Annotated in this window: 114 protein-coding genes, 1 tRNA gene and 3 pseudogenes (2 of these 118 cut by a window edge); 80 read left to right on the top strand and 38 right to left on the bottom strand. The window is 59.7% G+C overall.

All coding sequences use genetic code 11. The annotated features are described in order from the left end of the window. The 3 genes in view from HEQ17_RS10805 to HEQ17_RS10795 are tightly spaced (at most 45 nt apart) and all read left to right on the top strand, a layout consistent with a single transcriptional unit that may run on beyond the window. Nucleotides 1–59, top strand: partial view of an FtsX-like permease family protein gene (locus HEQ17_RS10805; protein WP_296292752.1) — the end only. Its footprint begins 2518 nt before the window's first position; the window shows 59 of its 2577 coding nt (coding positions 2519–2577); its start codon lies off the left edge, out of view; it ends in the stop codon at nt 57–59. Between the two features lie 45 nt (nt 60–104). Beyond that, nucleotides 105–509 (top strand): group II truncated hemoglobin, encoded by a 405-nt coding sequence (locus HEQ17_RS10800; RefSeq protein WP_296292751.1) that lies wholly within the window; start codon nt 105–107, stop codon nt 507–509. Nucleotides 510–537: 28 nt separating this feature from the next. Next, nucleotides 538–1176 (top strand): Smr/MutS family protein, encoded by a 639-nt coding sequence (locus tag HEQ17_RS10795; RefSeq protein WP_296292750.1) that lies wholly within the window; start codon nt 538–540, stop codon nt 1174–1176. Between the two features lie 17 nt (nt 1177–1193). On the opposite strand, the gene HEQ17_RS10790 is transcribed toward HEQ17_RS10795, so the two are convergent. From HEQ17_RS10790 to HEQ17_RS10775, 4 genes are all read right to left on the bottom strand, one after another. Next, on the bottom strand, nt 1194–2954 hold the full coding sequence (locus HEQ17_RS10790; protein WP_296292749.1) for a peptidase M61: 1761 nt from the start codon (nt 2952–2954) through the stop codon (nt 1194–1196). Nucleotides 2955–3022: 68 nt separating this feature from the next. Beyond that, nucleotides 3023–3478: a DUF3429 domain-containing protein gene (locus HEQ17_RS10785; RefSeq protein WP_296292748.1), complete on the bottom strand. Its 456-nt coding sequence runs from the start codon at nt 3476–3478 to the stop codon at nt 3023–3025. Beyond that, nucleotides 3475–4191 (bottom strand): DsbC family protein, encoded by a 717-nt coding sequence (locus HEQ17_RS10780; RefSeq protein ID WP_296292747.1) that lies wholly within the window; start codon nt 4189–4191, stop codon nt 3475–3477. The genes HEQ17_RS10785 and HEQ17_RS10780 overlap by 4 nt, the downstream gene beginning before the upstream one ends. A gap of 45 nt (nt 4192–4236) precedes the next feature. Continuing rightward, entirely contained in the window at nt 4237–5406 is a 1170-nt protein-coding gene (locus tag HEQ17_RS10775; protein WP_296292746.1) for an FAD-dependent monooxygenase, read from the bottom strand. A 154-nt stretch (nt 5407–5560) separates the two neighbouring features. On the opposite strand from HEQ17_RS10775, the gene ychF reads away from it, so the two are divergent. The 5 genes from ychF to HEQ17_RS10750 all read left to right on the top strand — a co-directional run bounded on the left by ychF (nt 5561) and on the right by HEQ17_RS10750 (nt 9730). Then, a complete protein-coding gene (ychF, locus tag HEQ17_RS10770) occupies nt 5561–6652 on the top strand; it encodes a redox-regulated ATPase YchF (protein ID WP_296292745.1) in 1092 nt (363 codons plus the stop codon). Between the two features lie 370 nt (nt 6653–7022). Then, complete coding sequence (locus HEQ17_RS10765) at nt 7023–7811, top strand: class II aldolase/adducin family protein (RefSeq protein ID WP_296292744.1); 789 nt, start codon at nt 7023–7025, stop codon at nt 7809–7811. Between the two features lie 51 nt (nt 7812–7862). Beyond that, nucleotides 7863–8879: a D-2-hydroxyacid dehydrogenase gene (locus HEQ17_RS10760; RefSeq protein WP_296292743.1), complete on the top strand. Its 1017-nt coding sequence runs from the start codon at nt 7863–7865 to the stop codon at nt 8877–8879. A 250-nt stretch (nt 8880–9129) separates the two neighbouring features. Then, a complete protein-coding gene (locus HEQ17_RS10755; RefSeq protein WP_296292742.1) occupies nt 9130–9498 on the top strand; it encodes a tripartite tricarboxylate transporter substrate-binding protein in 369 nt (122 codons plus the stop codon). Then, nucleotides 9449–9730 (top strand): tripartite tricarboxylate transporter substrate-binding protein, encoded by a 282-nt coding sequence (locus tag HEQ17_RS10750; RefSeq protein WP_296292741.1) that lies wholly within the window; start codon nt 9449–9451, stop codon nt 9728–9730. Before HEQ17_RS10755 ends, HEQ17_RS10750 begins: the two co-directional genes overlap by 50 nt. Before the next feature lie 32 nt (nt 9731–9762). Here the strand turns inward: HEQ17_RS10750 and HEQ17_RS10745 are convergent, their stop codons facing one another. After that, entirely contained in the window at nt 9763–10239 is a 477-nt protein-coding gene (locus tag HEQ17_RS10745; protein WP_296292740.1) for a YqaA family protein, read from the bottom strand. Between the two features lie 82 nt (nt 10240–10321). Further along, nucleotides 10322–10477 (bottom strand): annotated as a pseudogene (locus HEQ17_RS10740) (IS256 family transposase); the annotation flags it as partial. A 62-nt stretch (nt 10478–10539) separates the two neighbouring features. On the opposite strand from HEQ17_RS10740, the gene HEQ17_RS10735 reads away from it, so the two are divergent. The 8 genes from HEQ17_RS10735 (at nt 10540) to HEQ17_RS10705 (ending at nt 17772) form a co-directional block, all read left to right on the top strand. Further along, nucleotides 10540–11340 (top strand): ATP-binding protein, encoded by an 801-nt coding sequence (locus tag HEQ17_RS10735; RefSeq protein ID WP_296292739.1) that lies wholly within the window; start codon nt 10540–10542, stop codon nt 11338–11340. A gap of 151 nt (nt 11341–11491) precedes the next feature. Next, nucleotides 11492–12526 (top strand): tRNA dihydrouridine synthase DusB, encoded by a 1035-nt coding sequence (dusB, locus tag HEQ17_RS10730; protein WP_296292738.1) that lies wholly within the window; start codon nt 11492–11494, stop codon nt 12524–12526. Next, complete coding sequence (locus HEQ17_RS10725; RefSeq protein ID WP_296292737.1) at nt 12523–12762, top strand: helix-turn-helix domain-containing protein; 240 nt, start codon at nt 12523–12525, stop codon at nt 12760–12762. Before dusB ends, HEQ17_RS10725 begins: the two co-directional genes overlap by 4 nt. A gap of 140 nt (nt 12763–12902) precedes the next feature. Beyond that, nucleotides 12903–14489, top strand: coding sequence for a bifunctional phosphoribosylaminoimidazolecarboxamide formyltransferase/IMP cyclohydrolase (gene purH, locus HEQ17_RS10720; protein WP_296292736.1), 1587 nt, complete (start codon nt 12903–12905; stop codon nt 14487–14489). Nucleotides 14490–14664: 175 nt separating this feature from the next. Continuing rightward, nucleotides 14665–15624, top strand: a complete 960-nt coding sequence (locus HEQ17_RS10715; RefSeq protein WP_296292735.1) for a DNA cytosine methyltransferase — start codon at nt 14665–14667, stop codon at nt 15622–15624. A gap of 4 nt (nt 15625–15628) precedes the next feature. Next, nucleotides 15629–15892: a hypothetical protein gene (locus HEQ17_RS10710; RefSeq protein ID WP_296292734.1), complete on the top strand. Its 264-nt coding sequence runs from the start codon at nt 15629–15631 to the stop codon at nt 15890–15892. A gap of 46 nt (nt 15893–15938) precedes the next feature. Beyond that, entirely contained in the window at nt 15939–16217 is a 279-nt protein-coding gene (locus HEQ17_RS16055; RefSeq protein ID WP_366938040.1) for an HNH endonuclease signature motif containing protein, read from the top strand. A 373-nt stretch (nt 16218–16590) separates the two neighbouring features. Further along, nucleotides 16591–17772: a DEAD/DEAH box helicase gene (locus HEQ17_RS10705; protein ID WP_296293732.1), complete on the top strand. Its 1182-nt coding sequence runs from the start codon at nt 16591–16593 to the stop codon at nt 17770–17772. Nucleotides 17773–17884: 112 nt separating this feature from the next. Here the strand turns inward: HEQ17_RS10705 and HEQ17_RS10700 are convergent, their stop codons facing one another. Continuing rightward, nucleotides 17885–18211, bottom strand: coding sequence for a DUF6172 family protein (locus HEQ17_RS10700; RefSeq protein ID WP_296292733.1), 327 nt, complete (start codon nt 18209–18211; stop codon nt 17885–17887). Nucleotides 18212–18359: 148 nt separating this feature from the next. Between HEQ17_RS10700 and HEQ17_RS10695 the strand changes: the two genes are divergently transcribed. Together HEQ17_RS10695 and HEQ17_RS10690 are read left to right on the top strand one after the other, a co-directional pair. Then, nucleotides 18360–18644, top strand: a complete 285-nt coding sequence (locus HEQ17_RS10695; RefSeq protein WP_296292732.1) for a hypothetical protein — start codon at nt 18360–18362, stop codon at nt 18642–18644. Then, nucleotides 18610–19146: a TA system VapC family ribonuclease toxin gene (locus tag HEQ17_RS10690; protein ID WP_296292731.1), complete on the top strand. Its 537-nt coding sequence runs from the start codon at nt 18610–18612 to the stop codon at nt 19144–19146. Before HEQ17_RS10695 ends, HEQ17_RS10690 begins: the two co-directional genes overlap by 35 nt. An 11-nt stretch (nt 19147–19157) precedes the next feature. On the opposite strand, the pseudogene HEQ17_RS10685 reads toward HEQ17_RS10690, so the two are convergent. From HEQ17_RS10685 to HEQ17_RS10675, 3 genes and pseudogenes are all read right to left on the bottom strand, one after another. Continuing rightward, nucleotides 19158–20072: pseudogene (locus HEQ17_RS10685) on the bottom strand (tripartite tricarboxylate transporter substrate binding protein). A 196-nt stretch (nt 20073–20268) separates the two neighbouring features. Continuing rightward, nucleotides 20269–21564 (bottom strand): glutamate-1-semialdehyde 2,1-aminomutase, encoded by a 1296-nt coding sequence (gene hemL, locus HEQ17_RS10680; RefSeq protein WP_296292730.1) that lies wholly within the window; start codon nt 21562–21564, stop codon nt 20269–20271. 8 nt (nt 21565–21572) lie between these two features. Next, a complete protein-coding gene (locus HEQ17_RS10675; RefSeq protein ID WP_296292729.1) occupies nt 21573–22514 on the bottom strand; it encodes a bifunctional hydroxymethylpyrimidine kinase/phosphomethylpyrimidine kinase in 942 nt (313 codons plus the stop codon). A 104-nt stretch (nt 22515–22618) separates the two neighbouring features. Between HEQ17_RS10675 and HEQ17_RS10670 the strand changes: the two genes are divergently transcribed. Beyond that, the gene (locus HEQ17_RS10670; protein WP_296292728.1) at nt 22619–22789 is read left to right on the top strand and encodes a rubredoxin; all 171 of its coding nucleotides are present in this window, start codon (nt 22619–22621) and stop codon (nt 22787–22789) included. On the opposite strand, the gene HEQ17_RS10665 is transcribed toward HEQ17_RS10670, so the two are convergent. Next, nucleotides 22790–24265, bottom strand: coding sequence for a deoxyribodipyrimidine photo-lyase (locus tag HEQ17_RS10665; protein ID WP_296292727.1), 1476 nt, complete (start codon nt 24263–24265; stop codon nt 22790–22792). Between the two features lie 74 nt (nt 24266–24339). Between HEQ17_RS10665 and HEQ17_RS10660 the strand changes: the two genes are divergently transcribed. Genes HEQ17_RS10660 through HEQ17_RS10635 form a run of 6 tightly spaced genes read left to right on the top strand, consistent with a single transcriptional unit; the run spans nt 24340 to nt 28950 of the window. After that, nucleotides 24340–24942 (top strand): YqgE/AlgH family protein, encoded by a 603-nt coding sequence (locus HEQ17_RS10660; protein ID WP_296292726.1) that lies wholly within the window; start codon nt 24340–24342, stop codon nt 24940–24942. Beyond that, nucleotides 24939–25355: a Holliday junction resolvase RuvX gene (gene ruvX, locus HEQ17_RS10655; RefSeq protein WP_296292725.1), complete on the top strand. Its 417-nt coding sequence runs from the start codon at nt 24939–24941 to the stop codon at nt 25353–25355. The genes HEQ17_RS10660 and ruvX overlap by 4 nt, the downstream gene beginning before the upstream one ends. Beyond that, nucleotides 25352–25852 (top strand): bifunctional pyr operon transcriptional regulator/uracil phosphoribosyltransferase PyrR, encoded by a 501-nt coding sequence (gene pyrR, locus HEQ17_RS10650; protein WP_296292723.1) that lies wholly within the window; start codon nt 25352–25354, stop codon nt 25850–25852. Before ruvX ends, pyrR begins: the two co-directional genes overlap by 4 nt. A 16-nt stretch (nt 25853–25868) precedes the next feature. Further along, nucleotides 25869–26834, top strand: a complete 966-nt coding sequence (locus HEQ17_RS10645; protein WP_296292722.1) for an aspartate carbamoyltransferase catalytic subunit — start codon at nt 25869–25871, stop codon at nt 26832–26834. Between the two features lie 10 nt (nt 26835–26844). Beyond that, complete coding sequence (locus HEQ17_RS10640) at nt 26845–28140, top strand: dihydroorotase (RefSeq protein ID WP_296292721.1); 1296 nt, start codon at nt 26845–26847, stop codon at nt 28138–28140. A 27-nt stretch (nt 28141–28167) separates the two neighbouring features. Beyond that, nucleotides 28168–28950: a 1-acyl-sn-glycerol-3-phosphate acyltransferase gene (locus tag HEQ17_RS10635; RefSeq protein WP_296292720.1), complete on the top strand. Its 783-nt coding sequence runs from the start codon at nt 28168–28170 to the stop codon at nt 28948–28950. Here the strand turns inward: HEQ17_RS10635 and HEQ17_RS10630 are convergent. Continuing rightward, nucleotides 28937–30097, bottom strand: coding sequence for an ABC transporter ATP-binding protein (locus tag HEQ17_RS10630; protein WP_296292719.1), 1161 nt, complete (start codon nt 30095–30097; stop codon nt 28937–28939). The genes HEQ17_RS10635 and HEQ17_RS10630 overlap by 14 nt on opposite strands. 101 nt (nt 30098–30198) lie before the next feature. Here HEQ17_RS10630 and HEQ17_RS10625 point away from each other — a divergent pair, with 101 nt between their 5' ends. After that, on the top strand, nt 30199–31833 hold the full coding sequence (locus HEQ17_RS10625; protein WP_296292718.1) for an iron ABC transporter permease: 1635 nt from the start codon (nt 30199–30201) through the stop codon (nt 31831–31833). Here HEQ17_RS10625 and HEQ17_RS10620 read toward each other — a convergent pair. Next, nucleotides 31818–32279 carry an HIT family protein gene (locus HEQ17_RS10620; protein WP_296292717.1) on the bottom strand — a complete coding sequence of 154 codons (462 nt, stop codon included), beginning with the start codon at nt 32277–32279 and terminating at the stop codon, nt 31818–31820. The two genes, HEQ17_RS10625 and HEQ17_RS10620, sit on opposite strands and share 16 nt — an antisense overlap. Nucleotides 32280–32593: 314 nt before the next feature. On the opposite strand from HEQ17_RS10620, the gene HEQ17_RS10615 reads away from it, so the two are divergent. The 4 genes from HEQ17_RS10615 to HEQ17_RS10600 all read left to right on the top strand — a co-directional run bounded on the left by HEQ17_RS10615 (nt 32594) and on the right by HEQ17_RS10600 (nt 35801). After that, on the top strand, nt 32594–33472 hold the full coding sequence (locus HEQ17_RS10615) for an MBL fold metallo-hydrolase (protein ID WP_296293731.1): 879 nt from the start codon (nt 32594–32596) through the stop codon (nt 33470–33472). A gap of 155 nt (nt 33473–33627) precedes the next feature. Then, the gene (locus tag HEQ17_RS10610; protein WP_296292716.1) at nt 33628–33957 is read left to right on the top strand and encodes a metalloregulator ArsR/SmtB family transcription factor; all 330 of its coding nucleotides are present in this window, start codon (nt 33628–33630) and stop codon (nt 33955–33957) included. A 249-nt stretch (nt 33958–34206) separates the two neighbouring features. Continuing rightward, nucleotides 34207–34515, top strand: a complete 309-nt coding sequence (locus HEQ17_RS10605) for a c-type cytochrome (RefSeq protein ID WP_296292715.1) — start codon at nt 34207–34209, stop codon at nt 34513–34515. Nucleotides 34516–34526: 11 nt separating this feature from the next. Continuing rightward, nucleotides 34527–35801, top strand: a complete 1275-nt coding sequence (locus HEQ17_RS10600; RefSeq protein ID WP_296292714.1) for an FAD/NAD(P)-binding oxidoreductase — start codon at nt 34527–34529, stop codon at nt 35799–35801. A 59-nt stretch (nt 35802–35860) separates the two neighbouring features. Here HEQ17_RS10600 and HEQ17_RS10595 read toward each other — a convergent pair whose 3' ends face one another. Beyond that, complete coding sequence (locus HEQ17_RS10595; RefSeq protein WP_296292713.1) at nt 35861–36949, bottom strand: YeeE/YedE family protein; 1089 nt, start codon at nt 36947–36949, stop codon at nt 35861–35863. Between the two features lie 112 nt (nt 36950–37061). On the opposite strand from HEQ17_RS10595, the gene HEQ17_RS10590 reads away from it, so the two are divergent. From HEQ17_RS10590 to HEQ17_RS10575, 4 genes are all read left to right on the top strand, one after another. Continuing rightward, on the top strand, nt 37062–37523 hold the full coding sequence (locus HEQ17_RS10590) for a thioredoxin fold domain-containing protein (protein ID WP_296292712.1): 462 nt from the start codon (nt 37062–37064) through the stop codon (nt 37521–37523). A gap of 168 nt (nt 37524–37691) precedes the next feature. Then, the gene (locus HEQ17_RS10585; RefSeq protein ID WP_296292711.1) at nt 37692–37964 is read left to right on the top strand and encodes a hypothetical protein; all 273 of its coding nucleotides are present in this window, start codon (nt 37692–37694) and stop codon (nt 37962–37964) included. A 95-nt stretch (nt 37965–38059) separates the two neighbouring features. Then, a complete protein-coding gene (locus HEQ17_RS10580; protein ID WP_296292710.1) occupies nt 38060–38386 on the top strand; it encodes a hypothetical protein in 327 nt (108 codons plus the stop codon). Further along, nucleotides 38359–38769, top strand: coding sequence for a hypothetical protein (locus tag HEQ17_RS10575; RefSeq protein WP_296292709.1), 411 nt, complete (start codon nt 38359–38361; stop codon nt 38767–38769). Before HEQ17_RS10580 ends, HEQ17_RS10575 begins: the two co-directional genes overlap by 28 nt. Before the next feature lie 312 nt (nt 38770–39081). Here HEQ17_RS10575 and HEQ17_RS10570 read toward each other — a convergent pair whose 3' ends face one another. Continuing rightward, complete coding sequence (locus HEQ17_RS10570; protein ID WP_296292708.1) at nt 39082–39417, bottom strand: metalloregulator ArsR/SmtB family transcription factor; 336 nt, start codon at nt 39415–39417, stop codon at nt 39082–39084. A gap of 148 nt (nt 39418–39565) precedes the next feature. On the opposite strand from HEQ17_RS10570, the gene HEQ17_RS10565 reads away from it, so the two are divergent. The 16 genes from HEQ17_RS10565 to HEQ17_RS10490 all read left to right on the top strand — a co-directional run bounded on the left by HEQ17_RS10565 (nt 39566) and on the right by HEQ17_RS10490 (nt 54765). Beyond that, nucleotides 39566–40627 (top strand): efflux RND transporter periplasmic adaptor subunit, encoded by a 1062-nt coding sequence (locus HEQ17_RS10565; protein WP_296292707.1) that lies wholly within the window; start codon nt 39566–39568, stop codon nt 40625–40627. Between the two features lie 10 nt (nt 40628–40637). Then, complete coding sequence (locus HEQ17_RS10560; RefSeq protein WP_296292706.1) at nt 40638–43853, top strand: efflux RND transporter permease subunit; 3216 nt, start codon at nt 40638–40640, stop codon at nt 43851–43853. A gap of 32 nt (nt 43854–43885) precedes the next feature. Beyond that, complete coding sequence (locus HEQ17_RS10555; protein ID WP_296292705.1) at nt 43886–44095, top strand: DUF2892 domain-containing protein; 210 nt, start codon at nt 43886–43888, stop codon at nt 44093–44095. A 67-nt stretch (nt 44096–44162) separates the two neighbouring features. Beyond that, nucleotides 44163–44861, top strand: coding sequence for a TolC family protein (locus tag HEQ17_RS10550; protein ID WP_296292704.1), 699 nt, complete (start codon nt 44163–44165; stop codon nt 44859–44861). Between the two features lie 31 nt (nt 44862–44892). Next, nucleotides 44893–45504 (top strand): TolC family protein, encoded by a 612-nt coding sequence (locus HEQ17_RS10545; RefSeq protein ID WP_296293730.1) that lies wholly within the window; start codon nt 44893–44895, stop codon nt 45502–45504. Between the two features lie 29 nt (nt 45505–45533). Beyond that, nucleotides 45534–45914, top strand: coding sequence for a rhodanese-like domain-containing protein (locus HEQ17_RS10540; protein WP_296292703.1), 381 nt, complete (start codon nt 45534–45536; stop codon nt 45912–45914). 160 nt (nt 45915–46074) lie between these two features. After that, nucleotides 46075–46383 (top strand): c-type cytochrome, encoded by a 309-nt coding sequence (locus HEQ17_RS10535; protein ID WP_296292702.1) that lies wholly within the window; start codon nt 46075–46077, stop codon nt 46381–46383. A gap of 116 nt (nt 46384–46499) precedes the next feature. After that, nucleotides 46500–46823, top strand: a complete 324-nt coding sequence (locus tag HEQ17_RS10530; protein ID WP_296292701.1) for a hypothetical protein — start codon at nt 46500–46502, stop codon at nt 46821–46823. Nucleotides 46824–47034: 211 nt separating this feature from the next. Beyond that, complete coding sequence (soxC, locus tag HEQ17_RS10525) at nt 47035–48399, top strand: sulfite dehydrogenase (protein WP_296292700.1); 1365 nt, start codon at nt 47035–47037, stop codon at nt 48397–48399. After that, nucleotides 48383–49465, top strand: coding sequence for a c-type cytochrome (locus tag HEQ17_RS10520; RefSeq protein WP_296292699.1), 1083 nt, complete (start codon nt 48383–48385; stop codon nt 49463–49465). Before soxC ends, HEQ17_RS10520 begins: the two co-directional genes overlap by 17 nt. Nucleotides 49466–49535: 70 nt before the next feature. Further along, nucleotides 49536–49991: a thiosulfate oxidation carrier protein SoxY gene (gene soxY, locus HEQ17_RS10515; RefSeq protein ID WP_296292698.1), complete on the top strand. Its 456-nt coding sequence runs from the start codon at nt 49536–49538 to the stop codon at nt 49989–49991. Between the two features lie 58 nt (nt 49992–50049). After that, nucleotides 50050–50361, top strand: coding sequence for a thiosulfate oxidation carrier complex protein SoxZ (soxZ, locus tag HEQ17_RS10510; RefSeq protein ID WP_296292697.1), 312 nt, complete (start codon nt 50050–50052; stop codon nt 50359–50361). A gap of 76 nt (nt 50362–50437) precedes the next feature. After that, nucleotides 50438–51241, top strand: coding sequence for a sulfur oxidation c-type cytochrome SoxA (gene soxA / locus HEQ17_RS10505; protein ID WP_296292696.1), 804 nt, complete (start codon nt 50438–50440; stop codon nt 51239–51241). Nucleotides 51242–51259: 18 nt separating this feature from the next. Continuing rightward, nucleotides 51260–51916, top strand: a complete 657-nt coding sequence (gene soxX, locus HEQ17_RS10500; protein WP_296292695.1) for a sulfur oxidation c-type cytochrome SoxX — start codon at nt 51260–51262, stop codon at nt 51914–51916. Nucleotides 51917–51976: 60 nt separating this feature from the next. Continuing rightward, a complete protein-coding gene (soxB, locus tag HEQ17_RS10495; protein WP_296292694.1) occupies nt 51977–53710 on the top strand; it encodes a thiosulfohydrolase SoxB in 1734 nt (577 codons plus the stop codon). 56 nt (nt 53711–53766) lie between these two features. Next, the gene (locus HEQ17_RS10490) at nt 53767–54765 is read left to right on the top strand and encodes an MBL fold metallo-hydrolase (RefSeq protein WP_296292693.1); all 999 of its coding nucleotides are present in this window, start codon (nt 53767–53769) and stop codon (nt 54763–54765) included. 56 nt (nt 54766–54821) lie between these two features. Here HEQ17_RS10490 and HEQ17_RS10485 read toward each other — a convergent pair. The 7 genes from HEQ17_RS10485 to HEQ17_RS10455 all read right to left on the bottom strand — a co-directional run bounded on the left by HEQ17_RS10485 (nt 54822) and on the right by HEQ17_RS10455 (nt 64365). Next, a tRNA-Arg gene (locus tag HEQ17_RS10485) sits at nt 54822–54896 on the bottom strand. 46 nt (nt 54897–54942) lie between these two features. Next, on the bottom strand, nt 54943–55875 hold the full coding sequence (locus tag HEQ17_RS10480) for a hypothetical protein (protein ID WP_296292692.1): 933 nt from the start codon (nt 55873–55875) through the stop codon (nt 54943–54945). 109 nt (nt 55876–55984) lie between these two features. Next, nucleotides 55985–59860: a translocation/assembly module TamB domain-containing protein gene (locus HEQ17_RS10475; protein ID WP_296292691.1), complete on the bottom strand. Its 3876-nt coding sequence runs from the start codon at nt 59858–59860 to the stop codon at nt 55985–55987. Nucleotides 59861–59868: 8 nt separating this feature from the next. Then, entirely contained in the window at nt 59869–61590 is a 1722-nt protein-coding gene (locus HEQ17_RS10470) for a BamA/TamA family outer membrane protein (RefSeq protein ID WP_296292690.1), read from the bottom strand. A 116-nt stretch (nt 61591–61706) separates the two neighbouring features. Further along, a complete protein-coding gene (locus HEQ17_RS10465) occupies nt 61707–62891 on the bottom strand; it encodes a VWA domain-containing protein (RefSeq protein ID WP_296292689.1) in 1185 nt (394 codons plus the stop codon). 15 nt (nt 62892–62906) lie between these two features. Next, the gene (locus tag HEQ17_RS10460; protein ID WP_296292688.1) at nt 62907–63518 is read right to left on the bottom strand and encodes a GNAT family protein; all 612 of its coding nucleotides are present in this window, start codon (nt 63516–63518) and stop codon (nt 62907–62909) included. A gap of 4 nt (nt 63519–63522) precedes the next feature. Beyond that, nucleotides 63523–64365: a MoxR family ATPase gene (locus HEQ17_RS10455; RefSeq protein ID WP_296292687.1), complete on the bottom strand. Its 843-nt coding sequence runs from the start codon at nt 64363–64365 to the stop codon at nt 63523–63525. A 106-nt stretch (nt 64366–64471) separates the two neighbouring features. Between HEQ17_RS10455 and HEQ17_RS10450 the strand changes: the two genes are divergently transcribed. After that, nucleotides 64472–65131 carry a c-type cytochrome gene (locus HEQ17_RS10450; RefSeq protein WP_296292685.1) on the top strand — a complete coding sequence of 220 codons (660 nt, stop codon included), beginning with the start codon at nt 64472–64474 and terminating at the stop codon, nt 65129–65131. A 69-nt stretch (nt 65132–65200) separates the two neighbouring features. Here HEQ17_RS10450 and HEQ17_RS10445 read toward each other — a convergent pair whose 3' ends face one another. Then, on the bottom strand, nt 65201–65635 hold the full coding sequence (locus HEQ17_RS10445) for a DUF1841 family protein (RefSeq protein ID WP_296293729.1): 435 nt from the start codon (nt 65633–65635) through the stop codon (nt 65201–65203). A gap of 420 nt (nt 65636–66055) precedes the next feature. Here HEQ17_RS10445 and pcaF point away from each other — a divergent pair, with 420 nt between their 5' ends. Then, a complete protein-coding gene (gene pcaF, locus HEQ17_RS10440) occupies nt 66056–67258 on the top strand; it encodes a 3-oxoadipyl-CoA thiolase (RefSeq protein WP_296292684.1) in 1203 nt (400 codons plus the stop codon). A gap of 222 nt (nt 67259–67480) precedes the next feature. Beyond that, nucleotides 67481–68443: a TerC family protein gene (locus HEQ17_RS10435; protein ID WP_296292683.1), complete on the top strand. Its 963-nt coding sequence runs from the start codon at nt 67481–67483 to the stop codon at nt 68441–68443. Nucleotides 68444–68501: 58 nt separating this feature from the next. On the opposite strand, the gene HEQ17_RS10430 is transcribed toward HEQ17_RS10435, so the two are convergent. The 5 genes from HEQ17_RS10430 to HEQ17_RS10410 form a co-directional block, all read right to left on the bottom strand. Further along, complete coding sequence (locus HEQ17_RS10430; protein ID WP_296292682.1) at nt 68502–69398, bottom strand: LysR family transcriptional regulator; 897 nt, start codon at nt 69396–69398, stop codon at nt 68502–68504. A gap of 344 nt (nt 69399–69742) precedes the next feature. Next, nucleotides 69743–70996 (bottom strand): M20/M25/M40 family metallo-hydrolase, encoded by a 1254-nt coding sequence (locus tag HEQ17_RS10425; RefSeq protein WP_296292681.1) that lies wholly within the window; start codon nt 70994–70996, stop codon nt 69743–69745. Continuing rightward, nucleotides 70993–72852 (bottom strand): 2-oxo-4-hydroxy-4-carboxy-5-ureidoimidazoline decarboxylase, encoded by a 1860-nt coding sequence (gene uraD, locus HEQ17_RS10420; protein ID WP_296292680.1) that lies wholly within the window; start codon nt 72850–72852, stop codon nt 70993–70995. Before uraD ends, HEQ17_RS10425 begins: the two co-directional genes overlap by 4 nt. 2 nt (nt 72853–72854) lie before the next feature. Continuing rightward, nucleotides 72855–73805 (bottom strand): allantoinase PuuE, encoded by a 951-nt coding sequence (gene puuE / locus HEQ17_RS10415; RefSeq protein ID WP_296292679.1) that lies wholly within the window; start codon nt 73803–73805, stop codon nt 72855–72857. A gap of 27 nt (nt 73806–73832) precedes the next feature. Then, entirely contained in the window at nt 73833–74498 is a 666-nt protein-coding gene (locus HEQ17_RS10410; protein ID WP_296292678.1) for a GntR family transcriptional regulator, read from the bottom strand. A 169-nt stretch (nt 74499–74667) separates the two neighbouring features. Between HEQ17_RS10410 and uraH the strand changes: the two genes are divergently transcribed. Beyond that, nucleotides 74668–75021: a hydroxyisourate hydrolase gene (gene uraH, locus HEQ17_RS10405; RefSeq protein WP_296292677.1), complete on the top strand. Its 354-nt coding sequence runs from the start codon at nt 74668–74670 to the stop codon at nt 75019–75021. A gap of 61 nt (nt 75022–75082) precedes the next feature. Here the strand turns inward: uraH and HEQ17_RS10400 are convergent, their stop codons facing one another. Beyond that, a complete protein-coding gene (locus tag HEQ17_RS10400) occupies nt 75083–75898 on the bottom strand; it encodes a PPK2 family polyphosphate kinase (RefSeq protein WP_296292676.1) in 816 nt (271 codons plus the stop codon). Between the two features lie 143 nt (nt 75899–76041). Here HEQ17_RS10400 and HEQ17_RS10395 point away from each other — a divergent pair, with 143 nt between their 5' ends. The 6 genes from HEQ17_RS10395 (at nt 76042) to HEQ17_RS10370 (ending at nt 83579) form a co-directional block, all read left to right on the top strand. Then, entirely contained in the window at nt 76042–76623 is a 582-nt protein-coding gene (locus HEQ17_RS10395) for a thermonuclease family protein (RefSeq protein ID WP_296292675.1), read from the top strand. Nucleotides 76624–76783: 160 nt separating this feature from the next. After that, entirely contained in the window at nt 76784–78247 is a 1464-nt protein-coding gene (xdhA, locus tag HEQ17_RS10390) for a xanthine dehydrogenase small subunit (protein ID WP_296292674.1), read from the top strand. A 64-nt stretch (nt 78248–78311) separates the two neighbouring features. Further along, nucleotides 78312–80672, top strand: coding sequence for a xanthine dehydrogenase molybdopterin binding subunit (xdhB, locus tag HEQ17_RS10385; RefSeq protein ID WP_296292673.1), 2361 nt, complete (start codon nt 78312–78314; stop codon nt 80670–80672). Nucleotides 80673–80697: 25 nt separating this feature from the next. Continuing rightward, a complete protein-coding gene (locus tag HEQ17_RS10380) occupies nt 80698–80880 on the top strand; it encodes a hypothetical protein (RefSeq protein WP_296292672.1) in 183 nt (60 codons plus the stop codon). A 117-nt stretch (nt 80881–80997) separates the two neighbouring features. Beyond that, nucleotides 80998–82233: an MFS transporter gene (locus HEQ17_RS10375; protein WP_296292671.1), complete on the top strand. Its 1236-nt coding sequence runs from the start codon at nt 80998–81000 to the stop codon at nt 82231–82233. 119 nt (nt 82234–82352) lie between these two features. Next, entirely contained in the window at nt 82353–83579 is a 1227-nt protein-coding gene (locus HEQ17_RS10370) for an MFS transporter (RefSeq protein ID WP_296292670.1), read from the top strand. A gap of 52 nt (nt 83580–83631) precedes the next feature. Here the strand turns inward: HEQ17_RS10370 and HEQ17_RS10365 are convergent, their stop codons facing one another. Next, nucleotides 83632–84165: a hypothetical protein gene (locus tag HEQ17_RS10365; protein WP_296292669.1), complete on the bottom strand. Its 534-nt coding sequence runs from the start codon at nt 84163–84165 to the stop codon at nt 83632–83634. Between the two features lie 77 nt (nt 84166–84242). Between HEQ17_RS10365 and xdhC the strand changes: the two genes are divergently transcribed. Both xdhC and HEQ17_RS10355 read left to right on the top strand, forming a co-directional pair. After that, nucleotides 84243–85070: a xanthine dehydrogenase accessory protein XdhC gene (gene xdhC / locus HEQ17_RS10360; protein WP_296292668.1), complete on the top strand. Its 828-nt coding sequence runs from the start codon at nt 84243–84245 to the stop codon at nt 85068–85070. Nucleotides 85071–85279: 209 nt separating this feature from the next. Further along, nucleotides 85280–86491 (top strand): urate hydroxylase PuuD, encoded by a 1212-nt coding sequence (locus HEQ17_RS10355; RefSeq protein ID WP_296292667.1) that lies wholly within the window; start codon nt 85280–85282, stop codon nt 86489–86491. Nucleotides 86492–86569: 78 nt separating this feature from the next. Here the strand turns inward: HEQ17_RS10355 and HEQ17_RS10350 are convergent, their stop codons facing one another. From HEQ17_RS10350 to HEQ17_RS10325, 6 genes are all read right to left on the bottom strand, one after another. Next, nucleotides 86570–87175, bottom strand: coding sequence for a lysophospholipid acyltransferase family protein (locus HEQ17_RS10350; RefSeq protein ID WP_296292666.1), 606 nt, complete (start codon nt 87173–87175; stop codon nt 86570–86572). Between the two features lie 104 nt (nt 87176–87279). Continuing rightward, nucleotides 87280–88020: an LrgB family protein gene (locus HEQ17_RS10345; RefSeq protein WP_296292665.1), complete on the bottom strand. Its 741-nt coding sequence runs from the start codon at nt 88018–88020 to the stop codon at nt 87280–87282. A gap of 4 nt (nt 88021–88024) precedes the next feature. Beyond that, a complete protein-coding gene (locus tag HEQ17_RS10340) occupies nt 88025–88363 on the bottom strand; it encodes a CidA/LrgA family protein (RefSeq protein WP_296292664.1) in 339 nt (112 codons plus the stop codon). Nucleotides 88364–88479: 116 nt separating this feature from the next. Next, entirely contained in the window at nt 88480–88794 is a 315-nt protein-coding gene (locus tag HEQ17_RS10335) for a CcdB family protein (RefSeq protein WP_296292663.1), read from the bottom strand. Between the two features lie 6 nt (nt 88795–88800). Continuing rightward, a complete protein-coding gene (locus HEQ17_RS10330; RefSeq protein ID WP_108322307.1) occupies nt 88801–89070 on the bottom strand; it encodes a type II toxin-antitoxin system Phd/YefM family antitoxin in 270 nt (89 codons plus the stop codon). A gap of 54 nt (nt 89071–89124) precedes the next feature. Next, entirely contained in the window at nt 89125–90555 is a 1431-nt protein-coding gene (locus tag HEQ17_RS10325) for an 8-oxoguanine deaminase (protein ID WP_296292662.1), read from the bottom strand. A 37-nt stretch (nt 90556–90592) separates the two neighbouring features. Between HEQ17_RS10325 and HEQ17_RS10320 the strand changes: the two genes are divergently transcribed. The 3 genes from HEQ17_RS10320 (at nt 90593) to HEQ17_RS10310 (ending at nt 92980) form a co-directional block, all read left to right on the top strand. Further along, nucleotides 90593–91933: a glycerate kinase gene (locus tag HEQ17_RS10320; protein WP_296293728.1), complete on the top strand. Its 1341-nt coding sequence runs from the start codon at nt 90593–90595 to the stop codon at nt 91931–91933. Between the two features lie 62 nt (nt 91934–91995). Further along, complete coding sequence (locus HEQ17_RS10315; protein WP_296292661.1) at nt 91996–92622, top strand: Crp/Fnr family transcriptional regulator; 627 nt, start codon at nt 91996–91998, stop codon at nt 92620–92622. Between the two features lie 34 nt (nt 92623–92656). After that, the gene (locus tag HEQ17_RS10310; RefSeq protein ID WP_296292660.1) at nt 92657–92980 is read left to right on the top strand and encodes a thioredoxin family protein; all 324 of its coding nucleotides are present in this window, start codon (nt 92657–92659) and stop codon (nt 92978–92980) included. 15 nt (nt 92981–92995) lie between these two features. Here HEQ17_RS10310 and HEQ17_RS10305 read toward each other — a convergent pair whose 3' ends face one another. Continuing rightward, nucleotides 92996–93193, bottom strand: a complete 198-nt coding sequence (locus tag HEQ17_RS10305; protein WP_296293727.1) for an oxidoreductase-like domain-containing protein — start codon at nt 93191–93193, stop codon at nt 92996–92998. A 63-nt stretch (nt 93194–93256) separates the two neighbouring features. Next, nucleotides 93257–94591 (bottom strand): guanine deaminase, encoded by a 1335-nt coding sequence (gene guaD / locus HEQ17_RS10300; protein WP_296292659.1) that lies wholly within the window; start codon nt 94589–94591, stop codon nt 93257–93259. Between the two features lie 156 nt (nt 94592–94747). On the opposite strand from guaD, the gene HEQ17_RS10295 reads away from it, so the two are divergent. From HEQ17_RS10295 to HEQ17_RS10225, 15 genes and pseudogenes are all read left to right on the top strand, one after another. Then, nucleotides 94748–96298, top strand: a complete 1551-nt coding sequence (locus tag HEQ17_RS10295; protein WP_296292658.1) for an ABC transporter ATP-binding protein — start codon at nt 94748–94750, stop codon at nt 96296–96298. Beyond that, a complete protein-coding gene (locus tag HEQ17_RS10290; protein WP_296292657.1) occupies nt 96285–97373 on the top strand; it encodes an ABC transporter permease in 1089 nt (362 codons plus the stop codon). Before HEQ17_RS10295 ends, HEQ17_RS10290 begins: the two co-directional genes overlap by 14 nt. After that, the gene (locus HEQ17_RS10285) at nt 97373–98293 is read left to right on the top strand and encodes an ABC transporter permease (RefSeq protein ID WP_296292656.1); all 921 of its coding nucleotides are present in this window, start codon (nt 97373–97375) and stop codon (nt 98291–98293) included. The genes HEQ17_RS10290 and HEQ17_RS10285 overlap by 1 nt, the downstream gene beginning before the upstream one ends. A gap of 45 nt (nt 98294–98338) precedes the next feature. Further along, a complete protein-coding gene (locus HEQ17_RS10280; RefSeq protein WP_296292655.1) occupies nt 98339–99475 on the top strand; it encodes a BMP family ABC transporter substrate-binding protein in 1137 nt (378 codons plus the stop codon). Between the two features lie 105 nt (nt 99476–99580). Further along, nucleotides 99581–100807, top strand: a complete 1227-nt coding sequence (locus tag HEQ17_RS10275; RefSeq protein WP_296292654.1) for a benzoate/H(+) symporter BenE family transporter — start codon at nt 99581–99583, stop codon at nt 100805–100807. 25 nt (nt 100808–100832) lie between these two features. Next, the gene (locus tag HEQ17_RS10270) at nt 100833–101057 is read left to right on the top strand and encodes a hypothetical protein (RefSeq protein ID WP_296292653.1); all 225 of its coding nucleotides are present in this window, start codon (nt 100833–100835) and stop codon (nt 101055–101057) included. A 2-nt stretch (nt 101058–101059) separates the two neighbouring features. Continuing rightward, complete coding sequence (locus HEQ17_RS10265; RefSeq protein WP_296292652.1) at nt 101060–102109, top strand: adenosine deaminase; 1050 nt, start codon at nt 101060–101062, stop codon at nt 102107–102109. Nucleotides 102110–102134: 25 nt separating this feature from the next. Beyond that, nucleotides 102135–103565 carry a Fic family protein gene (locus HEQ17_RS10260; RefSeq protein WP_296292651.1) on the top strand — a complete coding sequence of 477 codons (1431 nt, stop codon included), beginning with the start codon at nt 102135–102137 and terminating at the stop codon, nt 103563–103565. A gap of 21 nt (nt 103566–103586) precedes the next feature. Continuing rightward, nucleotides 103587–104387, top strand: coding sequence for a metallophosphoesterase family protein (locus HEQ17_RS10255; RefSeq protein WP_296292650.1), 801 nt, complete (start codon nt 103587–103589; stop codon nt 104385–104387). 17 nt (nt 104388–104404) lie between these two features. Next, complete coding sequence (locus tag HEQ17_RS10250) at nt 104405–104698, top strand: YciI family protein (protein WP_296292649.1); 294 nt, start codon at nt 104405–104407, stop codon at nt 104696–104698. A 266-nt stretch (nt 104699–104964) separates the two neighbouring features. Next, nucleotides 104965–106341 (top strand): homoserine dehydrogenase, encoded by a 1377-nt coding sequence (locus HEQ17_RS10245; RefSeq protein ID WP_296292647.1) that lies wholly within the window; start codon nt 104965–104967, stop codon nt 106339–106341. A 145-nt stretch (nt 106342–106486) separates the two neighbouring features. Further along, a complete protein-coding gene (locus HEQ17_RS10240; RefSeq protein ID WP_296292646.1) occupies nt 106487–107572 on the top strand; it encodes a BMP family ABC transporter substrate-binding protein in 1086 nt (361 codons plus the stop codon). Nucleotides 107573–107667: 95 nt separating this feature from the next. Next, nucleotides 107668–108238, top strand: a pseudogene (gene dcd, locus HEQ17_RS10235) (dCTP deaminase). 51 nt (nt 108239–108289) lie between these two features. After that, the gene (locus tag HEQ17_RS10230; RefSeq protein WP_296292645.1) at nt 108290–109729 is read left to right on the top strand and encodes a DEAD/DEAH box helicase; all 1440 of its coding nucleotides are present in this window, start codon (nt 108290–108292) and stop codon (nt 109727–109729) included. Nucleotides 109730–109865: 136 nt separating this feature from the next. Beyond that, on the top strand, nt 109866–111017 hold the 5' portion of the coding sequence (locus HEQ17_RS10225; protein ID WP_296293726.1) for a TonB-dependent receptor. 987 nt of this gene lie beyond the right edge of the window; 1152 of the gene's 2139 nt are visible here — the first part of the coding sequence; its start codon is at nt 109866–109868; its stop codon lies beyond the right edge, outside the window.

The following is a 111017-nucleotide window of genomic DNA, read 5'->3' as shown; positions in this document are numbered from 1 at the left end:
GCTTGGCCGGTGTTTTGCGTCAACCAGTGGTGCAGACTCTGCGCCAGGCCGGGCAGTGAGCCCATTCAGAATCGGCCCTGAGGAACACGGCACAATGAGCTGCCATGAACAGTGAAGACAAGCCCTCTTTCGATACACCATTTGCCTGGATCGGAGGTGAAGCGACTGTGCGCGCTTTGTCCGATCGCTTTTATGACTTGATGGACATGGAGCCTGGCTACAAAGCCTTGAGAGACGCTCACGGAAGCACTTTGCAGGATGCGCGAGACAAATTGTTTTGGTTTCTGTGTGGTTGGCTTGGGGGGCCTGAGCACTACACCGAACGCTTTGGTCATCCGCGTTTGCGGATGCGTCACATGCCTTTTTCCATCGGCGTGTTGGAGCGTGACCAATGGCTGGCATGCATGGACCAAGCGATGACAGAGCTGCAGCTTGACCCTGTTTTGCGTGAGCGGCTCAATGCCAGTTTTTTCAAAACCGCTGACTGGATGCGCAACCGGGGCGCTTGACGCCTGATGGCCCGACCCGGAGTTCACCGTGAAAATCAACGCGCTGCAAGATCTGAAAAAGGTTCGCCAAAAATTGGCCGAAGCCCAGTCACAAGCTCAGGCGGTTGCGGCTGCCCAAGCCTTTGCTGCGCGGCAACGCGAGCTTGAAAGCAATTTGTTCGTCCGTGCGGTGGGCCAGGTTCAACGTTTGCCTGTCAAGGATCAGGTCAACTTGGTGCGGCCCGCGCCTGCGCCGATTGCTCACCAGCGCCAAAAAGACAATCAGGCGGTGCTGCGCGATTGCTTGAGCGATGAATTTGATGCCAGCACCTTGCTCGATACCGACGATGCTTTGAGTTTTCGCCGACCCGGCATTGGTCGCGATGTGATTCACAAGCTGCGCAAGGGTGACTGGTCGATTCAGCGCGAAATTGATCTGCATGGTCTGCGCAGCGACGAAGCCCGTGTTGCCCTGGCCGAGTTCATTCGCCTGGCGCATCGTCAGGGTTTGCGATGTTTGCGCGTTGTGCATGGCAAGGGCTTGGGTTCACCGGGCAAGACGCCGGTGCTCAAGTCCAGGGTGCACGACTGGCTGGTACAAAAAAACCAGGTCTTGGCCTTTGTGCAGGCCAAACCTTCTGAAGGTGGTGCCGGTGCTTTGGTGGTGCTGCTCAAATCAGGCGCTTGAGCAACGCGCCTTAGCGCTCAAACGGCAGGCCAGCCCGAGTTAGCGCGATCCGAAGGCACACTCAGTTGCCACAAGCTCGCTTGTTCTGGCACCGTGAGGGGCAGGCGCAGCAGACTTTTGTCGCGAGAGATCAGCGCGATCAATTGGCGTTCGCGTCCCAGCAGGGCAGGCAAATCATCCAGTTTGTTCAATCTCCAGCTGCCGCCCAGGCCCTTGGCACCGACTTCCAGGCCCAGCCATTCATCCCCCGCAGCCAGTCCAGCGGTTTCGGCCGCGCTGCCGCGCAGCACAGTCTTGACTTGGACAAAGCCTCCAGTTTCGCTCACACGCAAACCCAAGCGTTGGGCCATCGTGGTTGTATCGGCCTCAATCCGTATATATTGCGCAGTCAACCATTCACGCAGGGGCAGGTCTTGCGTGCTGTGCACCCAGGCCTGAATTTCGGCTTGCCAACTGCGTCCCGTGAGGGCTTGCAGTTCGTCCAACAAGTCTTGTTCGTACATCGGTCTACCTTGGCATCGCCTCCAAAGGCCTCGCATCACCTGGTCCAGCGTCTGGCTTTCCTGGCGCAATGACAAGTCCAGGCACAGCGCCACCAGTGAACCCTTGGTGTAGTAACTCACGGTGGCGTTGGCTGTGTTTTCGTCTTGGCGGTAGTACTTGACCCAGGCGTCAAAGCTGGCCTGCGCCACGGTCTGCAGATGGCGGCCTGGTGTTTGCTGCACTTGGGCGATGGCTTTGCCCAGCAGCTTGATGTAAGTGTTGTCATCAATCAGCCCTGCGCGGCGCAACAGGATGTCATCGTAATAACTGGTGAAGCCCTCAAAAAACCACAGCAACTGCGTGTAGTTTTCCTGCGTGTAGTCGTAACGTGCAAAAGCGTCGGGTCGCAGTTGCTTGACGTTCCAGGTGTGAAAGTACTCGTGGCTGATCAGGCCCAACAGCGTGGTGTAACCCTCGTTGCGATGGGGGCTGGTTTGGCGTGGCAAGTCGGAGCGGTTGCAGATCAGGGCGGTGCTGTTGCGGTGCTCCAGTCCGCCATAACCCTCGTGCACGGCGTTGAGCATGAACAGGTAGTTTTTGTGCGGCGCTCTCGCGCCAGCTTGTTTGCCCTTGCCATGCCAGAAGCGGATGGCCGTTTCGCAGATTTTTTGCGTGTCGGCCAACAGGCGATCACCGTCGAACGAGGGCAGTGCACCGACCACCACAAAGCGATGTGGTATGCCGCAGGCCATGAAACGGCCTGACCAGAAGGCCCCCAATTCCACAGGGCAGTCCACCAGCTCGTCGTAGCTCTCGGCCCCATACAGACCAAAGCCGCGTTTGTCAGTTTTGATCGGGCTCAGGCCTGTGGCCGCTTGCCAGTTCGGCTGGCCTTTGACCGCAGGCAGTTGAAGCTGGTGTTTCAGGTTTTCTTGTCCGTGCACACGCAGGTAAAGACTGGTGCCGTTGAAGAAGCCCCGCTGGCTGTCGAGCCAGGCCGTGCGGACCGAGTTGTCAAAAGCATAGACCTGGTAGCGCAACACCAGCGGATGGCCTTCATGGCAAGCGATGCGCCAAGTGCATTTGTCCTGCTGCACCAGCACCACTTTTTTGCGGCCTTGTTGGGCTGACAGGTTTTGCAGGTTCTTTGAGAACTCGCGCACCAGGTAACTGCCCGGAATCCACACCGGCAGCGACACCGTTTGCTCCGCTGCCGGTGCGGGGATGGTCAGCGTGACCTGAAACAAATGCGCATGCAGGTTGGCAGCTTCAACGGTGTAGTGGATGGCGGTCATGTTGGAGTGGTTGAGGCAAATAGACCTTGCAGGGCATCAGAGCCCAAGGCATGGGTTGTTGGCGGGCTTCAAGTCGCGCCCGCAGCCAAAAAGCAACTGAGCGAGGCCACGAGAGTCAGCTGCAAACGCATCGGCAGCCAAGGTGCCAGGCCTGCGGCAGGAAAGGTGCGCCGGTCCATCAGGTAGCAGCCAATCAGCACAAAACCGAGCAGCGGAAGACCGGCAAATGCGGGCATCATCACGGCCACCCATGCCAGCAGCGAGGGGGCTACGCCCCAGGTGAAATGAATGCGGGGTGCGTTCGGCATGATCAAGGCGTTGCGAAAGCCCACCCCCCAATGGATGCCGCCTAAAAACGACACGATCACAGCGCCATAACCTTGCATGGACAGGGCCACATAGGGGTGCAGGTCGGGGCCGACCAACCACAAACATGAGGCCAGAAAAACGAAGGGAATCAGTCCGGCATAGCCCATTCTGCGTGCCAAGCGCCAAGTTGGATCTTCCAAGGGCGAGAGGTTCATTTCAGGTCTGCCAGGATTTTTTCGACTTGAGCCATGGGCACCGCACCAGGAACCCGAGTGCCATCGGCAAACAGCAACAAAGGCGTGCCGGTGATGCGGTTCTTTTGGCCAAAGGCCACGATGGTGTCAATGGCCGAGGTGTCGCAGTTGGCGTTCGGAGGCAACGTGCCCCAGATCATCCAGTCGTTCCAGACCTTGGCCTTGTCTTTGGCGCACCAGACGTTTTTGGATTTGGTCCGCGAGTCTTCGCCCAAGATGGGGTAAAGAAAATGATAGATGGTCACGTTGTCCAGTTTTTGCAGGTCTTTTTCGAACCGTTTGCAAAAGCCGCAATTGGGGTCTGCAAAAACCGCCAGCTTGCGCTTGCCATTGCCGCGCACTTGGGTGAAGGCCGATTTGAGGGGCAGTTGGTCAAAACCGATGGCCGTGAGTTTGTCCACGCGCTCTTCGGTCAGGTTGCGCCTTTGCCGCACGTCGATCAAGGCGCCTTGGATCAGGAAGTTGCCATCGGCGTCGCTGTACATCACCTCATTGCCCATGCGGATTTCAAACAGGCCATTCATCGGCGTTTTGCTGACCTCGTCGATCTTGGGCAAATTGGGCAGGCGCTCGTTCAGGTTTTTGCGAATCGTGGCTTCCTGGGCCATCACACTGCCCCATGACAGCGCAGCGGCGACCAACATCAGGGCCAACTTGGGAGGTGAAAACTTCATCGAACGGGCTTTCAAAAAAGGAAGGGGCTGTGTGCCACGGGCACTTCAGCGGTCAGCGCGATCGGCACTTTGGCCCATCGCGCGTTGTGTCATCCAGTGCTTGAGGGGGCCGCTGCGGTCAAAGCCGCGCATGCCCCAGTTGCGCAGGTTTTGCCAGACCGGACCGGGCTGGGCAAACAGGCGCTGCAGACCATCGGTGACCAGGCCCATGGCTTGCACATCGGCCTGACGGGCGCGCTCGTAACGGCGCAGCAATTTGATGTCGTGCAGGGGGCGCCAAAACTCTTTGGCTCGGATCACCTGCACCAACTCGGCCACATCGGCCAAGCCCACATTCAGGCCTTGTCCTGCCAAGGGGTGCAAGCTGTGGGCCGCATCGCCTGCCAACGCAAAAGATTGCTTGCTTGTCCCTGGTATCGGGCCGATCCAGCGTTCGGCGCGTGCCAGTTGCAGTGGCCAAACTGCCCGTTCGGCCGACATCTGCATGCCCCCTAAGCGGAGTTCGCAAGCCGAGGCCAGCGCCACCGCAAAGTCTTCGGCCGACATGGCCATCAGTTCTTGCGCCCGCAGCGGGTGCACCGACCACACCAAGGCGACTTCGCGTCCACCTTCTCCGCCCATGGGCAACAGGGCCAAAATTTCGGCTTGTGGCTGGGCCAGACCGGGTACGCGGCTCCAACCAAACCATTGCCGGGCAATACATTGATGAGCATGCTCACAGACCAATCGAGTCGCCAGGGCATGTTGTTCATAATGGGTGATATCAAAGCCCACACCCAACTCGGTGCGTGTCTGGCTGGCGCGGCCTTCGCACACCACCGTCAGTGGGGCTGCCACAGGCGCATTGACCACTTCAATTTTGGTCTGGAATTGCACAGCCGTATTCAAACGCTCCTCGAGATCGGGGACGTCCACCATCCAGTTGAGTTCGGCTACGCCCATCTCGCTGGCAACAAAGTCCAATTGACCCCCTTGGTCGCCCCAAATTTGCATCTGGTGGACCGGTGTGACGGCCGGGCCGTTTGGCCAGCAGCGAAGATCTTGCAGCAAGGCTTTTGCCGCGCCGTTGAGCGAATAGGCGCGCACATCGGGCATATTGGGCTTGTCAGGTGTAGCGACCAAGGTCACATTCAACTGCTCACGGGCCAGCAACACAGCCAAAGTGCGGCCCACAATGCCGGCGCCACGAATGCAAATGTCAGGGTTTAGAGCCATGTTCGCATTGTAGGTGGCGTCCCAAATCGACCCTTGCGCCGGGACTTTGTAACGTGCACAACGGGTGACAGTTCGAGAAGACTGCTGGAGTAGGTTTGACGGGACCTGACCCGGTAAAATATCCGGCTGTCTCCCGACTCACCGAAAGCCCTCCATGAGCCTCCAATGCGGCATCGTGGGTTTGCCCAACGTTGGCAAATCCACCCTTTTCAACGCCCTGACCAAAGCCGGCATTGCCGCTGAAAACTACCCCTTCTGCACGATCGAGCCCAACACCGGCGTGGTCGAAGTGCCCGACACGCGTTTGGCGCAGCTCGCCGAGATCGTGCAGCCCGAGCGCGTGGTGCCAGCGATCGTGGAATTTGTGGACATCGCCGGCTTGGTCGCTGGCGCGAGCACCGGTGAAGGCTTGGGCAACAAGTTCTTGGCCCACATCCGCGAAACCGACGCCATCGTCAACGTGGTGCGTTGTTTTGAAGACCCCAACGTGATCCACGTCGCCAACAAGGTCGATCCGATTGCCGACATCGAAGTCATCCAGACCGAGCTGTGCCTGGCCGATCTGGCCGCTGTCGAAAAAGCCATCCACCGCGTGAGCAAAATTGCCCGCTCGGGCGACAAAGAAGCTGTCAAGCAAATGGCAATTCTGGAGAAGTGCCAAGCCGCGCTCAATGACGCCAAGCCCGTGCGCACCATCGACTTCGGCAAAGAAGAGCAAGCGCAACTCAAGCAGTTTTTCCTCATCACCGCCAAGCCCGCCATGTTCGTGGCCAACGTGTCCGAAGACGGTTTTGAGCACAACCCCTTTCTGGACCGTCTCATGGCCTTTGCCCAAGCGCAAAACGCGCCCGTGGTGGCCATTTGTGCCAAGATCGAAGCCGAGCTGTCCGAGATGGAAGATGCCGACCGCTTGGAGTTCTTGAAGGAAATCGGTCAGGACGAGCCAGGCCTCAACCGCTTGATCCGCGCGGCCTACAAGCTCTTGGGCTTGCAAACCTATTTCACAGCGGGGGTGAAGGAAGTGCGCGCCTGGACCGTTAAAGTGGGGGCCACCGGCCCCCAAGCTGCGGGCGTGATCCACACCGATTTCGAAAAAGGCTATATCCGCGCCCAGACCATCGCATTTGACGACTTCATCGCCTTCAAAGGCGAGCAGGGTGCCAAAGACGCCGGCAAGATGCGCGCCGAAGGCAAGGACTACGTCGTCAAAGACGGCGATGTGATGAACTTCCTGTTCAGTCCTTGATTCTGCATCTTTTGAGGTCAATCCCGGTCTGGTGTCGGGGCAGGGCCTGTTGCTGGATGCGGCGCAGTGGGTCACTGACACACGCCACCACGACAAGCTCAGTGGCTTCGTTCGCCGTGACACGCTGAACGCCAAGCTCAACGAGCGATCCTGTCTCTGATGGTCGGCGAGATCAAGCTGACACCTTCCGTATTGCCCATGCTGCTTGGCCGCAGCCCTTTGTCAATGGGGACTTGGCTCGTGACGGCGCAAATGTTTCGCGCTCATCAGCGCCCGAGCCATTGGACACCATTTGAATGAAGATGCCAACTCAGGGACACCCTGTTCAAGCGCGCAGGTGTCAAAATTGATTGCTCAAGAAGGAGACATCATGGTCACTAACGGAATTTTGAACATCAAGTCGATGCGCTCCCATTGCACCCAGGCTGAATGGCAAGCGCGGGTGGACCTGGCCGCTTGCTACCGACTGGTGGACATTTATGGCATGTCCGACATGATGGCCAACCACATCTCTTCGCGCGTCCCCGGCGAAGAAGGTGCTTTTCTCATCAACGCCTACGGCATGATGTACGAAGAGATCACGGCGTCGAGCCTCATCAAAATTGACCACAATGGCAACATCCTGTCCAAACCCGACTTTGGCGAATTGAACTACGGCATCAACAAAGCCGGCTACGTGATCCACAGCGCGTTGCACGAAGCGCGCCCCGAGGTGGACTGCGTCATCCACACCCACAGCTGGGCCTCCATGGCGGTGTCTTCGCTCGAATGCGGTCTTTTGCCCATCACCCAAACGGCGATGCGGTTCCAGAAAATCGGCTACCACGACTACCAGGGCGTGGTGCTCGATCTGACCGAACAGGCCTCTTTGGTCAAAGACCTGGGGCAGGGTGAGGCGCTGATCTTGCGCAACCATGGCGCCCTCACCGTGGGGCGCAGTGTGGGCGAGGCGTTCAACTGGATGCACCGCCTGGAGCTGGCGTGCCATGCCCAACTGGCGGCCATGGCCTGCCACACGCCTTTCGTCAAAGTCGCACCCGATGTGCTGGAGGAAACCTGGAACAACTACCAGCCCAGCACGCGCAGGCCCTATGGCTTGATGGAGTGGCCAGCCCTGTTGCGCAAACTCGACCGCATGGACCCGAGTTACAAAACATGAGCCATTTATGAACCGGGATGTCATCGTGCGCGATTCGGGGGCCAAAGCCGAATGAGCGATCCGCATGCCCCCCTGCGCATCTTGATGTCCCAGCAGTCCATCGACCGCTGGGGCGCATCGCTTGCGGCCCGGATGGGGCCGCGCCCTTATGAATTGATGTCTTGGGAAGCGGCGACAGCCGAACAACGCACGGATGCCGACGTGGCTTTCATCTCGCGAGAGGTCACAGGCACCTCCACCAAACATGAAATCCATCCGGCCTTGCAGCGGATTTACGCGCTATTGCGCCAGTCGCCAGATCTGCAGTGGGTGCACATCCATTCAGCGGGCGCTGACCGTCAGATTTATCTGGATTTGTTGGCCAGGGGTGTCCAGATAACCACCTCATCCGGCGCGAATGCGCAAGTGGTCGCCACCGTGGCCTTGGCGGGCATGCTGGCGTTGGCGCGCCGTTTCCCTTTGCTCTGGGCCGAACAACAAAACCGCCAATGGATACCAATGATGGGCGCGCGCATGCCCCGCGACTTGCCGGGGCAAACCGCGACCATCGTCGGTTGGGGACCTATTGGCCAAAAACTGGGCAGTTTGCTGCAGGCCTTGGGCCTGCAGGTTGTGGTTGTGCGCCAACAATTGGCCGCACCGCACCACCCGTTGTGCGAAGGCGTTGAGATGGTCACGTTCGAGTCTTGGACCCAGGTGCTGCCCAAAACCGACTGGTTGATCCTGGCCTGCCCCTTGACTTCCAAAACCCGCCAATTGGTCAATGCCTCTGCCCTGGCCGTGTTGCCCCAAGGTGCTCACTTGATCAATGTGGCACGAGGCGAAGTGGTGGACGAACCCGCTTTGGTGTCGGCGTTGCAAAGCGGCCACTTGAGTGGCGCTTTTCTGGATGTGTTTGCGCACGAACCCTTGCCATCCGATTCTCCCTTGTGGGCCATGCCACAAGTCATGATCACGCCGCACGCAGCAGGCCACTCCGATGGCAATGAAACCCGAGTCGGTCAGATGTTCCTGGATAACTTGCGCTGTTGGAATGAAGGCGTTGCCCTGTGTAATTCGGTGGTTTGACCGCTTGCATGGGCAAGGCGACATGGCAAGGTTTTCCCGAGTAGTGAGATGTTTGATTTTTTACATAATTCTTTCGGGTAATTTCTAAGGCAGTTTTTTGATTCCTTCATCCGGAGCGCTTTGTATGAACCATCGTCATGACCCTCGTCGCCGACAATTAGGCTTGGCAACCCTATCAGGCCTTGCGCTTGGGACCTTTGGCACAGCCAGGGCGCAAACTGCGCCTTGGCCAACAGCCAAACCCATTCGCATGATTGTGAATTTTCCTGTGGGCGGCTCGCCAGACTTGGTGGCCCGTGCCGTCTCCACATCGGTGGCACAAGCCTTGGGGCAGCAAATCGTGGTGGACAATCGGGGCGGTGCCGGCGGGATCATCGGTTCGGATTTGGCTGCCAAAAGTGCACCCGATGGTTACACTTTTTTGTGCAGCTCGGGCAGTGGTGCAGCCATCGTGCCTTACATCACACCCAAGATGCCTTTTGACCACGAAAAGGACCTCATCCCGGTGGCGGCCGGCGCACGCTTGGAATTGTTTTTGGTCGTGCGCAGCGATGCCCCCTACAAGACTTATGCTGAGCTCATCGCCCACGCTCATCGAGTTGGGGCTCAAAGGTTTTGATGCTGGCACAACGCATGGTTTCTGGGCTCCAGCAGGCACGCCATCGGCCATCGTGGACCGTGTGAACCGTGAGATCAACCGGGCCTTGATGCTGCCCAGTGCTGTCGAGATCATTCGAAGCATCGGTGCCGAGCCCACGCCCATGTCACCAGCCGAATTTGGGGCGGTCATCAAGGCCGATGCACGTCGTTTTTCCCAAATCATCAGGGACCGCAAAATCCTTGTGGACTGAGCCGTGTTTGTTACAGGGGTGTTGGGGCGGCATCAAAACTGCCCTGGAAACACCCACAGCAAAGCTGATGTCATGAACAGGTAGCGGCCGAATTTGCCAATGGCCATGTACAGCGTGCAGGGCCAAAATGGCAGTTTCAACCAGCCCGCCACCGCACACAGAGGATCGCCAACACCCGGCAGCCAGCTGAGCAAGCAGGCCTTGGGCCCCAACTTTTCCAACCAAACCAGTGCGCGGGCGTGACTGCTCGAATCGCGCCAACGGCCGATTGCATGCCGTGTGCCCCAGCCCATCCACCAACTGAGCATCCCGCCCAAGGTGTTGCCCGCCGTGGCCACCAAAATGGCAGGCCAAAAAAGCCCCAAGTTAAGTTTGACCAAACCAAACACCGCAGGCTCAGAGCCCATCGGCAGCAAGGTGGCCGACACAAAAGCCACCACAAACACGGTGCTCAGGCCGTGCTCGGGCAAAGCCAGCCATTGCATGATGTTGTTGAGCCAGATTTCCATGCCTTCAGTGTAACGAGACCTCTGGTTCTGGGTGCCTCAAAACCTTGGGCAGAAAGACCGGTGGGGCTGGGAAGCTGGCATTTTTGGTGTGACCCAAGTGCTCGGTCAACTCCGCTTCCAAAGCGCGCTCGACGAGGCGCTTGGTCAGCTGCTTGAGCAGGCCGTTCTCGCCAATGAGGGCTTCAGGTTTTTTATAGCCAGTCAGTAGCTGGTCGATCAATTCGTTACTGAGGGTCATGGTTCATCTTTCTGGATGTTCGGCAGTTTCCTGCCATTTGACCGTTTACACAAAATTCCTAGATGCTGGTGGGCGATCCGCACCGCTTCATTCAGGTGATCAGCAATTTTGTCTCCAACGCGGTCAAATTCACCAATCAGGGCCAAATCTGCGTGCGCCTGAGCTCCAGCACCGACCCCGACGGTCGCGCGCGCGTGCGGTGCACGGTGTGCGACACGGGCATCGGTATCAGCGCAGCGGAAGGCCAGCGCTTGTTCAGCGCGTTTTCTCGGGCCGACGTGTCCATGGCCCGCCGTTACGGCGGCAGTGGTTTGGGTCTGGTCATCTCACGCGAGCTGGCGACGCTGATGGGTGGACAAGTGGGTTTCAGCAGCGAACCTGGCCAGGGTTCTTGCTTTTGGTTTGAGGTGTGTGGTGACCGCTGGACAGAGCTGCCAACGGACAAAACAACCAGCGACAATGTTGCACCTGAAACCCTCAATTGCACGGTGCTGATCGCTGAAGACAACGATGTGAACCGCGAAATCCTGGTCACCATGCTCCAGACCGCAGGCTGCCAAGTTGTGCAGGCTCGCGATGGCGCAGAGGTTGTGCGCCTGAGCGCCACCGAAGCCCATGACATTGTGTTGATGGACGTGCAAATGCCCGAGCTCGACGGCATCGCCGCCACCCGCCTCATCCGTGCCCGCGAGTTGTCCATGGGCTTGCCTCGCAAGCCCATCCTGGCCTTGACAGCGAATGCGCTGACCGATGACAAGGCCAATTGTCTGGCCGCTGGCATGGACGACTACCTCACCAAGCCCTTCATGCGCCGCCAAATCGTGGCCTTGATGGGCAAATGGTTGCGCGGCGCGCGCGCCTGAGCCTAAACTAGGCTGCGAGGTGCCGGACATGTGGGCAGCACGGTGCTGTGATTTTGGACTGTCACCCCTAACTGTCAGCTGATGAAACATGGGACCACTACAATCGTGCCTTCGTTTTCATCAAATCAGCCACCCCATACCGCCAACCGTCATGCAGATCGGCCCCTACCCATTGCCGAACAATGTGTTTGTCGCCCCCATGGCGGGTGTGACAGACCGACCGTTTCGCCAGTTGTGCCGACAGTTCGGGGCGGGGTATGCAGTGAGCGAAATGGTGACATCGCGCCCTGACCTTTGGGCGTCATTGAAGACCTCGCGGCGTGCCAACCACGACGGTGAGCCGGGTCCGATCGCGGTCCAAATCGCTGGTACCGAGGCGCAAATGATGGCCGACGCCACGCGCTACAACATTGACCGGGGCGCACAGATCATCGACATCAACATGGGCTGTCCAGCCAAAAAAGTCTGCAACAAATGGGCTGGGTCGGCCCTGATGCAAGACGAGCCGTTGGCGCTTGAGATCATCAGCGCCGTGGTCGAGGCCGCCTTGCCCCACGGCGTGCCTGTGACCCTCAAAATGCGAACCGGCTGGTGCGACACAGAAAAAAATGCCTTGAGTCTGGCCCGTGCCGCCGAAAGCGCGGGGGTGCAAATGGTCACCGTGCACGGCCGTACCCGTGAGCAAGGTTACAAAGGCTGGGCCGAATACGATACCGTGGCCGCCGTCAAGGCGGCGCTGAACATCCCGGTGGTGGCCAATGGCGACATCAATTCGCCTGAGAAAGCCCGCGATGTGCTGAAGTTCACCGGGGCAGATGCTGTGATGGTCGGTCGCGCCGCACAGGGCAGCCCCTGGATCTTCCGCGAGATCGCTCACTTTTTGGCCACGGGCATGCACCTGGCCCCGCCGCTGGTGGCCGAGGTGCGCCGTGCCCTGCTCGAGCACCTGCAAGACCATTACAGCCTGTACGGCGAGTACACCGGTGTGCGCTCGGCGCGCAAGCACATTGGTTGGTATGTGCGACCGCTGCCCGGTGGCGATGATTTTCGAGAGCACATGAACACCCTGAAGACTGCAACGCAACAACTGGCCGCCGTGGCCGCCTATCTGGACGGCCTGGCCGACCGGATGGAGCGCCTGCCCCAGCGCCGTGAGGCCTGCACCGAATTAGAGACCACGCCATGAGCGAACCCCAAGCCATTGAAAACTGCATCCGAGACAACCTGGAAATCTATTTCCGCGACCTGGACGGGACCGATCCCACTGCCCTGTATGACATGCTGGTCAAGCTGGTCGAAAAACCCTTGCTGGATGTGGTGATGACCCATTCGGGCCAAAACCAGTCGCGTGCTGCCGAGTGGTTGGGCTTGAACCGCAATACCCTGCGCAAAAAATTGCTGGAGCACGATCTCCTGAAATGAAACCCGCACTGCGCCCAGGTCCTGGGGACAGTGTTTGGTTGTTTTGCCCCTTATTGGCCTGCCGAGCCGGAACCCTTGACCCCGTCTTGAACCTGAGCCCAGCTTGGACCCGACCTGAACACTGTTGAAGAAAGTCTCTTATGCGCGCCCTCATTTCCGTCTCTGACAAAACCGGCATCGTCGACCTGGCCAAAGCACTGCACGCCCTGGGCGTCGGCCTGATTTCCACCGGCGGCACCGCCAAATTGCTGGCCGAGCAAGGCCTGCCCGTGACCGAGGTGGCCCAAGTCACCGGTTTCCCGGAAATGCTCGATGGCCGTGTCAAAACCCTGCACCCCAAAGTGCACGGCGGCCTGCTGGCGCGCCGCGACTCGCCCGAGCACATGGCGGCTTTGAAGGCGCATAACATCGACACGATTGATTTGTTGATCGTCAACCTCTACCCGTTTGAAGACACCGTGGCCAAGCCCGGTTGCACGCTGGCCGACGCGATTGAAAACATCGACATCGGCGGTCCCGCCATGGTGCGCAGCGCTGCCAAGAACTGGAAAGATGTGGGCATCGTGACCGACGCCAGCCAATACGCCGACGTGATCGCCGAGCTGAGGGCCAGCGGGAAATTGAGCGACAAACTGCGCTTTGCTTTGTCCGTGGCTGCGTTCAACCGCATCAGCCAATACGACGGCGCGATCAGCAACTACTTGTCGAGCGTGAACTTCGAAGCCGAGAAGCTGAGCGAAACCTACGTGCCCGAACGCGCCCAGTTCTCAGGCCAATTCAACGAGCAATACGTCAAGGTGCAAGACCTGCGCTACGGCGAGAACAGCCACCAGCAAGCCGCTTGGTACCGCGACTTGGCACCTGCGGCCGGATCGCTCGCCACCGGCGTGCAGCTGCAAGGCAAAGAGCTGAGCTACAACAACATCGCCGATGCCGATGCGGCGTGGGAATGTGTGAAGAGTTTCGAGGCCACCGCCTGCGTGATCGTCAAACACGCCAACCCCTGCGGCGTGGCCGTTGGCGCAACCGCACTCGAGGCCTACAGCAAGGCTTTCCAAACTGACCCCACCAGCGCCTTCGGCGGCATCATTGCCTTCAACCGCCCTGTGGACAAAGCCGCTGCCGAAGCGGTGAGCAAGCAATTCGTCGAAGTGCTCATGGCCCCCGAATTCAGCGCCGAAGCGTTGGAAATTTTCAAGAGCAAAGTGAATGTGCGCTTGATGAAAATCGCGCTGCCCGCGAACTATGGCCAAGTGCGCAACGCGTTAGAGACCAAACGCGTGGGCTCGGGCCTGTTGCTGCAAAGCGCCGACAACCACGAGTTGGCTTTGGCCGACTTGAAGATCGTCACCGTCAAACAACCCACCCCTGAAGAACTGCACGACCTGCTGTTCGCTTGGAAAGTGGCCAAGTTCGTCAAATCCAACGCCATCGTGTTCTGCAAAAACGGCATGACCATGGGCGTGGGCGCTGGCCAAATGAGCCGCCTCGACTCGGCCCGCATCGCCAGCATCAAGGCCGAAGCGGCCAAGCTCAGCCTGCAACACACCGTGGTGGCGAGCGACGCCTTCTTCCCCTTCCGCGACGGCCTCGATGTGGTGGTGGACGCGGGCGCCACCTGCGTGGTCCAGCCCGGTGGCTCGATGCGAGACCAGGAAGTCATTGACGCCGCCAACGAACGCGGCGTGGCGATGGTGTTCACCGGCGTGCGGCACTTTCGGCATTAAAACCGGTCTGTCATTGCGAGCGAACCGATGTAATCTATGAATCGTTTCGTTTTTGCGGTGACAACCTGAATGGAAATCCGAAACGTAAACTTTGAGCAACGCGGCCTGCCCTCCTGGTATTTGCTGCTGATAACTGTATACTTGTACAGTTAATGCTGTTCTTTGGGGTATATCTATGACGTTCAATTCCATCGAGATTTGTGCAGGTGCAGGCGGTCAAGCGCTGGGATTAGAGCAGGCTGGGTTTGACCATTCTTGCTTGGTCGAAATTGAGGCGCCGGCATGTCAGACTTTGCGTTTCAATCGCCCTCAATGGCATGTGGTGGAAGGCGATTTGCACCATTTTTCAGCCGATAAGTGGCAAGGGCTTGAGCTTCTGGCCGGAGGTGTACCTTGTCCACCCTTTTCCAAAGCAGGCAAACAGCTAGGCAACGATGATGAGCGTGATTTGTTTCCAGAAGCCCTGCGCTTGGTGTCTGAGTGCAAACCACAAGCCGTGATGCTAGAAAACGTTCGCGGCTTGCTTGATTCAGTATTCGATGAATACAGAGCCAAAATCATCAGTGATCTTAAAAAATTAGGCTACATAGCTGAATGGCGCTTACTTAACGCCAGAGATTTTGGCGTTCCTCAACTCAGGCCTCGCGTGGTTTTTGTTGCTTTGAAATCGGATGCATCCAGATTTTTTAACTGGCCGACACCCGATTTACAGCCAGTACTTTCGGTTGGGGAGGCACTTTATGACCTCATGGCTTCCAAGGGATGGCGAGGGGCGAAAGCTTGGCGTGAATTGGCCTGCGACATTGCTCCAACGCTCGTCGGTGGCAGCAAAAAACATGGCGGGCCGGATTTGGGTCCCACTCGCGCAAAAAAAGCATGGGCAACATTGGGCGTGGACGGCAAAGGCATTGCAGATGATGTCCCTGAGCCTAACTTCGTCGGCATGCCGCGATTGACCGTACGCATGGCCGCACGCATTCAGGGTTTTCCAGACCATTGGCAATTCAGCGGTAAAAAAACCGCTGCTTATCGTCAGATTGGCAATGCATTTCCGCCACCTGTAGCTTGTGCTGTGGGCCAGCAAATTCAAATGGCACTCAATGAGGTTGGCAAGACCAAGCTCAAGCGAGCATAAAACTATGACTGTCGAAAAAAAGATCAGGGGCGGTGCAAAGGCCAAGCTTCGCGCGCACTTTCTAGCCAATATCGGTCGTGTTATGGACTCTGATGAGTTGCGTCTTATTGCAGACAACCAATCCGAATGGGCAAGAAGAGTACGTGAGCTGCAAACCGAAGAGGGATACCAGATATTGACGCACAACGACAGAAGTGAGCTCAAGCCCGGTCAATACCTTTTGGAAACGCCAAAGCCCCAACAAGCGTTTGCCAGGGGCTATTTCTAAAGAAACCCGAGCGTTCGTCCTAGATCGCAATGGATTCACCTGCCAAATGTGCGGATCTGTCGCTGGAGAGCAGCATCCTTATGATTCCACGCGAAAAACTCGTTTGCACCTTGGGCATGTTATTGACAAAAGTATGGGGGGTACCGATGACCCTTCTAACCTCCGCGCGATATGCTCGGTCTGCAATGAGGGCGCATCCAACGCCACACTGACCCGGCCCGATCTACAGAAACTGCTGATTCAGGTTCGCCGTGCCACTTCACAAGACCAACTGGAAGTCTTGGGTTGGCTGATGAAGAAATTTCCGAAGCACTCCGAGTCATAGCGCTGTCTGGCCACCTCTGTTGGCTCTCGCGATTAACCGTGAATCATTAGATAGGTTCGATAGTTGACTGGATATTTGCAGATCTAAATTTCCATTTGCACTGCTTGCTGTCTCTGCGCCAGGAGGTCTGAAGAACGCACCGTCATTGATGACCTCGTTGTCACAAGCTTTGTCCGGATTTATTTGAGTATCGGTAGTCCCTAGCACTGGTGGCCCGTCTTGTCGAGCGTCTAGCGCTAACACACCGTCCAAACCATCTCTTTGCGGTACGATTCCCTCTCTTTATTGAATTCGCTCAACCAACTAGGACGTCTGCCGTTTGAACTTCTCTGAACTGGGCTTGATAGTCCCCCTGCAGCGCGCCGTGACGGACATGGGCTTGTACGCCCCCACACCCATCCAGGCCGAGGCAATTCCAGCGGTTCTGAAATCTGCCGACGTGTGGGCCACTGCGCCCACCGGTTCGGGCAAGACGCTGGCTTTTGCATTGCCGCTGTTGCAGCACTTGTTGGCCGCGCCGCGCCAGACCAATTTCCGTCGCCCCGTGCGCACCCTGGTGCTGGTGCCCACGCGCGAGCTGGCGGTGCAAGTGGGCGATGTGCTGGCCAATCTGGCCTACAAGCTGCCTCAATCGCTCAAGGTGATCACCGTGTTTGGCGGTGTGTCGGTCAACCCGCAAATGATGGCGCTGCGTGGCGGTGCCGACATCGTGGTCGCCACGCCGGGACGCCTGCTCGATTTGATCGACCAAAACGCTGTGCGCCTGGCCGATGTGCAGCACTTGGTGCTGGACGAAGCCGACCGCCTGCTGGATTTGGGTTTTGCCGACGAGTTGCAACGCGTGCTGGCGCTGTTGCCTGCGAAGCGGCAGACCCTGTTGTTCTCGGCGACCTTTGCACCCGAGGTTGAAGCCTTGGCGGCCAAGCTGCTGCGTGAGCCGGTGCGCATCACCGTGGAAGCCTTTGAGGGCCACAAGCCCGACATTAGGCAACGCGCCATCAGCGTGGATGAAAAAAGCCGCACCAGCTTGCTGCGTCACTTGATCAGCGAAAACGGCTGGAAACAGGTGCTGGTGTTTGTGGCCACGCGCTACGCCTGCGAGCATGTGGCGAACAAGCTCTACAAAGCGGGTGTGTTTGCCACGCCGTTTCATGGCGAGATGAGCCAGGGGGCAAGGCAAGAGGTGCTGAGTGAATTCAAGGCCGGCCGTTGGGACGTGATGGTCACCACCGACCTGGCCTCACGCGGCATCGACATCGCCATGCTGCCCGTGGTGGTCAACTACGACCTGCCGCGTTCGGCCACTGACTACACCCACCGCATCGGCCGCACGGGCAGAGCGGGGGAGCACGGCGACGCGGTGAGCTTTGTCACCGCAGCAGCGCTCTCGCATTGGCAGCTGATCCAGAAACGCGAAAGCCTGGAACTCGCTTTGGAGCAAATCCCAGGCTTTGAGCAGACCGAAACCCCCCCACCACCATCACCCGGCAATGGGGGAATCAAGGGCTCCCGGCCCAGCAAGAAAGACAAGTTGCGGGCGGCAGGTCTGCTTTGAAGAGGTGCCGAGTCGCGTTTATATCGAAATTAAACAAATTAAGCCAAGTGCTTATAAATGTTCGACCTCGTACTTGAACCCGCCAACCGTTGAATAAAAAATCACTTTTTATTCAATATTGAGCGTCTTGCTGAGGTTCTTCGTAGTCGTCTTTTGCCTTGAGCACCCGAACGCCGTGCTTGCTCAAAATCTCGACGTAGACCGAGGTGGCACCCGCTTTTGCAGCGGCGTCCACGGCTTCGATCACACCACTCACGCGCACCACTTCGGCGCTGTCGGCGCTCAGGCCCACTTTGCAGTCAAAGTCCCAAAAGTCCACGCCTTTGGGCACATCGCGGTTGCGCTCGCGCTTGAAGTATTTGCGGATCTCGTGCTTGACGGCCTCGAGCACACGGTCGGGGTGCTTGCCTTCGGCTTGCAGGGGGAAGTTCTTTTTCATGGGGGCTCTCGTTGGCGGGGCAATCGCCCGGTCCGGACGTGATGCAGTGCTGGATTATCGTTGGTTTGCTGGGCCAGCTCAGGGCTGGCAAACGGTGGGATGGGTTGGGTTCTTGCATTTTTTGATGCGTTCATGTAAAAATGCAAATATGCGAACCTCACTTGATTTCCCCGATGCGCTGTTCAAGCACCTCAAAACCCGGGCCGCCCAAGAGGGCCGAACCCTTCGCGACCTGGTCATTGAGCTGGTGGAACGGGGCTTGACTGCCCGTGAGGTGGTGGACCCGCAAAAGCGGTTTGAGGCGAGGCCACTGATCATTCCAAACCAGGGTCCATTGCCGCTGCATCTGAGCAAAATGACCAATGCCGATTTGTATGAATTGATCAACGAGGAAGATGATGAGCGAACCATCAAGCTCTTGGGGCGTGGCTGAAGCATCTGCCAACTGGCGTTTGGCCTCGGGCGACTTGCTCGATGTCAATGTGTGGGTGGGTTTGTGCAGCGCTGCGCACCCGTTTCACAATTCGGCCATGCGCTATTGGCGATCGGTATGTGAAGCTGATACACCTTTGTGGTTTTGCCGCAGCACCATGATGGGTTTGGTGCGCGTGCTGTCGCAGCCCCGCGCGATGGGCCCCAATGTGTTGAATCTGGCGCAGGCCATGGCCATGTACCGCCAATGGCTGGAGACGCCTGCCGTGGGTTTGCTGGCCGACCCACCCGGTTTGGATGACACCATTGCGCAGTTACTGGGGCGTCGCGGTGAGCCCCAGCCCATTCGCTTATGGACCGATATGTGCCTGGCTGCCACAGCCCAAAGCGCTGGCCTGCGCATGGTCACGTTTGACCGTGACTTTGAGCGTTTCGGGCTAACGCGCTGCCTGGTGTTGCCCACAGACTCCGGCACCCACACCAACCTAGACAGTGCGCCCTGAGGGCGCTCACATCAGTCGGCTTTGATGCCTTGGTCCTTGATCAGGCGGGCCCAGCGATCGGCATCGCGCTCGACCAGTTGGGCAAAGGCTTGCGGCGTGCTGCCGCTCGGGTCCATGCCTTGCGAGACAAATGCCTTTTTGACGTCGTCGCCGCTCAGCAGTTGGTTGATCTCGCGGTTGTAGAGGTTGACGATATCAGCCGGTGTGCCTTTGGGGGCAAAGATGCCGTACCACATGTCCACGTTCACATTGCCCGCTTTGGCTTCGGCCAGGGTGGGCAGGTCGGGCAGCAGGGCGTGGCGCTTGTCACTGCCAATGCCCAGTGCCACCAGCCGACCGGAGCGGATGTGCGGCAAGGCCACATGGATGGGCAAGAACATCGCGTCCACCTAGCCGCCGAGCAAATCGGTCACGGCCGGGCCGGTGCCCCGATAGGGAATGTGCGTCAGAAAAACCCGGGCGGTGTTTTTGAACAACTCCATCGACAAATGGTGCGGTGTGCCCACACCGGGTGATGCGTAATTGAGCCGCCCCGGTTGCTGTCGCGCTGCTTGCACCAATTCGCCAGCATTCTTGTAGCCGGTTTTAGGGTGCGTCACCAGCAGCAGTTGTCCCCAGCTGGTTTGCGACACGGCGCTCAGGTCTTTCACCGCGTCAAAACTCAGGCCTGGGTACAACGCCCGGTTCATGACCAAGGTGTTGACGCTCACCAATAAGGTAGCGCCATCGGGCGCGGCCCGCACCACGGCTTCGGTGCCAATGTTGCCGGAGGCGCCCACACGGTTTTCCACCACCACCGGGCGGTTCAGGCGCTGCGAGAGTTTGGGCCCCAAGGTGCGAGCGATCAGGTCGATGCCGGTGCCGGGGGTGAAGGGCACGATCAGCTTGAGTGGTGTTGGGGTGGCCGCAGTTTGCGCCCAGGCCAAAGGGGCAGTCCCCAGACTCAAAAGGCTGGCGCCCAGCAAGGTGTTCAGTTGGCGGCGTGATGAGTTCATCGGGGGGTCTCCATGGGTCTTCGGTCAATCGTCCATTATTGGTGAGCCCAGAGGCGCTGTGCACCCATGGAATCCCTGCACTTGTCGTGTGCCTCGCCCATCGCCCACAGGGTGGGCTCCCACAAAGTCAGAGGGTTTTGAACACATCAGCCGCCACCCGCACCGTCTCAGCGATGTCGGCTTCGGTGTGGGCGGCGCTGACAAAACCCGCTTCGTACAAAGCGGGTGCGATGTAGACACCGCCGTCCAATAAACCGTGGAAAAGCTTGTTGAACTTGGGGCTGTCACTGGTCATGACCAGGGCGTAGTTTTGCGCCAACTCGGGAAGCAAGAAGAAACCAAACATGCCGCCTTGGCAGTCGGCGCTGAAGGGCACGCCGGCATTGGCCGCAGCGCCTTTGAGACCATCGACCAGGCTTTGCGTGCGGGCGCCCAGCGCTTCAAAAAAGCCGGGCTTGGCGATCTCGCGCAGCGTGGTCAGGCCGCAGGCCGTGGCCACCGGGTTGCCGCTGAGCGTGCCCGCCTGGTACACCGGGCCGGTGGGGGCCAGTTGGCGCATGATCTCGCGCGGGCCACCAAAGGCGGCCAGCGGCATGCCGCCGCCAATCACCTTGCCCAGCACCGTCATGTCGGGCTTGAAGCCGGGAATGGCTTTGGCGTACACGCTTTGGGCGCTGCCCAAGGCCACGCGGAAACCGGACATGACTTCGTCAAACACCAGCAGCGCGCCGTACTCGGTGCACAGCTCGCGGCAGCGCGTCATGAAAGGCACGCTGGCGCGGACAAAGTTCATGTTGCCCGCAATGGGTTCAATCATCACGCAGGCCAGCTCCTTGCCGTGCAGAGCAAAGGCCTCTTCCAGCTGCTGAATGTTGTTGTACTCCAGCACCAGGGTGTCGCGCACCACTTCGGGCGGCACGCCTGCGCTGGTGGGGTTGCCAAAGGTGGCCAGGCCCGAGCCGGCTTTGACCAGCAGCGCATCGGCATGGCCGTGGTAGCAGCCTTCAAACTTGATGAACTTGCTGCGGCCGGTGGCCCCGCGAGCCAGACGCAGCGCGCTCATGCCCGCTTCGGTGCCTGAGCTGACCAGGCGCACCATTTCCATGGACGGCACATGCTTGAGGATTTCTTCGGCCAGCTCGATCTCGCGTTCGGTGGGGGCACCAAACGAGAAGCCGTCGAGGGCCGCTTTTTGCACCGCTTCGAGCACAGCGGGGTGGCCGTGGCCCAGGATCATGGGGCCCCAAGAGCCGATGTAATCGATGTATTTCTGGCCATTGGCGTCCCAAAAATAGGCGCCTTGGGCGCGCTGCACAAAGCGCGGCGTGCCGCCCACGGCGCGAAAGGCGCGCACGGGGGAGTTGACCCCACCGGGAATCACTTGGGCGGCGCGGTCAAACAGGGCTTGGTTGCGGTCGGTCATGTCGGGTCTCAGTGTTTGGTTTCGTTGAAAGGCACTTCAAAATAATCCCCTCCGGGGTGCACTTCAGGGCCATCGTCGTCGGTTTCTTCGCCTTCAGGCAGGGCCCAGAACAGGCGGTCCGGAATGACTTGGCCCATGCCGGGCCGAAAGCCTTCGTCCAGGCACCGGTCTAAATAGTGCAGCGCTTCGCTGGTGGCTTCGGGCAGGTCCATGCCGGTGGCCAGCAAGGCGGCCAAAGCGGCGGTGAGTGTGTCGCCCGCACCTGCAAAAACCGCCTCGATGCGTTCAAACTTTTCGTGGGTCAGCACGGTTTCGGGCGAGGCCAGCACATTGTCGATGTGTTGCTCGGGCAAGGGCAGCCCGGTCACCAAGGTGTAGGGCACGCCCAGCTCGGCTGCTGCTTTGGCGATGTCGCGCGGGCCAGGGTTGCGATCGCCGCTCCAGTCGGGCAGCAGCCAGCGGCGCAGCGTGCTGTGGTGGCCCACCAACACGCTGGTTTGGGGCAGCAGCAGTTCGCGAAAAGCGTCCAAATAGGCGTCGATCTTGTCTTCTTCCCACCACGACAAGTTGGGCATGTAGGCCACGACCGGCACGCCGTCGTAGTCGTCCGACAACTCGGCGATCACCGCCAAACTCTCGGGCGTGCCGACGAAGCCCACTTTGATGACCTGCACGGGCACGTCTTCGGCCATAGCGCGTGCTTGATCGTGCACGGCCTCGTCGTCTAGGGGGTAGAAATCGGTGATGCTGGTGGTGTCGCGCACGTAAGTGCCGGTGCAAATCGGCATGCAGTGGGCACCTACCGAAGCCATGGCCACCGCGTCGCAGCTCAAGCCGCCAGCGCCGCTGGGGTCATTCGCGTTAAAGGAAAGCACACAGGCCAAAGAGGCCGTTTCTTCTTCGGCCAGGACCTGCTCAATGTCGGGGGTTTCAGGGCTGGAGTCGGTCATTCAAAAGTCGAATCTCAGGGGCTTCGGGTCCGCTTTGCGGGCTGCCGGTGGGCGGGCCGATACAATCAAAACATTCTATTCGACTCTCTGAATGCGACACGGTGATGGAACACAAAACTTGGATGTGCTTGATTTGCGGCTGGATTTACGACGAGGCCGCAGGTGACCCCGATAGCGGCATCGCCCCTGGCACCAAATGGGAAGACGTGCCCATGAATTGGACATGCCCCGAATGCGCGGCCCGCAAGGAAGATTTCGAGATGGTCGCCATCTGATCAGTCGGCGCTTTTCTTGACCACCGCATACCGGGCCAGCGTTTTCTCGCGGGCTTCGGGGTGGTCAACGATGGGGGCAGGGTAAGTCTTGCCAACCACCACCCCCGCCGCTTGCAATTCCATGGGTTTGGCCAGCCAGGGGGCGTGCAACGCGGCCGTGGGCAGGGCCGCCAACTCGGGCACATAGCGGCGGATGAACTTTCCCTCGGGGTCAAATTTTTCGCTTTGGCTGATCGGGTTGAAGATGCGAAAGTAGGGCTGCGCGTCACACCCGCTGGAGCTGGCCCACTGCCAGCCGCCGTTGTTGGCCGACAGGTCAAAGTCGTTCAGGTGGGTAGCAAAGTACTTTTCGCCCCAGCGCCAGTCGATGCCCAAATCCTTGACCAAAAAGCTCGCCACCACCATGCGCAGGCGGTTGTGCATGTAGCCCGTCTGGTTGATCTGGCGCATGGCCGCGTCCACCAGCGGGTAACCGGTACGCGCTTCGCACCAAGCGTCAAACAACTTGTGGGCGTGGGGGCCATGTTCCCAGCGGATGGCGTCGTAGTCGGGCTTGAAGCTTTTGCCTTGGCCCACATGGGCAAAGTTGTGCAGCACCTGCACATAAAAGTCGCGCCAAATCAACTCTGACAGCCACACACTGGCCCCCGTGCTGCCCGCCAGCATGCGTGGATGCGCCTCGCGGGCCAGTTGGCGGATCGACACGGTGCCAAAGCGCAAATGCACGCTCAGGTAACTGGGGCCTTTGACGGCCGGAAAGTTGCGTGTGTCTTCGTACTGGTCAATGCGGGTCAAAAAGTCTTGCAGCAAGGCCTGCGCGCCCGACTCCCCCGTGGGGATTTTCAGGGCCTGCAGGTTGGTGGGCTCAAAGCCCATGTCGTGCAGGCTGGGCACCGGATGCGCCAAATCATCGGGGCGCGGGGCCAGCCGTTTAGCCAGTGCGGCCACCTCGAAAGCCTGCAGGTCTTCGGGCGTGACTTTTTTCAACCAGGCGTTTTTGTAGGGCGTGAAGACGCTGAAGGGCTTGGCCATTTGGGTCAGCACCTCGTGGCGCTCAAACACCACATGGTCCTTGAAGGTGTGCAGCACGATGCCGTGGTCGGCCAGATGGCCGCGCACTTGGATGTCGCGCGCCAGCGCCAGGGGCTCGTCGTCGTGGTTGGCAAACACCACTTGGGCCTGCAGGTGCTGGGCCAGTTTGACGATTTTGTCCTTGGCCACGCCGTGGCGCACGATCAGGCCCGCCTGCGGGTGGCCCGACATTTCCCGCAAACGGACATCGACTTCGACCAGAGACTCGCGGATGAACTCGACCCGGCGGTCGGCGCGGGGCAGAGCGTCCAGAATTTCGGTGTCGAACACAAAGACCACATGCACCCGCTGACAGTGCTGCAAGGCATGGTGCAGGGCTGCGTGGTCACTCACGCGCAGGTCGCGCCGCAGCCAGACCAGGCCACAAGAAAAAGGGGTTTCCATCGGGGTTTGCCGGTTTGAGTCAAACAATGCACCCGTGACCCCGCCTGCAGAGTCGGGACCGCTAAAATCGGTGCATGACCGCTGATTCTGCCTCCATTGACCTCAAGCATCATTTCCTGATCGCCATGCCCGGGTTGGAGGACGAGGCATTCGCCCGCAGCGTCATCTACATGTGCGAGCATACCCCCCGTGGGGCCATGGGCCTGATCATCAACAAACCCGCTGACATGAGCATGGGCCACCTGTTTGACAAGGTGGATATGACGCTGCGTCGCCAAGACCTGATGCATAACCCGGTCGGCCAGGGTGGCCCGGTGCAGACCGAGCGTGGCTTTGTATTGCACGACCCGATGCGGATGGACAAGCCCGAGCCAGAGGGTGGCTCGATTTACGCCTCCACCTTGACGGTGCCCGGGGGGCTTGAGATGACCACTTCTCGTGACGTGCTGGAAGCCCTGTCTTCGGGTGCAGGCCCGCGCAGGGTGTTGATCACCTTGGGTTATGCGTCCTGGGGGGAGGGGCAGCTCGAATCCGAATTGAGCGAAAACGCCTGGCTGACGGTGCCGGCCAGCGCCGATGTTGTTTTTGAGGTGCCCATGGCCGAGCGTTACGACCGCGCCCTGGAACTTCTGGGCCTCAAAAGCTGGATGCTCTCGCCTGATGCGGGGCACGCATGAACAGCACGCCCGACCAAGCCATCCCTTCCCATCACCAGAGTTTTCTGGCTTTTGACTATGGCCTCAAGCGCACTGGCGTGGCCGTGGGCAACCGACTGATCAAATCGGCTACTCCGCAGGGCACCATCGCCGCCGAGGGCGACGCCCGCTTTGAGCACATTGCCAAACGCATCCAAGAGTGGCAGCCCGATGCACTGGTGATCGGTGTGCCCACCCATCCCGATGGCGGCGAGCACGAAAACACCTTGCGCGCCCGCAAGTTCGGCCGCCAGTTGCGCGGCCGTTTTGGCCTGTCGGTGTACGAAGTGGACGAGCGCTACACCACCACCGAAGCGCATGCTTATGGCGCCAAAGACGCCGATGCGGCGGCGGCGGCGATCATTCTGGACCAATTCTTAAGGAGCCTGCCATGAGTGCTTTGGCGTTGAATGCAGAAGCCCTGTACCAAGAACTCTTGCGCGGCGTGCGCAGCCTGTGTCAGGACAACACCCGCCTCGTGGGCATCACCTCGGGTGGTGCCTGGCTGGCCCAGCGCCTGCAACGCGACCTGGGCCTGGCCGGTGAAGCGGGTCTGGTGTCTTCGGTCATGCACCGCGACGACTTTGCCCAGCGCGGCTTGTCGGCAGGTGGTCAGACCAGCATGCCGTTTGAGGTGGCTGGGGCCGACATCCTGATCCTCGACGATGTGCTCTACACCGGCCGCACGATTCGCGCCGTGCTGAACGAAATCTTTGACTACGGCCGCCCCGCCCGCGTGCAGCTGGCCGTGCTGGTGGACCGTGGTGGGCGCCAGCTGCCGGTGCAGGCCGACTTCGCCGCTGCCCGCGTGGCCCTGCCCGAGACGCAATCGCTGGCGCTGGCCCGCGACGAGGCGGGTCGATTCAGTTTCGAAGTGGAGAACAAAGCCTGACTGAGGTGAAAACAACATGCTCTACAAACGCAACAACCCCCAACTCAACCAAAACGGCGAGCTGATCCACCTGCTCTCCACCGAAGGCTTGTCCAAGGACATCCTCACCCACATCCTTGATACGGCGGCCAGTTTCGTCAGCGTGAGCGACCGCGAAGTCAAAAAGGTGCCCCTCTTGCGCGGCAAGAGCGTGTTCAACCTGTTTTTTGAAAACAGCACCCGCACCCGCACGACCTTTGACATTGCCGCCACCCGCTTGTCGGCTGACGTGTACACGCTGGACATTGCCCGCTCGTCGGCAGCCAAGGGCGAGTCGCTGCTCGACACGATTGCCAACCTGAGCGCGATGGCCGCCGACATCTTTGTGGTGCGCCACAGCGAGTCGGGCGCGCCGTATTTGATCGCGCAGCATGTCGCGCCCCATGTGCATGTGGTCAATGCGGGTGACGGGCGGCACGCCCACCCTACCCAGGGCCTGCTGGACATGTACACCATCCGGCACTACAAAAAAGACTTTGCCAACCTCACCGTAGCCATTGTGGGTGATGTGCTGCACTCGCGCGTGGCGCGGTCTGACATTCACGCACTCACCACGCTGGGCTGCGCCGAAGTGCGTGTGGTTGGCCCCAAAACGCTGGTGCCCGCCGACATGGCCCAGATGGGTGTGCGCGTGTTCAACAACCTCGAAGAAGGCATCAAGGACTGTGACGTGGTCATCATGCTGCGCCTGCAAAACGAACGCATGAGCGGCGCGCTGCTGCCCTCCAGCCAGGAATACTTCGAGAGTTTTGGTCTGACCCCCGAAAAACTGCAACGGGCCAAGCCCGACGCCATCGTCATGCACCCGGGCCCGATCAACCGGGGGGTCGAGATCGACTCGGCCGTGGTCGACGGCCAGCAAAGCGTGATCTTGCCGCAGGTGACCTTTGGCATCGCGGTGCGCATGGCGGTGATGAGCATCGTCGCTGGCAACGAGGCTTAAGGAAAAAACCATGAAGCTCTTGATTCAAAACGGCCGCGTGATCGACCCCGCCAGCGGCTTTGACCAAACCGCCGATGTGACCATCGCCGCCGGACGCATCGTGGCCGTGGGCCAGTTGCCCGCCGACTTCAAGCCCAACCGCGTGATCGATGCCCATGGTTGCATCGTGGCACCGGGTCTGGTGGATTTGGCAGCACGCCTGCGCGAACCTGGCCAGGAGCACGCGGGCATGCTGGAGAGCGAAATGGCCGCCGCTGTGGCCGGTGGCGTGACCTGCCTGGTCTGCCCGCCCGACACAGACCCGGTGCTCGACGAGCCGGGTCTGGTCGAGATGCTGCGCTACCGCGCCGAAAAATTGCACCAAGCGCGTGTGCTGCCGCTGGGTGCGCTCACGGTGGGCCTCAAGGGCGATGTGCTGACCGAAATGGGCCAGCTGACTGCCGCTGGTTGCGTGGGGTTTTCTCAGGCCGAGGTGCCGATTGCCAGCACCCAGGTGCTGCAACGCGCGCTGCAATACGCCAGCACCTTTGGCTACACCGTCTGGCTGCGCCCGCAGGAGCTGCACCTGGGCAAAGGCGTGGCCGCCAGTGGCCCGCTGGCCACGCGCATGGGCTTGTCGGGCGTCTCGGTGGCGGCCGAGACGATTGCCCTGCACACGATTTTTGAGCTGGTGCGCAGCACCCGTGCCCGCGTGCACCTGTGCCGGATCAGCAGCGCCCAGGGCGTGGAGCTGATCCGCAAGGCGAAGGCCGAGGGCCTGCCCGTCACGGCCGATGTGAGCATCAACTCGCTGCACCTGACCGACGCCGACATGGGCTACTTTGACAGCCGTTCCCGCCTCACGCCGGTGCTGCGCCAGCAGCGCGACCGCGACGCCTTGCGTGCAGGACTGGCCGATGGCACGATCGACGCGCTGGTGTCGGACCACACCCCGGTGGACGCCGACGCCAAGGCTTTGCCATTTGCCGAAGCCGAACCTGGTGCCACCGGCATGGAGCTGCTGTGGAGCCTGGCGCTCAAGTGGGGTCAGGAGGCCGCTTTGCCTGTGCCGCAAGTGCTCTCGCGCCTCACCGCCGATCCGGCCGGCGTGCTCGGCACCACCTTGGGTAACCTGCAAGACTCAGTGGGTCATCTGGCCGTGGGGGGCGTGGCCGATGTGTGCGTGCTGTCCACCGAAGGCCACTGGTTGGTGAGCGAGGCTTCGCTGCGCACTCAGGGCAAAAGCACGCCGTTTTCCGGTTACGAGTTGCCCGGCCGCGTGTTGGCGACCGTGGTGGGGGGGCAAGTGGCATTCGCAGCCCACTGAGCCCATGTTTGTGTCTTGCTGATCGTTATGCGCTCATTGACTGCGGTTTGGAGATTGCTCAGGGGCTTGTGGCATGGCCTTGTGGGCATGTGGACCATCTACCTGCGCTTTCCCCAGTTGACCCCTGAGCAGCGTGAAATGCGGGTTCAAGCCTGGGCGCTGAAGTTGCTGGCGATTTGGGGAATCCATGTCCGGGTGTTGGGTCAGCCCCTGATCGTGGGGCCGGCGATGCTGGTGAGCAACCACATTTCATGGCTTGATATCTTGGTTATTCATGCGGCACGGCATTGCCGATTTGTCTCGAAATCCGACATCCGCGAGTGGCCCTTGGTAGGTATGCTGGCTACGGGTGCTGGCACGCTCTACATCGAGCGCACCAGCCGAAAGGATGCGCTGCGCATGGTGCGCGACATGGCCAATGCCATGAGAGACGGTGACGTGGTGGCTGTGTTTCCAGAGGGCACCACCAGTGATGGTCGAGACCTGCTGCCCTTTCATGCCAACCTGATCCAGGCAGCGATTGATGTCCAAGCGCCGATTCAGCCCCTGTCGCTGAAATTCATGGATGTACCCAGTGGCTTGCCCAGCTTTGCGCCTTGTTACATCGGTGATGACACCCTGATCGGCTCCATGTGGCGCACACTGAAAGCCCGACGTATTGAGGCCGTATTGCATTTTGGCCAACCCCAGGATGCCATGGGGCGAGACCGCCGCGCATGGGCGCAAGACTTGAGGCAAGACATCATTGACCTGCGGGACGCCGATGTCCCCGCACAGGCCAAAAACTCACGCTCGCTCAGACAAGCTTGACGGGTTGGTATTTGGGGTCTGTGTGCTCGCAGGCCTCGGCTTTGGCGCAAGGCATCTGGCACAGGTCGCGATCGGTCACGGGGCAGGCGCGGTTGAAAGTCACCACATGGTCCACCTCGGCGCGGATGCCGATCCATTCGCCGATCTTGTGGTCGTGGTGGCTGGGCACATGCGCCATCAGCAAATCGCCGCTGGCCAGTCGCAAGGTGTACAAAAATTCCGAGCCCCGAAAGGCTTTACGGATGATTTCAGCCTTCACCGGAGCGTCGTCGTCGTGCACGATGTCATCGGCGCGCAACAGCACATCGCAGTAGCCACCTTCAAAGACGTTGGGCAGTGGGCATCCGCCCACATCCCGCAGTTCGCCCACTGCTGTGCTGACCAGCACATGGCCATCGACCTCGCGCAGCGTGGCAGGGGTGAACACGCCATGACCGATGAAGTCGGCCACAAAGCGGGTGGCCGGACGGTGATAAAGGCTGTAGGCGTCGTCCCACTGGTGCAGCTGGCCTTCGTTCATCACACCAATCACGTCGCCGATCGCGAACGCTTCGAGCTGGTCGTGCGTGACCAGCAGGGCGGTGGCCCGGGCGGCTTTGAGGATGTTGCGTACTTCTTGCGCCAGACGTTCGCGCAGGTCGATGTCCAGGTTGGAAAACGGCTCGTCCAGCAGCAGCAGGTCGGGCTTGGGAGCCAGGGCGCGGGCCAAAGCCACGCGTTGCTGTTGGCCCCCCGACAACTCGTGCGCAAAGCGCTTGTCAGAGCCGGTCAGTCCCACGAGTTCCAGCACCTCGGCCACCCGTTTTTGGCGCTCGGCTTTGGGCAGGTGTTCCAGGCCAAAGCCGACGTTACGGCCTACGTCCATGTGCGGAAACAGCGCATAGTCCTGAAACACCATGCCGATGCGGCGACGCTCAGCTGGCTCGGTGTGGCCCTTTTCACTAACCACCCGGTTGGACAGCAAAATCTGCCCCCCCGAGATGGGCTCCAGCCCTGCCACCGCACGCAGCAAGGTGGTTTTGCCGCAACCAGAAGGCCCGATCAGTACACCGATATCGCCCGAACGCAAGCCGAGGTTTACCCCGCGCACGGCGGGCGAGGTGCTGCCGGGATATTGGACGTCGAGTTGGCGCAGTTCTAGAAACATGACAAGGATTGTAGGCAGGTTGAGTAAGCCCGAGACTGGCCTTGCCATCAAGTTGGCAGCTCAAGTGGTTTCTGATGGGGGCTATCTACAATAGCCACGATATGCTGAACACTCTGGCCCGTCATTTATCGGGTCTTTCCTCTTTGTTGTTTGTCGTGTTGGCCCTGGCTTTGACTTTGCCCGTGCTGGCCGTTTTGGGCTCGTGGCTGCAATGGGGCAATGACAGTGCCGACATTTTGCTGTCGATGGTCCGCACCGTGCTGCCCGATTACGCACTGACCACGCTGGGTTTGTGCCTGATGGTGGCGGTGGGGGTGACCTTGACGGGTGTGACCACGGCGGCATTGGTTACCTTGTTTGATTTTCCGGGACGCCGCGTTTTTGAGTGGCTGTTGCTCTTGCCCCTGGCCATGCCCACTTATGTGGTGGCCTATGCCTACACCGATTTTTTGCAGTTCAGTGGGCCGCTGCAATTGGCTTTGCGCGAAACGTTGGGCTTCCAGGGACGCTTGTGGCCCGATGTGCGCAGCGTCTGGGGTGCGGCGCTGGTGTTCACTCTCTCGCTTTACCCGTATGTGTATTTGCTGGCTCGCACTGCCTTGGTCGAGCGCGCTTCGGGTCTGATGGAGGCGGCGCGCCTGCTGGGTGCGCCCCTGTCCCGTCGCATCCGCGAAATCGCTTTGCCGCTAGCGCGTCCGGCCGTGGCAGCCGGCGTGGTGCTGGCACTCATGGAAACCCTCGCTGATTTTGGCGTCTCCAGCTATTTCGGTATCCAGACCTTCACAGCGGGCATTTACAAAGCCTGGTTGTCGATGGACAACCGCATGGCGGCGGCGCAATTGGCCACGGTTTTGCTTTTGGTGGTGTTTGTGCTTTTGCAGCTGGAGCAGCGCGCCCAAAAGCGCATGCGTTTCAACCAGGCTCGCGCATCCCGTCAGTGCTCAGACGAGGCCCAGCCTGTCCGGTTGCTGGGCGCACGCTGCGTGCTCGCTTGGGGGCTTTGCAGCTTGCCGGTGCTGCTGGGTTTTGTGCTGCCGGCGCTCATCATGCTGCGCGCTTTGGTGAACGACACCACCGACATACCCTGGGAGCGTTTTGGCCAGTGGGCCTGGACCAGTTTGCGTCTGGGTATCTTGACCGCTGTGCTGGCCGTGGGCGTAGCGCTGGCACTGTCTTTCAGCGTGCGCACGCGCGGTGATGCGATCAGCCGCTGGGCCATTGGGCTGGTGGGCCTGGGTTATGCCATTCCAGGCGCGGTGGTGGTGGTGGGCTTGCTGCTGCCGGTGGGCTGGATTCAGCAAATTTGGCCCGCGTCCTCAGTCGGTGCCTGGATGACGGCTACTTCGCTGGGTCTGGTGTGGGCGTATCTGGTGCGCTTTTGTGCAGTGGCGTTGCAATCGGTGCAAAGCGGTTATGCGCGCATCCCGGACAGCCTAGACGATTCGGCCCGCATGCTGGGCGTGACCGGCTGGGGCTTGATGAGTCGGGTGCACGCCCCGCTGCTGCAGCGCACCACCATCGCGGCGGCCTTGCTGGTGTTTGTCGACGTGATGAAGGAGCTGCCCGCCACCATGGTGTTGCGCCCTTTCAACAGCGACACGCTGGCGGTAGTGGCTTACCAGTTGGCGCGCGACGAGCGTCTGGGCGAGGCGGCATTGCCCTCGCTGGCGCTGGTGCTGGTGGGCCTGATTCCAGTGATCTTGCTCAGCCGAACCTTGCGTCAGCGTGCAGGCTGAGTCGGGCTGACCATGGCCTGGCGCAAGCGATGGGCGTGGGCTTTTAGCACTTCGCGGGGCGGGTCTTTGCGGGGCCAGGACAGGGCGATGCCATCATTGGCATGCCGAGGCACCACATGCATGTGAAAGTGGAACACGGTTTGATCGCCCTCTTTACCGTTGGCTTGCAGCACGGTCAGGCCCGGTGGTGCAAAGGTGGCCATCACTGCTTTGGCCACACGGTGGACAGCGCGCATCATGGCTGCGGCTTCGTCAGCGCTCAGATCGAGCAAGGTGGCTGCGTGGCGTTTGCTGGCCACTAGCACATGGCCGGGGTTGACCTGGCCCAGGTCCATGAAGGCCAGGGTTTCCTCGTCTTCGTGGACGATGGCGGCAGGGATATCACCCGCTACCAGTTTGCAAAAAATGCAGCTGTCTGGTGGGGAGGAGTCAACAAAGATCGGCATTGCTTGTCCTTTAATACAAAGAAGGTGTTGGCGCAAAAAGAGTCGGCATCCGTGGAGGACATTTTTGTTGGGGTGCACACCACGCGATTTTTCCACGGAAGCTGTGCCGAAGGCGCGCCTTGCGTGAACTGATCATTGCACCGGCGTTTCCTGATGACTGATTTGGACGGTCCCAGCCTTTCAACATTTGGTAATCATTGTCTTGATATAAAACACCCTGGAGGTTGGTCAGCGGCTATAAAGTCCATTGCCCACATTTGATCCCTCTGCGGGGCCAAAACCCAGTCGACAGGATTTCAACCGTCTTGAGCATCATGCATATCGAATCGTTTTTCGACCCCGCCACATCTACCTTCAGCCATATCCTGGTGGACTTGCCAGCCAGGCAATGCGCCCTGATAGATACGGTGCTGGACTATGACCCCAAGTCGGGCCGTACCAGCACGGCCGGCGCTGACCGCCTGGTAGCCCGCGTCAAAGATCTTGAGCTGAACGTGCAGTGGCTGCTGGAGACCCATGTGCACGCCGACCATCTGTCGGCAGCGCCTTATTTGCAACAGCAATTGGGTGGGCAGTTGGCCATTGGCGCGCACATCACCACGGTGCAAAACGTGTTTGGCAAACTGTTCAACGCGGGCACCGAATTTGCCCGCGACGGCAGCCAGTTTGACCGCCTGCTGGCCGATGGCGATTTCTTGCAAATCGGCAGTTTGCATTTGCATGCCATGCATACGCCGGGCCATACCCCCGCCTGTATGAGTTATGTGGTCACTGATGCCAGCATGCAAGCTGCCCGCCAAGTTGCTTTTGTGGGGGACACTCTGTTTATGCCTGACTACGGCACGGCCCGTTGCGACTTTCCTGGCGGCTGTGCCAGCTCGTTGTTCCAGTCCATCCAGAAGGTGCTGAGTCTGCCGGACAACACCGAGTTGTACCTTTGCCACGACTACCCGTCTAACGGGCGGGAGCCTCAGTGCGTGACCACCGTGGCCGAACAGAAAAAAGGCAATGTGCATGTGCACCAAGGTGTGCAAGAAGAGGCGTTTGTCCAGATGCGTCAAGCGCGCGATGCCACTTTGTCCATGCCCTTATTGATGTTGCCTTCGGTGCAGGTGAATATGCGGGCTGGTCATATGCCTGAGCCCGAGGACAACGCCACGGTTTACCTCAAAATCCCGATCAATGTGTTCTGAGCCGAAATCGGCCCCTCGCCTACCGGATGAACCTTAAAAGGGTTGCTTATCTTTTTTGCTGGATAAGCAAAGAACAAATCAATGGTTGGACTTTGCGTCAAAATCGGCACAATGTCGCGACATTCATAAATTTGAGTCATTTGAAGATATAAACCATGGCCAAAACAGTTCACAAGAATCACGGAGCCCTGACCGAATCCGAAGAGGTTTTTGAAAAAGCCGCCGAAGTTTTCCGGGTCATGTCTGCGCCGATGCGCTTACGCATCATCAGTGCCTTGTGCAATACCGAAAAAAACGTGGGTGAATTGCTTACCGAGATCGATACGACCCAACCCAATATGTCCCAGCACCTCAATACCCTTTACCAAGCGGGCGTGGTTGCCAAGCGCCGGGATGGCGTACAAATTTATTACCGCATCATCAATGAGCGGGTAGTGACCCTGTGCCGTGCTGTTTGCGTCCAGATCGCGAGCGAGTCCATTTGAATGACCCGCGACAGTTGCAAGCCGGGTTTTCACGGGTACGCTTCTTCCCCCGTTGCGAATACTATTCCTGAGTGAGGAGTAAAGAATGAAGAACTACTTGCTGTTTCTGCTTGGCTTGCCGATGGAAGTCAAAGTGGTGACCGCTGGTTCAACCGAGGTGGCCAACTTGCAGGCCAAGAAAGGTTTTTTGTATTTGCGTTCCTGAGCTGGCGTGCTGATGCTGGCAAACCATTTTTTCGAGGAAACCCCATGAAGATGAAACACTTTTTGACAGCGGCATCCTGGCTCGTTTTATCGGGTCTGGTCCAGGCCCAGATTGATCCGCTCCAGGCCCGCAGTCTGGCCGCTTCTTGTGCCGCCTGCCATGGCACCGATGGTCGCGCCCAGCCGGGCATGGTCTCCCTGGCAGGATCAAACAAGGATGACGTGGTCAGGAAAATGCTGGACTACAAGGCAGATCGCGTTCCCGCCGCCACCATCATGCACCAGCTCGCCAAGGGTTACACCGATGAGCAGATTGTGGCCATCGCAGGCTACTTCGCCGCCCAAAAACGATAAGGAACACTGACATGCAACGTCGTCATTTTTTACAAACCGGCTCCGCTTTGGGTGCCCTGGGAATGGTTTCGGGGTGCGCCACCTTCGGGGGTGGCAGCGGCCCCAAAGTGGTGGTCATTGGTGGGGGTTATTCCGGTGCCACAGCCGCGAAATACCTGCGCATGTGGTCTGACTACAAGATCCAGGTCACCCTGGTGGAGCCCAACAATGCCTTCATCTCCTGCCCCATCTCCAACCTGGTGATCGGCGGCAGCAAGACAATGGCGGACATCACCACCCCTTATGACAACCTGACCAAGCGGCATGGCGTCAAGGTCATCAAGGACCGCGTCAACACCATCGACGCTGAGAAGCGCACGGTCAAGTTGGCGGGTGGTACAGAGTTGACTTATGACCGCCTGATCGTCTCGCCTGGCGTAGACTTCATGTGGGAAACTTTGCCCGGCATGAACCGTACTGGGGCCAAAGAGCAGGTGATGCACGCCTGGAAGGCTGGCGAGCAAACCCTGACCCTGCGCAAGCAACTCGAAGCCATGCCTGACGGTGGCGTTTTTGCCATGTCGATTCCCTTGGTACCTTACCGATGCCCTCCTGGTCCCTACGAACGGGCCTGCCAGGTGGCCGACTACTTCACCAGGGCCAAACCGAAGAGCAAAGTGTTGATCCTAGATGCCAACGACGATGTCACCTCCAAACCAGCACTATTCAAGAAGGCTTGGACCGACCGCTATAAGGGCATCATCGAGTACCGCAGCAAACACAATGTGACCGATGTGGATGCGGCCAACAAGACCTTGAAATTCGAATTCAACGAAGACATCAAGGCCAGCGTACTGAATGTGATCCCAAGCATGCGTGCGGGTGACGTGGCCGTGAATGCCGGTTTGGCCACAGCCAACAAGCGTTGGTGCGAAGTGGACTTTTTGACCTTTGAATCCAAGGCGGCCAGGAATGTGCACGTGTTGGGCGATTCGATCCAGATTGCTCCGGGTATGCCCAAGTCGGGGCACATGGCCAACCAGCATGGCAAGACCTGTGCCGCTGCGGTCATTGCTTTGTTGATGGACAAGCAGGTCAATAACATGCCGGTTTACAACAACACCTGCTACAGCTTTGTCAGCTCCAGGGACGTGGTCCATGTGGCCAGCGTGCACCGCTACGATGCTGAGAGAAAGACCATGGTGACTGTGCCCGGCTCTGGTGGCGTTTCGAGTGTTGCCAATGAGCTGGAAGGTGTTTATGCCTTGTCCTGGGCGCAAAACATTTGGGCCGACACACTGGCCTGAAGACGCCTGCCTTTCACGCTCAAGCCGCAATCCTAGATTGCGGCTTTTTTTTGGGGGGGTCAGAGATCCCAGCCCATACTTTTGTGCATGCGCCAGGCCAAGCCTGCTCCCAGCCAGATGGCGAGCAGTGTGAGCCAGGCCGTTAACGAGAAAATGGCCCCACCGGTTAACCCAGCGCCCACTGTGCAGCCACCTGCCAAAACAGCGCCAAAGCCCATCAACACCGCGCCCGTCAGGTAATGACCCAGCTTGTTTTCGCTTTTGAAACCTTCAAACTTGAAATCTCCACCAAGCAGTGCACCCAACAATGAGCCGACAAAGGTGGCGGGCAGCAAACCGGCATCGAAGCCTGGACTGGGGGATGTGGCACTCGACAAGACCCGCATCAACATTTCAGCCGAAGGGCTGCTGAAGCTCAGGCTTTGGATTTGCACCGCTTCAAACGACTGGGAAGCAATGGCCTGGGTCAGTCCCCAGCCCAAAGCGATGCTCAGGCCGGTAATGAGCGAAAAAGTCGCCAGGCCCCAACGGTTCGGGTGCGTTTTGAAGAAAAAGTATAAACCGGTGCTCAGCGCCAGCAAGGCCAGCACCAGACCGCCGGAGGCCCCCAGGCCCAACAGGTAAAGCAAGTCTCTGGCAGGGCCTCCGTCTACAGGCCACCAGCTGGCCAAGGCTCGGCGTGCAGGGGCGAGCCAACCTCCAATGCTGGCCTGTACGGTGACGGCAAAGACCAAACCGGCCAACAATGCACGCATATTCCCATTGGCCGACAAAATCAGCAAGCGACTCGCGCAGCCACGCGTCAGGATCATGCCAGCGCCAAAAAACAAGCCACCCAAGAACGCGCCGGAAATGCTCCCGGGTAAAGCGATGTAGCGGGCATCTGCAGGCTTGAGTTCGCCCATGAACACCAAAGCCTGAACACCCAGCAGGCAAGCGCCAAATGCCAGCCACCAAACACTGAACCGCTCGTGAGTCCGGCCTTCACAGCATTCGATCACGGCAGCCCGGGCGCAAAAGCGACTGCGTTGCGCGGCAAAGCCAAAAATGAAACCCACCAAGGCTCCCGCCAATGCCAGTACATTCGTGTCGCCCCAGGATTCGAGCAAACTTGCGAGATTCAAGGTTTTCTCCAATAATTCATTCATTTCTTATATTTGTCCAGCTTTTTAGTGTGCAGTCTGACTGTCAAAGACAAAACCCGATATTGTCCACTTTCTTCAATCCATGTCCCCAGTATTCTCTTTATTCGACAGGCCGATGTGGCGACGACGTGACTGTTTGGCGCTGGCCGGATTGGCTTTGAACTTGGGGACAGCCTGGGCACAGCGAACAGGGGCGACCTTGCCCGCAGCCCAATCCTTGCCCGACGAGTTGGCCCGTGCCCTTCAAAACAATCAACCTCTGGTGGTCATGGTCAGCCTGGACGGCTGTATTTTTTGTCGCCAGGCCCGCCAGTCGCATCTTTCACCTTTGCAGAAGGCGGGGACGGTGATCGTTCAGGTTGACATGCGCAGTTCGCAAGCGGTTCTGGATTTCAATGGCAAGCTCACCACCCATGACCAGTTGATCCGAGGCTGGCGGGTTTCGGTCGCACCCACGCTGCTTTTTTTCGGGTTGGGCGGCACAGAGGTGGCCGAGCGAATGGAGGGTGCCTACTTGCCCGACTTTTATGGCCCCTATCTGGACCAGCGCCTGGCTACAGGACGCAAGTCCTTCTGACATGCAAGTGTGGCGTTACGAATGCCCGAGGTGGGTAGCCGTCTGCACATGCCGCGCATTGGTTTGCTCAATGGGCAGAGTTTTGATCTGGCACAGAAGGCTGGTCGGCCCTTGTTGATTTAATGGTGGTCCGGCACTTGCCCGTTTTGCGCCTTGCAAAGCCCCGGCATGGATGACCTGTGGGGCGAACACCGAAGCCAAGGCTGGAGCATGGTGGCCTTGTCGATAGACCGAGAGCCTGATGACGCCATTGCTTATTTGGCCAGGCATGGCTACACCTTACCGGCGGCCTGGGCCAGCCCAATTTGGAGGCAGTCTTTTCCCAAGCCCAAAGGCCTGCCCATTCCACTGCTGGTGGGGCGCGATGGCCGTTTGCTTCTGAGCGAAAAAGGCCAAATGTTTGCCGAAGACGTGCAGGCCATCGGGAAGTTGCTGGGCTGACCGCCACCACCTTGGGTGCGCCAGCACACCGACAAACGCGCGGGCCTTTTTTACAGTGACACCCTCCTTGGGTTTTATTCACTGCAAAGGCCAATATGAACGACACCACCAATTCGCACACCCTCATTTCGGCGCTGGGCGCCGACGTCTCTGCTTCGGTCAATGAGGCAATACAAAAAGCCCGTCCGGCGATGGCTGATATGGCCGATCGGGTGCATGATCGCTTTCACGACTTGGCTCAACACGCCAAGGACACAGCGATGCAAGCCGAGCGTCAATTGGAAAAAGAAGCCCGGCACGCCAAAAACGTGGCCGAGCAGGTCATTGCGCATGCGCCTTTTCAATCGGTCATGATCGCGGCGGGCACTGGCGCAGCCGTGGCTTTGGCGGTGTCATGGTGGTTGCAACACCGCCACGACTGATGCTCAAACAGCTGATCAAACTGCTGGTGTTGTCCCCAGGCTTGCTGCGCGAGCATGCACAGGGTTACGCTGCTTTGGCCAGTCAGGCTTGGCAGCAACATTTGCGTGTGCTTCAACTGCGCTGGGCCTTATATGCCTTGGCGCTGGTTTGTGGTTTGCTTGCCTTGGGTTTGGGTAGCGTTTCTTGTTTGCTGTGGGCGGCATTGCCTGCACTCAGCGAGCGCCATGTCCTGGTGTTGTGGGCACTGCCTTTGGTTTGGTTGGCGGGCGGTTTGCTGTGTTTTACTTGGGCCCGCAGCTTGCGCCTTCCGCCACTGCTGGATCAATTGCAGGCGCAAGTTAAACTGGATGTGCAGGCCTTGCGGACTGCGCAAGTCGCATGAGTGCAGGCGTTGATCCCGAACATCGCTTGGCCGCTTCGCGGGCCAGACTGGCCGTTGCTTTGCGAGAGCCCGCTTGGCTGATTCTGTTGCAACGCTGGGCCCAAGCGCAAGTCATGGACAAGGCAAAGGTGCCGCCGAGTGCTGCAACAGATAAGTCAAGGGTGACCGACTGAGGTAGGAGATGAGCCGCAGACAGTGGCTGCTGGCCTGCGCTGCGCTTTCAGCGCAGTCGGCCAAACTCAAAACCTGGGCGTGGATTGTCGGGTTAGGCGGTGGCGTGGGCAGCCTGGCGGTGGTCTGTTTGACGGGACATCAATCAGGCTTGAACACGGCGCGGTCGCTGGAGGCTTGTTCGTAGCGGCGGGCGATGTTGCCGCACACCAAATCACACAGCGCATAAATAGAGGGGTCGCTGACGCGGTAGAAAACGCTGACGCCACGGCTTTCTCGTTCCACCAACCCGTGCTGGGCCAGGTAAGACAGGTGGCGAGAGACGTTGGCTGCGGAATAGCTGCTGAGTTGGGCCAATTCGCCCACGCTGCGCTCTTGTTCGCGCAGCAAATTCAGGATTTTCAGGCGCGTGGGCTCAGACAGCGCCTGGAAATAGGCGGCGATCTGGTCCAGTGCTTTGTCGGGCAGGTCTTTCATGGTGCGCTCCAATTTACAGCTTTTTTGCCTTGAATGGACGGCAGGCTTGAAAAGATTGTATTATTGCGTGAACAAGCAAATAAGCAATTGTGCAAATTTGAGAATTAACCAGGCTTTTGCCACCCAACGGTTTAACGGAGATGTTTCGATGAAAAGACGCTTGATCCTGGCTTCGGCCTTGGCCCTTTCTGCTGTGCACATGGGCCCTGTGTGGGCCAATGCCGACAGCGCCAAAACCATGGCGGCCACCGCCAGCACGGCCGGTGCCGCCCAGGTCAGCCTGGACGCCGTGGTCGAAGCGGTGCGCCAAGCCACCTTGTCCACCCAAGTGGCAGGCACCATCGTGGGCCTGAATGTCAAAGCCGGTGACCGCGTGCGCGCTGGGCAAGAGCTGCTGCGCGTCGACGCCAGCGCCGCCCAGCAACAGGTGGCGGGCAGCAGCGCCCAACTCGAAGCCGCGCAAGCCAACCTGAACGTGGCCAGCAAAGAGCTGGATCGTCAAAAGCAACTCTTCCAAAAGCAATACATCAGTCAGGGTGCGCTCGACCGCGCCCAGGCCCAGTGGGAAGCGGCCCGCGCCCAGGTGCAGGCGCAGCAGGCCCAGACCCGCGCGGCGCAAACACAAACCGGTTTCTTCAGTGTGCGCGCCCCTTTCAATGGTGTGGTATCCGATGTGGCCGTCACTTTGGGTGACATGGCCATGCCCGGGCGCCCCATGCTGACCCTGCACGACCCCTCGGCATTGCGCGTGAGCGCGGCCGTGCCGCAGTCGATGCTCAGTGGCGTGCGCAGTCAACTCGCGTCGGTGCGCTACGAGATCGCAGGCCACAGCGCCCAGCCGGTCAAAGCGGGCACAGCCCAGCTGCTGCCATCGGTGGACCCGGTCACGCACACCGCACAGCTGCGCTTGGCTTTGCCCGCTGGCATCGAGGGCTTGGTGCCCGGCATGTTTGCCCGCGTGTGGGTGTCCGGCGTTCAGGCTGGCAGCACCGCCCAAAACACCAAGGCCGATCCGGTGGTGTTGCCCTTGTCGGCCATCGTGCGCCGCGCCGAAATGACCGGCGTGTACGTGATGGATGCACAAGGCAAGCCGCGTTTGCGCCAAGTGCGCTTGGGCCGTGTGAATGGTCTGAACGTGGAAATTTTGTCGGGCGTGAGCACCGGTGAGCAAGTTGTCACCGACCCCGCCACGGTCACCACCAAACCTTGAAAGCAGCCCCATGAACGAGCCAAAAATGGGCATTTCGGGCCGCATCGCAGCGGCCTTCCAAACCGCACAAATCACGCCTTTGCTGGCGCTGGTGGCGTTTTTGCTGGGCGTGTTTGCCGTGATGGTGACGCCCCGCGAAGAAGAGCCGCAAATCAATGTGACCATGGCCAACGTGATCGCGCCTTTCCCGGGTGCGTCGGTGCGCGAAGTCGAGCAAATGGTGGCCATTCCGGCCGAGCAGGTGCTGTCCAAGATCGCGGGCGTGGAACACGTGTACTCGGTCTCGCGCCCTGGCGTGGCCATCATGACGGTGCAGTTCAAGGTGGGCGTGCCGCGCACCGAGGCGCTGGTCAAGTTGCACGACACGATCCGCGAAAACGCCGACTGGTTGCCGCGCAACTTGGGCTTGCCTGAACCGCTGATCAAGCCCAAGGGCATTGACGATGTGCCGATCGTGTCGCTCACCTTGCACGGGAAAAATGCGGATGTGAGCGCTTTTGATCTGGAGCGCGTGGCGCACAGCATCGAAGCCGACATCAAGCGCGTGCCCGGCACCCGCGATGTGGTCACCATTGGCGGGCCGCGCCGTGCGGTGTTGGTGCAAATTGACCCGCAGCGCATGAACGGCTCGGGCGTCACGGTGCACGATCTGCGCATGGCTTTGCAGTCTGCGAACCTGGGTTTGCCGGTGGGCGACTTGTTGGGTGGCAACCAAAGCGTGGCCATCGAAGCCGGGCCGCACCTGTCGCAGGCGTCTGAAGTGGCCGACCTGGTGGTCCAGGTGGTGCAGGGCAAGCCGGTGTTCTTGAAAGACGTGGCCGATGTGCAGGACGGCCCCATGCCGGCTGCACGCTATGTCTGGCACGGCAACAACGAAAAAAACGGGGGTGAAGAATTCGCCGCCGTCACGCTGTCCATCACCAAAAAGTCGGGTGAAAACGCCATCGACGTGGCCAATGGCGTGAAAAGCCGTGTGGCCAAGCTGCAAGGCACCGTGATCCCTGACGACGTGCAGGTGGTGGAGACCCGCAACTACGGCGAAAGCGCCAACGACAAAGCGCAAAAGCTGATCCAGAAACTGCTGTTTGCCACCGCTTCGGTCGTGGCACTGGTGTTCATGGCACTGGGCCGCCGCGAGGCCGCGATTGTGGGCGTGGCTGTGATCTTGACGCTGACGGCCACCCTGTTTGCGTCCTGGGCCTGGGGCTTCACGCTCAACCGCGTGTCGCTGTTTGCACTGATTTTCTCCATCGGCATTTTGGTGGACGACGCCATCGTGGTGGTGGAAAACATCCACCGCCACCAGCAGCTGTTCCCCGGCAAATCCTTGCGTGAAATCATCCCCGGTGCGGTGGATGAAGTGGGTGGCCCCACCATCTTGGCCACCTTCACCGTGATCGCCGCGCTCTTGCCCATGGCGTTTGTGAGCGGCCTGATGGGCCCCTACATGAGCCCGATTCCGATCAATGCTAGCTTGGGCATGCTGCTGTCGCTGGCCATTGCCTTCGTCATCACACCTTGGTTGGCGGGCATGTGGATGAAGCCTCTGACTGGTCATGCGCATGACGCGGCAGGAGGCCACACCGGCCTGAGCGCCAAACTCGAACCCCTGTTCGAAAAAGTTTTCAAGCCCTTGCTCGACGCCCAATCGGGCGGGCGCAACCGCAAGCTGCTGGGCTTGGGCGTGGCGGGTTTGATCGCCTTGTCTTTGGTCTTGCCTGCGACCGGTTTGGTCATGCTCAAGATGCTGCCCTTTGACGACAAGTCGGAGTTCCAGGTCGTGGTGGACATGCCCGCAGGCACGCCGCTGGAAAAAACCGCCGCCGTCATGCGCGAGCTGGGTGGTCACTTGGCCACCGTGCCCGAGGTCACGCACTACCAAGCCTATGTCGGCACCGCTTCGCCCATCAACTTCAACGGCTTGGTGCGCCAGTACTACCTGCGTGCAGGCTCTGAGCTGGGGGACATCCAAGTCAATCTGGTGGGCAAGTCCGAGCGCAGCGACAAGAGCCATGTGATTGCCACGCGTGTGCGTCCGACTTTGCAAGAGATTGGCCGCCGTCACGGTGCCAACGTCAAGGTGGTCGAAGTGCCGCCTGGCCCGCCCGTGATGTCGCCCATCGTGGCCGAGATTTATGGGCCCGATGCCGAAGGCCGTCGCCAAGTCGCGCAGTCGGTGCGTGCTGTGTTTGAAAAGACCGAAGGTGTGGTGGACATCGATGACAGCTCGATTGCCGATGCACCGCGCAAGCTGCTGCTGGTAGACCGCCGCAAAGCGGCGGTTCTGGGGGTGTCGCAACAAGCCATCGTGACCACTTTGCGTGCCGGTTTGGCGGGTGAGTCGGTGACCTACTTGCACGACGGCAGCAAGTACCCCGTGCCCGCACTGATCCAGTTGCCTGCGCAACTGCATGGCGATCTGGACGCCTTGCTGCAGTTGGGCGTGAAAACGGCCACGGGCAAGGTGGTGGCCATGCGCGAGCTGGTCACCGTGAGCGACACCCTGCGCGAGCAACCCATCATTCACAAAAACATGTTGCCGGTGAACTTTGTCATGGCCGACATGGCAGGCAAAGTCGACAGCCCCTTGTATGGCTTGTTCAAGATGCGCGTCGACGTGGCCCAGATCATCGGACCGGACGGTCAAAAGCTAGAGGAATACTTTATCCACCAGCCCGACGATGCCTGGCGCGGCTACAGCATCAAGTGGGATGGCGAGTCCCAGATCACCTACGAGACCTTCCGCGACATGGGTGCAGCTTATGGCGTGGGCCTGATCCTGATCTATTTGCTGGTGGTGGCGCAGTTTGGTTCTTACCTCACGCCGCTCATCATCATGGCGCCGATTCCGCTCACCATCATTGGTGTGATGCCAGGCCACGCGCTGCTCAATGCGCAGTACACCGCCACCAGCATGATCGGAATGATCGCGCTGGCGGGCATCATCGTGCGCAACTCGATCTTGCTGGTGGACTTCATCAACCTGCAGGTGCAAGGCGGCATGGACTTCAAGCGGGCGATTGTGCAGTCGGCCATCACCCGCGCCCAGCCCATCATGCTGACGGGCCTGGCGGCCATGATCGGTGCCTTTTTCATTGTGGATGACCCGATCTTCAATGGCCTGGCCATCTCGCTGATCTTCGGCATTTTTGTCTCTACCGTGCTGACGCTGGTCGTCATCCCGACTTTGTATTACGTGGCGTACCGCAAGAAGTACGGCGCTTGAATTTTTTCTTTCATCAACTGGAGTAAATCACCATGAAATCTTGGCAAATCGTTCGTTTGGTCGCTGGTACCTTTGTGTTGTTGTCTTTGGCGCTGGGCGTGCAGGGCAGTCCCATTTTTGTGAGCGAGTGGTGGCTGGCGTTCACCGCTTTTGTGGGGGCCAACCTGCTGCAAAGCGCGCTCACCAAGTGGTGCCTGATGGAGTCCATCCTCAGCAAGCTGGGCGTTGAGCGCGGCTGCTGATCAGAAAGCCCGCGCGCCATGACCCCGTCACGATTCCACAGCAAGCGCTTGAGCAGCGCACTGTTGGTTGCTGCGCTCTGGACCCCTGCTGCGCACGCGCTGGACCTTGCTGCAAACCTGGGAACACGCGCGCCAGCACGACCCGCAGATGCAGGTGGTGCAAGCCACCCGTTCTTCGGTGCAAGCCTTTGAAGCGCAGGCCCAATCGCTGTGGCGACCCGTTGTGATGGGCAGCGCCACGGTAGGGGCCAGGTCGGCTGACTCACGCATGCAGGGTGCACAATTTTCTGCACCTGGCTTTGGCCAATCCAATGGGGTGTCATTTGGCACCTCGGCCAGTGCCGCGACCTCCACCCGCTGGTCCTTGCAAGCCAAGCAAGCCCTGTACAGTCCGGAGCGCCAAGCCCAACAAGCGCAACTGCAGCAAGCCGCAGGCGTGGCCGAATGGCGTGCCGATCTGGCGCACCAGCAGTTCATGCTGCTGACAGTGCAGCGCTACTTCCAAGTGTTGCTGGCCGATCGGCAGCAGCAAGTTTTGAAAAACCAGCACGCCGCCGTTCAGCGCTCGCTGACCGAAGCCCGGGACCGTTTTTCCATCGGCGATCTGCCGGTGACCGACACGCACGAAGCGGCAGCCCGTGCCTCCGGTTTGCAGGCGCAGTGGCTGGCCGCCGACAGCGAGTTGCAAATGGCCCGCCAAGTGTTGGCCGAATCCACCCGATTGCCATCCGAGGCCCTGAAACCCCAAGCGCCCAAAGCCGCATGAGCCGGTCACGGCTTCTCCATCTTTGGACCAGGTGCTGACCCAAGTGCGCGAAGCCAACACCGGTTTGCGCCTGAAAAAAGCCCAGTGGGACGTGGCCCGGCAAGAAGTGAAAAAGCACGAAGCCCGTGGTGGCGTCACGCTCGACCTGGTGGCCCAAGCCGGTCGTGACCGCTTGAGTGGCGACGGCGATTTTGGCCCCGCCAGCAACACGCAAAGTCAGCAGATGCTGGGCTTGAGCATGAACCTGCCCTTGTACACCGGCGGTTACCGCAGCGCCAAACTGCAAGAGGCCGTGAGCGCGCAAGCGAAGGCCGAGGCCGAATACGAGTTGGCCGTGCAGCAAACCCAGCAGCAAGCCCGCTCGGTTTGGTTGGCGCTGCAAACCGGGCCTGCCCGTTTGTCGGCCTTGCAAGCCGCATGGAAAGCCAGTACCGCCAGACTGGATGCCACTCGGTTGGGTCGCCAAGTCGGTGACCGCACCACCTTGGAATTGTTGCAAGCCGAAAATGACGCGACCCTGACCGAGCTGGCCTGGTTGCGCGCGCAGACCGAGTTGCTGCAGACCCGCTTGCAACTGGACGCCTTGACCGGTAGCCTCTCTGTGCAAAGCTTGCAGGGCCTGAACGCCCAGTTGGCCCCATGAACCCAATGTTTGAACCTGGAGGAGACACCATGAAAACAGCCCACGATCTGGTCCTGCAAGCCAAAGCCCATGTCCGCGAGATCGCCTTGCAAGACGCCGATGAAGCCATTCGCCAAGCCGATGTGTTGATCGATGTGCGCGAAGCCGACGAATTTGCCGCTGGCCACTTGCCCGGTGCGGTGCTGGTGCCCCGGGGCTTGCTGGAATTCAAGCTCAGCGGCACGCCCGCCTTGTCGGGCCGCGACCTGAAGGTGGTGCTGTACTGCAAGACCAGCGGCCGCGCAGCTTTGGCAGCGCAAACCATGCAAAGCATGGGCTACCTGAATGTTTCATCGATTGCGGGTGGTTTTGACGCTTGGGCTGCTGCAGGCAAAACGGTGGTCAAGCCCGAACAGCCTGCGTTTGAGTGAGCCCTATGGCCGCGTTTTGGGGATGGCTTTGGGTCTTTGTGTGGCCAGCCCTCAGTAAAATCCCTGACGCCGAAATGGGTCTGGGTTGTTCTTATCCGCATTGATTTCGGTTAAATTAGTGCCTGGTTATATTCGACCCCCCTCATTGATGGAGTTCTTGATGAAATTGATTTTTGCTGTGGCCGCTGTGGCCGCTTTGACTTCTGCCCCCGCCTTTGCCAACCTGGACATGGCCAAGAAAAACAACTGCATGGCTTGCCATGCTGCTGACAAAAAAATGGTCGGCCCGTCTTACAGCGATGTGGCCAAGAAGTACGCTGGACAAAAAGATGCAGCCGCGAATTTGGCCAAAAGCATCAAGGCTGGCGGTTCTGGCAAATGGGGCCCAGTGCCCATGCCCGCTCAAGCCGCTTTGAGCGATGCAGATGCCCTGACCTTGGCTACTTGGATTTTGGCGGGCGGCAAGTAATCACAAGCCCAAGAGGCTTGTTCGAATGGATAAACTCAAAGCTCGATGGGTACTCGTGGCTTTTGTTTGCCGCTCAGGGTTCGCGCCTTGAGCGGTTTTTTTATGGGGAAACTGCTGTGAAATTCGTCAAGATTTTGAGTGGGTTGGGTTTGGGTTGGGCATTGGCAAGCGCAGCCATGGCGCAACCTGCGATCTTCAAGGAAGCTGACATCAAACTCGGTGAGAAATTGATCGCAGAAAACAAATGCGTGGCCTGCCATGTGTCCAAAGTGGGGGGCGATGGCAGCGCCATTTACAAACCCCAAGGGCGAATCAATACGGCGTCTTTTTTGCGCGGCATGGTCGAGCAATGCAACACCCAGTTGAACATGGGCATGTTTCCGGAAGAAGTGACTTCTGTGGCGGCGGTACTCAACCGAGACCATTACAAATTCAAGTGATCAGGGTTTGTCCTGAGTCGATGCTGGCCCCCGTGTAATCCCTGATTCAGATTCGCTCTTTATCCTATATATTCGCATATCCGAATATACGGACCTAATGACCATTTGGGCTTGAACCATGTGTTCCTTGACCCAGGCCACTTGTCTCGGTGAACCAGAGAGTGGCAGTTTGGAAATGGTCGGGATTGCCCACTCAAAACCAGGAGTTTGTGTGAACGAAGTCAGCATCAATTCAGGCAGGGTGCAAAAAGCACCTGAACACTTTCTGACCCCCAGCGGCGTGAAGGAAGTCTTTGCCGAGGGCAAAAAAGGCCGCCGTGATTTCATTCGCAATGCCTTTGCCGCTGCGGCTGCTGGTGCCGCTGCGCCCATGGCCATGGCGCAAGGCAATCCAGTGCCGGCTGAAGGGGGTGATCCCAACATCTTGAACCTGCCTGAGCACACCACGGGCCTGGGACAGGGCGTGGCCACAGAAGGTTACGGCAAGCCTTCGCAGTACGAAGCCAACTTGCAGCGCCGCCAAAGCCCCGGGTTGACGCAAACCACGCAAGCTTCGGTGTCGTTCGCGCCTCTGCAGTCCTTGTTTGGCATCGTCACGCCCAGCGGTTTGCACTTCGAGCGTCACCATCAGGGTTGGTGGGACATTGATCCTTCCAAGCACCGCTTCATGATCAACGGCATGGTCAAAAAGAACATGGTATTCACCATGGACGAGATCATGCGCTTGCCTTCGGTCTCGCGCTTTGCCTTCATCGAGTGCGGTGCCAACACGGCCACCGAGTGGGGCAACGTGGCGGTGCCCACCGTGCAGTACACGCACGGCATGATCTCTTGCAGCGAGTTCACGGGCGTGCCCCTGATCACCTTACTTGAGTTGGCGGGTGCTGACCTGAAGAACGGCAAGTTTGTCTTGGCTGAGGGTGCAGATGGATCGTCCATGACCCGAACCATTCCGATGAGCTTGATCACCTCGGGTGAAGTCATCGTGGCTTACGGCCAAAACGGCGAAATGTTGCGCCCCGAAAACGGTTACCCCCTGCGTTTGGTGGTGCCCGGTGTGCAGGGCGTGAGCTGGGTCAAATACCTGCGACGGGTTGAGGTGGGTGACAAACCTTACGCCGCCAAAGACGAGGCCATTCACTACATTGATTTGATGCCCAACGGTTTGCAGCGCCAGTACAGCAACATTCAAGAAGTCAAAAGCGTGGTCACCACACCCTCTGGCGGGCAGGTGCTGCTGGACAAAGGTTTTTACAACATCACAGGCCTGGCCTGGACGGGCAAGGGCAAGATCAAGCGGGTGGATGTCTCCACCGACGGCGGACGCAATTGGCGACAAGCGCGGCTGGAAACTCCGGTGCTGTCGAAGGCCCTGACCCGGTTCAACCTCAATTGGGTGTGGGACGGCAAACCGGCCATCATTCAAAGCCGTGCTCAAGATGAAACAGGGCATGTTCAGCCCACTTATCAACAGTTGCGTGCTGTGCGCGGAACTCGATCTATCTATCACAACAACGCCATCCAATCATGGTTGGTTCAGGAAAACGGTGAGGTGAAAAATGTCCAAGTTTCGTGATGCCGTTTTAGCCTTTGTTTGTCTGGCCGCAGCAGGCTTGGCCAGCGCACAGACCACAAAATTTCCTGGCGTGGGCCGCGAGGCCACGGCCAAAGAAGTGGCCAAGTGGGACATCGATGTGCGTCCCGACTTCAAGGGTTTGCCAGCCGGTTCTGGCTCGGTGGCCAAAGGCCAGGATGTGTGGGAGGCCAAGTGCGCCCATTGCCATGGTGTGTTCGGCGAGTCCAACGAAGTCTTCAGCCCCATCGTGGGCGGAACGACAGCCGAAGACATCAAAACAGGTCGTGTGGCCAATTTGCAGCGCGCCGACTACCCCGGCAGAACCACCCTGATGAAAGTGCCCACGGTGTCTACCTTGTGGGACTACGTCAACCGGGCCATGCCTTGGACCAACCCCAAGACGCTGACCACGGAAGAGGTCTATGCCGTCACAGCGTTCATGTTGAACCTGGGCAACATCGTGCCGGACAACTTTGTCTTGTCGGACAAAAACATCGCCGAAGTTCAGGCCCGGATGCCCAACCGCAATGGCATGACCACTGCACACGCGATGTGGCCTGGCAATGAATTTGGGGGCGTCAAAAAGCCTGACACGAACAACAAAATTTGCATGAAAGACTGCACGCCTGAGCCTAAAGTGGCGTCATTTTTGCCAGACTTTGCGCGCAACGCACACGGCAACTTGCAAGAGCAAACCCGAATTGTGGGACCACAGCGGGGTGCAGACACAACGCGCCCAGAGCCCAAAGCCGGTACGCCAGTAGCTGCGGCAGCCGCAGCAGCTCCTGTGGCCGCCGCCAAGCCAGAAAAAAATGAATCCAAGGCCGTCATCGCTTTGTTGAACAAACACAGCTGTACCGCCTGTCATGGTGTCGATAAAAAAATCGTGGGCCCAGGCTTTCATGAAATTGCCAAAAAACAGGCTGGCAAGGTCGCTTACCTGACAGAAAAAATCAAGGTGGGTGGTGTGGGGGTTTACGGACCGATTCCAATGCCTGCACAATCACTGCCTGACACGGACGCCAAACTGATTGCAGAATGGATTTCCAAGGGGGCCAGCAAGTAACGTGGGCCGATTCCACGGTACAGCTGAACCTGTTTTTATCGCATCACTCAACCATCAAAGGAGATATCAGATGCAAAACCGTCGCGAGACACTCAAGCAAAGCGTTGTTGTGGCTGGCATCTTGGCCTCTGCGGGCTTCCCTCAGTTCGCTCAAGCTGCAGTCAACAAAGCTGCATTCGAAGCCAAAACAGTGCAAGAAGCTGCCCGTGCTGCGGGTGCCAAAAGCATGGCTGAAAGCAAGGACGTGACCATCATCGGTCCGGACATTGCCGAAAACGGTGCGGTCGTGCCTTTGGGTGCCAGCACCACCCTGACCGGCGTCAAGCACTTGCTGATCATGGTCGAAAAGAACCCCTCCGCACTGGTTGCCATGTTCAATGTGACCGATGCCGTTGAAGCCAACTTCTCGACCCGCGCCAAGATGGGCCAGTCTTCCGATGTCTACGCTGTGGCCATCATGAACGACGGCAAAGCCTTGTGGGCCAAAAAAGAAGTCAAGGTCACTTTGGGCGGTTGCGGCGGTTAATTCCCGTACGCATCCCATCGACTTCACATTCAATCATTGACAGATTTAGGAGAGAAAAATGGCAGATCCAATGCGCATTCGTGCTCAGTCTTCCGGTGACAAAGCAACCATTCGTGTTCTGATGGCCCACGAAATGGAAACCGGTCAGCGCAAAGACGCTTCCGGCAAGACCGTGCCCGCCTGGTTCATCCAGGAAGTCACAGCCAAGCTCAACGGCAAGGACGTTTTTTCCGCCGAGTGGGGCCCTGCTGTGTCGAAAAACCCCTTCCTGCAATTCACTGTCAAAGGCGCCAAAGCCGGTGACAAAATTGCTGTGACCTGGAAAGACAACCGGGGCGATACCCGCACCGACGAAGCCACCGTTTCGTGATCGTGCGATGACAGAGCAATGGGTCAAGCCACGACTTCACCCTTTGCGCATTTCAAAAATAGCCACAGAGGTGACAATGAACAAAGCATCCACTTTGGCCATGGCAGCAGCACTGGTCTTGAGCGCCTTGCCCGCGCTGGCCCAAAAAACCGCCAGCCAGGGCATTGACGAATACCGCGCCATGTTGCAAGACGGCAACCCCGCCGAGCTGTTTGAGGCCAAAGGCGAAGACCTCTGGAAAAAAGCCCGCGGCCCCAAAAACGCCACGCTTGAAAAATGCGACTTGGGCAAAGGCCCCGGCGTGTTCAAGGGTGCCTTCGTAGAGTTGCCCAGATTCTTTGCCGATACCCAAAAGATGCAAGACCTCGAGTCGCGTCTGGTCACCTGCATGGAAACCCTGCAAGGCTTCAACGCCGCCGAAATCTCCAAGACCGCATTTGGTCGTGGCGAGATGGCCAATGTGACGGCCTTGGCCACCTGGATCGCCGCCGAGTCCAAAGGCCAAAAGTTCAACCTGTCGCAATCTCATGCCCAAGAAAAAACCTTCTACGAAGTGGGCAAACGCCTGTTCTTCCAGCGCGGTGGTACGCACGACTTTTCTTGCGCATCCTGCCACGGTGAAGAAGGTAAACGCATCCGCTTGCAAGACCTGCCCATCCTGACCAAGAACCCTGGCGACGGTGTCGGTTTTGCCGCCTGGCCTGCCTACCGCGTGTCCAACGGTCAGATGTGGAGCATGCAACTTCGCCTGAACGACTGCTACCGCCAGCAGCGCTTCCCTTATCCTGGTTTTGCCAGCGACGCCACGATCGCCCTGTCCACCTACTTGGGTGTGAATGCCAAGGGTGCAGCTTCCGTTGCCCCGGCCATCAAGCGCTGATCTGAACAGGAGAACCTCATGAACAAAAAGACTTCACTCGTACTGGCCAGCTTGGCTGCCGCTTTGGTGGCTGCAGGTTGCGCATCCGGCCCTTCCGTGGCCGAGCTCAATGCCTTGACGGACAAGATCGTCAAGGCTTCTTTTCGTGACGAGAGTCACGTCAAGATCGAACGCCTCACCGCCACTGACGAAACCAACCGTGTTTGCAGCGAAGCCGATGTGGCCGGCAAGCCACTGGACGAAAAAACCGCCAAGCGCATCGAAGAAGCCAACCTCAAAGCCATCAAGTGGCCCTCAGACGGCCAATTCATCGGTGACTGGAAGCAGGGCGAAGCCATTGCCCAAAGCGGTCGTGGTCTGACCTGGACCGATTCCGCGACGGCCGTCAATGGTGGCAATTGCTACAACTGTCATCAGATGGACAAGAAAGAAATTTCTTACGGCACACTGGGACCTAGTCTGTACAACTACGGCAAGATCCGTGGTGTTTCCAACCCGAGCGATCCGGCCAGCAAGGCCATCGTGGAATACACCTGGGGCAAGATCTGGAACGCCAAGGCCTACAACGCCTGCTCCAATATGCCCCGCGCTGGGCACATGGGCATCTTGAACGAAACACAGGTTCGCCACATCGTGGGTTTGCTGCTTGACCCCAAGTCGCCTGTGAACCAGTAATCCCTTGAAAACCCGGCTGGTCCGGGTTTTTTAGCCCCCTATATATCAGTGGTTGCAAATATGAATCTTTCCAAACGCGAATTTATCCAAGTCATGGGCGCTGGCACGATGGCCGGCATGAGCATGGGCGCTTATGCCCAGTCCAGCGCGGCCACCGCCGCCAATGGCTTGTATGACATCCCCAAGTTCGGCAATGTGTCTTTCCTGCACATGACCGATTGCCATGCGCAGCTCAAGCCGATTTATTTCCGCGAGCCCAGCATCAACTTAGGGGTTGGTGCCATGCAGGGCAACCTGCCGCATTTGGTGGGCGAGCATTTGCTGCAAGTCGCCAAGATCAGACCCGGCACAGCAGAAGCGCATGCCCTGACCTTTTTGGACTTTGAAAAGGCAGCCAAGCGCTTCGGCAAGGTCGGTGGCTTTGCCCACTTGGCCACGCTCGTCAAGCGCATGAAGGCCAGCCGCCCTGGAGCTTTGTTGCTCGACGGGGGCGACACCTGGCAGGGCTCAGGCACCAGCTTGTGGACCAACGGTCAGGACATGGTCGACGCTTGCAAACTGCTGGGCGTGGACGTGATGACCGGTCACTGGGAATTCACCCTGGGCATGGAGCGCGTCAAGGAAATTGTTGAGAAAGACTTTGCAGGCAAGGTCGACTTTGTGGCGCAAAACGTCAAGACCAACGACTTTGGCGACCCGGTGTTCAAGCCCTATGTGATCCGTGAAATCAATGGTGTGCCTTGCGCCATCATTGGCCAAGCCTTCCCGTACACACCGATTGCCAACCCGCGTTACATGGTGGCCGATTGGGCATTCGGCATTCAAGACGAAAACATGCAGGCCATGGTGACTGAGGCCCGTGGCAAAGGCGCACAGGTGGTGGTGGTCATCAGCCACAACGGCATGGACGTGGATCTCAAGATGGCCAGCCGTGTCGGCGGCATTGACGCCATCATGGGCGGCCACACGCACGATGGCATGCCGGTCGCCTCCATTGTGTCCAATAAAGGCGGCAAGACCATCGTCACCAATGCGGGCTCGAACAGCAAGTTCCTGGGCGTGCTCGACTTCGAAGTCAAAGACAAGAAAGTCACCGACTTTCGCTACAAGCTGCTGCCTGTGTTCTCGAACATGCTGCCCGCCGACAAAGAGATGGACGCATTGATCACCAAGATCCGCGCGCCTTACGAAGCCAAGCTGTCCGAAAAGCTGGCCGTGACCGACGGCTTGCTGTACCGCCGTGGCAACTTCAACGGCACGGGTGACCAGTTGTTGATCGACGCGCTGCTGGACGTGCAGGGCGCAGACATCGCGTTCTCACCGGGCTTTCGCTGGGGTACCACGCTCTTGCCGGGGCAAGCCATCACGCGCGAATGGCTGCTCGACATGACCGCCACCACTTATTCCTACGCCACGGTGACCGAGATGACGGGCGAGACCATCAAGACCGTGCTCGAAGACGTGGCCGACAACCTGTTCAACCCCGACCCCTATTACCAGCAAGGCGGCGACATGGTGCGTGTGGGCGGACTGACGTACAACTGCAACCCGGTGGCCAAGGCAGGCCAACGCATTGGCGATATGCGCCTGAAAGGCCAGCTCATCGATGCAGGCAAAAAGTACAAGGTCGCTGGCTGGGCTCCTGTGGCCGAGGAAGCCCGCAACCAAGGCAACAAGCAGGTCTGGGAAGTGGTCGAGACCTGGCTCAAAGCGCAAGGCGGTCGCATCAAGCCACGCCAACTCAACACGCCCAAAATCATGGGCGCATTGCCCAACAAGGGCTACGCCGTTTGATGTGCGCGTGCAGCGCCCTTGGCACTGCCCAGCGCTGCACCGATGGAGGGATCACCATGAAAAGAAGACAACTGTTGTGGGCCAGCGCTGCCCTCGGCGGCGCAGCCCTGTGGCCCGAGGCCCGTTTGCTCGCGCAGCAAGCGCAAGACTTCATCGAAGGTCCGCCCGTGGCCGACATTCCGGCGCAAAAGCTGTCACCCCATGTGTGGATGATTTATTCCCCCGACGGATTTCCCACCCCTGAAAACCGGGGCATGATGGCCAACGTCATTTTTGTGGTCACCACAGCCGGGGTGGTGGTGATCGATTCGGGGGCTTCGCTGCAAATCGGCCAGATGGCCATCCGCATGATCCGCCAGGTGACCGACAAACCCGTGGTGGCCATGTTCAACAGCCATTACCACGGTGACCATTGGCTGGGCAACCATGCCTTTGCCAAGACCTATGGCGACAAGTTGCCCATTTACGCACTGCCCAGCACCATTGAAAAACTCAAAGGCGCAGAAGGCAACCTGTGGCGCAGCCTGATGGAGCGCTGGACCAATCAGTCCACATTGGGCACCCAAGTGGTGGTGCCCAACACGCCCGTGCAGCATGGCCAAGCGATTCAGATCGGCGATCTGACATTTCGCATGCACCACTACGGCACGGCGCACACGCCATCGGACCTGTGTGTCGAGGTGGTGCAAGACAAGGTGACGGCAGTGGGCGACATCGCCATGACCAACCGCATCGCCAACATGGACGATGGCTCCTATCCCGGTACCTTTAAATATTACAAAGCCCTGCAGGCCGCCACGGGCGATCAGCTCTGGGTGCCCGGTCATGGCCATGCACGCCCAGACCTGCTCAAGACCTATGGTGAATTCATGGCGGGCATCTGGGAGCCCTGCCTCAAAGCGGTGGAAGACGGAAAGTCTGAAACCGAGGCCAAAGCCGCCGTGCTGAAAGACCCGCGTGTGGCCGCAAGGGCCAAAACCATGCAAGGCTTTGACGGCAACATTGGCAAATATGTGAGCCTGGCCTACCTTGAGGCAGAAAAAATCGCCTTTTAAAAATCAACAAGACAGCTTATGGGTCAGGTGCAAGAGCGATTTTGCAGGGTGCAGGCTGGTGCCCCCGACAGGAATCGAACCTGTATCACTCCCTTAGGAGGGGAGAGTTCTATCCATTGAACTACGGTGGCGTGCAGAGCCGAGATTGTAACGGCCACAGCGTCAGGCCGATGGGGTTCAAATGGGCAAGCTGTTGAGCACCAAGTGTGCGTCGTTGCCATGCTCGATGCGAACAGGTCGTCCTTGAAAGAAGACGTTGAGTCCTTGCCAGTCCTTGGCATGCAGAAGAAAAGGTGCCAAGCCATTGACCGTGTGGGTCATGCCAGCTCTGAGTGACAGGATTGACAGTTTGTTCTGGCTGTCCAGTACGCACAATTCGCTGTCTTTGTGGGCCTCAATATAGATGTAGTTACCTGGCTTGATCGGGTTGATGGGGGTGTGTGATGTGCTGATTTTGCGGTATTGGTCAGCGCAGGCCACGGCTTTGAGTGGATTGCCCATCGAAGCAACCGGATCAGCGACTGAAGGGCTTGCCACGACAGGCGTCAAAGCCAGGTTTTGGTCCGCTGCTGCTGGTTCAGAAGTTTGCGGACTGACCGAGTAAGAGTTGTCTGCAGCAGCCGGCAATATGGGCTGAGGTGACGAACTTTGCTGCAGTCCCATTTGCTGGTTGTCACTCGGCGCAGTCATTGGGTCTTGCAGCAGCAACCAAAGTGTCAACCCCAGGATCAGAAGACCCCCCATCCAGAGGCTGATGCGCCTTTGGGGTTGGCTGGAAATTGCAGGGGTTTCGGATGCCGTTGGGTCTGTCGCAGCGACGACTGGATCAGGGGCAGATGCTGGCTTGATGGCCAAAGTGTCGGTTTGCGGAATTGGTTCGGGAGAGGCTGGATGCGGATTCTCGACACCCAGTTTTTTGAGTAACTTTAAACCGGCATTGAGTTTGATCTGTGCGCTGTAAAAACTCTGGCCTTCTCCGCTTTCCAGTTCACGGAGTTGGTTCAGGGACAGGGTATTTCTTCGAGCAAAGACCAGCTCGTCAATCCCAGCTTCGGAGCGCAAGCGCTGCAGCAAATGCCCATCAGCGGGGCGCCATGTTGGAGGGTTCATGGGTTATCAAGCAGTTGACCACAAAGACTTGGTAAGGCCTCTTTGAGCGGATGGTAACATAAGTTAATTAAATTGGCATCAAAAATAATTGGCGCATTAAACAACAATATCAGTCCCGCCGCACCCGAAAGATCAAATCCAGTGCACTTTGCTCGCCGGCTTGAGCACGAAGTGTCAGCCGTTGGGTCAAGTCGTAAAAAATAAGCAGGCCGCCGAAAGTGCCACTCAGACTGGTCTCGTAGGCGAGGTAAAAGTCCTGCGACAAGCGCTTGCCCAGCGTTAAAGCTGTACCTGTGGCGCCACCTCGGGTGCTGGTGGCCACACTGATTTCATCGAGTCCCAGATTGCTGGCCAGTTCACTGCCGAGGGTTTTGCCGTTGCCGCTGAGCAAAACCATGGCGGCCTGTTGCAGTACAGCCGATTCGGCACCACCGCTGGCAGCTGATCGGCCCAACACCAACCAGGCCAATTTTTCGGCATCGGGCATGTCGGGGTCGGCATACAGGCGAATGCGGGGCAGCAAGGCCGTGCCAGAAACCTGCACGCCTACACTTTGCGGCAAGTGTGGACGCAGGGCAATGATCTCCAGTCCGGGGTTGTCATAGACACCATTGAAGCGCAAGACTCCGGTCTGGATATTCAGGTCTTGCCCATAGGCTTTGTAGCGTCCTCCCACTGTGCGTACTTCACCGTTCAGGCGTGGCAATCCTTGGGTGGCAGTGTTGCTCAAGAGTGTGACTTGACCACTGAGTCGGGTGGTCAAGCCTTTGCCTTGCAGTCGAAAGTCAGACCCCAGATCAAGCAGGACACGCACGTCGGGTATGCCCAGCCACGAGTCAGCAGGAGCCGTGTTGGGGTTCGCGGAGGCAATGGGGTGCGTGTCTTTTGCGGGCCTGACGATCAGCACATCTTCGCCCAAACTGGGTGTGTTCTCGTCGGGCAAAAAAAACAAGGCTTGATCGGCCTTGAGTTGCCCTCTGACTTGCATCTGCCCGGCTTGCATGCGGGCAGTGACTTGCCCCGACATGACCAGTCGGCGGTCTGCTCGATTGCTTACACGCAAGGATTTGGCTTCCATTTGCAGATTCAGTTTGGCCGCATGCAAGGGGTGGGCGTTTTTGAGGGACAGCGCGCTGGAAGGATCGGGCAATTGAACAAGGCCGCTGGCCAAGAACTCGCCACCCAGCGGGCCTGCACCACGCAAGGACAAGCGATCGAGCACCATTTCTTGGCCCTGGAGTCGGGCATGCAATTGGCCTTGATCGAATGCCACACCCTGCACGGCAGAGCGAACGGCCAACTGGTCGGCTTGCAGACGGCCTTGCCACAGGGGTTGGCTTCGTGTTCCGGCCAAGTCAAATTGAGCATCCAGGTTGCCTTGGACCCGCCAGCCAGGTGGGGCCAGCACGGACCAAGCACTGATTTTGGGAAGTCGGACTTTGACGGTGCCACGCAAGGGTGCATGGTCTGGCCATTGCCAGCCTTTTGGTGCAGGGCTCAAGCTGCTGAATACTTGGGCCTGTGCTTGGCCCATGTGTTCACTGTCCCACAGCAAATCGGCCTGTAGTTGTTCGCTGTGAAGCCGCACCGAGAGGTTGGCCTCGCGCAAGCCCGCCGCCGTGAGTGGTCCCCCGGATGGTGTGGTTTGGAAACGCAGGTCACCTCTGCTGCGGCGGATTTGGGCCGTCAGGGTTCTGTCTTTGTTTTGCTCGAATAGCAGCTTGCCATGCAGCAAAACGTCACTTTCGACATGGGTACCCCAGACACTTTGTAGCCAGTTGAAAGGCAAGTCCTCCCAACTGGCTGACACACGTGCATGGGCTTTTTGACCGAGGCTTGCAGCGCTCCAGTGGCCTGCATCCAACTGCAGTCGGCTGCTGCCTGGTGTGGGGCCTTGCAACTGCCAGCTGGACTCGGACCAGGCCAGTGCCAAAGTCGGTGACCCCAGCTGTGCCTGCACAGCCATCGCTTTGTGCAGTTGCAAGCGCCATGGGGCCTGTGATGGCTTGCCGATGGCTTGAAGATCAAAACGGTCCAGCAGACCACTCCATTGTTGGCTGTGCAGATCGGGTCGGCTCGCCCCCCACTGTGCCTGCAAGCGGGATGAAGCTTGGCCTTGACCCAGGAGACTCTGCCATTGGGCTTGCCAGGACAGGGGGGTGCCAGCCATGTGCAGCTGGCCACTCTCCAGGACCCAAGGGTCTTGTCGAGCCGTGGGCCAGGCCAAGCGTGGCCACTGGACGCTCAGCTTGAGAGGTGTCGCTGCTTGAGAAAAGCCGCCTTGCCATTCGGCCTGGAGTTGCCCCTTGCCAGAGGCTTGAAGGGGCTTGAGCCAGGGTGCCCAAGCAGGGACTTGTTGAAGCCAGGCCTGTGTCTGGGTGGCATCTTGCACATCCAAGTCCAGCTTACCCTGACCGTTGAATGGGGCCAGATGCCCCACGGCCTGCGCGTTGAGCCCCGGCAATTGCAGCGACCCCTGACCTTGCAGCGAAAAGGGCAGCGCTGAAAACTGGAATTGGCCTGCCAGAGTGGCTTGCCTGACTTTCAGGTTGAGGGTGTCAATTTGCCAGACCTTTTGGTGCCATTGTCCTGCCAGCCGAAGGTGTTCGAAATGAAAGCCCCCAGGCGAGCTGCCGCTGGCCCTTGTCTTGACCGAATTGGCAGGTGACGCTGGGGCCTGCAGTTGAGCATCAAACCGGATGCGTCCTGCGTCGATGTTTTGTGCCTGCACCTGGCCTTGTATGGCCGCGCCCGTGAGTGCTGTGTGCAATTGATTGGGCACGATGCCAGACAACGTCATCTGCCCCGTCCAACCTGCGGGGCTTTGTTGTGCCTGGGCCTGCAATTGACCTCCTGCCAATCGTGCTTGCGAGGCTTGAATTTGCCAGTAACCCTCTTGGTGACGTGCTTGCAGCGTCAAGTGGTCCAGCGGCAGGCGATGCTGGTCCCAAGCGCCGGCTTGCAGATTGCTGAGCTCGCCCATCAACGACCAGCCCGATCCATCGGGTTGAAGTTGAGCATGGCCATTCAAGTGGGTCTGAGGGGCCTGGGGCCATAAGGGTGCCAGATCCAAAGCTTGCCATTGACCATGCGCCTGCACAATGACGGGTTGCTGCCACGGCATCACATCGGCTTGCAAGCTCAGGTGCGGGGCTTTGGTTCCCGCAGGTGTTGCTTGTTGTTCAGGTGTTGGCGACAGTCGGGCGGTCACGGCCAGTTGTGCTTGAGGTCCCGAAAGCGTGCCTTGTGCAGATGCGCTCAGGGCCAGTGCCAGATGCGCTTGGCTGCCCGGCGTGGGCGCGTTGACCTGTCCAGTGACATCGACTTGAAGGGCCATGGGGGCCGCCCCTTGCAAGCGGGCCTGAAGCTGGTATTGCCCTTGAGCCAGGGTCAAGCTGGGCACTTGCAAGTTGTGATCACGGCCATCGTAGGCGTACTGCGCCTGGACGTTGGACAGCGTCACCGACTGAGACCCTTGCCACTCGAAATGGCCGACTTTCAGGGACATTTGCAAGGGCAAGGGCCAATCGAGGTTCACCCAGGGAGCGAGCACTTGGACGGGCCGTTGGTCGCGGATGACCAGAGACTGGAGTTGAAGACTTTCAACGGGCCAGGGTTGTCGCCACAGCAGCGACCAGTTCAGTGCGATGTGGGCATCCTTGGTGTGTGCTTGCAGCAGTGGGGTGTGCCATTGCAGTTGACCGATGCGACCACCTTGGCGCAAGTTGCCTTGCACTTCGTTGGCTTTCAGTGTTTGGTGTGCAGGCAACGCCCGGTTGACCCACTTCAACGTGGTGTCCAATGAGCCTTCTGAGCCAGTCCATGCCCACAATGCCCAGGCCAAAACCATCAAGATCATGGACCCCAGCAAGGCAGATGGGCCGCGCAGTGACCAGGTGCCAAGCCAACGCCGAGACTGCAAAGGCCAGGACGAACGCTTGACAGATGAGGCTTGCTCGGGGGAAGGCTTTTGTCCAGAGTTCATGGGCACATTCAGAAAGTGAAGCCCACACTCAGGTGCAGGCGCCACTTATTCAAAGCCTGGGCGTGTGCCAGGTCCATGCGTACCGGACCAATCGGGCTGCGCCAACGTGCGCCCACACCATAACTCCATTGGGCTTTGAGCAAGTGAAAGGCATTGGCCACAGCACCCACATCGGCAAACACGGCAGTTTCCCAATCGGTTGTCGTTCCCTGCCAGCGCATGGGGTGTTGCCATTCCACACTGCCAGTGCTCAGGTAGCGGCCAGCGCCGATTTGCCCATTGCCCAAGTCTATGCCGATGCTGTTGAAAGCATAGCCCCTGACCGTGTTATCGCCTCCCGTGAGAAACAGTTGGGTGGTGGGTATATTTCGAGTGTCCTGAATCACCACACTGCCCATCGAGGCACGCAAGGCGATGCGGCCACTTCGTTCGCCCAGCGGCCAGATGTGCAGACCTTTGGCCAGCCAGCGCGCAAAGGGTTGTTGAACTTGCCCCAAGCTGGTGCCCGCACCCAGTTCAATCCCTAGGCCCAGACCGCGCGTGGGAAAGAGCAAGCTGTCAAAGTCGCGCCAGGCCCAGGCAAAGTTGCCACTCCAGGATTCCACGGCCCCGAGTGGGTTATTTTGTTGGGTGGCGACATCGTATTGGGCAAAGTACGAGCGGTCGATTCGGGGGGCCATTTGGATCCGGCCAGCACGCCAACGTTGGCTGCTGATCATGACGTCCACTTGTTGCTGTCTTTGCAATTGGGCAGAGGTGTTCCAGCGCCACAAACTGTTGTCGGGTGGGGCCAACAATTCCACGCCGAAGCTCTGCAGGTCCTTGTCAACGGCCACGCGGCTCACGGCTCGCCAGTGCAAGCCTGGGATACTGTGGTGCGTGTGTTCGGCTGTCAGGCGAGGGCCGCTGTCACTGCGCACTCCCACGCCAAGCTGCCACCTTTGGCGAAGGCTTTCCTTGATCTCAATGTTGACGGGTGCTTGCGCCTGCTCGCCCTCCGGGTCCAGGCTGATGAAGACCGAGTCATAAAAACCACTGAGCACCAGCCGCTGTTGGGCCTCCAGCAGATCGTTTTGCCGATAGGCTTGACCCGATGAGAGGCGGGCCAATCGTTCGACTTGTTGCGAGCCGTATTTGGTGGCACCAGAAATCTTCAATTCGCCAAGACGTACTACCGGTCCAGAGTCCATCGTCAAGGTCAGGCTCACCTGGTTGTTGAGGGTGTCGATCCGGGCTTGGCTCTGTGTCAGACGGCCCCAAGGGTAAAGCTCTGCGACCAATTGCCGCAATGCTTTGTTTTTGGCACGATCCCAGGCCGATTGCGTGAAGATTTCACCCGGTGGCAAGCCCCATTGCTTCTCGATGATCGATTGAAGAACGACGCCTGATGTAGGGTCTGTCATCTCACCCTGCCATTGCCACTGCACTTGCGTGACCCGGGCGGCCGGGCCGGTCTGAACGTCAAGGATCACCTGGCCCAAATGGCCCGATGCATTGGGGGCTGCGGTTTTGTCATGGTGCCAGGTCAGCGCAGGGTTGAAAAACCCCAGTGTGGCCAACAATTCGCGCGCTTGATCGTCGGCATCGGTCAGCAGACGCGTCAATTCGGTGTGGTCCAGGTCGCTCAGGGCCTGATAGCGACGCAGCGCCATGTGTTGGACAAGAAAGTCACGGATGTTCTCGTCTTTGCTGCGCACCGTCCATGCAAATGCAACAGGTGTGGCGGGCATGACCGACTTGGGGGCCGACGTGCTATTGGCATGGGCAGGAGAAACGAAACAGGCGAAGAGAGCAAAACAGCCCATTATCAGCAGGGCTGTCCAAGGTTTTGAGACCTCAAACCATGTCATTTGCTCAGCAAACGCATCGCATCTTCCAGCCCTTTGAGGGTCAGCGGGAACATGCGGTTGCTCATCAGCTGCTGGATGATGGAAATGCTTTGGCGGTATTGCCACACGCCTTGGGGCTCTGGGTTGATCCAGGCGAACTTGGGGAAGGTGTGCGTCAGGCGTTGCAGCCATTCGGCCCCGGCCTCTTCGTTGTTGTATTCAACGCTGCCGCCTTTTTGCAAAATCTCATAGGGGCTCATGGTCGCGTCGCCAATGAAGATCAGCTTGTAGTCCTTGTTGTACTTGCGCAGGATGTCCCAGGTCGGGAATTTTTCGGCATAGCGGCGCTTGTTGTTCTTCCACATGAAGTCATAGACGCAATTGTGGAAGTAATAAAAATCCAGGTGCTTGAACTCGGCCTTGACGGCCGAGAACATTTCTTCAACGCGTGCGATGTGATCGTCCATGGTGCCGCCCACATCCATGAGCAGCAGCACCTTCACGTTGTTGTGGCGCTCGGGGCGCATCAAAATGTCCAGGTACCCCGCATTGGCTGCGGTTTTGCGGATGGTGCCATCCAAGTCCAGCTCTTCCACCGAGCCTTCGCGCGCAAAGCGGCGCAGGCGGCGCAGCGCCACCTTGATGTTGCGCGTGCCCAGCTCTTGTTGGTCGTCGTAGTCCTTGTAGGCCCGTTGCTCCCACACTTTGACGGCGCTCTTGTTGCCACCCTTGCCACCGATGCGGATGCCCTGCGGGTTGTGGCCGCCATTGCCAAAAGGCGAGGTACCTCCGGTGCCGATCCACTTGTTGCCGCCTTCATGGCGCTCTTTTTGTTCTTCTAGACGCTTTTTGAGCGTGTCCATCAACTCGTCCCAGCCCATCTTCTCGATGGCGGCTTTTTGCTCGGGCGTGAGTTCCTTTTGCAGGATTTTTTCGAGCCATTCCAGCGGCACTTCTTTGGTGAAGTCGGTCAGCATCTCCACGCCCTCGAAGTAGGCGCCAAAAGCCTTGTCGAACTTGTCGAAGTGCTTCTCATCCTTGACCATCACGGTGCGGGCCAAGTGGTAAAAATCGTCGATGCTGCAGGCATCAGACGCCGGGCCGACCACATTGGCCTGCAAGGCTTCGAGCAGCGTCAGGTACTCGCGCACCGACACCGGCAATTTGGCTGCACGCAGGGTGTAGAAAAAATCGATCAGCATGACGTCTTTCTGTCCTCAGGCCCGCACACGTGCGAGTTGGTAGTCCAAATGTGTTTTGACATTGGGCCATTCACTGGCAATGATGCTGTAAACGCAGGTGTCGCGCAGTGCGCCAGCGCCCAAAGGATGGGGGTTGATTTGGTGGCTGCGCAGCACGCCGTCGAGCTTGGCGCCCAGGCGCTCGATGGCGCGACGGCTTTGCTGGTTGAAGAAATGCGTTCGAAACTCCACCGCGATGCAATTCAGTTGCTCAAACGCATGGGCCAACAACAAGCGCTTGGCTTCGGTGTTGAGGGGGCTGCGTTGCACGCTTTGGCGGTACCAGGTCGAGCCGATTTCAACCCGGCGGTTGGCCGCGTCGATGTTCATGTAGGTGGTCATGCCAACGGCTTGGTTGGTCGCTGGGTCGATCACAGCGAATGGACACATGCTGCCCTTGGCCTGCAAGTCCAGGCGGCGGGTGATTTCGGCCGCCATGCCTTGTGGCGAGGGGATGGCGGTGTACCAAAGCTGCCAAAGTTCACCATCGCGCACCGCTTCTTGCAAATCGGCCGCATGGCTGGCGTGCAGAGGCTCCAGCCGGACATGTGTTCCGCTCAGCGTGGTGGGTGCAGCGAAAGCGGGCATGGGCTCAGCGGTTGCGCTGGTTCATGAAGACCAGTTTTTCAAACAAGGTCACGTCCTGTTCGTTTTTGAGCAAGGCACCCACCAACGGTGGCACCGACACTTTTTGGTCAGCGCTTTGTAGGGCTTCGAGCGGAATATCTTCTGCGACCAGCAGTTTGAGCCAGTCGAGCAATTCGCTGGTCGAAGGCTTTTTCTTCAGGCCCGGCAGGCCGCGCACGTCGTAAAAAGTCTTGAGGGCCAGGGCCAGCAGGTCTTTTTTGAGCGTGGGGAAGTGCACATCCACGATTTGCCGCATCGTGTCGGCTTCAGGGAACTTGATGTAGTGAAAAAAGCAGCGGCGCAGGAAGGCGTCGGGCAGTTCTTTTTCGTTGTTCGAGGTGATGAACACCAGCGGACGGGTTTTGGCCTTGATCAGCTGGCGCGTTTCGTAGCAATAGAACTCCATGCGGTCGATCTCGCGCAGCAGGTCGTTCGGGAACTCGATGTCCGCCTTGTCGATCTCGTCGATCAGGATGGCCACAGGCGTCTCAGACGTGAAAGCCTGCCAGAGCACACCTTTGATGATGTAGTTCTCAATGTCTTTGACCTTCTCGTCACCCAGTTGGCTGTCACGCAGACGGCTCACGGCGTCGTATTCGTAAAGGCCTTGCTGCGCTTTTGTGGTCGACTTGATGTGCCACTGCAGCAGGGGCAGGCCCAAAGCCTCGGCCACTTCTTCGGCCAACATGGTTTTGCCGGTGCCGGGCTCGCCTTTGACCAAAAGGGGGCGTGTGAGGGTAATGGCGGCGTTCACGGCCAGCATCAGGTCGGGGGTGGCGACGTAGTTTTCGGTACCTTGGAATTTCATGGTTACAGCTTCTCGCAAAAGGCTCAGGGGCTTGTCAGGATTATGAGGGGCAGCCCGATATAATCTGCACTTGATTTTTATCAATCACTTGGATTGTGTAAGCAAAATGAACAAGCTCTTGAATTCGATGTTTGCCCTGGCTGTCGCCTCTGTGACCGCTGTTTCTGCCCATGCCCAAGAGATCAAGGGCGACGCCAAAGCGGCCGAACAAAAAATCGCCATGTGCATCGGCTGCCACAGCATCCAGGGCTACCAGTCGAGTTTCCCCGAGGTCTATCGCGTGCCGATGATCTCCGGCCAGAACGCCAAGTACATCGTGGCCTCGCTCAATGCCTACAAGAAGGGTGAACGCAAGCACCCCACCATGCGTGGCATTGCCGACAGCCTGAGCGAGCAAGACATGGCGGATTTGGGTGCTTACTACGAGCAACACGGCAAGATTCAAGCTGTAACCAAAACGCCCAAGGTGCCTGATGCCAAAGTGGCCGCCTTGTTGCAAAAAGGCGCTTGCATTTCCTGCCATGGTGATAATTTTTCCAAGCCCCTTGATCCAAGCTACCCCAAAATTGCGGGTCAGCACAAAGACTATCTGTTTGTGGCTTTGAAGTCCTACAAAGTTGAAAACCAGAACACCTGGGGCCGCAACAATGTTGTCATGGGCGGCATTGCCAAGCAGTTCACCAACGCCGAGCTGAAGGCCATGTCAGCCTACATCGCGTCACTCGACGGCGAGATGAAGGTCATCCCACAGCCTCGCCTGCGTTGAAGCCCTGAATTTTTTCGACAAAGAACCCGCTTCGGCGGGTTTTTTGTGGTCTGTGCACTTCGAGTCGGATCAATCTCGGGTGGCGTGGCGTTGCACGCAGGCAATGTAAGCCTGGCCATCTGGCATGCGGCCCGAGCGCTGGCTTTCGTGCACCATGCTGCCCAGGCATTCCATAGCCTGGTGGTGCGCGTCATGCAGTGAGTTAAGCCGGTGGGTCAGCAGTTCCACGGCCTGGCGGATGCCCTGGGGTTGATCGATGCTGCATTGCTCGCTGATGGACAGGTGCATCGACAGGTGCAAGAACAGGTTCTCGCGATTCGGGTCCACCTGGTGCATTTGCGCCAGCGCGGCATCGACATCTGCCAGTTCGGCGTGGTATTCGGGGTGTTCGTTGATCCATTGGCTGACGAGCATTTCCATGGGTTCTAGCGCGACCGCTGTGCGGGCTTTGGCGTAGACGCCGCAAAAAAAGCGCCGGACATCGGCTTGTGAAGGTTGGATCAGCATGGGGTGGATTGTCTCTGAGGTGTGTGCTGGCTTGATTTCTGTATTCGCTATCAGGGGAGCGAGAGCTCGGGGTCCGGGGCCGGGACTCAGAGGCGCTTCGCTTTGCCACATCGCCCCGGCCGCGGACCCCGACCTCTTACGTGGGTGGGTTCACAGAGAGTTCAAAACGCAACAGGGTACTCATTACCACTGCCTGAGCAAGGTGGGGCGGCGGCGCGGGTTGGGCGATGTGGCAAAGCGAAACGCCTCTGAGCTCGGCCAGCGCCGCCATCCCGCCTTGCGGACCTGCACTGACATCTCTTGCGTGTGCCGTCGTCAACAGCACACGCAAGCCCACTAGCCGCCTCTAAAATGCCTTAAAACACCCACTGTACGTGCAATCTAATGCATGCACTTCACCCTCAAGAGAACAGTCACATGAACCAAGCCTACATTTGCGACGCGATCCGTACCCCGTTTGGCCGTTACGGCGGCGCCCTGAGCAGTGTCCGCACCGACGACCTGGGCGCTGTGCCCCTGCGCGCGCTGATGGCCCGCAACCCCAATGTCGACTGGGCCTCTGTGACCGACGTGCTGTACGGTTGTGCCAACCAGGCTGGTGAAGACAACCGCAACGTGGCCCACATGGCCAGTTTGCTGGCCGGTTTGCCCATTGACGTGCCGGGGGCTACCCTCAACCGCCTGTGCGGCTCGGGCCTGGATGCCATCGGCACCGCCGCCCGCGCCATCAAGGCGGGTGAAGCGGGTTTGATGATTGCGGGTGGCGTGGAAAGCATGAGCCGCGCCCCGTTCGTGATGCCCAAGGCCGACACCGCCTTCAGCCGCAACAACGCGGTGTATGACACCACCATTGGCTGGCGCTTCATCAACAAGTTGATGAAAGCCCAGTACGGCGTGGATTCGATGCCCGAGACCGCTGAAAACGTGGCCACCGACTACAAGATCGAGCGCGAGGCGCAAGACCTGATGGCCTACAACAGCCAGATGCGCGCCGTGGCCGCCATCAAAGCGGGTCACCTGGCGCGAGAAATTGTGGGCGTGAGCATCCCGCAGAAAAAGGGCGATCCGATCATGGTGGACACCGACGAGCACCCTCGCGAAACCAGCCTCGAATCGCTGGCCAAGCTCAAAGGCGTGGTGCGCCCCGACGGCACCGTGACCGCAGGCAACGCTTCGGGTGTGAACGATGGCGCTTGTGCCTTGCTGCTGGCCGATGAAGCCACCGCTGCCAAAAATGGTTTGACGCCCAAGGCCCGCGTCGTGGGCATGGCCACGGCCGGTGTCGCGCCTCGCGTGATGGGCATTGGCCCGGCGCCTGCGACCCTCAAAGTGTTGGCGCAGACCAGCTTGACGATTGACCACATGGACGTGATCGAGTTGAACGAAGCCTTCGCCGCACAAGGCTTGGCGGTTATGCGCATGTTGGGCCTGAAAGACGACGACGCCCGCGTGAACGCCTGGGGCGGTGCGATTGCCTTGGGTCACCCGCTGGGTGCATCGGGCGCCCGCTTGGCCACCACGGCCATCAACCGCCTGCAACAAACCGCTGGCCGCTACGCGCTGTGCACCATGTGCATTGGTGTGGGGCAGGGCATTGCGCTGATCATCGAGCGCGTTTGAATGGGGCGGGCTTGGGCGTCAATGGGGTGCCCGCAAGTCTTGCTCATTCCATGAAGTCCTTCATTCGTTAAAAGAACCGTTCAACATTCCTTTTTTTACGAACTTAAAAACCGCTTTATTCAGACATTAATTTCAGTTTCTGGCCTAGACTCCAGCCCTTGCAAGACACAATGACTTGTTTGCCTGGGCGCAGGCGAGTCATGAAAAAACTGAAAGGTGTTTATGGAAACCGTGGCTCCCTTGTGGCTATGGGTGACGTTTGTGGCCATCGTGGTGGCGTCGCTCTTTGTGGATTTTGTGGTGCTGAAAAAGCAAGGCGCACACGACATCGGTGTCAAAGAAGCGCTCAACTGGTCGCTGATCTGGGTCGCCCTGAGCTTTTTGTTCAACGGCCTATTTTGGTGGGCCATCAAGGACACCACGGGTTCAGCTGAGTTGGCCAACACCAAGTCGCTGGAATTCCTGACCGGTTACCTGATTGAGAAATCGCTGGCGGTGGACAATATTTTTGTCTTCCTGATGATCTTCACGTATTTCGCGGTGCCTTCACACTTTCAAAAGCGCGTGCTGATGATCGGCATCATCGGGGCCATCGTGCTGCGCACCATCATGATCTTGGTGGGCGGTTGGTTACTCCAGCAGTTCCACTGGATCCTGTACGTGTTCGGTGCCTTCCTGATCCTGACAGGTGTCAAGATGTGGTGGGCGGCAGGCCAGGAGCCATCTCTGGACGATAACCCCGCCTTGAAGCTGTTGCGTAAATTTTTGCCCGTCAGCAAGAACTATGACGGTGAAAAATTCTGGACCATCGAAAACGGCCAAAAAATCGCCACCCCTTTGTTCATGGTGATTTGCCTGATTGCCCTGACCGATGTGATCTTTGCGGTGGACTCCATCCCCGCCATCTTCGCCATCACGACCGACCCCTTCATCGTACTGACCAGCAACGTGTTCGCCATTTTGGGTTTGCGCGCCATGTACTTCCTTTTGGCGGCCGTGGCCAGCAAGTTCCACCTGCTCAACTACGGTTTGGCGGTCATCCTGGTCTTTATTGGCACCAAGATGTGCTTGATCGATGTCTTCAAAATCCCTGTGGGCATATCGCTGGGCGTTGTGGTCGCAATTTTGGCCATCACCATGGTGCTGAGCGTTCGTTCTTCTTCCTCTTCTTCATCTAATTCTTGAAGCCCAACGGACATCCCCGGTGCTCATCCGGGGATGTCCACAGCGTCAGATCAGGTCTTCAGTTGGGATTGAGGGCACTGGCCAACAGCAAACGTTGCACCAGCGGGTGTTGCACCTTCTTTTCGGTGCCAATGGCAAAAAAGTGTTCCTTCACGCCTTCGCAGGCCCCAAGTTTTTGCACCGAGTAATGCGCCAACAACTCGTCATGCATGCATTCCGCGGCCGGGAACACCCCCATGCCGCTTTCACCAAAGGTCTTGAGCAAGGCGCTGTCCTCGAATTCGCCGACGATGCGCGGGCGAATGTCGTGGTGCTCAAACCAGTGGTCCAAGCGTGTACGAACCGCTGTGTGTTCGGTGGGCAACAGCACAGGCACTTCGGCCAGACTGGCGGGAAATGTTTTGCGCGCGACCTTCACCAGCGATGCACTGCCGTACCAGGACACGGCCGATGAGCCCAAAGCATGGTTGTACAGCTTGAGGTTGACGTTGGTGGGGGCAGGGCGGTCCGACAACACCACGTCCAAGCGGTGCAGCGCGAGGTCGCCCAACAAATCGTCGAATTCGCCCTCGTGGCACAACAAGCGCAGGTGCGGCTCGCCCATCACCGGTTGCATCAGCTGGCGCACCACCAGCTTGGGCAAACCATCCGAGATGCCTGCAGCAAGGCGCACCGTCGGAGAGCTGACGGCGTCGCGCACTTTCGCGGGCAGATCTTCACCGAGCTGAAAAATCTGATCGGCCTGTTGCATGGCGGCCAGGCCTGCATCGGTCAAGACCAGCCCACGCCCAGCAGGCTTGAGCAAGGCATAACCGAGCGACTTTTCCAATTCATGCACTTGGGCGCTCACGGTTTGCACCGCCATGTCGAGCTTGACGGCCGCCCGCGTGATGCCACCTTCCTTGGCCACCACCCAGAAGTAGTACAGGTGCTTGTAGTTGAACGTGGATTTCATGGATAGTTTTGCGAGAGTATATTTCTCGAATTATCCGCTTTTCCATGAGTTAAGAGACGCTTCTAAGACGGGGGTCATCGTGGAAAAAACACTGGCTGGATGAAAACTCTGTACTCTTGGGGTAAGGCACCCTCGCATGGGATGGCCAGCGGTGTCGGCCTCGAACAAACGCAGGCCTTGCGTTCGGCGTCTGCATAAAAGGCCAACAGCGCATCGCACGGCCAACTGCAAACCGAAAACCGAAAACCGAAAATCGCTACACGGTCTGCCCTGCCTCACGCAGGGCTTGCTTACCACTGGTGGCGGGATCAAGCAGATGACCCGTGTGCTGAGCCTGCTGACGTTCAGGCCAGCAAATCCAGCAGCGTGCGCGCCACCACCTTGGTGGCCCGGCGCAGGTCTTCCAACTGCACATGCTCGTCGGCGCGTTTGGCGTTGGATTCAAGCACGGTGCGGGGGCCTGCGCCGTAAATCACGCCGGGGATGCCGCGCTCCACGTACAGACGCACGTCGGTGTACAGCGGTGTGCCGATGGCAGGGATGGCTTCACCAAAGACCTGGCCACTGTGTTTCTGAATCGCTTCCACCAGTGGCTTGTTGCCGGGCAGGGGTTTCATGGCGTTGGCCAGGAGCATGCGGCGCACATCCACTTTCAGCACATGGCCACCGCGTGGGGGCTTGAAGCTGGCGGCCGCATTGGCAATGGTCTGGCGGATGCTGGCTTCGACTTCTGCAGGGTTCTCTTCGGGGATCATGCGGCGGTCGAGCTTGAAGCTGACTTTGCCGGGCACCACGTTGGTGTTGGTGCCGCCTTCGATCAGGCCCACGTTCAAATAAGGGTGGCTGATGCCCTCGACCTTGGATGTGACTTGCAGGTATTGCGTGTTGAGGGCGAGCAGGGCATTCAAGATGTGCACCGCGCCTTGCAGTGCGTCGGTGCCGCTGTCGGGAATGGCCGCGTGCGACATCTCGCCTTGCACCGTCACTTCCATTTGCAGGCAGCCGTTGTGCGCGGTGACGACCTGGTAGCTGAAGCCTGCGGCGATCATCAAGTCAGGCTTGGTCAGGCCCTTGGCCAGCAGCCAACCGGGGCCCATTTCGCCGCCAAACTCTTCGTCGTAGGTGAAGTGCAGTTCCACGCCGCCCTTCAATGGTGCTTTGAGGGATTCGAGCGCGCGCGTGGCAAAAGTGAAGGTCGAAAAGTCGCACTTGCTCACGGCGGTGGCACGGCCGTACATGGCGCCGTTGTGGATTTCGCCGCCATAGGGCGGGTGCGTCCAGCCTTCGCCGGGGGGCACCACGTCGCCGTGGGCGTTCAGGGCAATGGTTTTGCCTTCGCCGTATGGGCGGCGCACGATCAGGTTGGTGACGGATTCGAGGCCGTAGGCTTTCACCTCGGCTGTGGGCACGGTGTGCTTTTCGGCGACAAAGCCCATGGGCTGCAGCAGTTCGGCGGTGCGCTCGGCGTGGGGCGCGTTGTTGCCGGGTGGCGTGTCGGTGGGCACCTGCACCAAGGCCTGCATGAACTTGACCTGCTCGTCAAAGTGCGCGTCGATCCAGGCGTCGAGTTGTTGGTATTGGTTTTCGGTAACGCTCATGACAATTCCGTTGTAAGTTGGTTCAAAACATGGGTGAAGGCGTCGACACACAGTTGCATGTCGTCGCTGGTGGTCGATTCGCGTGGGTTGTGGCTGATGCCCCCGTTTTCGCCGCGCACAAACAACATGGCTTGCGGCATGACTTCGTGCAGCTTCATCGCGTCGTGGCCCGCGCCGCTGGGCAGTTTGAACAGCGGCACGCCCAAGGCGCTCACGGCACGCTCCCAACGCGCTTGCCATTCGGGGGCGCTGGGGGCCGCGTTGGCGCTCATGGTCAGCTCAGTTTTGACGCGCACGCCACGGCGCTCGGCAATGTGGTCGAGTTGTGCCATCACATCCGCCACCAGAGCGTCGCGTTGCGCGTCGGTGGGGGCTCGCATGTCCAGGCTGAACAGGCAGCGGCCTGGCACCACATTGATCGAGCCGTTGGGCACTTGCAGCTGGCCAATGGTGGCCACGCTGTCGCCGTCTTGGGTGGCGCGTTGCTCCATGTAGAGCGCGAGTTCAGCCACGGCGCAGGCCGCGTCGCGGCGGCGGTCCATGGGGGTGGTGCCTGCGTGGCTGGCGGTGCCGAAGACCTCGCACAGGTAGCGCACGCTGCCGTTGATGGACGTGACCACGCCCAGCGGGATGTTGACCTCGTTGAGCACCGGGCCTTGCTCGATGTGGACCTCGATAAAGCCGAGGTACTGCGCCGGGTCGCGCTGGATTTTGGGGATGTCGTCGATGCACAGGCCCGCGTGCTGCATGGCGGCGCGCATGGTGATGCCGTCGGCATCTTGCTGGTCCAGCCAGGCGGGGTTGAACTGGCCAATGAGCGCACCCGAGCCGAGGAAGGTGGCCTTGTAGCGCTGGCCTTCTTCTTCGGCAAAGGCGACGACTTCGATGCCAAAGGGCAAACGCTTGCCCTGCTGGTGCAGCTGCTGCACACAGGCCATGGGCACAAAGATGCCCAAGCGGCCGTCGTACTTGCCGCCGTTGCGCACGGTGTCGTAGTGGCTGCCCGTCATCAGATAACGTGCCCCCACGCTCCCCACTGCGTGTGGTTCGCTGCCCCCCAAGGGGGCGCTCGCCAGCTTGGGGCGGCCCGGCGCTGGCTCGTTTGCACCCGCAGTGGCCGGGTGGTAGCGACCCACCACATTGCCCACGGCATCGGTGAAGACCTCGTCAAAACCGCAGTCGCGCATGTTTTGCGTGATGCGTTGGGCGCAGGCGCGGTGGGCGTCGGTGAGGTACGTCACGGTGAGTTGGCCCTTTTCGGCAAAGCCGGGGTCACTGTGCTGGGCCAGCTTTTCCTGCCAATCCCAGACCTGGTGACCCAGCGTGGGTTCCACGCCAAATTTGTCGTTCAGTCGGATCTCGACGATGCGGTGGATGTTGCGCAGGCACTCAGCCAACTCCATGTCGGGGTGGCCGAACAGACGGCGCTCAAAGGCTTCGATGATCTGTTTTTTGCGCAAGCCCACGCCGCGCGGGCCACGCACGGCCAGGATGAAGGGCCAGCCGAACTTGGCGTTGTAGTCGGCGTTGAGCTTTTGAATCTTGGCGAACTCTTCGGGCGTGCAGTCGGTCAAGCCTGCCTTGGATTGTTCGTTGGTCGATTCGGCCGTCAGCGTTTTGCTGACCATGGCCTTGCCCGCGAGCTCGGGGTGGGCGCGGATCAGGCCCAGCTGCGCGTCACGCCCGGCGTGCGCCAGCACTTCGCACATGGCGTGCTTGAGGTGGGCCAGGGATGTGAAGGGGCGTTCATTGAGCGCCTGCTCGGCAATCCAGGGCGAATGCTCGTACAGGCCGTCGAGCATTTGCGCCGCATCTTCGCGGCTGGCGCTGTTGAGTTGTTCCAGAGTCAGGGCCATGTTCAGTCCTTATAGGGGTGTGTGGCTTTCCAGTGCCGTGCAATGTCGATGCGCCGCGCCACCCAGACTTTGTCGTGCGACTGGATGTGGTCCAAAAAGCGTTGCAGCGCGGTGATGCGGCCGGGGCGGCCGAGTAGGCGGCAGTGCATGCCGATGCTCATCATCTTGGGGGCGTTGTCGCCACTCGGGTCACCTTCGGCGTACAGCGCGTCAAAGGTGTCCTTCATATACTGAAAGAACGGGTCGGCGTGCGAATAGCCTTGCGGCAACGCAAAGCGCATGTCGTTGCAGTCCAGGGTGTAGGGCACGATGAGTTGGTGCGCATCGGTGCCGTCGCTCTTCTTCACTTTCATCCAAAACGGCAGGTCTTCGCCGTAGTAGTCGCTGTCGTATTCAAAGCCGCCAAAGTCAGCGACCAGGCGGCGCGTGTTGGGGCTGTCGCGCCCGGTGTACCAGCCCAGTGGGCGTTCACCGGTCAGATGCTGAATGATCGCCATCGCCTCGGCCATGTGGGCGCGCTCGGTGGCTTCGTCGATGTGTTGGTAGTGGATCCACTTGAGGCCATGGCAGGCGATGTCGTAACCCAGCTCCTTGAAGGCCGCTGTTAACTCGGGGTGCTTTTGCAGCGCGGTGGCCACGCCAAACACGGTGAGCGGCAGGCCGCGTTTTTCAAACTCGCGCAGGATGCGCCACACGCCTGCACGCGAGCCGTATTCGTAGATGCCTTCCATGCTGATGTGCCGCTCGGGGAAGGACGCAGGGTTGAACATCTCGGACAAAAACTGCTCTGACCCTGCATCGCCGTGCAGCACCGAGTTTTCACCGCCTTCTTCGTAGTTCAAGACAAACTGCACCGCCACGCGGGCACCGCCGGGCCATTGGGCGTGCGGCACCTGGCGGCCGTAGCCAATCAGGTCACGGGGGTAGGGCAGGGTGGAGTCGTAGGTGCTCATGGGGTGCTCTTGCGGGTGCTCAAAGGTTCAGGCCAGGGCCAGGGAAATGTCGTGGGTGGGCACTTTGCGGTCGAAGGTCAGACTGGCTTCAACATGCAGCAGGTGCTCGTGCATCAGGCGCACGGCCAAGTCTGAGTCCCGCACCTCCAGTGCGGCCACGATGGCCACATGCTCGTCGGTCGAGTGCTCGGCCTCGTTGCGCGACTGGTACATCAGCGTGATCAACGCGCAGCGCGAGATCAACTCGCCCAGCACCTGGGCCAGCACGTCGTTGTTCATGAGTTCTGCCATGCGCACATGGAAGTCTCCCAGCAATTCGGTACGGCCGGTGATGTCGCCTTGGGTGACCGCTTCGCGTTCTTGCTTGATGTGTTCTCTCAGCGCCACGATTTGTGCGGGCGTGACTTGTTGCACAAAGGCGCGGGTCATTTCGGCCTCCAGCATGCGGCGCACTGCAAACACCTGCTGGGCTTCTTCCACCGAGGGGGCGGCCACAAAAGCGCCGCGAGCGGGCTCGAGCTTGATCAACCGGTTTTGCGAGAGCTGAAACAGCGCCTGGCGCACCAAGGTGCGCGACACGCCAAAGTGGTCGGCCAGCTTTTGTTCGGCCAGTTTGGAGCCGGGCAAAAGCCGGTGCTCCACGATGGCGCGGGTCAGCGATTCGACGATGTGGTGCGTGGTGGAAGTTTCCATGTCTCGCGGTCCCTCGGGGCTGTTGGCCCGGGTGTTTTTGTGTCGGTGGCGCAAATCATAGCCATCAAAAGCAAAATTGTATACACTTCAGTCGACTGGTTTGAAGGGCTTTTCAAAGCCTTGCCAAAACCCCCTTTTTTGACCCCCATTCAAGACAAGCGAGCACACCATGGGATTGAGCACACACGTTCTGGACACCATGCACGGCTGCCCCGCAGCGGGCATGCAGGTGGCCCTGTACACCACGCAAGGCGATCAGGCCACTTTGGTCAAAAGCTTCAGCCTCAACCAAGACGGGCGCAACCCCGACGGCATGCTCTATGACCACGCCAGCTTGCGCAAAGGCACCTACCGTTTGGTGTTCAATGTGAGTGACTACTTCAAGGCCAAGGGCGTGGAATTGCCTGAGCCCAATTTTCTGAACCGCGTCTCGCTGGACTTTGGTGTGGCCCACGAAGACCAGCATTACCACGTGCCCTTGCTGGCCAGCCCTTGGAGCTATTCGACCTATCGCGGGTCTTGAAAGCCATCGGGGCATGTCCCCGGTGATGCGCTCCTGTCGAAGCTGTTGACCAGAGAGGTCTTCAAAGTTTGACTTTGGACAGGTCAAAACTGGGCTTCGGGGGCTTCAGTTTCATGTTTTCCAGGGTTTGCACGATCAGCCCGGCGACAAAACTGTCTCGGTAAGGCTTGCTGTCGGCGGGCACCACGTACCACGGGGATTCGGGCGTGCTGGTGGCGCTCAGGGCCTCTTCGTAAGCCTGGGTGAATTGGGGCCACAACTCGCGGTCGTCAAAATCCGAGGGCTGCAGCTTCCAATGTTTGCGTGGGTCATCCATCCGGGCTTGCAGGCGTTTCTTTTGCTCAGATTTGGAAATGTGCAAATAGCACTTCAAAACGCTGATGCCCGCGTTGTGCAGCAAAGACTCGAAGTGCAGGATGTGGTCGTACCGTTGTTGGCAGGTTTCCTCGTCAATCATGCCCCGCACGCGGGTGACCAGCACATCTTCGTAGTGGCTTCGGTTGAAAATCACCATTTCGCCCCGCGCAGGCGCTTTGGCATGGATGCGCCACAAAAAGTCATGGCGGCTTTCCAACTCGGTGGGCACGCCAAAGGCCTCGGCCCGCACGCCCAAGGGGCTGACGTGGGTGAAAACACTGCGAATCACGCCGTCTTTGCCCGATGTGTCCATGCCCTGAAACACGACCAACAAGCCACGGGTTTTGGCTGCATGCAGGGTGCTTTGCAGTTTGTCGAGCTTTTCGCCCATGTCTGCCAAGTGCTCATCCAATTCGTCACCAGAGAGTTGCCCTTCGGCCGGGGGCTCGGTGTCAAAGTCAGAAAGTTGACATTTGCGCTTGGGCAAAACATACCAAGGGACGTAGTCTGTGATGGGCATGAGGACAGTGTAGGCGCTCGGTCAACATAAGCCCATCCGTTGGTACATCGGACTTTTTGGGGCATGGGTCTGGGCCAACTTAAATTGGGCTGAGACCTACTTTTTGTCTTTGCGTTCAAGCCTCGCTCGGCTAAGCTGATGCCATGGTGCGGCTTTTATTACTCATTTTGACGAGTGCCTTGTCGGCATGTGGCGGGGGTGATGGCGCCAGTTTTGCGCCACCGACGGCTGCAACGCATTGCGGGGTCAATGTGGGTGACAAGCGCCTCACCGGAACGGTCATGTTGGTGGAGGACGGTGACACCATCTTCGTTGCAGGGGAGCGGGTTAGGCTGGCCAGCATCGATGCCCCGGAGTGGCGCCAAGCCTATGACCAACAATCTCGGGCGGATTTGGCCGTCATGGTTTTGAACCAGACGGTCACCGTCACCTATTCGGAAAAAGACCGCTTCGATCGGGTGGTGGGCACCGTTTTCAAGACCGATTGCACCAACGTCAACCGGAAGATGGTCGAAGAGGGCGCAGCTTGGTATTACGAGGCTTACAAATGCGAGATCGACATTCGCCAACGAACGGCCTATGCGACCGCACAAGCTGAGGCTAAAGCTACCTCAAGGGGCCTATGGTCACGGTCGGACAATCCTGTGGCCCCTTGGGTGTACCGCAACGGGGTAGAGGCCAAAGTGCCTGCAAGCTGTCCGAAGGGCGATGCAGCTTCGATCTAACGAATTAATTGGGATCTGACCCCAATTAATTCAGCTGCCCGAATGGGGATGCGGCCTCGTTGTAAATGGGCGTATTTGCCCGTTCTCTTTGAAAAAGCCATCCACAGCGGGTTTTCCCTCTCTAAAATCAGGCTTTCCCGATTACATACCCCCTCCTCCCATGACCCAAGTCACCAACACCGTGCGTTTTGTGCTCGACGGCCGCATCGTCGAAGCCCAAGGCGAGCGCCGCACCACCACCGTTCTGGACTATTTGCGCGAGCAAATGCACCGCACCGGCACCAAAGAGGGCTGCGCCGAAGGCGATTGCGGCGCTTGTGTGGTCATGGTGGGTGAGCTCAATGCGGCCGGCACCGGGGTGGACTATGTGGCCACCAACGCCTGCATTCAGCTGCTGCCGTCGCTGGACGGCAAATCGGTGAAAACCATCGAGAGCTTGAAAAAAGCCGATGGCAGCATGCACCCGGTGCAAGAAGAGATGGTCAAGTGCCATGGCTCGCAGTGCGGGTTTTGTACGCCCGGCATCGTGATGAGTTTGGTGAACCTGGTGCAGGTCTTGCCCACCCCCAACCGCCAGCAAATCACCGACTCGCTCAGCGGCAACCTGTGCCGTTGCACCGGCTACAAGCCGATCATTGAGTCGGCCACCAAGGCCTGCGCCAAGCCCGCGGGGCTCAAGCTCGACGACAGCGCCGATGTGCCTTTGCTCAAGGAAATCAAGCGCTCCAGCGTGCCCACGCTGAGCCTGGACGGTGACATCATCGTGCAGCCCGTGGTGCGCACCAAGAAGGGCAACGAGTTTGTCTCGCCCGCCACCCTGGCCGAAGTCGCCGACTATTTGGCAAAGCACCCCACGACCACACTGCTGGCAGGCAGCACCGAAATCGGTCTGCAGGTGAACAAGCAGTTCAGCCGCCCCGACCACATCATGTATTTGGGCAATGTGGCCGAGTTGCGGCAGATCCAAGAGACCGACAAAGCCTGGCGCATTGGCGCGGCCGTGTCTCTCACGCAAGTCGAAGCGCTGGTGGCCCAGGCTTACCCCGACTTCGCCGAAGTGCTGCGCCGCTTTGGCTCACCCCCCATCCGGTCGACTGCCACGCTGGCGGGCAACATCGCCAACGGCTCGCCCATTGGCGACACCATGCCTTGCCTGATGGTGCTGGGTGCCAGCTTGTTGCTGCGCCGGGGCGAGAAGACCCGCAAAGTGCTGCTGGACAACTTCTACACCGGCATGAAGAAAAACGTGATGGAGCCCGGTGAGTTCATCGAAGCGGTGGAGTTGCCCAAGCCCGTAGAGGCCCAAGTTTTCCGTGCCCACAAGGTGAGCAAGCGTTTTGAACAAGACATTTCGGCCACCTGCGCCGCCATCAGCTACACGCTGAAAGGCGGCAAGTTGAGCGGTGTGAAGCTGGCCTACAACGGCTTGGCGCCATCGCCTTGCCGCCCGCCCAAGCTCGAAGCCGTGCTGGAAGGCCGCGTCCCATCCGAGGTGAAAGCCGTCGAGTTGGATGCAGCGATTGCCGCCAGCTTCACTGCCCGTGACGGTTTGCGCGCCACTTGGGCTTACCGTGCTTTGGTGGCCCGCAATCTGGCCCTTGAATTCATCGAAGAACAATCTTGAAACCTGGGGATAGACCAATATTTGCGCAGCAAATTTGCTCTGCCCCCTCACTCTAGAGGCAAGAATGAACGCTCCTACCGCACTCAAAAACCTGTTGCCTGTTTCGGGCGTTCAGCAAGGCACTGACATCGTTCACGAGTCCGCGCACCTGCATGTGACCGGCTCGGCCACCTACATCGACGACATTCCTGAGCACGCAGGCACTTTGTACGCCGCGCTCATCTTGTCGCCCGTGGCGCATGGCGAGTTGATCGGCGACGGCATCGACCGCGCAGCGATTTTGAAAGAGCACGGCGTTGTGGCGGTCTACACCGCCAAAGACATCCCCGGTGAAAACAACTGCGGCCCCATCGTCCATGACGACCCGTTCCTGGCCGCTGGCAAGGTCGAGTTTGTGGGGCAGGCCGTGGCTGTGGTCGTGGCGCGCGACATGCTCTATGCCCGCGAAGCCGCCCACAAAGCCAAGGTGCTGGTGAAAGAACTCACGCCCATCTTGACGATCGAAGAGGCGATGGCGGCCAACAGTTTCATCATGCCGCCCAAGGGCATCACACGCGGTGACGCAGCAGCGGCGATTGCCAATGCACCGCACACAATCAAAGGCAGCACCCGCACCGGCCAACAAGAGCAGTTTTACCTGGAAGGTCAAATCACTTACGCGGTGCCCAAGGAAGACGGTCAGCTCACGCTGTACGTGTCGACCCAGCACCCCGATGGCAACCAGCGCGAAGCCGCACACGCCCTGAACCTGCACACCAACGATGTGGAGGTAATTTGCCGCCGCATGGGTGGCGGCTTTGGCGGCAAAGAAGGCAACGCCAGCATCTTCAGCCAAAGCGCTGCATTGGCCGCGTTCAAACTGCAAAAGCCCGTCAAGCTGCGCGTGAACCGCGATGACGACATGACCATCACCGGCAAGCGCCACGATTTCCGCATCGATTACGAAGTGGGCTTTGACGACAACGGCCGCGTTTTGGGTGCCAACATCACGCTCATGTCGCGCTGCGGTTACAGCACCGACTATTCGGGCCCGGTGAACGACCGTGCTTGCTTGCACATCGACAACACTTACCACCTGCCCGCGCTCAAGCTGGTCAGCCACCGCTGCAAAACCAACACGCAAAGCGCCACCGCTTTCCGTGGCTTTGGCGGGCCACAAGGCATGTTCGGGATCGAGACGGTGATGGACGAGATTGCGATGACTTTGGGCAAAGACCCTTTGGAAGTGCGCAAGCTCAACCTCTACAAAGACCCCGCCATCAGCGGCACGCCCGACACCATGACCACCCAATACAACCAGTTGATTGAAGACTGGGTGGGTGACCAGGTGATCGATCAGGTGGAGCAGGAATCGAAATACGCCGAGCGTCGCGCCGAGGTGCAAGCCTTCAACGCCAGGAGCAAAACCCGCAAGCGCGGCATGGCGCTCGTGCCTTTGAAGTTCGGCATCAGCTTCACCGCCACGCACCTGAACCAAGGCGGCGCGCTGCTGGTGATTTACATGGACGGCTCGGTCAGCTGCAACCACGGCGGCACCGAAATGGGCCAAGGCCTCAACACCAAGATGGCGCAGGTGTGTGCCGATGGTTTGGGCATCAGCGTGGACCATGTGCGCATCACCGCCACCGATTCACAAAAAGTGCCCAACGCTTCGGCCACTTCGGCTTCGAGCGGTGCCGACATCAACGGCGCGGCCATCATGAATGCGACGATGCAAATGCGTGAGCGCTTGAAGCCCGTGGCGGCCCGCATGTTGGGCTGTGCTGAAGGTGATGTGACTTTCGCGAATAACGAAGTCCATGGTGGCAGCAAATCCGTCAAGTGGGCCGATTTGACCAAACAAGCGTACATGGAACGTGTGGGCTTGTCGGTCACGGGTTTCTACATGACGCCCGAAATCAAATACGACTTCGCGACCCTGAATGGCCGTGCGTTTTATTACTACTGCTACGGCGCGGCCGTGAGCGAAGTCGAAATCGACACCCGCACCGGCGAGTGGTGGCTCAAAGCCGTGGACATCGTGCACGACGTGGGCCGCAGCATCAACCCCGCATTGGACAGGGGCCAGATCGAAGGCGCTTATGTGCAAGGCATGGGTTGGCTGACCATGGAAGAGTGCATTTGGGACAAAAAGGGCAAGCTGCTCACCCACGGCCCCAGCACTTACAAGATTCCGGTGGCGGGCGACATTCCAGAGCATTTCAATGTGAGCTTGTTCGACAACGCCAACTTGAAACCCACGCCTTTCAACAGCAAGGCCACCGGCGAGCCGCCTTTGATGTTGGGTCTTTCGGCATTCTTCGCCTTGCGCGATGCTGTGGCGGCCAGCGCCGACCACAAAGCCGTGGTCTACATGGACGCCCCAGCTACGCCCGAACGCATCCTGATGGCTTGCGAAAAAGCCAAGGCCACTGCAGGGCTGTGAGGTCTTGATTTTTAGGAGCAGCCCCATGTCAGACGATCCACGGTGCTGCGGCACCGGCACTTGCATCATCAACGCCGAAGGCCTGTGCTGGTGCGGCCAGCGCTGGGATGGCGAGAAGATGTGCTTCATGCCCGAGCCTGCGGCGCAGCCAGACCGCCTTGCCAAGAGCGACACCACCCCGCAGTCACTGCGCGCCGGGCAGGACTGAGCGCATGAGTGGCCTGCGCCCGCGCCCCGGCCACTGTGCGCTGTTTCCCCTCACTTTGTTCTGCGCAGGGCCACGGCTGTGAGCCAGGGCACGCCGACGGCTGAAACCCCAACCGCCATGCACTGGCGCGACCCTTTCCGGGTGCGGAGTTTTCGCTTCCAGTGGCCTGCCGATCTGGCCACATCCTGGGCATTTGAGATGGAGACCATCGTGCTGGGCTGGTTCATCCTGGTCGAGTCGGGCTCGGTGATGATGCTGGTGGTGTTTGGCTCGTTGCAATACTTGGGTTCTTTGGTTTCTCCCATGTTTGGCGTGGTGGGCGATCGGCTGGGTTACCGCCGCATGCTGTATTGGTCGCGTGCCCTGTATGCGGCGCTGGCCGCCACCTTCATGCTGCTGGCCTGGTTGCAGGCCCTCACCCCCATGATCGTGCTGTTCATGGCCGCTTTGGCTGGACTGGTGCGGCCGTCGGACATGATGATGCGCAACGCCTTGATTGCGCAGACTTTGCCGCCCCGGCATTTGCTGGGCACACTGGGCATTTCGCGCATCACCTCGGATTCGGCCCGCATTGCGGGTGCATTGGCCGGTGCGGGTGTGGTCGCCTGGCTGGGCATGACTTGGGCTTACGCGCTGATCACAGCGCTTTACACCCTCAGTTTTGTGCTGTCGCGCGGCGTCTCGGATGGACCTGCACAAACAGCCGTCAAAGATGCCCCGCGCCTGTCGCCCGTGCGCGACTTGCAGCTGGCCTTTGGCTATGTGTGGACTCGCCCGGTGCTGATGGCCGCCATGGCCTTGGCGTTTTTGGCCAACCTGCTGGCCTTTCCCTTCTCTTTGGGCTTGCTGCCCTATGTCGCCAAAAACATTTACCTGACCGACCAGACGGGGCTGGGCTGGCTGGGTGCCAGCTTTGCTTTTGGCGGTCTGGTGGGCTCGGTGGTGCTCAGTTCGCACCGCTTTGCGTTTCGCGCTGCGCAAACCATGGTGCTGGCCGGGGCGGTTTGGTTTGCGGTGGATGTGCTGTTCGCCTTCAGCACGCATCTGGGCATGGGCATGGCCTTGCTGTGGTTGGCCGGCCTGGCACAAAGCCTGACCATGACGCCACTGGCCGCCGTGATGCTGCGCGCCACAGAGCCCGCCTACCGGGGCCGTGTGATGGGCATGCGCATGCTGGCCATCTGGGGTTTGCCATTGGGCCTGTTGATGTCTGGGCCGCTGATTGACCGCTGGGGCTATGCCGCCACAGCCGGCATGTATTCGGTCTTGGGCTTGCTGTTCACTGGGGCCATGGCGGTGTATTGGCGTGCGCACATTTGGGACCGCAAAGCCCCGGCCAATGCACCTTTGTGACGCGAGCACGATGAGCCCTGCTGTGACCAAAGCGACAGCGTCCAATCGGCCGTGGGCGCACAGTGCTGGTGCATCCTGGCCCGGGTCAATACGCCTGTGTCTGAAAGCTGAAATTGACCATGACGACCTTGACCTCTTCTGCGGCCACTGTGCCAGAACCACCCGCTGACCACCCCCGCGTGGTGCGGGGCCTGCTCAACATCGCGCACGCCTTGGACCATTTGTTCTTGCTGATTTTTGCGGCGGCGGTCAGCACCATCGCGACCGACATGGGCCTGGCCCAATGGCAAGACCTGATGCCTTACGGCGCAGGGGCGTTTTTCATGTTCGGTCTGGGTTCTTTGCCCGCCGGTCGCTTGGGGGATTTGTGGGGCCGCCGCAGCATGATGCTGATTTTCTTTTTTGGCATTGGCGCAGCGTCTATCCTCACGGCGTTCACCCAAACGCCTTGGCAACTGGCCACAAGCCTCACGCTGATCGGCGTGTTCGCTTCGATTTACCACCCGGTGGGCATTCCGATGCTCCTGGAACGCTCGTCCAACCCGGGCGCAACCATTGGCTTCAATGGGCTCTCAGGCAATCTGGGCGTGGCGGTGGCTGCCTTGCTCACCGGTTTTTTGATCCAGTGGTTCGGCTGGCGGGCGGCTTTTGTTCTGCCCGGTGTGGTGGCCTTGGTCTGCGGCTGGGTGTTTGCCCGCACTTGCCCGCAAGAGTTATCCTCTCCTGCCAAGCGCAAGGGCGGCGCCAAGGTCAGCCTGCCCGCGCCCATGTTGGCGCGTGCGCTGGTGGTCATGACGGCAGCGGCTATCACCAGCAGCGTGCTGTTCAACTTCACCACCAACGGCAACGGACCTTTGATCACCGAGCGCTTTGTGGGCGTCATGGAAGACCCCGCCAGCTTGGGCCTGTTGCTGGCGCTGGTCTACGCCGTGGCCTCGGTGGCCCAGGTGGTGGTGGGGCACCTGATCAACCGTTTTCCGCTCAAACACTTTTTCATGTTCATGGTCTTGGCGCAGATTCCCATGCTGATCTTGGCCTCTCAGGCCCAAGGCTGGTGGTTGTTTGTGGCATTGACGGGCGTGATGGTGTTCATCTTTGGCGCCATTCCTTTCACCGATTACATGATCGCCCGGTATGTGGACGATCGCTTGCGTTCGCGCGTGTCGGGCATGCGTCTGGGCGTGTCATTCGCGGTCAGCTCTTTGTCGGTCTGGGCTTTGGGGCCGGTCGTCAAGGCCATGGGGTTTGGCAACTCGCTCTTGCTGCTGGCGGGGTTTTCGGTGGCCACCACGCTCATTTTGACTTTGCTGCCCGGCGCGTCGCACGAGCAGACGACGCCGGCCTGAGCCTTGCCTTCAGCCGGAGAGTGCCAGACCTCAGCGCACCCAAGGGTTCTGATCAGTCCTGTCCCTCGGTCAGTGTGTCGAGCTGAAACTTGCCGCTTTTGTGCCAAAGCCATACATCGGTGTAGGTGACCTGGCTCATGTACTTGGGCACCGGGTAAGGTGCAGAGGAATTGACCATGCGCTCGATCTCTGCCATGACGTGCGGCGCATGCTTGGGCGCTCGCATCCAGTGGACCGCTTTCACCGAACCTTTTTGGTCGATGTCCACATTCAGCACCCCCACGGCTTCGAGCAAGGGGGGCATGCGGCCTTTGTAGATGCGTTGTGCATGCAGGCCGTACAAATGGCCAGCAGCGTCCTTGCGGTACTCCCTGCTGCTGCGGGCCAGTGATGTGGGACCGGCAGGTGGGATGATAGGCTCTGGAACCTGTACGACCGGCGAAGGCGGTGCTGCTGGTAGCGGCGGCGGTGTAGTAACGGCTGGGGGTGGTGTGCTGCATCCGATCAAGACCCCCAAAGCTGCAGTACCCAGCACCGAAAAAAAGCTTTTGACTTGCTTGTGCATCTGACTCGAACGTTGCGTCATGGTGAGCCTTTGTCCTTGGCATACTCTTCGTGGCTGTTGATTGTGGCATTGACAGGCTTGAGCGGGCAAGTCAGCCAATGGCCTTAACTTTGAATGGACCCCATAGTGTGAATTGGATTGAAAAAGCATTGAAGCTGCTTGCTTCCGACAAAGCCGTGTTGGTCAGTGTGCAGGCCACGCAGGGATCCGTGCCGCGAGGGCCAGGCACGCACATGATGGTGTCTGCCCAGGGCATGGAGGGCACCATTGGGGGTGGGCACCTGGAGATGCAGGCGATCGCGCATGCGCAGCGTTTGCTGCTTGGGCAGACCGAAAAAACGGTTTTGCGTCAGGTTTTGGGCCCCAGTTTGGGGCAGTGTTGCGGTGGCGTGGTCGAGTTGGCTTTCGAGCGGGTCGAGGCTGCCGACGTGCCGCGCTTGCGAACGCAGTTGATGCCTGCGCGCACCCCGCTCACGCTGTTTGGCGGTGGACATGTGGGAAAGGCCCTGGTCCATACTCTGGTGCCCTTGCCCTTTGCCGTGCGCTGGGTGGACAGTCGCGACGAGATTTTTCCGGTTGATGTACCCGAGGGTGTGGAATGCGAACACTCCAACCCGGTGCAAGCGGCCGTGGCCGATCTGGCCGCAGGCAGCAGGGTGCTGATCATGAGCTTCAGCCATGCAGAAGACCTCGACATCGTGGTCGCTTGCCTCAGGCGTCAGCGCGAGCGGGGTGATCTGCCTTTTGTGGGCCTGATCGGCAGCCAAACCAAATGGGCCACCTTCAGGCACCGATTGCAAGACCGGGGGTTCACTGCCGATGAACTCGGGCACATCACCTGTCCGATTGGCGTGCCAGGAATCACCGGCAAGGAGCCAGAGGTCATTGCGGTGGCCGTGGCGGCGCAACTCTTGCAAACGCTGTGAAAGCTATGGCTGATGTCAGGTGCATTGGGGCGGTCAAGGGGTGTTGGTTTTCGCCGATATTGGCCCGCTGATCAAAACTGGATCGGCGAGCTTAAACTGTATACACTTCGGTGCACTGGTCGCAGCGGCGCAGGTTCCTCTTGGAACATGTTCGCGACCGCATACCCGCTCACAGGGCCCGCGGTGGTGAGCAGGTTGGAGAATCCTTCATGGAATCGTATTTTCTGGAATGGGCCAATTTGTTGCTGCGATGGGTGCACGTCATCACCGCCATCGCCTGGATTGGCTCTTCGTTTTACTTTGTCTTTCTGGACAACAACCTGCAAAAACCCAACTCGCCCGACTTGCTCGAAAAAGGCGTAGGCGGCGCCATGTGGGCGGTGCACGGCGGCGGTTTTTACAACCCGCAAAAGTACATGGTCGCCCCCAAGATCATTCACACCAAGCTGCACTGGTTTTATTGGGAAAGTTATTCCACTTGGCTGACCGGTTTCGCGCTGTTCACGGTGCTCTATCTTTACAACGCGGGCACTTTCCTGATCGACAAGTCGCTGATGGACTGGACCCCGGTTATGGCGGGCTCGGCCGCTGTGGGCATGCTGGTGGCCTTTTGGTTTGTTTACGACATCATTTGCCGCGTGTTTGGCTTCCGAAAAAACGGCGAGCTGATCGTGGCGGGCTTGATGATCGTGGTCGTGGCGTTTTGTGCCTGGCTGGCCAACGAGCTGTTTGCAGGGCGCGCCGCCTTTTTGCTGGTGGGCGCGATGATCGCGACCGCCATGAGCGCCAACGTGTTCTTCTGGATCATCCCCGGCCAGCGCAAGGTGGTGGCCGCCATGACGTCCGGTGAATCCTATGACGCCAATGCGCTGGCCATCCACGGCAAGCGCGGCAAGCAACGCAGCGTGCACAACACTTATTTCACGCTGCCCGTCATCTTTGCGATGCTGAGCAACCATTACAGCTTTTTGTACACGCACGAACACCGCTGGGTGCTGCTGTTTGTGATGATGTTGGCGGGTGCTTTGATTCGCCAGTTCTTTGTGCAGCGCCATGCCTTCCACCTGGGCCGCGCGGCCAACCCCTGGCCTTTTGCGGCGGTGGGCGTGGTGATGATTTTGGGTGTGATCGTGGCCTTGCGGCCTGCGCCGCCCAAGGTCTCTGCAGTGCCTGTCCAGCCGGTGAGCTTTGCCCAGGTGCAAAGCCTCGTCAGTCAGCATTGTCTGTCGTGCCACAACGCTCAGGTGCAAATGAAAAACGTCCGCTTGGACAGCCCTGAACAGATCAAGCTACACGCGCAAAACGTCTACCAACAAGTGGCGGTGACCAAACAAATGCCCATGGGCAATGCCACCGGCCTGACCGAAGAAGAGCGCGCCATGATCGGGCGCTGGTTTGTGGCGGGGGCCAAGCTGGACTGAAGGGCTGGGACTCTTGATCGGTTCATGCCGAGCAGCCGTCACCCGACCCGCAGCGGCAACCCCCAACCCTGCCGCAGTTCAAGCTGGTTTGTCTGGCGGTGCTTCAAACTGCTCTGCGTTCTTGCCTTTGAAGGGCGCATAAAACGCCTTGATGGCGACCATGTCCTCATCTATGTCGCCCGTGGGGTAGAACAGGGGGCCCAGGCCACTGACTTTGCGCGAATAGTCCATGTAGGCCATCACGATGGGCACCTGCGCTTGCAGCGCGATGTAATAAAAGCCGGTTTTCCAATAGCGCGTTTTGCTGCGCGTGCCTTCGGGGGGCACCACCAGGTGCACCGAGCCTTCGGCTTGGACCAATGCTTGGGCGCACGAGTCCACCAAGTTGGACGCTTGGGAACGGTTGACGGCGATGCCGCCCAGCCAGCGCATGACCGGACCAAAGGGAAACGAGAAGATGCTGCTTTTGCCCATCCAGTAAATCTGCAAGCGCAACACATACGCCACCATCAGGGTGTAGGGCAGATCCCAATTGCTGGTGTGCGGCGCAGCAATGACCACGCATTTGGTGACACCCGCAGGCAAACTGCCATCGACCTTCCAGCCTGTGACTTTGAGAAATGCCAACGAGAAACCGCGCAAGGCGGTGTTGACGATGGGGGTGTCAAAAATGGTGTGGTGCATGGCGCACGGACGGTCAACGGAAATTGGCGAAGGTGTCTCGGGGAGCACTGATTATGTCTGTCAAATTTGATCCATTGGGCCAACTTCTGAGTTCGCATCCAAGATCAAAACCACCCACCCACTGCATACGGAATCAGCACCGCCCCCGCAATGCCGTGCAGCCCCATGCCCAGGCTGGCATAGGCCCCGGCTTCGGCATTGACGCTGAAAGCGCGAGAGGTGCCAATGCCGTGGGCGGCCACACCCAAAGCAAAACCGCGCTGCCACCAGGCCGTGATGCGCAAGGCGTCCAGCACATAGCGGCCCAGCACCGCGCCCAAAATGCCGGTGCTCACCGCAAAGATGGCGGTCAGGGTGGGCGAGGCCAGCACGCGTTCGGCAATGCCCATGGCAATCGGCGCGGTGACCGACTTGGCCACCAGACCGCGCACCAAGGCTTCGTCCACCCCCAGCCAGCGCGCCACGCCCACGGCCGTGATCACCGAGGTCACGCCGCCCGCCACCAGCGACAGCATCAGCACACCCATTCGCCCCTTGAGCGAGGCAAAACCTTTGTAGATGGGAATGGCCAGCGACACCGTGGCCGTGCCGAGCAAGAAGTGCACAAACTGCGCGCCTTCAAAGTACTGGGCATACGGCATGTCGAGCACGCTGATGCTCAGGCACACCAGCACCACCGCGATCAACACCGGGTTGGCCAGCGGGTTGCGCTGGCTGCGCTCGTATAGGGTGAGGCCGATCAGGTAAGCGCTGAGCGTGAGCACCAAAGCCAGCAGCGGGCTGCCCGAGAGGTAAACCCAAATCTCGGAGATGGCGGGCAGGTCGGAGCGTGTCATGGGGTTCATGGCCTCAGTCCTTGGGTGCCAGCAGCTTGAGCACAAGTGCCGTCACCGCCACCGTGGCCAGCACGCTGATCACCAGCGCCGCGCTGATGGCCCAGGCATGGGCCCGCAGCACCGGCAAATAAAGCACCACCCCCACCGACGCCGGAATGAACAACAGCCCCAAGTGCTGCAAGATGCTGCTGCCCACCAGGTCCATGGACGCGGGCACATGGCCACGCAGCGCCAAAAACGCCAGCAACAACACCAGACCCAGCACCGGGCCGGGGATGAAGGGCAGGGCGAACTTGGAGAGCAGCTCGCCCAGGGCTTGGAAGATGAAGAGTTGAACGAGGCCTTGGATCATGGCCACAGTGTAGACAGCTTGCGTTGGCGTTGGGGGCGAAAGACTTGTGATCTGAGTGCGAGGATATCGGCGGGGTTTCTGACGCTGAAAAGTGCTACGCCAAAGGCGTTCGGTGGCTAAACCCCTGAAACCACCACGTCCATCGCCGCAATCAGTGTGCTGGCTTGCGCTGCCAAATTGCCCTCCACTTGCCGCAAGCTGCGCGTGGGCAAGGGTGCCGTGTAATGGGCCAGTGCGCGCAGGCGCTGGCCGCTGACTGTAACCACGGGGCAAAGTTTGTCAGGTGACTTTTCTGCAAATTCAAGAGTGGCCAAAGGAATGGTCATGCGTGTGGCCAATGCATCCAGCAAGTCACTCTGCACGACCACCACATAGGGAATGCCGTGCGCAGCGCTCTCGCTGGGATTGGCGTAAACATCAAACTGCGCCATGGCGTTTTACCAAGGCCGCAAGTCGGCACCGGGGATGCCTTGCTTTTCTACCCAAGTGTTCTGCGCGGCAATCCAGTCGCCAAATTCAGTTTCAAACTTCTTCTTGCGTGCAGCCAGACTGCTGCTGTTTTGATTGGCTTGTAAAGCCCGGTATTGCTCAGCCGACAAGATGACGGTGTCTATTTGCCCCGCTTTTTCTACAAATACGGGTTCGCGCTTGGCAAGGGCGCAAATGCTGCCAAAACGGTTTTTTGCTTCGGTGGCGGTGATTTGCATGGCGGGCTCCTGATGGATGGCTATTTTAGCTAAAGGCGTCCAGAGATTGGAAACTTAAGCTGCCCCCAACACCAACTGCATCGCCAGTTGGTTGTGCCGCTCAATCAGCGGCCCCATGTCCACCGTGGCAATCTCGCCCTGGCGCACCACCACGCGCCCGTTGACGATGGTGTAGTCGGCGTTGTCGCTGGCGCACAACAGCAGCGCGCCCACCGGGTCGTGCACCGCGCCGCCCGCCATGCTGAGGGTGTCGGTGCGGAACAGGGCGATGTCGGCGCAATAGCCTGCCTTGATTTGCCCCAGTTCGTGGGCGCGACCCAGCACTTCGGCGCCGCCGCGTGTGGCCAGGCGCAGGGCGTCGCGGGGTGTCATTTCGGCGGGGCCTCGGTCACAGCCGTACACGGTGCGCCCGTCTTCAACGCGCGGTGGCTCCATGGCCCTGCCCACGCGGGCCAGCAGCATGGCTTGGCGGGCTTCGTTCAGCAGGTGCGCCGCGTCGTTGCTCGCGCTGCCGTCCACGCCCAGACCAATGGGCACGCCTGCATCGAGCATTTTGCGCAGCGGCAAGATGCCGCTGGCCAGGCGCATGTTGCTGCAGGGGCAGTGGGCGATGCCGGTGCGTGTTCGGGCAAACAAATACGTGCCTTGGTCGTCCAGCTTCACGCCGTGGGCGTGCCACACGTCGTGACCCACCCAGCCCAGGTTCTCGGCGTATTGCGCCGGCGTGCAGTTGAATTTTTCTTTCGTATATGCGACGTCGTGGTCGTTTTCGGCCAGGTGGGTGTGCAGGCGCACGCCGTGGGTGCGGGCCAATTTGGCAGATTCGCGCATCAGGTCCTGACTCACGCTGAAGGGTGAGCAGGGGGCCACGGCCACATGCGTCATCGATCCGTAGCTGGCGTCGTGCCAAGTCTCAATCAGGCGCTGGGTTTCTTTCAAGATGGCGGGTTCTTTTTCGACCACGCTGTCGGGCGGCAGGCCACCTTGCGACTGCCCCACGCTCATGCTGCCGCGTGTGGCGGTGAAGCGCATGCCCATGGTGTGCGCCGCTTCGATGCTGTCGTCCAGCCGCACGCCGTTGGGGTAGATGTAGAGGTGGTCAGAGCTGGTGGTGCAGCCGCTCAGCTGCAGCTCGGCCATGGTCACCTGGCCTGAGACACGCACCATTTCAGGCGTGAGGCCCACCCAGATCGGATAAAGGCCCTGCAGCCAAGAAAACAACTCGGCGTTTTGCACCCCCGGAATCGCCCGCGTGAGCGACTGGACCATGTGGTGGTGCGTGTTGATCAAGCCCGGCACCACCACATGGCGGCGGGCGTCGATCACTTCGTCGACTTGCTTGACCAGTTCGTCGGTGTTTTCAGTGGCGGAAATGATTCGCTCGATGCGGCCATCGCGTATCAGGAGCGAGGCGTCTTGGAGTTCGGTGTTCGCATCGTCCATGGTGGCGATGCAGCGGGCGCGGTGGATGAGCAGCGTGGTCATGGGACGAACTTTACCTGCCGTGGGGCACAATTTGCCCATGCAAGACGCCCAGCCCCACATCTCCAGCTTGACCCAAGATCCCTCTGCCTTTTTGAAAGCGCTTTACGACGTGGCGGTGCAACGTGCCTTGCCGCTGCACAACACGGCGGCCCATTTGCCTGCTCCGCCAGATCCTGCCAAGGGCCGCACCCTGGTGCTGGGCGCTGGCAAGGCGGGCGGGGCGATGGCGCAAGCGGTCGAGGCCCTGTGGCCCCAGGACGCGCCACTGTCGGGTCTGGTCGTCACGCGCTATGGCCACACCCCGCCGCGTCCGGCGGGCTTGCCAGCGCGCATCGAGGTGGTCGAGGCCTCGCATCCGGTGCCCGATGCTGCAGGGTTGCTAGCGGCTGAGCGGATTTTGGAACTCACCAAAGGCCTGACCGCCGACGACCTGGTGCTGTGCCTGATTTCGGGCGGCGGCTCGTCTTTGCTGACTTTGCCCGCCGATGGCATCAGCTTGCAGCTCAAGCAAGACATCAATCGCCAACTGCTCGCCAGCGGGGCCAATATTTCTGAGATGAACTGTCTGCGCAAACACCTCTCGCGCATCAAGGGCGGGCGTCTGGCGGCCGCTTGCGCGCCTGCGCGGGTGGTCACGCTCACGATCAGCGATGTGCCGGGCGACGACCCGTCCATCATCGCCAGCGGCCCCACCGTGCCCGATGCCAGCACCTGCGCCGATGCGCTGGCCATTCTCAAGCGCTATGCGATCAACGTGCCCGACTCGGTGCTGCAGGCCTTGCAGTCGGGCGTTTGGGAAACGCCCAAACCTGGCTCGCCCGTGTTTGTGGGCCACAGCGTGCACATGATCGCCACGCCTCAGCAGTCGCTCGAGGCGGCAGCCGCTGCAGCGCGTGAGATGGGGCTGAACGCCTACATCCTGAGTGACGAGATTGAGGGCGAGTCACGCGAGGTGGCCAAGGTGCACGCGGCGCTGGCGCGTGCGGCGGCCAAGGGGCTGGGGCCTTTTACCAAGCCTTGCGTGATTTTGAGCGGCGGCGAAACCACGGTGACCATCAAGCCCCAGCCAGCGGGCACGCCCCGTGGGCGCGGTGGGCGGGCGGGCGAGTTTTGCATGGGCTTGGCGGAGGCCTTGCAAGGCCAGCCGGGCGTCTGGGCGCTGGCGGCCGACACCGACGGCATCGACGGTATCGAAGACAACGCCGGCGCGCAAGTGACCCCTGATACGCTGGCACGTGCTGCCGAAAAAGGGCTAAAAGTGAGCGAACACTTGCAGCGCAACGATGCTTACGGCTTCTTTGAGCCGCTGGGCGACCTGGTCATCACCGGGCCTACGCACACCAATGTGAACGACTTTCGGGCGATCCTGGTGAGATGATGGGGCCTCATTGATTTGCGTCAAAGCCCACAGGCTGGGGCTCTGGCACATTGGGCTCCACCATGTTGGATACCTCTTTGCCCCCTTTGTCCGAACCCGCAGACCCCGTGTTAGCAGGCACTGTGTTGCTGCACCGAGGTGACGCGGTAGACCGCATCGTGCATGTCATGCAGGGGCGCGTGGTGCTGGGGGTGATGGCGGATGGCCACATGGCGCACCAGTTGGGCGTGGTGGAAGGACCCTTCTGGCTAGAGGCCGCATCGGGCTTGCTGGGCTTGCCGCACGCGGTTGACGCGGTGGCCGAGACCGAGGTGCATGTGCAGTACGTGAGCGTGCCCGACTTTGTGGCCGAAGTGCAGGCTTTGCCCGAGGCCTCGCAGAACCTGCTCATGGACATGGCGCGTTCGCAGCGCCAACAAAGCGAACTGGCCGTCAGTCGAGTGGCCAAAGACGCCGATGCGCGATGCGCCGAATGGCTGCTGCGACACGCCCAAACCACCGATCAGTCGGGCAGTTTGGCCGTGAAGCTGACAGAGCGCAAACGCACCATCGCAGCGCAACTGGGCATCGCCCCTGAAACCTTTTCGCGTGTGCTGCGCCACTTGCGCGAGCGCCAGCTCATCAGTGGCAGCGGCCGCGTGCTAGGCTTACCCAACCCGCAAGCCCTTCGGGACTTGGCCGGGGTGTGACGGGTTCGGTACTACATCTGAAGACAACTTGGCGATGGTGACAAACAAACCTTATCTCAGTGACATTGAACTGCCCAGGCGTGCCGATCTGGACGCTTTGCGTGGCCTGACCCTGTTGGAATTCGGCACCGATTGGTGCGGGCACTGCCGCGCCGCAAAACCCTTTTTGGAGGAAGCGCTTGCACAGCACCCGCAATGGCAGTATCTGAAAATTGAAGACGGCCCAGGCAAAGCGCTGGGCCGCAGTTACCGGGTCAAGCTCTGGCCTACGCTGGTGCTGTTGCAAGATGGGCAAGAAGTGGGGAGGTTGGTTCGGCCCACAAATGTGCAGGAGTTGCTGGTCGCTTTGTCCGTTTGAGACTTGCTCGGTGGCTTATCCGGCCAGCAAAGCTCCCGCATCTTCGTACCAGAACATCAGCGCGGCGTCGTAGCTTTCCCACACACAGCCATTGCAGCCGCGCCCGCAGCATGAAGTGGGCTCGGGTGGCGGTTCGCGGAAGTCGTGGCCTGCAGCTTGCAGGCGTTCTTGATACTGCGCAATGCCCCGGCGCACGGATGCGCGCTGGGACATGGACGGGTCGATGACGGGGTGCTCTTCGTTCGAGGTCATGCCCGATTGTCGGTCAGCGTGTTGCTATCGACCGATGTTCACGGGCTGCCCCTGCACCACCGTGTGCGCAATCAAGCGTTCATCGCCCAGCACGATCAGCGCAAACAGCCATTCGGCCAGCGTCTCGGTTTGTGCGGTTCGGCGCGCCAGCAGCGGCGTGGCTTGGGGGTTGAGCACCACAAAGTCGGCTTCGCAGCCGGGCAGCAGGTTGCCCACTTTCCCGCTCAGACCAAGCGCATCGGCGGCCCCCGCCGTGTGCTGCCACCACAGGTGCTCTGGCGCGAGGCTGATGCCGGGGCGGCCCACACTTTGCCTGGCCACGGTGTAGGCCGCGTGCATGGTGTGAAAGGGGCAGAAACTGGTGCCGCCGCCCACATCGCTGGCCAATCCGTAGCGCAGACCTGCCTCGTCTGACGCGGTGTAGTCAAAAAAGCCGCTGCCCAAAAACAGGTTGCTGGTGGGGCTGACGGCAGCCGTTGCACCGACTTCGGCCATCCGACGGCGGTCGGCTTCGTCCAAATAAATGCAGTGCGCATACACCGAGCGCTGGCGCAGGAGACCGGCGCAGTCGTACACATCGAGGTAGCTGCGCGCATCGGGAAACAGTTCGTGCACCCAGCGAATTTCATCGAGGTTTTCGGCCACGTGCGATTGAATCCACACGTCGGGGAATTGCTGCGCGATCTCACCCGCACCGTGCAACTGGGCCTGTGTGCTGGTGGGGGCAAAGCGCGGCGTGATGGCGTAGCCCAGGCGGTCCACGCCGTGCCAGCGGCGAATCAGGGCTTCGGTCTGGCGCAGGCTCAAGTTGGTGTCGGTGTCGCGCAGGCCGTCGGGGCTGTGGCGGTCTTGCAGCACTTTGCCGGTGACCATGCGCAGACGGCGTTTTAGCGCCTCGGCCATGAACACATCGACCGATTCGGGGTGGGCGGTGGCGAAGCACAGGGCGGTGGTCACGCCGTGGCGCATCAGTTCGTCCATGAAAAACGAGGTCACTTCATGGGCGTAGGCGGGCTCTGAAAACTGCTTTTCGTGTGGAAAGGTGTAGTGCTCCAGCCATGGCAGCAGGCCCTCGGCAGGCGAGCCAATGACATCGGTTTGAGGGTAGTGGATGTGCAGATCAACAAAGCCAGGCGCGATGCACAGGCCGGGCCAGTGGGTCACGGGCAGGCCGGGGTACTGCTTGGACAGCTCGCGGTAGGGGCCGATCGCCTGGATGCGCACGATGCCATCGGCTTCACGGGAGGTGACCAGCAGGCCGTCGGCTTCGAGGCGGGCTTTGGGCTGGGCAGGGTCGGCGAACCAGAGCAAGCTCGCTCGCCAAGCTTGGTGTTCGGTCAGTTGGGCGTCGTGGCGCATGGTGCGGGTGAGTCTGAATACGGGGATAAACACCCGGGAAAAGCGGGTGTTGGCAGTGGTACATTGTGCGGCAATCTCTTGGCTTGCAAAGCTCAGATCGCCGCTTTGGGCACGGACTTTGCAAGTGGCTTATCAGACCCCTCCATCGCACCCGACATGACCACCCCCCTTTTGTCTTTACAGGGCATCACCAAACGCTACCCCGGCGTGGTGGCCAACCAGGACGTGTCGTTGACCGTGATGCCGGGCCAGGCCCATGCCGTGCTGGGCGAAAACGGCGCGGGCAAGTCCACGCTGATGAAAATCATCTACGGCTCGGTCAAGCCCGACGAGGGCCAGGTGTTTTTCAAGGGCCAGCCGGTCAGCATCCGCAACCCGCAAGAAGCGCGCAAGCTGGGCATCAGCATGGTGTTTCAGCACTTCAGCCTGTTTGACACGCTCACCGTGGCCGAAAACGTCTGGCTGGGGCTGGACAAAACCCTGAGCTTGGCCGAGGTGACCGAGCGCATCGTGGCCAAGGCCAGCGAGTACGGCTTGGACCTGGAGCCCGAGCGCCCGGTGCACACCTTGAGTGTGGGCGAGATGCAGCGGGTGGAAATCATCCGCGCCTTGTTGACCGAGCCCAAGTTGTTGATTTTGGACGAGCCGACTTCGGTGCTGACGCCTCAAGCGGTCGAAAAACTCTTTGTGGTGCTGCACAAGCTGGTCAGCCAGGGCGTCAGCATTTTGTACATCTCGCACAAGCTGCATGAGATTCGGGCGCTGTGCAGCGCTTGCACCGTGCTGCGCGGCGGCAAGCTGACGGGCGTGTGCGATCCGCGTGAAGAGTCCAACGCCTCGCTCAGCCGCTTGATGATCGGGGCCGAGCCACCCGCTTTGAAGCATGTGGCGCGCGAGCCGGGTGCGGTGGTTTTGTCGGTCAAAGGTTTGAGCTTGACGCGCCAAGACCCGTTTGGGGTGGACCTGGACGGCATTGATTTGCAGGTGCGTGCGGGTGAGGTGGTGGGCCTGGCGGGCGTGTCGGGCAACGGCCAGAAAGAATTGATGTGGGCCTTGTCGGGGGAAGACACCCGCGCGGGCGTGCAGTGCGGCGCGGCCAGCGTGAGCTTGTTGGGCCTGCCGGTGGCGGCCCTGGGGCCGGTGCCGCGCAGGCAGATGGGCCTGCATTTTGTGCCCGAGGAGCGGCTGGGCCGGGGCGCTGTGCCCTCGCTCAGCTTGTCGCAAAACCTGCTGCTCACGCGCAGCGAGGCCGTCGGCGCGGGCGGCTGGGTGCGCATGGGCGCGCTGGCCGATCAGGCCCGCAGCGTCATTGAGCGCTTCAAGGTCAAGGCGTCTGGCCCGGATGCCGCAGCGCAGTCGCTGTCCGGTGGCAATTTGCAAAAGTTCATTGTGGGGCGCGAGATCAGCGCGACCCCGAAGCTGCTCATCGTCTCGCAACCCACTTGGGGCGTGGACGTGGGCGCGGCGGCGCAGATTCGCGCCGAGATTTTGGCGCTGCGCGACGCGGGTTGTGCCGTGTTGGTGGTGAGTGAGGAGTTGGAAGAATTGTTTGAGCTGTCTGACCGATTGCATGTGATCGCCAAGGGGCGTTTATCGCCCTCGGTGGTACGGGCCGAGGCCACGGTAGAACGCATTGGCGAGTGGATGAGTGGCCTGTGGCCCGACGCCGCTGCCAAAGCACAGGAGGCGCAGCATGCTCAAGCTTGAAATGCGGCCCCAGGCCTCGCGGCTGTGGACTTATGCCTCGCCCGTGCTGGCGCTGGTGCTGACGGTGCTGCTGGGTGTGGCGCTGTTCATGGCGCTGGGCAAAGACCCGGTGCGCGGACTGCAAATGTTCTTTTGGGAGCCCATCAAAAGTGGCTATGCCTTGGGCGAGTTGATGGTCAAGGCCACGCCTTTGCTGATCATTGCGCTGGGTTTGTCGGTGTGCTTCCGGTCCAACGTGTGGAACATCGGGGCTGAGGGGCAGTTTGTGATTGGCGCGGTGTGCGCCGGGGGCATGGCGCTGTTGGCCGACAAAGACACGGGCCGCTGGATCGTGCTGGCCGTGTTGCTGGCGGGCGTGCTGGGGGGCATGTTGTGGGCGGGCCTCACGGCGTTGCTGCGCGACCGCTTCAACGCCAACGAAATCCTGGTCAGCCTGATGCTGGTGTATGTGGCCGACATGGTGCTGGGCTATTTGGTCTATGGCCCCTGGAAAGACCCGGCGGGATTTAACTTTCCGCAGACCAAAACCTTCGAGGCGGTGACGCAGATCCCGCGTTTGATGGACGGCTCACGCGTCAGCGTGGGCTTGTTGATGGCGCTGGTGGGCGCGGGCTTGTTGTGGGTGTTCTTGTTTCGCACCCGTGCCGGGTTTGCCCAGCAGGTGGGCGGGCTGGCCCCGGCGGCGGCGCGCTATGCCGGCTTTTCTTCGCGCAAGGCGCTGTGGGTGGCCTTGCTCACCTCAGGCGGTGCGGCAGGTTTGGCGGGCGCTTTGGAAGTGGCGGGCCCCATCGGGCAACTGACGCCCTATGTGCCTGCGGGCTACGGGTTTGCCGCGATCATCGTGGCCTTTGTCGGGCGCTTGCACCCGGCGGGCATGGTGCTGTCGGCGGTGCTGATGAGCATGTTCTACATCGGCGGCGAGTTGGCCCAATCGCGCTTGGGGCTGCCCAAGTCGATCACCGGCGTGTTCCAGGGCTTGCTGCTGTTTTGTTTGTTGGCGTGTGACACGCTGGTGGCCTACCGCTTGCGCTGGGTGGCTGCCAATGTGTCAGCGCCCAAGAAAGGGGGCGTGTGATGGAGTCGTATGCATTGCTGATCGCCGCCACCCTGAATGCGGGTACGGTGCTGGCCATTGCCGCTTTGGGTTTGCTGATCAATGAAAAAGCCGGGGTGGTGAACCTGGGCGCTGAGGGCCTGATGCTGTGCGCGGCGATTGCCGGTTTTGCGGCCGTGGTACACACTGGCAACGACTGGCTGGGCTTTGCGGCGGGAATGGGCGCGGGCGCGGTGCTGGCGGCCATTTTTGGGGTGCTGGTGATTTGGCTGAACACCAACCAGTACGCCACGGGTCTGGCGCTGAGTTTGTTTGGCGTGGGTTTTTCGGCCTTTGTGGGCATTGGTTATGTGAAGGAAAAGCTGCCGGACCGGCCCCATTTTGCGGTGCCTTATCTGGCCGACATCCCGCTGGTGGGGCCTGCTTTGTTCAAGCAGCACCCGCTCGTTTATGGGGCGATGGCGCTGGTTTTGGCCCTGATTTGGTTCCTGTACAAAAGCCGCACCGGTTTGGTGCTGCGCGCCGTGGGCGAGTCGCCCGCTTCGGCGCACGCTTTGGGCTACCCGGTGCGCCGCATCCGTTTGGCGGCGGTGGTGGCCGGGGGCGCTTTGTGTGGTTTGGCCGGGGCCTACATCTCGGTGATCTACACCCCGCTGTGGGTCGAGGGCATGGTGGCGGGCAAGGGCTGGATCGCCTTGGCTTTGACCACCTTTGCCACCTGGCGTCCGGCACGTGTATTGCTTGGGGCTTACCTGTTTGGTGGCGTGACCATGCTGCAGTTCCATTTGCAGGGCGTGGGCGTGCAAGTGCCCAGCCAGTTGCTCACGGCGCTGCCCTACATCGCCACCATCGTGGTGCTGGCCCTGATCTCGCGCAACCCCACCTGGATTCGCGTGAACATGCCAGCCTCGCTGGGCAAGCCCTTTTATCCCGGTTCATAATTGCTTTTTTTCAACCCCCCGTAACCCTGTTCCAAAGGACATGACATGACAGACCTCTCCAAGCGATCCATCGTCAAGATGGTGGCCCTGACCGCTGTGGCCGCCGCCGCACTGGTCGGCTGTGGCAAAAAAGAAGAAGCTCCCAAAGCTGAAGCACCCGCTGCGGCCAAGCCTGAGCCTTTGAAGATCGCGTTTGCCTATGTCGGCCCTGTGGGCGACGGCGGCTGGACTTTTGCGCACGACAACGGTCGCAAAGAAATCGAAAAAGCCTTCGGCGACAAAGTGGTCACCACCTTCGTTGAAAAAGTGCCAGAAAGCGCTGATGCCGAGCGCGTGATCCGCGACATGGCGGCCCAAGGCAACAAGCTGATTTTTGGCACCACGTTCGGCTACATGGAGCCCATGCTCAAAGTCGCTGCAGACAACAAGGGCGTCAAGTTTGAGCACGCCACCGGCTACAAAACCGCCGAGAACATGCGCACTTACGACAGCCGCACCTACGAAGGCGCTTACATGGCTGGCGTGATTGCCGGCAAGATGACCAAGACCAACGTTTTGGGCGTGGTGGCTTCCATCCCAATCCCCGAGGTGATTCGCAACATCAACAGCTACACCATGGGCGCGCAGTCGGTGAACCCCAAAATCAAGACCAAAGTGGTCTGGGTCAATGAGTGGTTCAACCCACCGAAAGAGTCCGAAGCCGCCACCTCGCTGATCAACGGCGGCGCGGACGTGCTGATGCAAAACACCGACTCGTCGGCTGTGCTGCAGACCGCCGAAAAAATGGGCAAGCGTGGCTTTGGCTGGGATTCGGACATGACCGCCTACGGCCCCAAAGCCCACTTGGGCTCGGCCGTGATCAACTGGGGCCCCTACTACGTCAAGGCCGTGGGTGAAGCCCTGGAAGGCAAGTGGAGCACCGGTTCGAGCTGGTGGGGCGTGAAAGAAGGCGCGATCGAGATGGTCAACGTGGCCGCTGACGTGCCAGAAGACACCAAAAAGCGCATCGCTGAGATCAAAGCCGGTCTGAAAGACGGCACATTCTCCATCTGGAAAGGCCCGATCGTGGACCAGGCCGGTAAGGAAATGCTGGCCAAAGACGCGGTCGCCGACGACAAGTTCTTGGGCGGCGTGATGTTCTACGTCAAGGGCGTGGAAGGCAAGATCCCGGGCAAGAAGTGAGCTGCCCCCTTCACTTTGAAGTGATCTGACTGGCCGCCCGTTGCAAAACGGGCGGCTTTTTTTTGATACCCTGAGCCCCTTGCCTACACCACCAAGGCCCAAGCTTTGTTCAACCACCTCGAAGCCCCCACCGCCGCCCGCAGAAGCTGGCGGCAAATCGTGTCTGACTTTGGCAGCACCTATGCCGCCAACGCGCTGATCGGTTTTATCTTTGCCGCCACCGGCCCGGTGGCCATCATTTTGTCGGTGGGCACCGGGGGAGGCCTCTCGCCCCAAGAGCTGGCGTCCTGGGTGTTCGGGGTGTTCTTTGTCAACGGCCTGGTCACCTTGTTCATGAGTTGGCGCTATACCACGCCGCTGGCGTTTGGCTGGACGATTCCGGGCACTGTGCTGGTCGGCCCGGCCTTGCAGCACCTGACCTTTCCCGAGGTGATCGGTGCCTTTTATGTGACCAGCGCTTTGGTGCTGGTGTTGGGGCTGACGGGCTGGGTCAAGCGCGTCATGGCGGCGCTGCCCATGCCGATTGTCATGGGCATGGTGGCCGGGGTGTTCTTGCGCTTTGGCCTCGATATCGTGCGGGCGCTGCAAAGCGATGTGGCGATTGCGGCCCCGATGGTGGCCGTATTTTTGTTGCTCTCGGCCAAGGCTGATTGGGGCAAGCGCTTGCCTCCCGTTATTGGGGCTTTGTTGGTGGGGGCTTTGGCCGTGGCACTGTCTGGCAGGCTGGACGCCGCTGCTGTGGGGCAATTGACTTTGGCGCAGCCCGTCATCCAGGCCCCGGTGTGGTCGTGGGCGGCTATGCTGGAGTTGGTGGTGCCCTTGGCCATCACGGTGCTGGTGGTGCAAAACGGGCAGGGCGTGGCGGTGCTCAAAAACGCGGGGCATGAGCCACCTGTGAACGCCATTGCCGTGGCCTGCGGTGTGGGCGCAGCCGTGAGTGCAGTGTTCGGTGCCGTTAGCACTTGCCTGACGGGTCCGACCAATGGCTTGCTCACTTCTTCTGGCGAGAAACCGCGCCACTACACCGGGGCACTGATGTTCGGCGCGCTGGCGCTGATGTTCGGCCTGATGGCGCCCACCTTCACCGGCTTGATGCTGGCCGCACCCAAAGAATTCATCATGGTGCTGGGTGGTCTGGCCATGTTGCGGGTGCTGCAAGGCGCGTTTGTGGCCTCGTTTGGTGCGGGCAAGTTCTCACTGGGCGCTTTGGTCAGCCTGCTGGTCACGGTGGCCGATATCGGCCTGTTCAACATCGGCGCGGCCTTCTGGGGTTTGGTGGTCGGGTTTGCGGTGTCGTGGTGGATGGAACGGGGCGACTTTCGCAAGGCCTGATGGGCAGATACGGATGGATGGACGCATGATCGAGAAAGTCAACCAAGGCGTTTACGCCCTGCACAACCCCGCCGGCCTGCATCTGGGCAACTTCAAGTGGATCCAAGGCCAGTGGAAGTTCAAGGCTGTGGGTTACGGGCCGTCGGGTCAGGTGATGCCCGGCGGTGGCCCTTTGACCGATCGGCACAACACCACGTTTGACCAACTGGACGAATCCCTGATTCGGGCAGCGTTTTTCAAGGAGGAATGAGCATGTTCAAAGTCCACGCGGTTTCCCATTCGCGTTTGCCCGAGTTGCTGCGCGCCATGCCCAAGGCCGAGCTGCACATCCACATCGAAGGCTCTTTGGAGCCCGAGCTGATTTTTGTGCTGGCCAAGCGCAACGGTGTGCAACTGCCTTATGCCGACGTGGCCGCCTTGCGCAGCGCCTATGCCTTCACCAACCTGCAAAGTTTTCTGGACCTGTATTACGCCGGGGCCAGCGTGCTGCTGCACGAGCAAGACTTTTACGACATGGCCTGGGCGTATTTTGAAAAAGCCGCCGCCGACCATGTGGTGAGGGCCGAGCTGTTTTTTGACCCGCAAACCCACACCGCACGCGGCGTGGCCATGGGCGCGGTCATCGAAGGCCTGCACCGCGCCTGCCGCGATGCGCGCACACGACTGAACATCAGCGCCGATTTGATCTTGTGTTTCTTGCGCCACCTGCCTGAAGACGACGCTTTGGCCACACTCGAAGAAGCCATGCCCTGGCGCGAACACTTCATCGGCGTGGGGCTGGATTCGAGCGAGCTGGGCCACCCGCCCGAAAAGTTTGCCCGCGCCTTCGCCCGTGCCCGTGAACTGGGCCTGCATGTCGTGGCCCACGCGGGCGAAGAAGGTCCACCCGCCTACATCTGGAGCGCCTTGGACGTGCTGAAAGTCGAGCGCATCGACCACGGCGTGCAAGCCATCCACGATGCTGCGCTGATGAAGCGACTGGCTGAAGAACAGATGCCGCTCACGGTGTGCCCGCTGTCCAACCTCAAGCTGTGTGTGTTCAAAAACCTGGCCGATCACAACCTGGGGCAGATGCTGGACGCTGGTCTGTGCGTGACCATCAATTCGGATGACCCGGCTTACTTTGGGGGCTACCTGAACGACAACTACCTGCAGACTTTTGCCGCGCTGCACCTGAACGCCCAGCAAGCCTACAAATTGGCCGCCAACAGCATTGAGGCGAGCTTCGCGGCAGAAGAAGACAAGCACCGCTGGATGCATGAACTGAAAGCGTGTTTTCAGGGGTTTGCGGAGCAGGATTGAAAGCGTTGCCTGTCAAAATGGCGCGATGTTCAAGCAAGAATCTCAGCACACCGAATGGAAAGAAACCTGGCGCGATGACTATCTGCGTTGGGTGTGCGGCTTTGCCAATGCGCAAGGCGGGCGCTTGCTGCTGGGGGTGAACGACAAGGGCCAAGTGGTCGGCGCGCCTGATGCCGCCAAGCTGCTGGAAGACTTGCCCAACAAGGTGCGCGACCTGCTGGGGATCGTGGTGGATGTGAATCTGCACACCGAAGCTGACTTGCCTTACCTAGAGGTGGTGGTGCAGGCTTACCCCAACCCGATCAGCTACCGGGGCCATTACTACATGCGCAGCGGCAGTACGCTGCAAGAACTCAAAGGTGCGGCGCTGGACCGGTTTTTGTTAGGTCGCCATGGCCGCACTTGGGACGGCGTGCCGCTGCCCCAGTTCAGCCTGGACGATGTTTCGGCCCCGGCCATGGCGCGGTTTCGCCAGTTGGCCCAGCGCAGCGGGCGGCTCGATGCCGAGACGCTGGCCTATACCTCTGCGGACAGCGATGCCCATTTGCTGGACAAGTTGCGGCTGAAAGAAGGCGCGTATTTCAAACGTGCCACGGCCTTGTTGTTTGCGGCCGACCCGCAGCGCTTTGTGACCGGGGCCTTTGTGAAGGTGGGTTTTTTTGAGTCTGAGACCGAGCTGCTGTACCACGACGAGGTGGAGGGCGATTTGTTCCACCAAGTCAAGAACACGCTGGATTTGTTGCTGACCAAATACCTGAAGGCGGTGATCTCGTACGACGGCATTGTGCGGGTGGAGACCTTTCCGGTGCCGCGTGCGGCGCTGCGCGAAGCACTGCTGAATGCACTGGTGCACCGCGACTATGCGGTGGCCGCGCCCGTGCAGATTCGGGTGTACGAAGACCGCTTGCGCATGTGGAACCCCGCTGTGTTGCCCGAGGGCTGGACGCTGGACACGCTGCTGGGCGCGCATTCGTCCAGCCCATACAACCCGGCGATTGCGAATGCTTTTTTCAGAGCGGGCGAGATTGAGGCCTGGGGCCGTGGGGTGGAGCGGATTTTTGCGGCTTGCGAAGCGGCGGGCACGCCCAAACCTGTGCTGCGCTATGACCCTTACGACATGTGGCTGGAGTTCCCGTTTGACCCGGCCTATTTGAAGGTGCTCAGGGCGGGACAGGGACAGACCGAACAAGTCGAGGCCCAAGTCACCCCCGAAGTCACCCCCGAAGTCACCCCCGAAGTGGTGCGTATGTTGAAGTTGCTCAAGGGCGAGATGAGTCGCGTTGAGTTGATGAGCGCTTTGGGTCTGAAAGATGAGAAACATTTCCGTACGCATTACCAGCAAGTGGCGTTGGCTTTGGGTGTGCTGGAGATGACAGTGCCCGATAAACCCAACAGCCGCTTGCAAAAATACAGACTGACGCAAGCCGGTCATGGTTGGGTTGCCGGACGGGGTTAAACCATAACAAGAGGGGGCGTGATGCGTTTGGCATTTGTTTCAGATATTCATGGCAATTTGGCGGCTTTAGACGCCGTGATTGCCGACATGAGTCACCGGGAAATTCAGTGTGTGGTGAATTTGGGTGACAGCTTGAGTGGCCCATTGCTTCCCCTTGAGACCGCAGCCCGACTTCAAAATTTGCCATGGCTGCATGTCGCAGGTAACCATGAGCGCCAGTTATTGAGCTTGCCGATCGAGCGTCAGAATTTTTCGGATGCCTACACATCAGGTCAATTGAATCCGTTGGTCAAAAATTGGTTGGCGTTGCATGCTGACTCGGTGGACCCCCGGCTGCACACGGCACAAATTTGGCCTGAACAATTGGGCCATGATGTGGCGCTGTGCCATGGCAGTCCTCGCAGCGACATCGAATATTTGTTGGAAACACCCGAAGGCGAAGCGGCCCGCTTGGCAAGCGAGACAGAGATTGAAGAGCGTTTGGAAGGACGAATACCCGAACACATCAGCTTGCTGGCCTGCGGTCACAGCCATGTGCCCAGGGTGGTTCGCTTGAGTTCTAAGTTGCTCATCATCAACCCGGGCAGTGTTGGCTTACCTGCATACGATGACGACCATCCTTACCCCTTTTCCCCGTTCCATCGCATAGAGAACGGCAGCCCCGATGCACGTTATGCGGTGGTCGAAAAATCGAATGGGCACTGGCGTTGTGATTTGATCAGTGTGCCCTATGACCATGAATCCATGGCGCTTTTGGCAGAAAAGCGCGACCGTCCTGATTGGGCGCATGCATTGAGAACTGGGTGGATGCTCAGGGTTTGAATTGAGGAGGACTGATCATGTTGTTTGCAGTTCTATTCACCGATCGATCCGATCAGGGCGCTTTGCGTGCCACCCATTTGCAAGCCCACATTGATTGGGTAGCTGCACATCAGGCGCAGGTGCGCGTGGCCGGCAGTTTGCGCGAGCAGCTTGGGCAGGTGCCCAAAGGTGGCTTGTGGATCGTTGAGTCCGAGTCCAAAGAAAGCGTCCATCAATTGATGCAGACCGACCCTTTCTGGACTTGCGGGCTGCGCCAGAGCGTGGAAGTTTTGCATTGGAGCAAAGCGCTGGACCAGCAGGTGTTGGTCTGAGGTCTTGACAGTGGATGGACGATCGTGTGCGATAAACTCCAAGTCATGTTGAATTTTTTTGTAGTCATCCATCCCGTAGGCATCGCTGTCGCGCCATCTGCGCGCGGCCTGTCTTCGTGGACTTGTTTGCAAAAGCAGTTCAGCATGATTACCACCACAACCAACGCGGCCACCTGAGTTCGCGCGGGTGGCCTTCCTGGCTGCCCCCTGGTGGATTTCCAAACAAACCAGCCCCGGCAGCTGGCTTCTACTGTTTGGAGATTTGCATGTTTCAAAATTCTTGTCTTTCTGTATCGCCTCACGCTTCGGATGCATCGTGCCTTGGCGCTTTGCGTGTGGGCTTGATCGGCACTGGCGTGGTGGGCTCGGGCACTTGTCAGGTGCTCGCACGCAATGCCGAATTGATCGCCCAGCGTGCCGGGCGGTCCATCCGCCTGGTCATGGCCTCTGCGCGCAACTTGCACAAGGCCGCGCAGGTGGTCGGGCCAGATGTGGCCCTGGTGAGTGACCCCTGGGTTTTGGTGCGGCACCCGGACATCGATGTGGTGGTGGAGGTCATGGGCGGTGTGGGTCTGGCCAAAGACTTGGTGCTGGAAGCCATCGCCCAAGGCAAGCATGTGGTCACGGCCAACAAGGCCTTGCTGGCCGAGCATGGGGCCGAAATTTTTGCAGCCGCAGATGCCCGTGGCGTGGTGGTGGCCTATGAAGCTGCGGTGGCGGTGAGCATCCCCATCATCAAGGCTTTACGCGAGGGTTTGGCCGCCAACCGCATCCACGAGGTGGTGGGCATTGTGAACGGCACGAGCAATTTCATCCTGTCCAAAATGCAGGAAGAAGGCTTGACCTTTGAAGCGTCCTTGCGCCAAGCCACCGAACTGGGTTATGCCGAGGCCGATCCGTCTTTCGATGTCGAGGGCATTGATGCGGCCCACAAAACCGCCTTGCTGGCGGCCAATGCATTTGGGGCCGATGTGCCATTTGGCCAGGTGCACGCGCAGGGCATCACGGCTTTGGACCCTTGGGACATGGTGTGCTCCCAAGCGCTGGGTTACCGCATCAAATTGCTGGGCATTGCCCGGCAAGGGGTGGATACCATTGAGGTGCGGGTGCATCCGACCTTGGTGCCGCAGACGCATTGGCTGGCGCAGGTGCAAGGTTCAATGAACGGCATCTGGGTGAACACCGATGCGGCAGGACCGACCTTTCATTACGGTGCCGGTGCGGGTTCGCAGACCACGGCGTCTGCTGTGGTGGCCGATTTGATCGATGTGGCCCGTTGCGGTGCTGCGGGTGACGCCGGGAGGGCAGCGTTGCGGGTGCCGCACCGTTCGGTGCAAGCAGGTGCGGTTCGGCGCTGGCCCATTCAACCCATTGGCCAGGTAGCCTCCAGGCATTACCTGCGGTTTGAGTGGGTGGATGATCCGGCGCTTCAAGCTGAATGGCCCAGGTGGCTGCAGGCGCATGGCGTAGAGGTGCAACACCTGTTGCAAGTGCCACACACGGATCAACCCCAACGAAAGTCCTGGGTGGCATTGACGTCAAGTGTGCGGGGAGACGATTTGCCCCGCGCTTTGGCCTCGCTGTCACAGGGGACAGGCGGCCCCGCAGCCGCTGCAATGTATCGGGTGGAAGATTTGGCTTGAGCTGTTCTTGTGGGTGATGGATCGGCATGAGGCCCAATGAAAGGGCAGAACAAGGCCTTCATGCGCCAGTTAGAATCCTCCCCCGAAGCCCGCTGCCCCGGCGGGCTTCGTTTTGTGTATCACCGGGGCCATGTAGAGGACTACCATGTATAAAAACCTCGCTGCCACGTTCGTGGCCGCCTGCTTTTTCTTTCCCGCCGTTCAGGCGCAATCTCCCACCAAAATCACCGAGCCCATCAAGGCCGGTTTTGTCTATGTCTCGCCCATCACCGAGGCGGGCTGGACCAAGCAGCATGACGAGGGCCGCAAGGCCGTTGAGCGGGCTTTGGGCGACCAGGTCAAGACCACTTTTGTGGCCGATGTGGCGGAGGGCGCTGACGCCGAGCGCGTGATCCGCGATTTGGCCCAACAGGGCAACCAGATCATCTTCACCCCCAGCTTTGGTTACATGGAGCCCACGCTCAAGGTGGCCAAAGAGTTTCCGAATGTGAAATTCGAGTCGGTCACTGGCTTCAAAACGGCCCCCAATGTGGCCGCGTCCAACGCCCGTTATTACGAAGGCCGTTACTTGGCGGGCATCGCCGCCGGGCGCATGACGAAGTCCAACGTGGCGGGTTATGTGGCGGGTTTCCCGATTCCTGAGGTGCTGCAGGGCATCAATGCCTTCACCTTGGGCATGCGTTCGGTCAACCCTAAGGCGAGCGTGAAAGTGGTTTGGCTCAACGCCTGGTTTGACCCACCCAAAGAGCGGGAAGCGGCCATGGCGCTGTTCAACCAGGATGTGGATGTGATCGCGTTCCACACCGCCTCCACGGCCGTGATGGCGGCGGCGCAAGAGCGCGGCAAGATGGCCGTGGCTTACCACTCCGACATGCGCAAAGTGGGGCCGGATGCCCAGATCATTGCCGTGACTCACCAGTGGGGTGATTACTACACCGCACGCGTCAAGGCGGCCATGAATGGCAGCTGGACTTCAGGCAGCGTGTGGGGCGGTGTCAAGGAAGGCATGATCCGCGTGGGCGACTTTGGCTCCAAGGTGCCCAAGAAGGTTCAGGATGAAATTTCAGCCAAGCAAAAGGCTGTTGGCTCGGGCCAATTGCGGCCGTTCACAGGCCCGATCTCGGACAACGAAGGCAAACTGGTTTTGCCCGCAGGCCAAAGTCTGAGCGATGCCCAGATCCTGAACATGAACTACCTGGTGCAGGGCGTGTTGGGACGTGTCAGCCGCTGAGCCTGCCGCCCTGGCAAACGACGGGTGAGGCTGGCAGCCCTCAGTCCGGGCCTGGCGGAGACTTTAAAATGTACAGATTGACTTAAAGGCACACCATGAGCATCAAGAGCGACAAATGGATCCGCCGCATGGCGCAAGAGCACGGCATGATCGAGCCGTTTGAGCCCGGGCAGATCAGGCACAACGCGGATGGCCAAAAAATCGTCAGCTACGGCACCAGCAGTTATGGCTACGACATCCGCTGCGCCCCTGAGTTCAAGGTGTTTACCAACATCTACAGCACGGTGGTGGACCCTAAAAACTTCGATGAACGCAGCTTTGTGGACATCCACAGCGATGTCTGCATCATCCCGCCCAACAGCTTCGCGCTGGCCCGCACCATGGAGTATTTCCGCATACCGCGCAACGTGCTGACCATTTGCCTAGGCAAAAGCACCTTACGCCCGCTGCGGCATCATCGTCAACGTGACCCCGTTCGAGCCGGAGTGGGAGGGTTATGTGACCCTCGAATTCAGCAACACCACGCCGCTGCCCGCCAAAATTTATGCGGGTGAGGGTTGCGCTCAGGTCCTGTTTCTGGAGAGCGATGAAGTTTGCGAAACCAGCTACAAGGACCGCGGAGGCAAGTACCAGGGCCAGGTCGGCGTGACGCTGCCCAAAACCTGAGCTGCCCCTGTTCCAAGGGGCATCAGCTCAAAATGCGACAATAACGAGTTAATGACCGACTCTTTTTCCAATTTATCGCTTGCGCCTACGCTCGCACGCGCCGTAGCCGAAATGGGCTACGAATCCATGACCCCCATCCAGGCCCAGGCCATCCCCGTGGTTCTGACGGGGCAGGATGTCATGGGGGCAGCCCAAACGGGCACGGGCAAGACGGCTGCTTTTTCTTTGCCCTTGCTGCAGCGCTTGCTCAAGCACGAAAACCCCTCCACCTCACCCGCCCGCCACCCGGTCCGCGCCTTGGTGCTTTTGCCCACGCGCGAACTGGCCGACCAAGTGGCCCAGCAAATCAAGATGTACGCCAAGTACACCCAGTTGCGCAGCGCGGTGGTGTTTGGCGGCATGGACATGAAGCCCCAGACTCTGGAGCTCAAAAAAGGCGTGGAGGTTCTGGTGGCCACCCCGGGCCGTCTGCTGGACCACATCGAAGCCAAAACCGCCGTGCTCAATCAGGTCGAGTATGTGGTGCTGGATGAAGCCGACCGCATGCTGGACATCGGTTTTTTGCCCGACTTGCAGCGCATCCTGAGCTATTTGCCCAAACAGCGCACGACCTTGCTGTTTTCGGCCACCTTCTCGCCCGAAATCAAGCGTCTGGCGAGCAGTTACCTGCAAAACCCCATCACGATCGAAGTGGCCCGTCCCAACGAGACCGCATCGACGGTGGAGCAGCGCTTTTATGCCGCCCAAGATGACGACAAGCGCAGCGTGATCCGCAAAGTGCTGAACGAACGGGGCATCAAGCAGGCCTTTGTTTTTGTCAACAGCAAGCTCGGTTGTGGTCGTTTGGCTCGCTCCTTGGAGCGTGAGGGTCTGCGCACTGCCGCTTTGCACGGTGACAAGAGCCAGGACGAACGGCTGAAAGCGCTGGAGGCCTTCAAACAAGGCGAAGTCGATTTGCTGGTCTGCACCGACGTGGCGGCGCGTGGTCTGGACATCAAGGATGTCCCTGCGGTGTTCAACTTCGATGTGCCCTTCAATGCCGAAGACTATGTGCACCGCATTGGTCGCACGGGTCGTGCCGGGGCTTCGGGTTTGGCCGTCACCTTGGTCAGCCCGTCTGACACGCGGCTGGTCGCAGACATTGAAAAGCTCATCAAGAAAAAGATCGAGGTCGAAACCCCGCAGATGGACACTCGGCCATCGGGCCCTGCGCCAGAAAAATGGGGTGCGCGCGCCGAAGACCGCCCCCGCAGCCGACGCCGTGAAGACCAAGATCCTCGCGATGTCCTGGATACCCCCCACGAGCGCCGAGGTGGCTTTCGTCCGGCTCCGGTCAACCGTGATCCATTCTTTGAGAAGCCCTATGAAGCACAAGCCCAGGATGCTTCACCCACCTGGGAGCCTACCGCGCCTCGTGCAGCGAGGTCTTCCATCTCGGCCAACATCAAGCCCAAACGCAAGGTGGCGGCCTTGTTCAAGTCTGTGGACTGATCACTGACCGCCCTGGGTTTTACACGGGCGACACACAGAACTGGCCGGGCGCTGTCAAAATCGCACGATGCAAATCAAACCCTGCGATTGTGAGACCCCTCTTGGCCTGGGCCGTCCATGGGCGCTTTGCGGCCTTGTGTTTTTGCCTTTGAGTGTTTGGGCACAAAACACCAATAACCCCGTTGGACCCACCGGAACCACAGACCTGGGTCGGGTGGAAGTTCGCGGTATCCGCAGCAACGATACGGAAATGCGTCGAGACTCCTCGGCATCCAAGATCATCATTGGACGCGAAGAAATCCAAAAGCAAGGAGATGCCAATTTGGGCGAAGTGCTCAAGCGTTTGCCCGGTGTGACCGTCCAAGGCGTGCCGGGTCGAGGTGGCGCCATCCGCATGCGGGGTTTGGGTGGGGGATATACCCAAATTTTGCTGGATGGCGAGCGATTGCCCCCCGGTTTTTCGATCGATACCCTGACGCCCGAACAGGTCGAGCGCATCGAAATCCTGCGTGCACCCACCGCCGAAACCGGAGCGCGTGCCATTGCGGGCACCATCAACATTGTGTTGCGCGAAGGCCAAAGAGCCACCCCTGACGATTTGAAAATCACGCATTCTCAAGAGAACGGGCACCCGTCAACCCTGCTCAACTGGGTCCACAACCTCCAGTTAAAGCCCATGACAGGCACACTGACCTTGTCTGTGACCGACCAATACAGGCCCGATGAAAGCAGCACGGTGGTCTCGTCTAGCCAGATGGGCGACAGCACCCGTCGCAACGAGTCGCTCGGACGACGGCAAGCCATGCATGCCAATGCCCGCCTGCAATGGCGGGGTGAACAAGGCAAGACCCTCACGCTGACTCCCTTTGTGGTTTATTCGGATTCCGCAGGTACTGGCCTGATTCAAGCCAATCGACTCATGGGCATCGCCCCCCCGTCCGACAGCGCGCAAACCCGCAATCAAAGTCGATTTGCCATGGCCCGTCTCAACGGGCAGTGGACACAACGCTTGTCGGCGGATGATCGCCTGGAGCTGCGTTTTGGTCTGGGCCAGTCAGAGTTCGATGACAGGCTGGACCAGACTGTGACCATGTCGAGCGGGTCCAGCCCTTTGTTGACCAACAACACCCAGTTTCAAAATTTTGTGGATCGGTCTGGCAGCCTCAATGGCAAATGGACACGCGCCATGGCCAACGGCCACCAAGTGGTGAGCGGCTTGGAGTTGGAGAGCGTGCGTCGACTGGAAGAGGCCCGGGGGGTGCTGAACGACAGCGCTGGGGACTTGAGT

This window comes from Limnohabitans sp., assembly GCF_023910625.1.
Classification (GTDB): Bacteria; Pseudomonadota; Gammaproteobacteria; order Burkholderiales; family Burkholderiaceae_C; genus Limnohabitans_A.
The sequence above is the reverse complement of the archived record's forward strand: the minus strand, read 5'-3'. Positions and strand labels throughout refer to the sequence as shown.

Excerpts from the sequence above, each read along its gene's own strand:
- HEQ17_RS10355 (WP_296292667.1), top strand. The coding sequence starts at position 85,280 with ATGGAATCGTATTTTCTGGAATGGGCCAATTTGTTGCTGCGATGGGTG.
- HEQ17_RS10475 (WP_296292691.1), bottom strand. The coding sequence starts at position 59,860 with ATGAACTCTGGACAAAAGCCTTCCCCCGAGCAAGCCTCATCTGTCAAG.
- ychF (WP_296292745.1), top strand. The coding sequence starts at position 5,561 with ATGAGCCTCCAATGCGGCATCGTGGGTTTGCCCAACGTTGGCAAATCC.
- HEQ17_RS10665 (WP_296292727.1), bottom strand. The coding sequence starts at position 24,265 with ATGGAAACCCCTTTTTCTTGTGGCCTGGTCTGGCTGCGGCGCGACCTG.
- HEQ17_RS10725 (WP_296292737.1), top strand. The coding sequence starts at position 12,523 with ATGAGCGAACCCCAAGCCATTGAAAACTGCATCCGAGACAACCTGGAA.
- HEQ17_RS10480 (WP_296292692.1), bottom strand. The coding sequence starts at position 55,875 with ATGAACCCTCCAACATGGCGCCCCGCTGATGGGCATTTGCTGCAGCGC.
- HEQ17_RS10570 (WP_296292708.1), bottom strand. The coding sequence starts at position 39,417 with ATGAAAGACCTGCCCGACAAAGCACTGGACCAGATCGCCGCCTATTTC.
- HEQ17_RS10640 (WP_296292721.1), top strand. The coding sequence starts at position 26,845 with ATGAAGCTCTTGATTCAAAACGGCCGCGTGATCGACCCCGCCAGCGGC.
- HEQ17_RS10575 (WP_296292709.1), top strand. The coding sequence starts at position 38,359 with ATGGTGGTTGCAACACCGCCACGACTGATGCTCAAACAGCTGATCAAA.
- soxZ (WP_296292697.1), top strand. The coding sequence starts at position 50,050 with ATGGCAGATCCAATGCGCATTCGTGCTCAGTCTTCCGGTGACAAAGCA.
- HEQ17_RS10670 (WP_296292728.1), top strand. The coding sequence starts at position 22,619 with ATGGAACACAAAACTTGGATGTGCTTGATTTGCGGCTGGATTTACGAC.
- HEQ17_RS10565 (WP_296292707.1), top strand. The coding sequence starts at position 39,566 with ATGAAAAGACGCTTGATCCTGGCTTCGGCCTTGGCCCTTTCTGCTGTG.
- HEQ17_RS10615 (WP_296293731.1), top strand. The coding sequence starts at position 32,594 with ATGCATATCGAATCGTTTTTCGACCCCGCCACATCTACCTTCAGCCAT.
- HEQ17_RS10780 (WP_296292747.1), bottom strand. The coding sequence starts at position 4,191 with ATGAAGTTTTCACCTCCCAAGTTGGCCCTGATGTTGGTCGCCGCTGCG.
- HEQ17_RS10330 (WP_108322307.1), bottom strand. The coding sequence starts at position 89,070 with ATGCAAATCACCGCCACCGAAGCAAAAAACCGTTTTGGCAGCATTTGC.
- HEQ17_RS16055 (WP_366938040.1), top strand. The coding sequence starts at position 15,939 with ATGTGCGGATCTGTCGCTGGAGAGCAGCATCCTTATGATTCCACGCGA.
- HEQ17_RS10260 (WP_296292651.1), top strand. The coding sequence starts at position 102,135 with ATGTTCAAGCAAGAATCTCAGCACACCGAATGGAAAGAAACCTGGCGC.
- HEQ17_RS10270 (WP_296292653.1), top strand. The coding sequence starts at position 100,833 with ATGATCGAGAAAGTCAACCAAGGCGTTTACGCCCTGCACAACCCCGCC.
- HEQ17_RS10240 (WP_296292646.1), top strand. The coding sequence starts at position 106,487 with ATGTATAAAAACCTCGCTGCCACGTTCGTGGCCGCCTGCTTTTTCTTT.
- HEQ17_RS10450 (WP_296292685.1), top strand. The coding sequence starts at position 64,472 with ATGAACAAGCTCTTGAATTCGATGTTTGCCCTGGCTGTCGCCTCTGTG.
- HEQ17_RS10555 (WP_296292705.1), top strand. The coding sequence starts at position 43,886 with ATGAAATCTTGGCAAATCGTTCGTTTGGTCGCTGGTACCTTTGTGTTG.
- HEQ17_RS10455 (WP_296292687.1), bottom strand. The coding sequence starts at position 64,365 with ATGAAATTCCAAGGTACCGAAAACTACGTCGCCACCCCCGACCTGATG.
- HEQ17_RS10620 (WP_296292717.1), bottom strand. The coding sequence starts at position 32,279 with ATGCCGATCTTTGTTGACTCCTCCCCACCAGACAGCTGCATTTTTTGC.
- HEQ17_RS10600 (WP_296292714.1), top strand. The coding sequence starts at position 34,527 with ATGCAACGTCGTCATTTTTTACAAACCGGCTCCGCTTTGGGTGCCCTG.
- HEQ17_RS10645 (WP_296292722.1), top strand. The coding sequence starts at position 25,869 with ATGCTCTACAAACGCAACAACCCCCAACTCAACCAAAACGGCGAGCTG.
- HEQ17_RS10345 (WP_296292665.1), bottom strand. The coding sequence starts at position 88,020 with ATGAACCCCATGACACGCTCCGACCTGCCCGCCATCTCCGAGATTTGG.
- HEQ17_RS10430 (WP_296292682.1), bottom strand. The coding sequence starts at position 69,398 with ATGAAATCCACGTTCAACTACAAGCACCTGTACTACTTCTGGGTGGTG.
- xdhC (WP_296292668.1), top strand. The coding sequence starts at position 84,243 with ATGGCCTTAACTTTGAATGGACCCCATAGTGTGAATTGGATTGAAAAA.
- HEQ17_RS10540 (WP_296292703.1), top strand. The coding sequence starts at position 45,534 with ATGAAAACAGCCCACGATCTGGTCCTGCAAGCCAAAGCCCATGTCCGC.
- HEQ17_RS10790 (WP_296292749.1), bottom strand. The coding sequence starts at position 2,954 with ATGACCGCCATCCACTACACCGTTGAAGCTGCCAACCTGCATGCGCAT.
- uraH (WP_296292677.1), top strand. The coding sequence starts at position 74,668 with ATGGGATTGAGCACACACGTTCTGGACACCATGCACGGCTGCCCCGCA.
- HEQ17_RS10690 (WP_296292731.1), top strand. The coding sequence starts at position 18,610 with ATGAGCGAACCATCAAGCTCTTGGGGCGTGGCTGAAGCATCTGCCAAC.
- HEQ17_RS10375 (WP_296292671.1), top strand. The coding sequence starts at position 80,998 with ATGCACTGGCGCGACCCTTTCCGGGTGCGGAGTTTTCGCTTCCAGTGG.
- soxB (WP_296292694.1), top strand. The coding sequence starts at position 51,977 with ATGAATCTTTCCAAACGCGAATTTATCCAAGTCATGGGCGCTGGCACG.
- HEQ17_RS10290 (WP_296292657.1), top strand. The coding sequence starts at position 96,285 with ATGCTCAAGCTTGAAATGCGGCCCCAGGCCTCGCGGCTGTGGACTTAT.
- HEQ17_RS10320 (WP_296293728.1), top strand. The coding sequence starts at position 90,593 with ATGCAAGACGCCCAGCCCCACATCTCCAGCTTGACCCAAGATCCCTCT.
- HEQ17_RS10710 (WP_296292734.1), top strand. The coding sequence starts at position 15,629 with ATGACTGTCGAAAAAAAGATCAGGGGCGGTGCAAAGGCCAAGCTTCGC.
- HEQ17_RS10395 (WP_296292675.1), top strand. The coding sequence starts at position 76,042 with ATGGTGCGGCTTTTATTACTCATTTTGACGAGTGCCTTGTCGGCATGT.
- dusB (WP_296292738.1), top strand. The coding sequence starts at position 11,492 with ATGCAGATCGGCCCCTACCCATTGCCGAACAATGTGTTTGTCGCCCCC.
- HEQ17_RS10700 (WP_296292733.1), bottom strand. The coding sequence starts at position 18,211 with ATGAAAAAGAACTTCCCCCTGCAAGCCGAAGGCAAGCACCCCGACCGT.
- HEQ17_RS10560 (WP_296292706.1), top strand. The coding sequence starts at position 40,638 with ATGAACGAGCCAAAAATGGGCATTTCGGGCCGCATCGCAGCGGCCTTC.
- HEQ17_RS10585 (WP_296292711.1), top strand. The coding sequence starts at position 37,692 with ATGGATGACCTGTGGGGCGAACACCGAAGCCAAGGCTGGAGCATGGTG.
- HEQ17_RS10255 (WP_296292650.1), top strand. The coding sequence starts at position 103,587 with ATGCGTTTGGCATTTGTTTCAGATATTCATGGCAATTTGGCGGCTTTA.
- HEQ17_RS10335 (WP_296292663.1), bottom strand. The coding sequence starts at position 88,794 with ATGGCGCAGTTTGATGTTTACGCCAATCCCAGCGAGAGCGCTGCGCAC.
- HEQ17_RS10775 (WP_296292746.1), bottom strand. The coding sequence starts at position 5,406 with ATGGCTCTAAACCCTGACATTTGCATTCGTGGCGCCGGCATTGTGGGC.
- HEQ17_RS10580 (WP_296292710.1), top strand. The coding sequence starts at position 38,060 with ATGAACGACACCACCAATTCGCACACCCTCATTTCGGCGCTGGGCGCC.
- HEQ17_RS10630 (WP_296292719.1), bottom strand. The coding sequence starts at position 30,097 with ATGTTTCTAGAACTGCGCCAACTCGACGTCCAATATCCCGGCAGCACC.
- HEQ17_RS10715 (WP_296292735.1), top strand. The coding sequence starts at position 14,665 with ATGACGTTCAATTCCATCGAGATTTGTGCAGGTGCAGGCGGTCAAGCG.
- HEQ17_RS10535 (WP_296292702.1), top strand. The coding sequence starts at position 46,075 with ATGAAATTGATTTTTGCTGTGGCCGCTGTGGCCGCTTTGACTTCTGCC.
- uraD (WP_296292680.1), bottom strand. The coding sequence starts at position 72,852 with ATGGCCCTGACTCTGGAACAACTCAACAGCGCCAGCCGCGAAGATGCG.
- HEQ17_RS10595 (WP_296292713.1), bottom strand. The coding sequence starts at position 36,949 with ATGAATGAATTATTGGAGAAAACCTTGAATCTCGCAAGTTTGCTCGAA.
- HEQ17_RS10265 (WP_296292652.1), top strand. The coding sequence starts at position 101,060 with ATGTTCAAAGTCCACGCGGTTTCCCATTCGCGTTTGCCCGAGTTGCTG.
- HEQ17_RS10625 (WP_296292718.1), top strand. The coding sequence starts at position 30,199 with ATGCTGAACACTCTGGCCCGTCATTTATCGGGTCTTTCCTCTTTGTTG.
- HEQ17_RS10400 (WP_296292676.1), bottom strand. The coding sequence starts at position 75,898 with ATGCCCATCACAGACTACGTCCCTTGGTATGTTTTGCCCAAGCGCAAA.
- guaD (WP_296292659.1), bottom strand. The coding sequence starts at position 94,591 with ATGCGCCACGACGCCCAACTGACCGAACACCAAGCTTGGCGAGCGAGC.
- HEQ17_RS10365 (WP_296292669.1), bottom strand. The coding sequence starts at position 84,165 with ATGACGCAACGTTCGAGTCAGATGCACAAGCAAGTCAAAAGCTTTTTT.
- soxY (WP_296292698.1), top strand. The coding sequence starts at position 49,536 with ATGCAAAACCGTCGCGAGACACTCAAGCAAAGCGTTGTTGTGGCTGGC.
- HEQ17_RS10285 (WP_296292656.1), top strand. The coding sequence starts at position 97,373 with ATGGAGTCGTATGCATTGCTGATCGCCGCCACCCTGAATGCGGGTACG.
- HEQ17_RS10635 (WP_296292720.1), top strand. The coding sequence starts at position 28,168 with ATGCGCTCATTGACTGCGGTTTGGAGATTGCTCAGGGGCTTGTGGCAT.
- HEQ17_RS10675 (WP_296292729.1), bottom strand. The coding sequence starts at position 22,514 with ATGACCGACTCCAGCCCTGAAACCCCCGACATTGAGCAGGTCCTGGCC.
- soxX (WP_296292695.1), top strand. The coding sequence starts at position 51,260 with ATGAACAAAAAGACTTCACTCGTACTGGCCAGCTTGGCTGCCGCTTTG.
- HEQ17_RS10350 (WP_296292666.1), bottom strand. The coding sequence starts at position 87,175 with ATGCACCACACCATTTTTGACACCCCCATCGTCAACACCGCCTTGCGC.
- HEQ17_RS10230 (WP_296292645.1), top strand. The coding sequence starts at position 108,290 with ATGACCGACTCTTTTTCCAATTTATCGCTTGCGCCTACGCTCGCACGC.
- HEQ17_RS10340 (WP_296292664.1), bottom strand. The coding sequence starts at position 88,363 with ATGATCCAAGGCCTCGTTCAACTCTTCATCTTCCAAGCCCTGGGCGAG.
- HEQ17_RS10250 (WP_296292649.1), top strand. The coding sequence starts at position 104,405 with ATGTTGTTTGCAGTTCTATTCACCGATCGATCCGATCAGGGCGCTTTG.
- puuE (WP_296292679.1), bottom strand. The coding sequence starts at position 73,805 with ATGAGCACCTACGACTCCACCCTGCCCTACCCCCGTGACCTGATTGGC.
- HEQ17_RS10590 (WP_296292712.1), top strand. The coding sequence starts at position 37,062 with ATGTGGCGACGACGTGACTGTTTGGCGCTGGCCGGATTGGCTTTGAAC.
- HEQ17_RS10750 (WP_296292741.1), top strand. The coding sequence starts at position 9,449 with ATGCTGAGCTCATCGCCCACGCTCATCGAGTTGGGGCTCAAAGGTTTT.
- HEQ17_RS10745 (WP_296292740.1), bottom strand. The coding sequence starts at position 10,239 with ATGGAAATCTGGCTCAACAACATCATGCAATGGCTGGCTTTGCCCGAG.
- purH (WP_296292736.1), top strand. The coding sequence starts at position 12,903 with ATGCGCGCCCTCATTTCCGTCTCTGACAAAACCGGCATCGTCGACCTG.
- HEQ17_RS10295 (WP_296292658.1), top strand. The coding sequence starts at position 94,748 with ATGACCACCCCCCTTTTGTCTTTACAGGGCATCACCAAACGCTACCCC.
- HEQ17_RS10735 (WP_296292739.1), top strand. The coding sequence starts at position 10,540 with ATGCTGGTGGGCGATCCGCACCGCTTCATTCAGGTGATCAGCAATTTT.
- HEQ17_RS10465 (WP_296292689.1), bottom strand. The coding sequence starts at position 62,891 with ATGCTGATCGATTTTTTCTACACCCTGCGTGCAGCCAAATTGCCGGTG.
- HEQ17_RS10520 (WP_296292699.1), top strand. The coding sequence starts at position 48,383 with ATGTCCAAGTTTCGTGATGCCGTTTTAGCCTTTGTTTGTCTGGCCGCA.
- hemL (WP_296292730.1), bottom strand. The coding sequence starts at position 21,564 with ATGACCGACCGCAACCAAGCCCTGTTTGACCGCGCCGCCCAAGTGATT.
- HEQ17_RS10470 (WP_296292690.1), bottom strand. The coding sequence starts at position 61,590 with ATGCCCGCCACACCTGTTGCATTTGCATGGACGGTGCGCAGCAAAGAC.
- HEQ17_RS10760 (WP_296292743.1), top strand. The coding sequence starts at position 7,863 with ATGAGCGATCCGCATGCCCCCCTGCGCATCTTGATGTCCCAGCAGTCC.
- HEQ17_RS10245 (WP_296292647.1), top strand. The coding sequence starts at position 104,965 with ATGTTTCAAAATTCTTGTCTTTCTGTATCGCCTCACGCTTCGGATGCA.
- HEQ17_RS10460 (WP_296292688.1), bottom strand. The coding sequence starts at position 63,518 with ATGCCCGCTTTCGCTGCACCCACCACGCTGAGCGGAACACATGTCCGG.
- HEQ17_RS10310 (WP_296292660.1), top strand. The coding sequence starts at position 92,657 with ATGGTGACAAACAAACCTTATCTCAGTGACATTGAACTGCCCAGGCGT.
- HEQ17_RS10765 (WP_296292744.1), top strand. The coding sequence starts at position 7,023 with ATGGTCACTAACGGAATTTTGAACATCAAGTCGATGCGCTCCCATTGC.
- HEQ17_RS10705 (WP_296293732.1), top strand. The coding sequence starts at position 16,591 with ATGGGCTTGTACGCCCCCACACCCATCCAGGCCGAGGCAATTCCAGCG.
- HEQ17_RS10370 (WP_296292670.1), top strand. The coding sequence starts at position 82,353 with ATGACGACCTTGACCTCTTCTGCGGCCACTGTGCCAGAACCACCCGCT.
- HEQ17_RS10410 (WP_296292678.1), bottom strand. The coding sequence starts at position 74,498 with ATGGAAACTTCCACCACGCACCACATCGTCGAATCGCTGACCCGCGCC.
- HEQ17_RS10305 (WP_296293727.1), bottom strand. The coding sequence starts at position 93,193 with ATGTCCCAGCGCGCATCCGTGCGCCGGGGCATTGCGCAGTATCAAGAA.
- HEQ17_RS10315 (WP_296292661.1), top strand. The coding sequence starts at position 91,996 with ATGTTGGATACCTCTTTGCCCCCTTTGTCCGAACCCGCAGACCCCGTG.
- HEQ17_RS10785 (WP_296292748.1), bottom strand. The coding sequence starts at position 3,478 with ATGAACCTCTCGCCCTTGGAAGATCCAACTTGGCGCTTGGCACGCAGA.
- HEQ17_RS10695 (WP_296292732.1), top strand. The coding sequence starts at position 18,360 with ATGCGAACCTCACTTGATTTCCCCGATGCGCTGTTCAAGCACCTCAAA.
- HEQ17_RS10800 (WP_296292751.1), top strand. The coding sequence starts at position 105 with ATGAACAGTGAAGACAAGCCCTCTTTCGATACACCATTTGCCTGGATC.
- HEQ17_RS10380 (WP_296292672.1), top strand. The coding sequence starts at position 80,698 with ATGTCAGACGATCCACGGTGCTGCGGCACCGGCACTTGCATCATCAAC.
- soxA (WP_296292696.1), top strand. The coding sequence starts at position 50,438 with ATGAACAAAGCATCCACTTTGGCCATGGCAGCAGCACTGGTCTTGAGC.
- HEQ17_RS10280 (WP_296292655.1), top strand. The coding sequence starts at position 98,339 with ATGACAGACCTCTCCAAGCGATCCATCGTCAAGATGGTGGCCCTGACC.
- xdhA (WP_296292674.1), top strand. The coding sequence starts at position 76,784 with ATGACCCAAGTCACCAACACCGTGCGTTTTGTGCTCGACGGCCGCATC.
- pyrR (WP_296292723.1), top strand. The coding sequence starts at position 25,352 with ATGAGTGCTTTGGCGTTGAATGCAGAAGCCCTGTACCAAGAACTCTTG.
- HEQ17_RS10325 (WP_296292662.1), bottom strand. The coding sequence starts at position 90,555 with ATGACCACGCTGCTCATCCACCGCGCCCGCTGCATCGCCACCATGGAC.
- HEQ17_RS10435 (WP_296292683.1), top strand. The coding sequence starts at position 67,481 with ATGGAAACCGTGGCTCCCTTGTGGCTATGGGTGACGTTTGTGGCCATC.
- HEQ17_RS10490 (WP_296292693.1), top strand. The coding sequence starts at position 53,767 with ATGAAAAGAAGACAACTGTTGTGGGCCAGCGCTGCCCTCGGCGGCGCA.
- HEQ17_RS10605 (WP_296292715.1), top strand. The coding sequence starts at position 34,207 with ATGAAGATGAAACACTTTTTGACAGCGGCATCCTGGCTCGTTTTATCG.
- pcaF (WP_296292684.1), top strand. The coding sequence starts at position 66,056 with ATGAACCAAGCCTACATTTGCGACGCGATCCGTACCCCGTTTGGCCGT.
- HEQ17_RS10610 (WP_296292716.1), top strand. The coding sequence starts at position 33,628 with ATGGCCAAAACAGTTCACAAGAATCACGGAGCCCTGACCGAATCCGAA.
- HEQ17_RS10755 (WP_296292742.1), top strand. The coding sequence starts at position 9,130 with ATGATTGTGAATTTTCCTGTGGGCGGCTCGCCAGACTTGGTGGCCCGT.
- HEQ17_RS10660 (WP_296292726.1), top strand. The coding sequence starts at position 24,340 with ATGACCGCTGATTCTGCCTCCATTGACCTCAAGCATCATTTCCTGATC.
- HEQ17_RS10425 (WP_296292681.1), bottom strand. The coding sequence starts at position 70,996 with ATGAGCGTTACCGAAAACCAATACCAACAACTCGACGCCTGGATCGAC.
- xdhB (WP_296292673.1), top strand. The coding sequence starts at position 78,312 with ATGAACGCTCCTACCGCACTCAAAAACCTGTTGCCTGTTTCGGGCGTT.
- ruvX (WP_296292725.1), top strand. The coding sequence starts at position 24,939 with ATGAACAGCACGCCCGACCAAGCCATCCCTTCCCATCACCAGAGTTTT.